The organism is Patiriisocius sp. 208BN25-11 (assembly GCF_058147145.1).
On record NZ_JBYVJY010000001.1, the window covers coordinates 288,358 to 403,700 of the forward strand.

Genomic DNA, 115,343 nt, shown 5'->3' on the forward strand with positions numbered 1-115,343 from the left:
CCAACATAAATAATATCACTATCAAAAGGAGACACACTAATACTTATAATAGTACCAAATGTTAAATTTCCAGCATAAGGTCCATCTGTTAGATCTGGGCTTATAGCAGTCCAGTTTCCAGCCGCATTTGTTGTTTTATACAAACGATTTGCTCCATAGTAAAGTGTTTGAGAATCTGCTGGATCTAGTGCAATAGGGGTATCCCAATTTTTTCTATCTGCACTAGCTATACCATTCATTGCATTAGAGAATGAAGCACCGTTATTTGTTGACTTCCCAAGATTACCACGTTGTGATAAAGCATAAATTACATTTGTGTTAGTAGGATCCACTAAAGGCTGAAAACCATCGCCTCCAAAAATTGGATTCCAATTATCGGTAGCCCCTGTTGTGGTGCGTATGGTATTATTATCCTGAGAACCTGCATAGATTTTGTTATCATCTTGTGCATCTACATGAAAGCGATACAGTTGTGTAATTGGAAGTGTGGTAAACTTTGAAGCAGACGACCCTCCATTTTCGGTTACATATAATCCTCCATCATTCCCTAGAAGCACATTATTTGCATTGGTTGGCGAAAATGCCATGGCATGCTGATCTACGTGAGCATTCCCAAAAGAATTACTCCAACTTTGCCCACCATTTACAGATTTCTGTACTCGAAAATCTACATTGTAGATGATATCTTCATTGGTTGGATCTATATAGATTCCTCTAAACCACCAATGAAATCCAACATTGGTTAACTGACTAGAATTACGTTCTTCCCAAGAGTCTCCGCCATCATTTGATCGATAAACACCCTGAATATTTCCTGTTGCATCTGCATAACGCGTATACAAAACATTAGGATTTGACTGCGAAATTGCAATACTAATACGTCCTTTTTGAGATCCTATTGTTGGAAGGCCATTTGTCATTTCGGTCCAAGTAGCTCCACCATCTGTAGAGCGATACAAGCCAGACTCTTCACCACCATAGATTCTATTGTTTGGTCTTCTTACCCGTTGCCAAGCTGCTGCATATAAAATATCGCCATTTGTAGGATGCATTGCCATATCGATAATACCAGTCATATCACTTACAAACAAAACTTGCTCCCAAGTAGCACCTCCATCTGTTGTTTTATAAACCCCTCTATTGGGGTCATTTTTAAATAACGGTCCCATAGCCCCAACGAATACCGTATTATCATCATTTGGATGAATAAGCACTTTTCCTATACTTCCGACATTTGGTAAGCCGCGAGAATCCCAAGTAATACCTGCATCTGTAGAACGATATACACCATCACCATCATATGCCAAAGAGCCTCCACCTGCATTTACCTCACCAGTCCCTACCCATAGTGTATTTGGATTTGATTTAGATATCTCGATATCTCCAATAGATAGCATCTCTTGGTTATCGAAAATAGGGTTAAAAGTGACACCGGCATCGGTAGTTTTAAAAATCCCACCTGATGCAGCACCTACATAATAGGTATTTTCATCATTAACAGGAATCTCAACATCGGTAATTCTGCCTCCTGTATTTAAAGGACCAACAAACTCCCATATCTCTGTCATTACCTGTCTCTGAGTAAGATTCTCTTTTTTCCATAGAGCAGCTTCTCTGTAAGCATTTGTTTTTAATTGTCCAGTTGGATATGCACGCTGCATAAACATAAAATCATGCGGTGTAGTTTTCGTTTCTTCTTTAGCAGTTTCTATACTATCTGAACAACTAAAAAGAGTAAATGCAAAAAGTAAAATAGATAACATTTTCATGAGGAACAATTTTTGCTTAAAGATACCGAAAAGTTACATACAAAAAATGAAGTAAAGAAAGCTTTAACCTTAGTTAAAAGTTAGGAGGCTTGAAAATTAGCAATTAAAAAATGTATTGTTTTGTTGCTTCTTTATCATCCACATATAGTAAAGAATACACAAAGAAAAATTGCGCTGCAACCTCGCTTAGATTTACAAGCCCTAGAATTACTGGAGAAGGCACTAACAACTCGTATATTATAGAACCTATGCACACTACAGTATATCCTAAACCAACGATTAGTAAAAAAGTACTTTGTTTAGATTTTTGATATCCCCCAATATAAAAACATGAAATAACAAAAAGACAAAAACATAAGGTAGCAATCCCAAATGTGATATAGGTTTGAAGGATGCTAGTTGATAAGAAAAAAGTAGACAATACCAAATAGACAAAAACAGCTCCTGCAATACAAATAGTGATTACATCTACACCATCACCTTTAGCTTGTGTTTTTTTAACTATGGGTAGTAACAACAAAAAACCTAGACCAAAAAAGCTTCCAAACAATATGGAAATGTAGAAGAAATTAGCTTCAAAATCTTTTGCCACTAGTATCTCCCCTACAAGCACACAAGACAAAGCTGTAAACAATAATATGTTTGCCTTTTTAACTGTCAGGCTATACATAACAAAAAGCAATATCAAGAAGAGCGGTTTTGTGTATATGGTATATTCATTCCCTGCAGTAAGTGAAATTACAACAGAGGCCATACCTACAGCAACTGCTGAGTATATAAGGACTTTTCTAGTCAAAATAGTTTACATCAAATTTGGGGCGCCTAAAACTACAATTAATTTTAAAACAAAAAAAATGTAACTAAAACACAAGTACTTGATTTTACTATTCTGAGAGACTAAACCTGTAGACTATTTTACCAATTTGTTTGGTAGGGGCTTTATTATCTGAATTAAAACGAGTGGCTAAAGCAGCACGTTTTGCAGGTTCTAACAAACATCTCGAATTATTGGTAGTACCACGAACTCCAGGAGTAGCACTAATAACACGGCCGTTTCTATCGACCTCAATACTTACTACTACGGTGCCAGATTCATTACAATCTTGTACAAACTTTTCTTTATTGAGTGCTTTACGACCTCCTAATTGATAGTTCCCATCTCCATCCAAACCCTTACCTGTACCATAATAACTTTGGGCATTAGGATCCCCATTTGGATCGCCTTTGTCGCCTGAAGTAGCATCATCTCCTTCTCCTCCTTTTGCAGTACCATCACTTTTTGGACCGTTAATTAAATTAGAAAGCGCATCTGTAGTACTCTTGTCTGGAGTAGGTTCTGGATCTGGAACTGGTTCTTTTGGTGTTTCTTTTTTAGGCTCTTCCTTAACAGGTGTCTCCTTTTTTACTTCTTTTTTCTCCTCCTTTTTAATAACTGGTGCGTCTTCAGTATCCTGAGTCACAACATCCTCTTTCACCTCTGGTTCTGGTTCAGCAACAGGTGGTGGGGTAGTCACTTTTGGAGCAGATTTAATCGCCTCAGTAGGCTGTACCTTTCCACTCCCGGTTTCGGTTGTACCAAAGTTTACCGCAATACCATTCTCTGGTGGTGGATCCAAATATTCCATCCCCACAAAAAACAACAGTAAGATTAACAATGCATACAACAGCACTGTAATCTTCATACTTTTCTTTTTATGTTCTGTATCTAATAGAGGCATTAGGTATAAGGTGTTAGGTGGAACTGTTACGTTAGACTCTATGGAATTTCGATTTAATTAGGTCTTACCGCAAGCACTACTTTAAAACTATTCTTGTTAGCAATATCCATTACAAAAACGGCATCTTCTATAGGCACTCCTTCTTCTGCTCTTAATATTAACGTTGGTTCTTCTTGTCCAGCTAAGGCGCTTTGTAATGTCTTTTCTATTGTATATTCTGTAACGCGTTCTTTATTAACGTAGTAGGCGCCGTCTTTTGTAATACTGACACTTGCTTTTTGAACATTTGTACTCTTCCCTTTTGCTTTTGGTAATATTAAATCTAAGGCATCAGGTGTAATCGCCGGAGAGGTTAATAGAAAGAACACCAACAACAAGAATACAATATCTGTCATGGAGCTCATAGAAAACTCGGGACTTACTTTATTTCTTCCTCGTAGGTTCATATATTAAGCAGGTTCGTTTAACAGATCCAGGAAGTCAACAGCAGTCGCTTCCATTTGATGTACTACTTTGTCTGTTTTTACTACTAAATGATTATATCCCATATAAGCAATAATACCAACAATCAATCCTGCTACGGTTGTGGTCATGGCAGTGTAGATACCTTCGGCTAACAAGCCCATCTCTGCTTGTCCGCTACTGGTTGCTAATTGATGAAAGGCCAACACCATTCCAATTACGGTACCTAAGAAACCAATCATTGGAGCTGCCCCAGCTATTGTTGCAAGGATACTCACATTCTTTTCTAATTTATACACCTCTAATCTTCCTGCATTTTCAATAGCTGTATTAATGTCTTCTAATGGACTTCCAATTCTACTAATTCCTTTTTCAGTCAACCTAGACACTGGAGTGCTTTGTTGTACACACAACACTTTTGCTGCTTGTAAATTTCCACTAGCGACATTGTCTCTAATTTGATTCATGAAATTGGTATCGTATTTTGAGGCTGCTTTAATGGCAAAGAGGCGTTCAAAATAGACATATAAGGCAACAAAAAGCAAAACGGCAAGTGTGCCAATAATAATCATACCACCAGTCCCACCGTTGACGATGAGCTCCATGATTGACAATGTTTTTTCTGTTACTTCGGGTTCTAGTTCTGCAGCGTCTTGTGCAGCTTCCTGAATAAAGAAGTTTAGCATAAAATAAGAGGTTTATAGGTTGTTAACGAGATTTGAGTTTTAAAATTGTATCTAATACCATTGCCTTTTTGAACGCATCAAACTTAGTTTGCACCACAGGCAGAATATCAAAAATAAAGGACGCTACTTGGAGACTTATATTTCAGAAACCCAAAATATTACTCTCATATTAAGCTCCAGCCGTACCACCAGTAAGCAATATAAACACCACTGCACCAGCAGCAAAACCAATAAATGCTAACCAAGCTATTTTTTTAAGATACCAGATAAAATCGATGCGCTCCATTCCCATTGCTGCAACACCTGCAGCCGATCCAATGATCAACATGCTTCCACCCGTACCGGCAGAATATGCAATAAAGTGCCACAATAAACTATCTGTTTCGGCAGTGTACATTCCCATTGAAGCAGCTACCAATGGTACATTGTCAATAATTGCAGACAACACACCCAATAACATTACTACAATGTCTTGGGACGGAATAGCCTCGTTTAAAATTTCAGCTAGATAACGCAGTGTACCTACAGGGTCTCCATTTTCTGCAACACCATAGACCAAACTTTCTAGTCCAGCAACCGCCATTAAGATTCCTAAGAAAAATAAAATACTCGAAATCTCAATACGCGACAAGGCTTTGTGAGCTGAGTATAAATGACGACGTTCTTTACTAAAATCTTCTTCTGGATGAATGTACTCAGACACCAACCAAACAACACCCAAAGCAAGCATCATCCCAATATATGGAGGCAAGTGGGTTAGGGTTTTAAATACAGGTACAGAGACAATCATTCCTAGACCTAAAAACAACATGGTCTTACTACTTAACAATCGTTCAGCTTCTACATCTTCATTGTCTTCTACATGAATTTCCCCTTTAAAAGCTGGCAAGTACATAGCGATACCAAAAGGAATGATAAAACATACAATCGAAGGGATTACGACATACTGTATAAGTCCTGCCGCTGTTACATTTTTAGCAATCCACAACATGGTTGTAGTTACATCTCCAATAGGAGACCATGCACCACCTGCGTTGGCAGCGATTACAACCATGGCAGCATACCACAAACGCTCTTCTCTCTGAGTGATTAATTTTCGTAACAAGGTCACCAGTACAATGGTAGCCGTAAGGTTGTCTATAATTGCAGAAAGAATAAAAGCTAAAATTCCTATAATCCACAACAGCTTCTTCTTGCTTTTCGTCTTTACAGCTCCTTTTAATACTTCAAAACCGCGGTGAAGATCTATAATCTCTACAATGGTCATGGCACCAATTAAGAAGATGAGAATTTCTGCCGTCTTTCCGAGATGATGCAATAGGGTGTTTTCAAAACCATGTTCGGCTTCGTGTCCTCCGCTTGCAAAATTAAATGCATTTTCATAGGTGTCAATTACATCAAACCAACCTGCTTGAAACCCAATAGCCAACACCGCCCAAATTAGTGATGCCATGATAAGTGCAGGAACTGTTTTGTCTAATTTTAAAGGGTGCTCTAGCGTAATAGATAAATACCCTATTACAAAAATTAAAATAATAATCGACTCCATAAATTATGTTTTGTATGATGGTTAAACCAACTGCTTTAACGCAATTTCGAAAGCAGTTTTACTAATATTGGTTGTACTGTTATTGGCAGCATGTGTATCTTGAATGGCCTTTTTAATAGTATTTGAGGTATCCATAAAAATAGCCTCATCTGTCATTTGTACTTTGCGTTCCATGAAATATGCAAATACTCTTGCCATACCACAATTGCTAATAAAATCTGGTATCAGTGAAACACGTTCGTCGGTATATTCCATAATGCTACCAAAGAAAATTTCTTTATCAGCAAAAGGTACATTAGCCCCACAAGAGATCACTTCAAGACCTGTATCGATCATGGTACTAATTTGTTCTTTGGTGATGAGGCGAGACGCAGCACAAGGCGCAAAAATTTCGCACTCTAAAGTCCAAATTTTCTCGTTCATCTCTTCAAAAGGAATCATGTTATCTGCCACCAATGTATTGCCATCTTTTTGATGGTATAGTGCTGTAATTTCTTCAAAAGAAAATCCGTCAGGGTTAATCACTCCACCCACACGATCTATAATTCCAACGACCTTGGCTCCCATTTGTGCCAAATAATAGGCAGCGGCAGCTCCTACGTTTCCAAACCCTTGTACAATGGCTCTTTTTCCTTGTACATCTCCTCCATAAATATCGTAGTAATGACGTACCGCCTCAGCAACACCGTACCCCGTAATCATGTCTGCTACGGTATATTTTTTTGAAACGTCTGGCGAATATGTTGTGTTCTCTAGTACTTTGATGACCCCTTGGCGCAATTGTCCAATACGGTTAATTTTATCAGCCTCTGTGGGGGTAAAGTGCCCATTAAAAACACCTTCTTGCGGATGCCAAACACCACTTTGCTCGGTGATGGGGATTACTTCATGAATTTCATCTACGTTTAAATCACCACCCGTGCCGTAATACGATTTAAGTAATGGAGAAACGGCTTTGTACCAACGTTCTAACACGCCTTTTTTACGTGGGTCGTGCGGATTGAAGTTAATCCCAGATTTTGCCCCACCAATGGCTGGTCCGCTCACAGTAAATTTCACCTCCATTGTTTTTGCAAGCGATAGTACTTCATTTTCATTTAATCCAACACGCATTCTGGTTCCTCCTCCAGCGGCCCCGCCTCTAAGAGAATTTATGACGGTCCAACCTTCTGCTTCGGTTTCAGAGTCGTTCCAGTGGAACACTATTTCTGGTGCTTTTTCTTCGTATTTTTTAAGTAATTCTTTCATGGTAATACATTATGCTTTTTGACTTGGTTTTTTTGAAATTTCCTTCTTCGGAAATAGTAGAGGATCAAAAGCATAGCTAAAGCTGGGTCATCTTGAAAGATTTTGAGTTGGTTATCTAAATTTCGTTTGTTGAGATGTAATAAAATCAACATAAAAATGACACTTCTTCGCTGAAGCTTTGAAGTGTTTAGACAAATATAAAAAATTGGAAGGTGCTATTCGGGGCTTTTCAAAAAAAATTATCAGCCAATTTTGTAAACAAAATGATGCCGTAAGCTTTGGGAAATTATACCTCTTGATTCACTTCTAGGCGTTCCCACATCTTGTCACTATTTAACCTAAACGTTCCAACAAAATCCCAGTTACATTCATTGGGTGAAATAAGCGACAACCAAACATTGCCATTCTCTTTGCAATACAAATGGTAGTTTTCTCCTAGCACAGGCTCAAAACTAAATTTCGCACTATAGATAAGATTATTGTATTCAAACTGTTGCATCATAGCATCGTACTGCGCCTTGAGATCATCAAACTGAGATTTAAATTGATGATTTACCTTACTAATATTGCTGTTTTTCCAAGAAGTAACATCATCTGGAATTATGGCAGGAGCTCCCAAGTTTGTAGCATAAGGGGTAAGCGAAGCACTGTATTTTTGTGTCTCCTCATCAAACACTACTTGATCTGGTTTTTTTTCTTTGGGTGCCATATTCTTTTTTGTTGTCTCAAAGATACCGCTAGAAAAATGAACAAGAATCTGATTTGGAAAATTTTAAGAAAATTAGCAATTAGCAATTAGCAATTAGCAAAATTTAAAAATAGCAACTACATCCAAACTTCTAAACACATAAACCTCTAAACTTAATTCCTTTAGAACTTTGGAGTATTTAAAAACTAAACTCTTCAACACATAAACTCATAAACAAAACGGAACATGGAACATGGAGCATGGACTTATTTCCAAAAACAAACACCTAAACTCATAAACCTCCATCAGCGAAGCGGTCTATATTCTATCAGTGAACGAAGTGAACGGTCTATCAGCGCAGCGGTCTAAAAACCTCCCCACTACTATGATCCTTACTCGCTCCCGTAACACTTGCCAAACAATTCACCTCCTCACGGAGCTTTAACACGCCCAACAAACCGAAAATTAAGGCTTCTTTAAATTCTAACAAGGTACTATCTGGAACAACAAGTTCCACTTCTTTGTTAGCTTTAATTTGCGACAACAAATACCCATTATAAGCGCCACCACCCGTAACTAAGACACGGCTGCCTTTTTTAAACTGCCTTGCAATTTGTTCGGCAATATGGTCTGTAAAAGTTCGTAAAGTATCGTCTGGAGTTGCACAAGAAGCGTTTAAAATAGGAAGGACTTCTTCTAAAACATACTCTAAGCCTAAGGACTTTGGCGCTGGGAGATTGTAATAGGGTAAGTTGCGTAATTGATTCGATTTTGCCAATAAAACAGTGCCACTTTTTGCTAAATCTCCATTTTCATCATAGGGCTTTCCGGCTTTTTCTGCATAAGCGTTCATCACAATGTTTACCGGACAAATATCATAGGCAATTCTGGTTCCATCTTGTTCACAAGAAACATTTGCAAAGCCTCCTAAATTCAAACAATAATCGTATTCATTAAAAAGCAAGCGATCTCCTATGGGTACTAGTGGTGCTCCTTGTCCGCCAAGCTTTACATCCTGTACTCTAAAATTACAGACGACTGTGATTCCAATAATTTCTGAAATTTCCTTTAGATTCCCAATTTGTAAGGTAATACCCGCTCCTGGCTGATGTAAAATGGTATGTCCATGACTGCAAACTGCATCTATATCTTCGAGTTTGTGTTCATGAATGAATGATTGGATTAATCCCCCTAGATATTGAGTATAAGTAACATCTAGGGCCGCTAACATTTCCGAAGAAAAAGAAACCGCTTCTTTGAGTTTTGTTTTCCAATGTTGAGGATATGGAACAGTTACAGCTTCCTCGATGGTATAGCTTATTGTTTCAGAGAAATTAAAAGTACATAACGCCAAGTCAACCCCGTCTAATGAGGTACCACTCATGACTCCTATCACTCTGTAATTTTCCTGTTTCATTTAAGGTAAATATAGTCAAGATTTTAAGTATAAAATAGGGTTTTAAAATTCTCTTTTTTAGACGTATCTTTGCACCACTTTTAAAAATGCTATAAAAACCCTACAAACATGGATTTTAATCTTTCAGAAGAACACTTAATGATCCGCGAGGCAGCTCGTGATTTTGCAAAACAAGAATTACTACCTGGTGTTATTGAACGTGACAACAAGCAAGAATTTCCAACAGAGCAAGTAAAGAAAATGGCAGAGCTTGGTTTCTTAGGAATGATGGTAGATCCAAAATACGGCGGTGGCGGTATGGATACGCTTAGTTATGCGATTGTTGTAGAAGAATTAAGTAAAGTAGATGCTTCTTGTTCTGTAATTGTTTCTGTAAACAACTCATTGGTTTGTTACGGTATCGAACAATACGGAACCGAAGAACAAAAACAAAAATACCTTACCAAATTGGCTACAGGTGAGTCTATTGGTGCTTTTTGTTTGAGTGAGCCAGAAGCTGGAAGTGATGCAACTTCGCAAAAAACAACAGCTATAGATAAAGGGGACCATTACATTTTAAATGGAACTAAAAACTGGATTACCAATGGTGGTAGTGCAGATTTTTACTTGGTTATAGCACAAACAGATAGAGAAAAAGGACACAGAGGAATTAACGCTTTCATCGTTGAAAAAGGATGGGAAGGTTTTGAAGTAGGTCCTAAGGAAGATAAATTAGGAATTAGAGGAAGTGATACACACACCTTAAACTTTAATGATGTAAAAGTTCCTAAAGAAAATAGAATAGGTGAAGACGGATTTGGTTTCAAGTTCGCCATGAAGACCCTTTCTGGAGGACGTATTGGTATTGCTGCACAAGCATTAGGAATTGCAGGAGGAGCTTACGAAATGGCACGTGATTACTCAAAAATAAGAAAAGCATTTGGTACAGAAATTTGCAACCACCAAGCCATTGCATTTAAATTGGCTGATATGCACTTAGAAATTGAAGCCGCACGTTACTTGGTATACAAATCTGCTTGGGACAAAGACAATGGAAATAACTACGACATGTCTAGTGCCATGGCAAAATTAAAAGCAAGTAAAGTGGCTATGGATGTTACTGTAGAAGCTGTTCAAGTACACGGTGGAAACGGTTTTGTAAAAGAATACCATGTAGAACGTATGATGCGTGACGCAAAAATCACTCAGATCTACGAAGGAACAAGTGAGATTCAAAAAATTGTAATCTCTAGAGGTTTATTGAAAGACTAAGTTTTTTTACTTCGGAAATATTAAACAACAGAACCCCTTCCTTTTTGGTCGGGGTTTTTTGATACCCTATCTCCTTAGAACTTATCATACATTGGACTTGTCACCCTGAGTCTGTCGAAGGGTTTTATTTGTTTTAACGACCACTACAATAGTGACACTATCCTTCAACAAGCTTAGGATAATCTTTAAAACAAATTAAAGACACTAACTCTTTTCAAGCCTTTGCATTGACACCCCTCTAACTCCCCTCAAGGGGAGAATTATTTTATCCAACTTTGAATATTTACATTCTAAAACCACTCACTGTTGACTAATCACTAATCATCACTCACCATTTTTCCCTATCTTTAAATCAAAACCAAGCACATGGAATTACTTATAAAAATCCTTATAGGGCTCATTGCCTTTATTCACCTCTATATTTTATGGTTTGAAATGTTTGCTTGGGAATCGCGCGGACCTAAAGTATTTAGAAACTTCCCAAGAGACTTATTTACGCCTACCAAAGCCATGGCTGCCAATCAAGGATTGTACAATGGTTTTTTAGCCGCAGGATTGATTTGGACCTTCTTTATTAAAACCCCAGAATGGTATACCAACGTTGCTCTTTTCTTTTTAGGTTGTGTTGCTGTTGCTGGAATCTATGGTACGTTTACCGCCGATAAGAAAATTTTGTTTGTACAAACTGTGCCAGCTCTAATAACCATTGCGTGTATTCTTTTGAGTTAAGGTTGCTGTTTGATGATGGGTGACGGGTGACGGGTGACGGGTGAAAATAAATAAGTATACATTGTTCAGTAGCAGTTGGCAGCGTTGCAAATTTGAAGATTTAAAAATTAGTTGATTTGAAAATGTTTTTCTAAGCCAAAAGCTTGGCTTAAACACCCCTCAAACTCCCCTCAAGGGGAGAATTCTCAGTTAGTGGCAATAATCTTAGCAAAAACTAATCTCCTCCCGAAGTTTTGGGACTAAAGAGTGGCTTTTTCTTAATTCAGTGAATTTTCTCACTCTTTGCGCCTCCGCTAAAGCTCCTGCGACACGCGGAAGGGCGGGGAAAATGAAAATTCACGACGATAAATTTGTTATTGCCACATTATAGTAAATCAACGCTCAAGGGGGGAATTGTTTTAAATAACTTTAAATTTTTACTTCTTTACAACCAATCACTAATCACAATTCACCAACTAGAATCAATTAAACCAAAAATTATCATCGCCTGTTTCTCCTTTTTTACCTAGGGTGTTAAATTTATAGCTAAAACTCAACATAAAATATTGTTGCAAGACAGTACTCTGTAAATCTTGTATGTAATCTGCCGTTGCTGTTCTTCGAGCATTGGTATTTTGATCTAAGATATCATAGGCCTTTAAGGTAATCAAGCCCTTGTCTTTAAGTACTGCATACGAAACCGTACTGTTCCAAAAAACGGAACTCTTCTGAAACCCTTCTGCCACATCAGGATTATAATTGTAGCGCACATCATTATCCCATGTAAGTCCTTTAAACAAGGTTAAACTCGTTCGTAAACGCGCATTGTGCTGCAAGAATTCTCGATCTTCAAACAAGGCAATATCAAAACTGTTTTTCGTGTAATTAAGATTGTACGAAGGACTAATTTCTAAGATATCTTCCCAAATAAAATCTAATCCTATATCCGGCCCATACGTAGTGGTATTACTTGCATACTGGATGTCATTATTAAAGTTTACACTTCTGTTGGTATTTAAACTTATCCCAACATTATACCCCACTGTTTTTATAGAGTCTAATTTAATTTTTTTCTCATATCCAAAGTTTCCACCAATATTGTAGACACCATCTACGTTGGTATAGGTCGTTGTTCTTACAAAATTTTCGTCCACTGTAGTTTTTGCAACTACAGCATCGTTTGTAACATCAAAATTTCCATAGGAGTAAAAACCAGACCGGGCTTGGTAGTCATAATTATTAGCACCAAAGTACATTCTATGTGTGTTGCTAGGCTTTAAATCTGGATTACCCTGACGTATATTTAAAGGGTTAGAAACGTTTATAAATGGTGACAACTGACCTACACTTGGTGCGTTGTTACTCAAACGATAACTACTATAAACACTAAATTTCTGACTAAACCTGTAACTCAATCGAGCATTCATTTCAAGGGCGTTAAAATCATTATCAAAACGAATATCTCTTAAGGCATCATTACTTTTTAAGGTTCTAAACACATAACCAGCGCGGAAACTAGCTCTTAACTTTTTATCTCTATAGGTAACTCCAAGCTCTGGCTTTGAGCTTTCATCTGTATTCTCAAAAGCGGTACTTTGTTCTTCATTAAAGAGCGAAAAATCTTGCGAGACATCATCAAAATCAAATACACTTTGTACGTCTTCTCTATCATTGTTTTCATATTCATATCGTAGATCTACAAACAGTTTCTTTGCCAAAATAGGATATCTAAAACGTGTGCTAATGGTATACTGGTCTCTCTTTTGCTCTCCTTGAGTTCGCTGGTTTCTCACTATGGTTTCTGGATTTTGACCAAAAATCTCTGCCGTACTTCGCACACGATCTTGGGTATCATCTCTACTATTTACATTCTCTATTTCGAGTTTTACAAATCCGCCTTTGCTTCCGTAGCGCTTTGTTAATGAGAGTTCGTTTTCAAAGTTTTTACGGGTATTTTCTGAAATTTGATTACTCGAAGATTGGTTTGTTAACTCACCATCGAGACGTCTCGAAACCTCATCGTCTGTGTTTCTAGAAGTAGCTTCGGTATACCCAAATCTTGGCCTCAAATTAATTTGAAAAGTAGAATCTATTTCTGTTTTAAAATTGAGATTCACATTATGTGCATCAGACTCACTTGTGCTGCTTGAAGTAGCATCAGAGAAGAAACGATCGTCTGGTAATATGTTTTCTCTATTTCGAGTTTCGTCATTAAACGAGTTGGAAGCCGAATAAAAATAATCTGCAGAGAGTTCTGTCTCTTTTCCGTAGTTATCGGCAAAATTGGCTCCACCTACTCTTGAATTGGTGATCCCTTGTCCGCCCCCAAAATTTCTACCTCCAAAATTAATAGCACCACCTTCACTTACAGAAACATAGCGCGCACCACCAAACATTTTATTGAGTTCTCCAAAACTAAAACCTGGCGAATTGGTATTATTCCCTCCCCCGAGTACACTTACTCTTAAATCATTATCAAAATAATTTACAAGCCCAGCAAATTCGAATCGCTCATCGGTTCCACCGCCAGCTGCCACACGACCAAACACACCTTTGTTTTTCTCTTCATCTATGGTAATGTTAATGGTTTTATTTTGATCATCACCAGCTTCTCCGGTAAAGGCTTCACTATCTGTTTTGGTATCTGTTACTTGAATTTTCTCTACAATTTCTTTGGTTAAGTTTCTAGTTGCAATGGTGGGATCATCTCCAAAAAAGGGTTTTCCGTTGACAAGAACTTTATTTACAGGCTTTCCATTTACGGTAATATTTCCTTCGGCATCTACGGCAACGCCTGGCAGCTTTTTTAATAAGTCTTCTACATTGGCATCTTTCTTTGTCTTAAAAGAAGCCACATTAAATTCTAAAGTATCTTGTTTAATAGTAACAGGAGCACGAACCCCCTTAATAGTAATACCATCCAAGCGCTCGGTAGCTTGCGCTAATGCAATCGTATCTAAGCTAATATTTCGGCTGGAAGCCAAAGAAACAGACTTTCTAAAAGGTTTATAACCAATATAACTAATGGTAAGATCTACCTCTGGAACTCCTGTTTCTCCTAGTAGTTCGAATTTCCCTTTTCTATCTGTGATAGTGTAAGTAACTAGTGTAGAATCTTTAGGCTTTTCTACATAAACCGTTGCCGATTCTAGCGGTGTACCGTCAACAGCATCTGTAAGGGTTCCTGTAATTTTAAATTCTTGTGTAAATGCTGTAGCTGCAAAGAAAAAAGCCACACAAAAAAGCAAGTGTTTCATAAATGAGATTGATTGTTCGTTAGTTGATTGAATGATGCTATAAAGCTGAGGAAACACTTCGAAAGGCAAACGAAGTTTAACACAACTTTAGTATGTACTTAGATTTTGATTATTCGTAGTCTTCCAAAAAGATAGCCCCATCACAAATGACGGGGCTTTTAAACAATCTTATAATTCTGTATAATACTTTACAAATTTTTAAATGAAACTCACAATGGAATTGAAAAGTTTACCCCCAGCCCTAGAGGGAGGCTTTTCCTAATTAAAGCCACTTATAAGTTCTAGGCACCCTTTAGGGCGGGGTTTCTCCAAACTTATTTTTTACGAATAAAAACCGTCACAGGCACTCCGTGAAAATCGAATTCTTTGCGCAATTGATTTTCTAAAAAGCGTTTGTATGGTTCTTTTACATACTGTGGCAAGTTGGCAAAAAAGGCAAAACTTGGCCATGGTGTTGGTAGTTGCGTAACGTACTTAATCTTGATGTATTTTCCTTTGTATTGCGGCGGAGATGTGTGCTGAATAATAGGCAACATCGTGTCATTTAAGGTACTTGTTTTAATTTTCTTGCTACGGTTTTTATAGACTTCAACCGCGGTTTCTATAGCCTTGTAAATACGTTGTTTGTTGAGCACAGACATAAATACAATTGGCACGTCTGTATAAGGCTCGCACTGTTTCTTGATATAAGTTTCAAACTCTTTGGCACTCTGAGTGTCCTTCTCTATTAAATCCCATTTATTGGCTAAGATGACCACACCTTTGTTGTTTCTGTGCGCCAACCAAAAGATATTTTGTACTTGGCCGTCAAATCCTCTGGAAGCATCAAAGACAAGGATAATTACATCACAATGTTCAATCGCTCTTACGCTTCGCATTACTGAGTAAAATTCTAAATCTTCTTTAACCTTACTCTTTTTACGAATTCCAGCAGTATCTACCAAGTTAAACTCGAAACCAAAACGATTGTAGCGCGTATCGATACTATCTCTTGTTGTTCCTGCAATATCGGTAACAATGTATCTTTCTTCACCAATCAAGGCATTGATAAACGAAGATTTTCCTGCATTAGGGCGTCCTACTACAGCAAATCTAGGCAAGGCTTCTTCGTCGTCTTCAGCAGCTTCTGGCAATATTTTTACTAGATCGTCTAGTAAGTCTCCCGTTCCACCTCCATTAATACTTGAAATGGTGTAAAAGCGTTCAAACCCTAAAGAATAAAACTCTACAGCATCTTGGGCTCTTTTAGAATTATCTACTTTATTAATAGCTAGAAAAACTGGCTTTTTACTTTTTCGAAGCAGCTGTGCTACTTCTTCATCCATGCCCGTGACACCGCTTTCAACTTCTACCATAAAAATGATGGCATCTGCCTCATCTATAGCGAGTTCTACTTGTTTATCGATTTCAGACTCAAAGATATCGTCACTCCCAACCACGTATCCACCCGTGTCTATAAGCGAGAATTCTTTACCGTTCCAGTCACTTTTCCCGTAATGGCGATCTCTGGTCACACCACTTACGGCATCTACAATTGCCTCACGACGTTGTATCAATCTATTAAAAAATGTAGATTTCCCTACATTAGGGCGTCCTACAATAGCAACAATACTCATAGTTTCTGAAATTTTCTAGACTGCAAAAATAGTCTTTTAGATTTGATATTGGGTAGGGAAGTTAAAGAGTTTACTTTGTTTATAACCGTCTTCGGTTTTCTAAGACCGCCTTCGGCTGATAGAGGTTAGACCACTCATCTTGTTCGCTGTTAGAAGATAGACTTAATCTCAACTTTTAGATTTTAAATTTTGAGTGTAAGCTTTTACCTTTTTAACACCAACACAAAACTCCCATCTTCAAATCTTCAAATCAACCCATCTTCAAATTACACCCCTAAGACTTGTTATGATACCCAAACCTGCGTAACTGTCGTTCGTTATTACGCCAATTTTTATTTACTTTCACATAGGTTTCTAGGTGTATTTGTTTTCCGAAGAACAATTCTAGATCTTTTCTAGCTTCCATTCCTACGCGCTTTATTGCTTCGCCTTTATGACCTATGATGATTCCTTTTTGAGAATCACGTTCTACCATAATCACGGCACGAATACGAATAATGTCTTCGTCTTCAAAAAACTCTTCGGTTTCTATTTCTACACTATAAGGAATTTCTTTTTTATAATGCATTAAGATTTTCTCTCGAATGGTTTCGTTTACAAAAAAGCGTTCGGGTTTATCGGTTAATTGATCTTTTGGATAAAAAGCGGGTGATGCGGGAAGTAATTCTATAATACGTTTAAACACCTCGGCAACTCCAAAATTTTGTAAGGCAGAGATCGCAAAAATTTCTGCGTTGGGCACTTTTTCTTGCCAGAGTGTCAAAGCATCTTTTAGCAATTCTTCATTTCCAACGTCGATTTTATTGATGAGCAATAATACTGGTATTTTACTATTGGTGATTTTGTTAAAAAACGCTTCGTCTTTTAATTCTTTCTCCCCTAGTTCTACTATATATAGTAACACATCGGCGTCTTCGAAAGCCGATTTCACAAAGTCCATCATACTCTCCTGTAACTGATAAGCTGGTTTTATAATCCCAGGAGTATCACTTAGCATGACTTGAAAATCGTCTCCATTAACAATCCCCAAAATACGGTGACGTGTAGTCTGCGCTTTTGAAGTAATTATAGACAAGCGCTCCCCAACAAAGGCATTCATGAGTGTACTCTTTCCAACGTTAGGGTTTCCTATGATGTTTACAAAGCCCGCTTTGTGTGCTGTTTCTTCCATGCTGCAAAGATAGCTTGAAAACTTAACAAAAGGGGAAGTTTCTTATATTTCGGCTATGCCAATACAAAGAATTTCTTGTACTAGTGAATCGTGAATGGCTTGAGATTTGAGATTTATACTATTAAACTAAATAGTATCTTTTACTCAACTTCTTACTGCCACTGCTACTGAATACTAAGCACCACGTTGTTCCCATTTCCAGGCCGAGGCGAGTGCATCTTCCAGAGAATATTGAGATTTCCAACCCAATACCTTATTAGCTTTTGTAGTATCTGCATAGGCTTGTATAACATCGCCTTCTCTCCTACTCACTATTTTATAATTTAATTTCTCTCCAGATACTTTTTCAAAAGCTTTTATTACCTCTAATACAGACGACCCTGTACCTGTGCCTACATTATAGAAATCAAAATTGCTATTCTGTTGTTTGGCTATGAGTTTTTGCAATGCAACAACGTGCGCATCTGCAAGATCTACCACATGAATATAATCTCTTATAGCGGTGCCATCTGGCGTTGGGTAGTCGTCACCAAACACCGAGAGTTGTGCTCGTTTTCCTGTAGCTGTTTGTGTAATAAAAGGCACTAAGTTTTGAGGTACTCCAATTGGAAGTTCGCCAATAAAGGCAGATTCATGCGCCCCAACAGGATTAAAATAACGCAATGCAGTAGCTTGAATATTTGGATTTACCTTGCAAACATCTTGAATAATTTCTTCTCCAATTTGCTTTGTATTTCCGTAGGGAGACTCCGCTTTTTTCACGGGAGCATCTTCTGTAATAGGCATGACATCTGCCTGTCCATAAACAGTACAAGAAGAACTAAAAATGAAATAGGCATTTTCTTTTTGTTGAAGTTCTTGAAGCAGGTAAACCAAGGTTCCGATATTGTTTTCATAATACAACAATGGATTTTCAACACTTTCACCAACTGCTTTTGAAGCTGCAAAATGAATCACTCCAGCAACATCCTGATGCTTTCTAAAAAATCCTGAAACAGCAGCTTTTTCTCGTAAATCTAATTGTTCAAAATCTGGCTTCTTACCTGTTATTTTAACAATACCGTCTAAAACCCTAAGGTCCGAATTTGATAAATCATCTATAATCACCACATCAAAACCTTCTTCTTGTAGTTTTACAACCACATGTGAACCAATAAAACCTAAACCACCTGTAACAAGTATTTTCATGTATTAATTTCTGAAATATTATATTTCTAAAAAGGTAAAAGTATCGATTATTTTAGGAGAAAAAACAAAATCATGATTTTATTGCCCTCATCAACCTATCAATATCTTCAATCGTATTGTAGTAATGAAAACTTACCCGAATTCCGCCACCTCTTGGAGAACACACAATCTGTTGCGCTGCTAATTTTTTAAACAATTCCATATCGCCTTTCAAATTAAAAATAGAAGCGTGCATCGTTCTGTTTTTGGTAGCATCATCAAGTAATCCGAAGGCTACAAATTGCTCTTTGGCGTATGTAGATAAGGTTTTTATTTTTTCTGAAATTTTTGTAATCCCATAGCGTTCTGCTTGTAAAATAGCTTGTCCTAAAGTTCCATAATTGAAGGTGTCTTGGTGTCCTGGCTCGAAATGTTTTACAAAAGCAGTATCTGTTGCTTTGCTATCGAAAGTAGCAGCAGAATTAAACCCAATAGTAGCTGGAAATATGCGAGCCTGCGCGTCTTTTTTTACCATCATGATACCATTTCCAAATCCAGCCAAAAGCCATTTATAACAACTTGCTCCTAGCACATCTATTACATTGTCTTTAAAGCTGAAATGTTCTGTACCCAAATACTGTGTTCCATCTGCCATGAATAGCACTTGGGGGTATTTTTCCTTTAATTCTTTTAAAAAGGAAAGATCCATTTTAATTCCTGAAAGCCATTGCACCATACTAAACACAAAAATAGCTGGACGGTGTTTTTCGAAAGCAGCAAGAATGGTGTCTTCTAACATTTCAGAAATAGGAGCATAACACACATTAAAATCGCGAGTTTCTATAGGCCATAATAAAGATGGATAATCATTTTCTAAGAGTAGGATCTTTTGTCCTTTAGGAAGCCCTTCCAAAATGGTATTAAACCCAAAAGAGAAGTTTGGCACCAATGCTACTTCTTCTAGGTCTGCTTCAAAAAAACGAGCGACATTAGCCCGAGTATCTTCAGGGATTTGTTTACGGATCGAAAAATCTGCGCCATTGTTTATCAAATCTATTTCGTGTTGCTTTCGCCAGTAAAAAAGTGTTTTGGATAACAAGCCAGAACTTGCCGTATTTAAATACGTTTGTTCTTGAAGTACAGGAAATTCTTGTTTTAAATCTTGCATAAAGAGTATAGGTTAGGTATTCAAATTTAGGTATTTTTACGATATTCAATAGTACTTATTGACGCTTAAAACCAATGCATCATGTTTTCAAAAAATAAAAACAAACCCACAATAGATAGCGAAACAAGAGAACAATACGAATACGCAAGAAAAAGAATCAAACAAAAAAAGGGCTTGATGCGCCATTTTGTAATTTTCTTAGCGGGAAGCGTGCTCTTTATCATTTTGGATGCAGTTTTAAAAATGGGACACCAAGTACTTCTTAAAAACTGGTATGTTTGGGCCATTCTTATTTGGGCGTTTATTTTATTAATTCATGTGTTCAATGTCTTTATCATGAATACCTTTATGGGCAAAGAATGGGAAGACAAACAACTCACCAAGCTAAAAGCATTGCAAGAAACACGCATTGCCGAACTTAAAAAACAAGCGATACAAGAAGTCACGATGGCTGCTGTAAAGGAAGCAAAAGAAACCGCAACTCCCGAAGTAAAAAAAAACGACTCCAATCCCAACCTATTACCTCCAGAAAACCTATGATTACAATGATAGCTGCCGCTGGGCAGAACAACGAACTTGGCAAAGACAACGATTTAATTTGGCATTTACCTATCGATTTTAAACGCTTTAAGGCATTAACAACCGGGCACTATATTATCATGGGCCGTAAGACCTATGAGTCCTTCCCAAAACCGTTACCTAATAGAATTCATTTAGTGATTACGAGAGATAAAAACTATGTTGCAAAAACCCCAGAAGGAAGAGGAGGAGATGTTATCGTAGTACATTCTTTAGATGAAGCATTATTGAAATCGTCCTCAGATGAAACACCTTATATTATAGGTGGTGGAGAGATTTACACCCTCGGTTTAGAGGTCGCAGATCGTATCGAGCTTACCAGAGTACATGGCACTTTTGATGCCGACACCTATTTTCCAAAAATAGACACCACTCGATGGGAGAAAATTTCAGAAACACATCACGAAAAAGATGAGAAACACAACTATGCCTTCACTTTTGAAACATGGGATCGTGTATAATCTCCACTTCGGAAATATTAAATATTAACCTTACTTTTGCAGCAACCAACACGTAACAAAAAATGAAAGCATATATATTTCCAGGTCAAGGCGCTCAATTTACAGGAATGGGTCTTGACTTATACGAAAACTCTACACGTGCCAAAGAACTATTTGATCAAGCCAATGAAACGCTGGGATTTGACATTACAAAAATCATGTTTGAAGGAAGCGCAGACGAGTTAAAACAAACCAAAGTAACACAGCCAGCTATCTTCTTACATTCTGCCATTACAGCAGAAGTGATGGGCGCTAATTTTACACCCGATATGGTGGCAGGACATTCTCTTGGAGAAATTTCTGCTTTGGTTGCCAATAGAACCTTAGCTTTTACAGACGGTTTACAATTAGTGTACAAAAGAGCCTTAGCCATGCAAAAGGCATGTGAAGCTGCTCCTTCTACGATGGCTGCAGTATTAGGCCTAGAAGACAAGGTAGTTGAAGATATTTGTACCAATCAGTCTGGAATTGTTGTGGCTGCAAATTATAACTGTCCAGGACAATTGGTGATTAGTGGAGAAATAGAAGCCGTAAACCAAGCCTGTGAAGCAATGAAAGAAGCTGGCGCAAGACGTGCCTTATTATTACCTGTAGGTGGTGCTTTTCATAGTCCGCTTATGGAACCCGCTAGAGAAGAATTGGCGGCGGCGATAGAGGCAACAACCTTTACAGCCCCTGCTTGTCCAATTTACCAGAACGTAAGTACAACAGCGGTGACGGATGCTAAAGAAATTCAGAAAAATTTAATCGCGCAACTTACAGCTCCAGTAAAATGGACACAAAGCATTCAAAATATGATTGCCGATGGAGCCACTCAATTTATTGAAGTAGGTCCTGGAAATGTACTGCAAGGATTGATGCGAAAAATTGATCGCAGTGTGGAAGCTTCAAAAGGAGCATTATAAAACTTTATTTATAGCACTAAAAAAGCCGAATGATTAATTTCATTCGGCTTTTTTAACAACCTATTTTTTCTATAAATCTTTTAGTAACTCTTGAGCCTTAACGTAGTTAAAATCATTAACTCCTATTTTTGTCAATGTGTTTTTGGCTTTTTCAACTTGATCAGCTTTCACGTAAGCCAATGCTTTAAACCATAAAGCTTTTGAGCTATCCAACGATTTTGAAGCAATACAAAGATCAAAGCTTTTAGTAGCATTTTCTAGATCTCCCGTATGCGTGTAGGCAATTCCTTTAAGGATATAAAAACTAGTGTTACTAATTGGATTTCCTGATTCATAATTTTCAAAAAACCGAACAGCCTCTTCATAATTATTTGCATGAAAAGCATTGACTCCTTGAGTCAACAAGCTTTTTTCTCCATCTCTCTGTATTACTGAAGGAACATCTTGATGATTATAATAAGCCGCATATACATCAGCAGTAGATGTATTTAAGAAAAAATTCACTGCAAAGAATAGTATCAACACTGCAGCTGCAGCATACATCCAAGGTCTCATTAATGTTGCGCCAGAGTACTCTTCTTGGTACTTTGAGCCAACGTCTTTTATGGTTTCTTTTATTTTTTTTGCTTCCTCACTGTCAAGTGTTTCTTTTAAGTGTTGCGTGTATGCATTGTCTGGAACCTCTTCTTGTTGATAAGGATTCTCAAAATGATGATGTATTTTTTTTGAAAGCAAGAGTTCTTTTTCAAGTTCTGGGTCTTGGTTGACTAATTTTTCAAAAGAAATGCGCTCTTCTGGAGTCATGTTCCCATCTAGGTAGGATACAATTAATAGTAGTTTTGATTCATCCATGTTTACAAAAGATTTTTATACCTAGGGTCTTTTTTCACTAACTCTTTTAATCGTGTTTTGCATTTAAACACTCTTTGAAATGCTGCGTTTTCGTTTGCATAAGAGAATTTTTCTACAATCACACTATAGGGGACTTTGCCAAAATAATCCTTTAATAAGAGTTTGCATTTTTCATTGAGTTTAGAGAATGTTTCTTCAAACAGGTCCCATCGCTCTTGAAATAAAATAGACGCTACATCGGTATCGTCGTTTTCTTTTAGTTCAAAGACTCCATCATTTCTTACCTCCTTTTTGGACTTATTTAACTTTTTGTACCATAGATTCTTGCACACCGTAAATAAATAAGCATCAAATGAGGTTTTAATCGAAAAAGGATTAGTCTTTGCTCTTACGATAAGTTGATACAAAGCATCTTGAAAAATTTCATTAGCGTCATCTCTACCTCCCTTATTCTTTAAAATGAATGAAGTTACTTTTGGCAAGACCTCCTCATAAAGATTTTTGATTGTATTACGATTGCCTTGAACTAATAAATCTAATACTTGAGTTGGGGAATGATTTTGCATATTCTTTGAGAGATAATTAAAAGTACTAAAAGAAAAAGAACAATAAAAACCCTGACCTCAATTAATATTGAAAAAAAAGAAATATATTAGGGGTAAGAAAAGAAAAAAAGTCGAACATACGGGTGATTAGTTTATTTTTTAACCCTTAAAACATTTTAAATTTGAAAAAAAGATTTTTTTTTATTAGCATGATAGCCTTAGTATTGCTAGGCTTCAAACCTGTTCCCAAAACAGCTGACTTACAATCAAGTAGCATTTCAATGATTACGATTCTAAAAAAATCAGACACTTGTGTTTCTATTGAAAAAGTTGTTGAAAACAACATTTCTAATACGTTCCAAATTCGAATAACTTGGATTGGTAATGCTGCATATGGTGTTCCAGGGTATCAAGCAGTTCGAGATCAACGTAGAACATTTTATGCTACTCTAGGCAAGCATCCACTTGAAGCATATTTAAATAATAATAATGTTATTTGGACTTTCACTACTGGACAGCAAAGGATAAATGACCTTAGGGCAACTATCGAGCAAGATCCTGACATTTGTGAGGATTCTGACTGTGAAGACTAGTAAAAGGCATTCCTTGACAACAGGCGCATTAATTACTAATGCGCTTTTCTTTTAAAAATATCCTTAAAATTATAATTTTATGAAAACTAAATTTTTAGGATTTATTCTCTATGTAGCAATCACAACTCAATGTGTTTTTGCACAAGATGACTATAAAGTTATATTAAAAGACACAATTTCTTTTGAAGAAAAAACGCAAAAAATAGACAGCTTACTTGCAAAAAAGTTATTAACCAAAGACCTTGAAGACTATGCCAGCCTTTCTAAGAGTTATTCAACTTGGTTGTATAGAAACAAAGCCTATGTGAAAGCTATTGAGGCTATCTCTACCTCTATTTTTTATCATAGAGATGATTCTATTGAACTCCAGAAAAAAAAATCACTTGCTGGACTCTACTATTTCAACAACAAAGAATACCTAAAAAGCAACCTGCAATACGAGGATGTTATAGCTATAGAAAACACGAATAAAAGAGCAGGTAGAGCCTATTCTGCTATTGGAAGGAATTATCATTACACGGGTGATTATAACCTAGCCATAAAATATTATGAAGCTGGAGGACAGTTACTATTACAACTAAAAGACTTTAGAAATTTATTACGAAATTATATCAATGTCTCTAACACTTACTTAAAGCTAGGAACCAAAACATCTTTCCAAAAATTACAGACAACATTAGATCGTGCAGACTCTATTGCAGCACTTCTAAAAGATGAACCATCTAAAAACAATCTTTTATCATTAAGGGCACAATACTACACCCACTACAAAATAAAAGATAGCTCACAGCAAAAAGGAATAAAACTTCTTACAAAAATTCTAGACAAAGCGCTCGCAAGCAACGATTCTATATTACTTTCGGTATCTTACAATGATCTTGGAATCTTACTAAACAAAGCTAACATCGAAGAAAGCACACGTTCTTTTTTTAAAGCAAGTAAGTATTGTCCGGAACTTAGTCCAAACTTAAACATAAATAACTTTGGAAATATTGCGATTAACAAAGCAAAACAAAAACAATTTGATAGTGCTGTACTTTACTTAAATAAGGCTATTTCATTATTAGTAGAAAAAAAGAATACGCTAAAAGATATTTCTTATGAGGATATTATAGCCACCAATAGCATCAACGAACAATCGTGGATTATTTTTCAAAATGCAGCCGAAATGTATCTTCTAAAACATGAAACAAGCAAAAATATAAAAGATCTAGAAAAAGCGCTTCAGTTTTTTAAAACAACCGACAAGCTTTTTGATTATTTTACTTTTAATACTACCGAAATCTATTCAAAATTAGCATGGAGAAAACGCGCATCTAAAATGTATTCTAGAGCATTAAAAGCCTGCTATCTTTCTCAAGACATGGAATTAGCAAACTTTTTCATGGAAAAAAACAAAGCTATATTACTAGCTAATGAACTTGAGAAAAAGCAAAGAAAACAATCACTAAGTATCCCAGAAAATATTTACGACAAAGAACTTTTATTAAAAAAGAACATAAGTACATTAGAAAAGGAGACTACTTTAAAAGGTATTTCCCATTCGCAAAAAATATTATTGGCAAAAAAAAATCTTCAAACATTTGTGGATAGTGTACAATCGGTTTTCCCTAGTTACCTTCCTAAAGAGCTTGGTACTATTACTTCCCTAGGCGAAACTCAAAAAACACTTAGAGAAAATGAAATAATTATCCAATTTCATATTTCGGAAGATGATGGCTATGGCATTTACCCAAATACAGACAATGGATATATTCTTATTACAACTCCGTCAAAAATCATATTTGAAGAAATAAAAAATCTAAAAAATTTAAGACAGCATACTGAGGCATTCCTTATGCTATTAAAGCAGCCATTTCGCACAGAAGAAGATATCAATAACTATTCAAAATACAGCCTAGCAATGTTTCATCAACTTTTTATTTCCGAAGAAATAAAAAAGCTATTGATTTCTAAAAAAGTAACAATTATTCCCGACAACTACATCTCATCGATCCCTTTTGAAGCACTTACAACTGATAAAAATCCTAGTAGCTACCTTATCAAACAAACAGAAATAAGATACGCTTACAGTAACTCGTTTCAAACAAACAAAAAAAACACAACAAATAACTCAAGAAAAAAGAGCATGCTAGGAATGGCTCCAGTAACATTTGATGCTTTAAACTTAGCAACATTACATTACAGCACTGCTGAAATTGAAAAAGTAAAAAACTATTTTCCAGGAGATTTCTATCAAGAAGAAAAAGCAACAAAACAACGATTTTTAGAGGCATCAAATGCCTATGACTTAATGCATCTTGTTACCCATGCAGATGCCGAAGAAGGAAGCTCTCCTTGGATTGCTTTTAGTGATGAAAAGGTAACCCTAGACGATTTGTATCTTACATCCAATAAAGCCAGTCTTGTTTTTTTGAGTGGTTGTAACACAACCCTTGGAAAACAAGCAACAGGAGAGGGTGTAATGAGTCTCGCAAGAGGATTTTTCTACGCTGGGTCACAAAGTGTAGTTGCTACACTTTGGAGTATTGATGATAAATCTACAGCAGAAATTGCTGGTTATTTTTACAAAAACCTCGACAAAGGACATACAAAATCAAAAGCGCTACATGAAGCTAAGCTTTCTTATTTAGAAAACCATTCACTAGTAGAAGCCTCTCCTCATTTTTGGGCGTCATATATCTTACTTGGTAAAAATAATTCCATAGATATCAATCGCTCACATTTTATACTCTACTCAATTTTAGCTTTCGTTCTTTTTACAATAGTTTTTTTAAGTTTTAAATATAAACATACCAATAAAAACAAATATTTAGGAGTTCTAAATAGTATTAAAACATATTTTTTTTAAAGGGGTAAGAAAAGATCTTTTTCCAAACGTATTAATAGGGGTACAATGTGTACATGTTTTTGCGCAAAATAAAGATCATGAAGTGATACCTGAAAATCACAACTCTTAAAAATTATTCAAATTATAAAAAAAAATAAAAAATTGCTTGCTAAAAAAATCTGCATGTAACAAAAAAACTATTTTTACACCGTTGGCAAAACATGAACTAATCAAGCTCAGTACGGGGAACACTGTGTTTTAAGGGTTGTCAACGGTTCTTTTGTTCCCACATAACAAAAGAGACCATGTTATCATGGTCTCTTTCATTTTAATTTAGAATAATCCTTTACTTAGTGACAAAATCAATCAGAGTTTTTGTGATAAATGCAATTTGCTCGTCATCTAATTCTGTATGCATGGGCAATGAGATAACTTCTTTTACCAATCTATTGGTGACCGTAAAATCGGCTTCATTATATCGTGTATCTGCATATGCCTTTTGTAAGTGTAATGGAATTGGGTAATACACACCACAAGGAATATCATTAGCATTTAAATGTTGCACCAATGCATCTCTATTGGTGTTTTTAATCTGGAGTGTGTATTGATGAAATACATGGCAATCGCAGGTATCACAAATAGAATTACCACTATCGCAAAAACCAGTTGGAGTGATAATATTTTCAATGCCAGCAAAGGCTTTCGTGTATTTTCTAGCCGCATTTCTACGCGCTGTATTATAGTTGTTTAAATTGGGCAGTTTTGCTCTTAATACGGCAGCTTGTATAGAATCTAATCTAGAATTCACTCCTACTACATCATGATGGTATCGTTTGTACATTCCATGATTTACTATGCCTCTAATAATGTGCGCCAAGTCATCGTCGTTGGTGAAAATAGCGCCCCCGTCTCCATAGCAGCCAAGGTTTTTTGAAGGGAAAAAAGAGGTAGAACCCACATGACCAATACCACCCGTCATTTTTTTACTTCCATCTTTTGAGGTATAGGTTGCCCCAATACCTTGAGCATTGTCTTCTATCACATACAAATTATGCTTATGTGCCAAATCCATAACTTCATCCATATTCGCTGCCAAACCAAATAAGTGTACAGGGATAATCGCTTTTGTTTTTGGTGTAATTGCTTTTTCTATAGCAGCGATATCAATATTAAAACTAATGGGGTCTACATCGACCAAAACAGGAGTTAATTGCAACAAAGCAATTACTTCTACGGTAGCAGCGAAGGTGAAATCTGCAGTAATAATTTCATCCCCAGGTTTTAAGCCTAAACCCATCATAGCAATTTGCAAAGCATCTGTACCATTGGCGCAGGGTATTACATTTCTAACCCCTAAATAATCTTCCAATTCTTTCTGAAAAGCGTGCACTTCTGGTCCATTTACAAAAGCAGTGGTATCTATCACTTCTTGTATTGACGAATTTACCCTATCTTTTATTGCTGCATATTGACCTCTAAGATCAACCATTTGTATTTTTCTCATAAGATGCCCAAGCTAGTTGCTTGTAATTAAATTAATATAGACCTGAATATTGAAAGAAATCCATACTTCTTTTTTATTCAGAATTGTAAAAATACGAAAATGCCTTTAGTAAAATTCAATGATTTGTTACTATTGAAAAAATTGAAATCAGTTTTATTCTACACAGCAGTTATTTTCTAAATGTTCAATTTTGTACTTTAGCCCCTCATGAAGTTTTTCTATAACATAGGCATGCATATCGCAATTGGAGTATTGGCTTTTGCGCAATATTTCAATAAAAAACTCAAGTTATTTGTTAGTGGAAGAAAAGAAACATTTCAAATTTTATCAAAAAACATAACTCCTACCGATAAGACCATCTGGTTTCATTGTGCTTCATTAGGAGAATTTGAGCAAGGTGTTCCTATTATAGAGGCCGTTAAAACTAAATACCCTTCTCATAAAATTGTAGTCAGTTTTTTTTCTCCATCTGGGTATGAACATAAGAAAAATACTCCTCTTGCAGATGTGGTTGTCTATTTACCAATGGATACAAAAAAGAATGCTAGAACCTTTGTTGAAGCAGTACATCCATCCCTCGTATTTTTTGTCAAATACGAGTTTTGGCCTAACTACTTACATGCATTAAAAGCTAGGAATATTAAAACAATCCTTATTTCGGGAGTGTTTCGAAAGGATCAGATCTTTTTTAAATTCTACGGAAATTTTATGAAATCGTCATTAGTTGCGTTTCAACACTTTTTTTTACAAAACCAAGCTTCAAAAGAGCTATTAGAAGCGCTTAACTACACCAATGCTACGGTAAGTGGTGACACAAGATTTGATAGGGTCTCTCATCAAATTGAAATGGACAACACCTTAGACTTTATAGAAACATTTAAAGGAAATAACCTCTGCATTGTCGCCGGAAGTACATGGCCTGAAGACGAAGCCGTTTTACTAGACTATATAAACAGCGCTCCTAATCATGTAAAATTTATCATTGCACCGCACACACTTCAGGTAGCTAAAATTTCAGCATTTAAAGCGGACTTAAAAAAAGATACAGTGCGCTACTCAGAAACTATTGCAAAAGCAAATTACGGTACAATTGCAGACGCTCAAGTGTTTATTATTGATACTATAGGGTTGCTAACCAAAATATATAACTATGCCGATATTGCTTTTGTGGGTGGCGCTATGGGCACGACTGGTTTACACAACATCTTAGAACCTGCCACTTTTGGAGTTCCTATTATCATTGGGAAAAACTATGACACCTTTCCGGAAGCAAAAAAATTGCGTTCATTAGCAGGATTGTATTCTGTAGATAGTGCTCAAGAATGTACAGAAATACTTACCAAATTGGTATCCGATTCAAATTTCAGAAGTAAAACTGGAATGATTTGCGGGCATTTTGTAAATAGCAATACGGGAGCAACAAAGATTGTGATGGAGTATCTTTCTAATCCTAAAAACTAGACAGAGGCTGCTTCATTGAGATACCTTCTAAAAGGCAATAATTCTTTATAGACATGCACTACAGTGGCATCAAAATCTGGAGACAGCACTTCATCTTTTGTAAAGGTTCTGCCGGCTGCAAAAGATTTTCTGCGTAGCAAATCTATATGTACATGGTCTTGTGAATATCCTTTAGGAGCTGTTTTTAAAGAAACATCTTCTATTAATCCGCCTAAGGTTTTCTTAAATGATGGTTTGTCAAGAATGGCTTTAAGTTCCTCCCCATTATAGTCTATGGCCTCTCGGATACTTTTTAACACTTTTGATGAGGGATGCCAGTAGCCACCTCCAATAAAATTCTCGGAAACCCCTATTTGAATATAAAAATCTCCTTGCTTACTTACTTGATCTAAACCCGCACCAAAATGATCTTTATAGACCGGTTTATTAGGATGAAACATCAAATTATTATTAATTCGATTGATGGCTTTTTTGCCTGGGGTATCAAAATAATCGGGATCAATAGCAGCTAATGTATCATTCATTGCATCTAACCATGCAATATAAAAATCACGCACCACATAGTATTCTTTGCGGTTTGCGTCCATCCAATCTTTAGAATTATTTTTTTGAAGTTTTGAAAGAAACTGGTAGAGATGTTTAAAACTCATAGAAAGCTAACTAGGTATTTAAGCTGTTTATCTGCCCTTTAAGTTCTTCCATAGATTGCTGTAATTCTCGTAACAAAGAACTCTCACTGGGTTCATCAATACCAAAAGTCAGTTTACTGTTTACCAACCACAATTCTTGAATGTTTTTTACTTCCACATCAATTGGAATGTATTCGGGATTTAAAGAAATAAGACGCACGCGCTCTGGCGCACTTGGTACTTTTTGTAATTTTTTCACCAACACAGAATCGTGTAATACTACGATATAGATTTTGCTATCACTGGCTTCGGAAATACTTGGCACTGCTTTACCAAGCACCCATTCATTGGGTCTAATATTAGGAAGCATACTATCACCTTCTACTTGAAAACCACGATAGGTTGCGTTTCTATATTGTGGCAAAGGAATGTTAAAAGCTGGTAATGTTTCATACCAATCTACATCCTGAATGTTATGCGGATAGCCAGCAGCAGCCTTTTGATTGACCAATGCAATGGTATCGTTGTCTTCTACATCTAATGTGATCACTTTTGGACTCACATCACCCCCATTAATATTTACCACCTTGTTGTAGCTTTCACCAAACAACCACAAAGGGTTGATATTAAACTGGCGCAACAATTCCATTACTACTTTTCCGGAAAGTTTCGTTTTACCTCGCTCTATATCTGCGGTAGTGGCACCAATACCTAAAATTTCAGCAAAAGATTGCTGTGTATGATGTTGCTCTTCACGTACTTTCTTAAAACGACGTGCTTCGATAGACAATTTTGTATCCATACTCAAATATACACTATTTTGGAATATATCCAACATTTTACTCGGAACATTTCCGATTCGAAGGAAACATTCCACAAATACATAATGTTTCCGAAGAAAGTAATCATGAAAGAAGTGACAGTATACATCAAAAAGTGCTATCAAACACTAGTATTTAGCATTTCATCGAAAATAAAAGTATCCATAAACTTAAAATGTTAAAATTTTAACTACTTTTATCGTTTAATAAAAACCATTATCATGAAAAAAATACTTACAACCTTAGCTGCTTTAGCATTAATCGTTTCTGTTTCATCTTGTAGAGAGACTGCAGATAAAACAAAAGAAGCAATGGAGAATGCTGCAGATAGCGCTACTGAAGCTGTAGACAAAGCTGGAGACGCTGTAAACAATGCAACAGATGCTGCAGGTGATGCATTAGGAAATGCAAAAGACGCTGCTGGAAATGCAGTAGATCAAGCAACTGATGCTGCTGGAAAAGCAGTAGAAGACGTTAAAGATGCCGCAAACGACGCTGCAGATAAAGCTGGTGACGCTGTAAAAGATGCAACAGACAAAGCTGGTGATGCTGTAAAAAACACAACAGATAAAGTAAAGAAAGATTTAACAGGAAATAAATAATCCTATAATCTCTTAGCTACTTTACATATGTAAAGACAAGGGGGCTGTATTTTTTTACAGTCCCTTTTTTTATTTTTTTGGCCCAAATAATTTAAACAAAGACACACTTACTAGCGTAAGCACCAAAGGCCATATTACAAAAAGATCTACACGAATAACGGCACCGCCGCCTTCGGGTTGGTACGACATCCATTGTTGTACATAGTATTCCCAAATAACTGCGGCTATTAAAACAACTACAGTTATGATGTATAATAATGTTTTTGGTTTTAACATGTTGTAAAAATACAAAACCACGCGTTAAAGGCGTGGTTTTTATTATTTATCTAACACAAATTAGTTATCATTTTTATGCTCTTTTTGTACATCTTCATCTCGATATTTACAACAAGCATGTACACTATTATACGCTTCTTCTGAAGCTTTTACTTGCTCTGTATCATGTCCAACATTAGCCACAGCAGCATTAATTTTTGCAAGGGTGGTTTTGCGCTCATCGTAAATTACACTCAGCTCTTTGGTCTCTAAATTCCAAACAGCAGACTTTACGCCTTTTGTTTTTATAGATGCTTTCTCGATACGTTCTTTACACATCATACATACACCATCTACAGGTATGACAGCCTTTGCATTTTTATTTTGTCCATACACTGTTGCTCCTATAAGAAGCGCTAATACTAGTACTATATTTTTCATGTTTCTGAAATTTTAGTTGATTTTATAACGTAGTCCTGCATAATAATTACTACCAAATATCGGACCGTATACAAAGGTAGTATCAAAATTTGAACCAAAAGGATTTTCTGCATCCAAAATTGGATTGTCTTGTCTGGCATCTGTTATGTTTTCGCCGCCAATATAGATTTCAAATTTTGAACTAAACACTTTTGTTATTTGCGCATTTAAAGTACCTAAAGATGGACTATTTTCTGGCAATCGAAATGTAGCATCATTGTTTTGTGTGTTCGGAAAGCGTTGTGAACTTAACCAATTAAACGTTACATCAAATTTCCATAAGGCTTCATTTACAGTAAGCGTTTCATAAGAAGCATTTGCAAAAAATCGATGTTCGGGTGTTAATGGTTTGCGCTCTCTACCAAAAGCATACTCTGTCTGAACATCATAATACTTATAGGTTGTACGTATATCAAAACGCTCTAATAGATTGTAGCTAAAATCTATTTGCAAACTATTGGCTGTGGTTGCGTTCTCTGCATTATAAAAGCGAATTTGATTTGGGTCTTCCCAATCTACTACCACTTGGTTTTGAAAATCTGTTCTGTAAAAATCAACACTCACTTCTCCTTTACGATCCAATACGTTAAATCCTTGTAGGTAAGAAACTCCATAATTCCAAGCAATCTCTGGTGCTAAGCCATAAATGGGTCCGCCGTTATCTGAAATAGAAATAGCCCTGGACGTTGCAAAAAGCGACTGATTTTCGGTAAAGATGGTGGCGCTTCTTTTTCCTCTTCCAAAAGAAGCACGCAAAGCTGCTTTTTCCCATGGGGTGTAGCGCGCATGAAATCTTGGTGTTACAAAAGTCCCTAATAAATTATGGGTATCTGCTCTAAGACCCGCAGTCATGGTAAAGTTCTCTAAATCATCAAACGAATATTCAAAAAAGGCACCAATACTTTGCTCTGTTCTTTCATAATTTGTGGTCTCCACAAGTTCTGTATAATCATCATAAGCAGCTGTAATTCCGGTTTTAAATTTATGCCTAGAATCGCTTATAATTGAATTAAATATTCCTGTTACATAGCCACTATCATGCAAGATGTTATAGTCTCTTAATCCAAAATAAGAATCTTGTTCATGTCTATTGACAGCTACCTGAACCCCAATAGATTGATAGGGCATTTCTGGATACACATATCCTACTTTTGCAGTAATTCCGTATCGTTGTGTTTCAATTTCTCCTCCCCAAACTTGTGTAGTACCGCGATCACGTTCTGGCACAAATCCCGTTTGTCCAATTTGTTTATCGTCTTTTAAATAATTAAGGTTAAAGAAACTAACAAGCCCTGTTTTTGGATTTGCATATTGCCAACGGTTCATTACATTAATTTGGTTGGCAAGTGGATTGTCTAAAAATCCATCATTATTTCTATCATTTTTTCTGTTTCTATTATTTTCATGCACATATAATCCAGTACTCCACATATCTGTTACTTTGGTATTGAGATGCACATTGAGTTCTTGTCTACCACCCAAAGCTCTAAAGGCATTCACAAAAATTCTATCGTCTGTACTAGGTTTTACCAATTCTGTATTAATTTGACCTGCAATACTCTCGAAGCTATTAACTACGCTTCCCGCGCCTTTAGTTATTTGAATACTTTCTACCCAAGTACCAGGAATAAAGCTGAGTCCGTAGGCCTGAGAAGCACCTCGTACCGAAGGAATATTCTCGGTGGTAATAACCGTATATGGATTGGTTAAACCCAGCATACGAATTTGTCTTGTTCCTGTAATTGCATCTGGAAAATTTACATCGATAGATGGATTGGTTTCAAAGCTTTCTGAAAGATTACAACAAGCAGCTTTTAACAACTCTGCACTACTTATATTGATTACATTTTCGGCCTGTAAATACGATTTTGAAGTGGCTTTAATCCTAGATCTTAAAACAACCTCATCTAATGTTCCCTTGGATCGCAATACATGTTTAATGGGTGTATTAGGATTTGTAACCGTTATGGTATCTGTGGTATATCCCACATAGCTAATCACCAATTTTGAATATTGGGAAGCATATTTGATATTAAAATTTCCGTCGAGATCAGTGACAGCACCAATCTCAGAATCTAACCAAAACACATTGGCAAAAGGTAATGGTTCCTCTGTATCGTTTTGTATCTCTACAATTGTTCCTGTTAGATTCTCTTGAGAAAACACCAACATAGGTGCCAGTAGTATAGTATATAATAGCTGTTTCATTACACATATAATTTTAAAAGCATGAGTACTGCCATGAAGATCATGATACTATTTTCAATAAAAGTAGCTTCTGTCATGGGTAATTTTAAAACAGTACCCAAACAAGCACATTGAATGTCCTTTTTTTGAAGTAAGACTTTTGTTACTCCAAGGGTTGTAACACTAAGAATTATAAAGGTTACAAGCAAAGCTATTGGCAATTGAAATTGCGATAACAACAAAAATCCTAATACTAATTCTATATATGGATATATCTTTCCATACACGGGCACTTTTTTAGCAATTGGATCATACATTGCAAAAGAACTTGCAAAGCCTTTGAGGTCGAAAAACTTAAATAGACTAAATACAAAAAAGAACAATCCCATAAAATCGAGCATAGCTTCTGTGAAGCTAAAATCTTTAAAGTTGAGTGCAAGCGTTGCTAAAACCAAACAGAGAAAAATTAAAAACAATGGTTTTAATTGTTCCCATTTTGAAACGTTGTTGTCAATCACATCTTCTAGACTATTAAAGCTATTTTCTTTGGGTGTTTCTGAAATATTAGTGGGTTCAAAAAGTGTAAATTTTGAAGGAAGCGCTTCCTTAATTATTTGAATTGGAATGTGCTTTGTCATGGTTACCGTAGCGATCTCTTTTTCGAGAACTACAACAACATCTTGCACCCCTTCAATAGATTGAAAGGCCTTTTTTACAGATGCTTTACAACCATTGCAAGTCATTCCTTGAATATGATAGGTATGTGTCATTTTTATTTATTTGATAGTATTAAATTGGCATGCAAACAAAATAGTACATGCGAAAAACTGTGCTAAGTAATCCTAGCAAGGGCTATATCAAATTAAAAATGTTTCAAAAAGAAGGGGGATGTCTTTTATAAGTGGAGGTGGATGATATTTCGTGTAAACAACATCTTTTTGAAGTGTTCCAATTTCCGAAGTAACACTAAAAAGGGGAATTTTTACAATATCAAAGATGGGTGGATATTGAAATTCAAAAGCAGTATGCGTAACAGTATCGTCTACATCAACTTGCGTATATTGGTTGTTACAACAAGAATGAGATTCATTTTCATGAGATTCGTCACAACTATCTACCACTTCGGCCATACCACAAGAAAGACGTTCGTGGCCCAAAGTGATTTTTGACATCATTTCAAAATCACCACAAAAATGTTGTGCATAGGCAATTCCTGTATTACTAAGCAGTAATAGTAAGGATAAACATATGGAAATGATGTGTTTCACGTGGTAAAATTACAAAAATTAGAATAGCTATATACTAAGTTCTAGTTAATTTCCTCAGCTACTCTACCACACTTTAGCATTTTATCTCCAAAATATGGGTTTCTAATTTCTTTAGAATTGCTTAACCAGTAAGCCCCTTTATTGTTAAACGCCATAGGACAAAATTGTTTAAACACAGCTCCATCTTTTATATCTCCTGCAATCATTTCTTCCATAAAAGAAGTGAGGTCTCCAAAACTTTGGCGCTGTTTTTTAATATCGCCAGCTTCGATAATTTCCTTCGCAAGGATACCCATTTTTGGATTCGCATTTTGAATTTTTTCTATGTTATTCTTAAAGGTCATTGCTTTTTCTTTTGCATCATTTGCATTTGTATTTACCAAAGCATTTTTTAAAGCAATATAATTTTCAAAAGCAATCTTAATTTCTTTTGTTTTAAAAGAAATATCCTCAACAACTCCTTCGTCAATGACGGCTGTTTCTGTAGGGGGAGTTTTAACTTCAGGGTGTTTTGTTGAAGATTCATTTTTACAAGAAAAAAGAACAAGCGTAGTCGCCAGAAATAAAGAATATGTTAGGTGTTTCATTGTTGCATGTTTAGATTACAAAAATACAAAAAACATTACTTTTTGAGTCCTTGAAAATAAAAAGCAGGTAATAATACCAAAAGAAAAATCGGTTGAATTAAAAAACGACGCACATAAAACAATAGTCTATGTGGTGGTTCTTGAGCAGTATATAACAATACAACAAAAACAACAAGCAGTATAACCCCTAATAAGCCATACAGCATTCCAGAGAGTTTTACAATCGTATGTTTTTTAAACACCACCCAAAGCAAAGCAATAGATAGCAATGAATTCATCAAAAACCTTAGCATGGTAAATGCTACCAATTTTGGAATATGCAACTCAGGTAATGGCAGCGTTGTATGATTGGTTTTAAAAAAAGAAAGTAAGGGATCATAAAAAAGAACACCCTCATAAGTACGTATGGCCACCATCAAAAATAATAGCAAAACACCCACAAATATTTTTAAAGCTAACTGCATTAGTACTTACCTTTTAAAGAGCGTACCCAAAACATCCATAATAGAAACACCATACCATATATCATTCCTGGAAATACTACTCCGTGTAACATACTCTCATATGCTGGATACTTTTGCAAAGCAATTGCCAAAACCCCAATACGTAGAATATTAACAGCATAAATAAGTGCCGTCCCCGCCAATATATACAAAGCTGTTTTTTTAAACTTTTCTGCAAAAGCAATGACAAAAGCAACAAATAAAATCATAATACTCACACCATTACACCCTTCAATAATATTTGCAATGTGAGTATTGTCTACCAATAATTTCATTTGTGGTTTAGACTCATGCGCTATCACTTGCGCATCATAGCCAACTTGTGCTAAGACCAAACTACTTTGTTTTGCCACCAAGTTTGTTATTGGATCTGGCTTTTGTAGATTGTCTGTCATACTCAAATAAAAGAGATACCCCATACTAAGTACTATGTAAGTACATAAAAAGAGTACGACAAAGCGAATAACAGATCTATATTTTGTAAACAGTGATTGCACTAAATATTTTACTTCTACTTGAATTAATACTAGAATTTTATCAAAAATAAGGCATTCGCATTTGGCAGATATAGCTCCTTTGAAATACTTTTACCAAAAAAACGCTTCATATGATTTCTGAAACTTTAAAAAATCAAATTACTACAATTATTCAGAATACAGCAAATAGTCCAGAACAACGTATGGAAGAAATTTGCACGCTTTTAAAAGAAAATATTTCTTATTACGATTGGGTTGGCTTTTATTTTGCCAATCATGAAGCACAAACATTGCACCTAAAAGCATACGCTGGAGAAGCTACAGATCATACTGTAATTCCTTTCGGAAAAGGTATTTGCGGACAAGTAGCTGTGAGTAATGAAAATTTTGTGGTACCCGATGTTAAAGCGCAAGACAATTATATTGCATGCAGCATCACTGTTAAAGCAGAGATTGTCATCCCTTTATTTAAAGACGGGAAAAATATTGGACAAATAGATATAGATTCTAACACTCCAGATCCTTTCACTCCAGAAGACGAAACCTTTTTAACCTGGGTTAATGAGCAAATAGCTACCATGTTGTAAAATAGTCTTTGGTCGTTAGTCGTTGTTCTATTCAAAGGAGTAAAGGTTCAAAGGGGTAAAGAGTCAAAGTTTAAGAATTGAATCTTCAAATTGACACATTTTCAAATTATCAAATTAATTCATCTGCCAACTGCCACTGAGTAGTGAATACTTTTTAGTCTTGGTTCTTGGTCCTTTAAAAGTTTATAAATTCAATCCAACTTCTAAACTCATAAACCTATAAACTCATAAACTTCTAATCTTACATTCCCGTTCGTATCGCTTCTACAGGATCTAATCTAGAAGCAGAAATTGCAGGAAGTATACCAGAAATAAGTCCAATCGCTGCTGAAATGATCGTACCAATAAGCATATTTTTTGTAGATAATATAAACTCAAAATCTCCTGCCATCTGCGAGGCAATTATGGAGACAAAATACACAAATACAAGACCGATTATTCCTCCAATTACGGCAAGAATTACGGCTTCAAACAAGAATTGGAACAAGATAAATTTATTTTTTGCCCCCAACGATTTTTGAATTCCAATGAGGTTGGTGCGTTCTTTTACACTCACAAACATAATATTAGCAATACCAAAGCCACCCACCAACAGTGAGAACAAACTAATAAACAAACCAACCATGTTAAGGGTTCCTGTAATGTCATCTATAAAGTCTGCGAAGCCTTGAAGCTGATTTACAAAGAAGCTATCTACTTCATCGGTTTTTATACCACGAGCTAGACGGAGTCGCTGTTTTAACAAGGCAATAAACTCATCATTATCAATACCTTTTTCAGGTTTAATAACTATAAAAGGAATGATAAATTTGTTATTATCTCCATAGATCCTTCGAATGACATTAGACGGAATAAATACCGAGGTATCTTTTGATCCTCCAAAAAGACCACTCCCTTCTTTTTCTAGAACTCCAATTACTACAAACTTTCTTCCGTACAAGCGTACTTTTTTTCCGAGTGCATATTCGGCATCCTCAAATAAAGACGAAGCAATTTCATCCCCTAATACCACTACAGGAGTTCCGCTGTTTGATTCAGATTCATTAAAAAATCGTCCTTGGCCAAGCTGTAAGGATTCAATATCATAATACCCTTCGGTAACAGCAGCAACTTCTACATTACTTACCGACTTATCTTCATACTTTACAACTTCTCTTCCAACATTAATGGTAAAAGAGGCAGCTTTTACATTGGGAACTGCATCTTTTAATAATTTGTACTCGTCAAAGGTGACATCTGGAAATTGTTCTCGTTTCCATCTTGGCACATCGGTGGGACCAAAAGAAAAACGTCCTAAAAAAATGGTGCTGTTATCTAGTGAGCTAATACTACCCTCAATTTCACTTTTTAAAGAATCTACCGCAGCGAGTACTGCAATGATGGAAAAGATACCAATGGTAACCCCCAATAAGGATAAAAAAGTACGCAACTTATTATTAACAAGCGCGCTTATCGCAAAATTGAAACTCTCTTTTAAAACCCTAAGATAGATTAACATAGTAGCTATTTTGTGTTATTTGCAACCTTCTAAAACAGAAGACTCCCCTATAAAATTTCCGAAGTAATAAGAGGTACAAACTACAACAAAAATCTAATTTTATAAAGTTATGAAATGCCTATTAACAAATCAAAAAACATCCAAACATAGGAAACAAAGGCGCAATGACAGCTTTTGATTTTAAAACACTTGGATATTGATAAAACGTATGACGCAAACCATCGAGATTTGTTACAAATAATAGGCGTTATTGTGTATTTTTGCACCTTAAAATTTCAATCTTTTTCATTTCACCAAAAACACAACACTCATGAGTGATATCAAAAAAATTTCCTCAGCCTTAATTTCTGTATTTCATAAAGATGGTTTGGCACCTATTGTTCAAAAATTAGATGCCCTTGGCGTTACCATTTATTCTACTGGAGGAACGCAGAAATTCATCAATGATTTGGGGATTAATGTGGTTCCTGTAGAGGATGTTACAGACTACCCATCCATCTTAGGAGGTCGTGTAAAAACATTACACCCAAAAGTTTTTGGAGGCATTTTAAACAGACAAGATCACGAAGGAGATATAGGACAAATGGCCGAATACAACATCCCGCAAATAGATGTGGTGATTGTAGATTTGTACCCGTTTGAAAAAACAGTTGCCAGCGGTGCAACAGAACAGGATATTATTGAAAAGATTGACATTGGTGGTATTTCACTGATTAGAGCAGCAGCCAAAAACTTTAAAGACACCATTTGTGTTTCTTCTATGGAAGATTACAATGAGTTTTTAGAGGTGATTTCTGAAAACCACGGAGCAATCTCTATGGCAACACGCAAACGTTTTGCAGCAAAATCGTTTAATATCTCTTCGAACTACGATACTGCTATCTTCAACTATTTTAATGCAAATAACGAGATTGCGGCGCTTAAAGTTTCAGAAACAAAAGGAAACGTATTGCGTTATGGAGAAAATCCGCATCAAAAAGGATTCTTCTTTGGAGATTTTGATGCCATGTTTGACAAACTGCATGGAAAAGAACTAAGCTACAACAATTTACTTGATGTGGACGCTGCGGTAAACCTCATGAACGAATTTACTGGAGAAGCGCCCACTTTTGCCATTTTAAAACATAACAACGCTTGTGGTTTTGCACAAAGAGAGACCGTGCACCAAGCTTATGTAGATGCCTTGGCTGGAGATCCTGTTTCTGCTTTTGGAGGTATTTTAATTTGTAATACCGAGATTGATGCTGCTACGGCAGAAGAAATTCACAAGCTATTTTGTGAAGTAGTGATTGCTCCTTCTTTTGCAAGTGATGCTACGGAAATTTTAAAGGGTAAGAAAAATAGAATTTTATTGGTACAAAAGGAAATCTCACTTCCTCAAACTACAGTAAGAACATGTCTCAATGGTGCTTTGGTGCAAGACAGAGATAATATCACCGATACTGCCCAAAATTTAACACATGCAACCAACAATAAACCAAGTACGCAAGAGTTAAAAGATTTGTTGTTCGCTTCTAAAATTTGCAAGCACACAAAATCAAATACTATTGTTTTAGCAAAGAATGGTCAGTTATGCGCAAGTGGAACTGGTCAGACCTCACGAGTAGACGCATTAAGACAAGCTATTGAAAAAGCTCAAAATTTTAATTTCGATTTAAAAGGTGCGGTTATGGCAAGTGATGCATTTTTCCCATTTCCAGATTGTGTGGAGATTGCAGGTGATGCAGGAATTACTTCAGTAATACAACCTGGAGGGTCGATTAAAGACCAATTAAGTGTTGATTATTGCAATGCAAATAGTATTTCTATGGTATTTACCGGAACACGTCATTTTAAGCATTAAATTTTAGTACATTTGTGTATCAACCCACAGAAATTCATATAATTATAACACCACAATAGCACACATGGGATTTTTTGACTTCCTCACCGAAGAAATTGCCATAGATTTAGGAACGGCAAACACCCTTATTATTCATAATGACAAAGTAGTAGTAGACGCCCCATCTATAGTTGCACGTGATCGCACCACGGGTAAAATAATAGCGGTGGGTAGAGAAGCTGCCATGATGCAGGGCAAAACACACGAAAACATTAAAACAATTAGGCCCCTAAAAGATGGTGTCATTGCAGATTTTGATGCGAGTGAGAAGATGATCAACATGTTCATCAAAGACATTCCAGCGTTAAAGAAAAAATGGATTACGCCTTCGTTACGAATGGTGATATGTATCCCTAGTGGAATTACCGAAGTGGAAATGCGTGCGGTTAAAGAAAGTGCAGAACGTGTAAACGGAAAAGAAGTATATCTTATTCACGAACCTATGGCTGCAGCTATTGGTATTGGTGTAGACATCATGCAACCTAAAGGAAACATGGTGGTTGATATTGGAGGTGGTACCACAGAGATTGCTGTAATAGCATTGGGTGGTATTGTGTGCGATAAATCTGTAAAAGTAGCGGGAGACGTATTTACCAACGATATTGTGTACTACATGCGAACGCAACACAACTTGTATGTAGGTGATAGAACCGCAGAAAAAATTAAAATACAAATTGGTGCTGCCACAGAAGACCTAGAACTTCCACCAGAAGAAATGGCCATCCAAGGACGTGACTTACTTACTGGAAAACCAAAACAAGTACAAGCTAGTTTTAGAGAAATTGCAAAAGCACTAGACAAGTCTATTTTACGTATCGAAGATGCCGTTATGGAAACACTATCGCAAACACCTCCAGAATTGGCAGCAGATATATACAATACAGGAATTTACTTAGCAGGTGGTGGATCTATGTTACGCGGACTAGACAAACGTTTGTCTCAAAAAACAGATTTACCCGTTTATATTGCCGAGGATCCATTGCGTGCCGTAGTACGTGGAACTGGAATTACACTTAAAAACTTGACAAAGTACAAGAGTGTATTGATTGGTAAAAGTTAGACATCAAACATCTCATTATCCCCAAAAGGTTGCTACCTAATTTTGGTGCATAGTGACAACCTATAGTTAAATTAAAAAAGCACTGTCGCTTGACAGGATAGATTCATGCAGCAAATAATTTCATTCTTCATTAAGAACAAAAATTTCCTGCTGTTTGCGTTTTTATTTTTTATTGGGTTTATACTTACGCTACAATCACATTCCTATCACAATAGCAAACTGGTAAGTTCTACCAATTTTTTTAGCGGTGGTATTTATAGCATAACGAATAACATTACTCAGTATTTCGATCTTAAAAAGCAAAATGAGTTTCTTGTAGAAGAAAATAGTAGGCTACGAGCACAGTTTGAAACCGCTAAAATTTCAGCAGGTATTCATACAGAAGATACGCTTTTAGTAAATAGTTTCAAATTTGTAGGAGCCCGGGTGATTAACAATGTGTATGCCAAAACAAATAACAGCATTACCATAGACAAAGGAAGCAGTGATAGTTTAACCATAGACATGGGTGTTATTACCTCAAGAGGTTTGGTGGGTATCACTAATAAAGTAAGCGCCAATTACGCAAGAGTGCAGTCTATTTTAAATAGCAATAGCCAAATCAATGCGCAACTTAAAAAAAGTAAGCATTTTGGATTTTTAACCTGGAATGCAAAAGACCCTAACATTGCGCAACTTGTAGAAATCCCAAAATTAGCCCCTGTAGCGAAAGGCGACACCATTATTACGGGAGGGAATTCTTCCATTTTTCCCAGAGGCATTTTAATTGGAACGGTAGCAGATTTCACCATTGGAGATGAAGACAGCTACACCATCGATGTGCAATTATTTAATGACATGACCAACCTAAGTCATGTATACGTTATTGAAAATCCAAACAAAGAAGAGATTGTTCAACTAGAAGCAGACGAAGATGCAGAATAATCAAATTGGAATCAATATCATTCGCTTTATTGGGCTGTTACTACTGCAGGTCATTGTACTAAATCACATTAATTTTTTAGGCTTTGTAAATCCATATTTATACCTCATCTTTATTTTATTATTTCCATTTGACGGCAATAAAACCCTCTTGATTTTTTTAGGCTTTTTATTGGGCTTAGGTATAGATATTTTCTCTAATTCTGGCGGGGTACATGCGGCTGCAAGTGTGTTTATAGCATTTATACGACCTGCAATTCTAAAATTCTCATTTGGAGTTAGTTACGAGTATAATGCAGTAAAACTTAACAAAGTCACCTTTACAGAACGTTTGCTGTATGTTACCCTCATGGTATTCTTGCATCACAGTGTATTATTTACCTTAGAAATTTTTAACACAGCACACATACTTCTTATCCTAAAATCTACGTTATTTTCTGGAGTATTTAGCGTGTTGCTGATACTATGTGTACTACTTTTGTTTCGAAAGAAAGAAAATTAAATAATCCCTTTTTGAAGGGGTGCTGCTGAAATTTTAGATGAGAAAATTTTTATTGCTTTTCATTGTACTAATAACTGGGTTCGTTTTTGCCGGCAGACTTTTCTATCTTCAAATTTACGATACTTCTTTTGCAAAACTTTCTGAAAATAATGCTGTAAAAACGGTCTACGATTTTCCACAACGCGGCTATATTTTTGATAGAAATGGAACACTTTTGGTCCAAAATCAGCCTTCGTATGATGTGATGGTTATTCCAAGAGAAGTCAAAGAAATGGATACTTTGGAATTTTGCGATTTACTTAAAATTTCAAAAGAACAATTTAAAGAAAAACTACGTGCGGCGAGACGCTATTCTCCTCGATTGGCATCTCCAGTAATTCCGCAACTCACCAAAGAAGAATACGCTGCGCTTTCAGAAAAGATGCACAAATACGATGGCTTTTTTATTCAAAAGAGATCGCTACGTGATTATGAAATTACCCACTCTGCAAATGTATTAGGCTACATACGTGAAGTAGATCAAAACATCATCAATAAAAATCCCGCCTATGAGATGGGAGAAATTATTGGTATGACCGGTATTGAAAAACAATACGAAGAAATTCTAAGAGGTACCAAAGGAGTTAAGTACATTCAGAAAGACCGATTTAATAAAGATATTGGCGCTTACAAGGATGGTATTTTTGACACCCTTCCAGAACGCGGAAAAGACATTACACTTACCATAGATGCAGCTTTACAAGCCTACGGCGAGCAACTATTCACAAACAAACGAGGTGGTATTGTAGCATTAGAACCAAAGACAGGTGAAATATTATCGCTCGTTACTGCGCCGTATTATGATCCAGGTTTATTGGTAGGAAGAGAGCGTTCAAAAAACTTTACAAAACTCTATTATGACACCATAGCAATTCCATTATTTGACCGAGGACTTAAGGCTGAATACCCACCAGGATCCCCCTTCAAGACACTTACAGCACTTATCGCCATGCAAGAGGATGTGGTAGATATTAATGAGAAAATCTCTTGTAGAGGTGGGTATTATTATGGAAAAAGAGGACGTAAACTAGGCTGTCATGCGCACCGTAGTCCGTTAGACATGCAAGGAGGAATTGCCAAATCTTGTAATGCCTATTTCTGTACGGTGTATCGAAGAGTGATTGAAAAATACGAAACTCCTCAAAAGGGAATCGATAACTGGCGTAACCATTTGGTGAGTTTTGGATTAGGAAATTACATGGGCTATGATTTACCTGTAGGAAGTCGAGGAAAAATACCAAGCTCCAAAACCTACAATGCAAAATACCCCACCAATAATTGGTATGCCACTGCCACTATCTCTAACGCTATTGGTCAAGGAGAGGTATTATTAACCCCAATACAAATGGCAAATTTCACTTCGGCCATAGCAAATAAAGGCTGGTGGGTTCGTCCGCACATTATAAAAGAAATTCAAGATTATGATACCATTCCAAGTGTATATACTCAAAGAAATATAACCTCCATAGACCCCAAACATTTTGATCCTGTTATAGAAGGGATGCACGAAGTATACACTGACGGTACCGCTACTTTTTTACAAATTCCCGGAATCGACATTTGTGGTAAGACAGGTACGGCAGAAAATTTCAGAAAAATAGATGGCAGCGTAAAACAATTAACAGACCACTCTGTGTTTGTAGCCTTTGCGCCCAAAGACGATCCTAAAATTGCCATTGCTGTATTTGTTGAAAATGGATACTGGGGAGCACGATGGGCAGGAAGAATTGCCAGCCTTATGATCGAAAAATATATCAAAGGAGAAATTACGAGAAAAGACATGGAAGCCTATGTTTTAAATGGTAGTCTAGAAGAAGAATATGCCAAACCCTATTCGGGAGAACCATTTAAAATAAATCAATAATGTCACTAGGAAAAAGCACCCTCAAATTTGATTGGATTACCATGTTATTGTTTTTAGCATTGGTAACTATTGGCTGGATTAACATCTACTCTGCTTCTTTGAGCGATGACACTACCGTCTTTTTTGATATCACTCAGATTTACATAAGACAGTTATTATTTATCGTATTAAGTATTGGTTTGGTCATTTTTATTTTGGCCATAGACGCCAAGTTCTATGAACGCTTTTCCAGTATTATTTATATCATATCCTTAGTCTCTTTGTTAGGGCTCTTCCTATTTGGAAAAAACATTAATGGAGCAACCTCTTGGTATAACTTTGGGAGTTTTGGATTACAACCTAGTGAATTTGCAAAAGCGGCAACTGCTTTGGCCTTATCGAAGTATGTAAGTGACATACAAACCAACATGGATACGTTTAAAGACCAATTAAAAGCATTCTTAATCTTAGCGCTTCCAGCAATTTTCATCGTACCACAACCAGATCCTGGAAGCGCGCTTATCTATGCCGCATTTATATTTCCGCTCTATCGAGAGGGGCTTCACTTTGTGTACTTATTATTAGGATTCTTCGCGGCTGCATTATTTGTTGGAACACTACTCATAGGAGCACCCTGGGTAGCATTGATCGTGGCTGTTATTGCTGCTGGCATCTACCTCAAGAATAAAAAGCAAAAACGCAAACCGAGTTTGTTTAAATACGCTACCATTGCGGTAGCCTGTGTCGGATTTGCATTTTCTGTTAGTTATATATTTAACAATGTTTTTGAGCAACGCCATAGAGACCGTTTCAATATTGTTTTAGGGAAAGAAACCGATTCCAAAGGGATTGGCTACAATACCAACCAAAGTGAAATTGCCATTGGTAGTGGTGGTTGGTTTGGGAAAGGTTGGACAGAAGGTACACAAACCAAAGGTGATTTTGTACCAGAACAACATACCGATTATATTTTTAGTACGGTAGGTGAAGAATGGGGATTTATTGGTAGCCTAGGAGTAGTCCTTTTATTTGTGTTCTTAATTGTTCGGGTGCTAGTCCTTGCCGAACGGCAAAAGAATCAGTTTTCTCGAGTCTACGGCTATAGCGTTGCTGCTATTATTTTCTTTCACTTTTTCGTGAATGTAGGAATGGTAACGGGTCTTTTCCCAACCGTCGGAATACCACTCCCCTTCTTTAGCTACGGAGGCTCCGGACTATGGGGCTTCACCATCCTACTCTTTATTTTTGTGAGACTGGATGCTTCAAATTATTACTATACGTAACCATTGGGGTGGCGAGCACTACTATTTTGTAATTTTTTTTAGCACAAAATATAGTGCGAAGGCGTAGTTAGAACTCAACTTTTTTTTTGTGAGACTGGATGCTTCAAATTATTATTATACGTAACCATTGGGGTGGCGAGCACTATTATTTTGTAATTTTTTCAGTACAAAATATAGTGCGAAGGCGTTTAGAAAACCCAAACTTTATTTTTGTGAGACTGGGTGCATCAAATTATTATAATTGGTTTTTAAAAGCTATTCCCAAAATTTCATATCCTTTGATGCTTCAAGTTTGTTTTCAACGGCATCTGGTAAATCAGGAAAAAAGTCAATACCTGTTTTTGCTTCAATAGCATCTACAGTAGTTGCGTATTTATAAAATGAGTCTTTTGTCTCTTTATTTGGAATCAAAAAAGCCGCAACTTTATAACGCCCTTTTGAGCGATCTACCACAATTTTATAGAACTCTTGCGGCACAGACACTCTTTCTTCCCCAATGGTTTTGAGCCCATTTTTTAAAACACCTCCAGTTATCACAAAAACATCATCATACCTTCCAGCCCAATAGCGCACTTTTTGTTCTAAACTATTCCAAATACCAGCATTAAAACCATGTATTTGTGGACTAATATTACTGGTCAAAAAAGTTTCGAAATACGCGTTGTAATCATACCCTCGATCGCCTGCTGGGCACAAATGACCACGATCATATCCGCTCTTTTTATAATTACGCCAATCTGCAGATTTTGTTTTCACATCCCTATCTTCTATAAAGTAGGGTCGCTTAAAATTGTTTTTTTTAATGTGTTTTTCTTGTAAAGAATAAGCAACCCACTCTGCTTGCTCATGCTTTTCTGAATAAGACAAGGTGTAACTGTTATGTGCAACAATAGCTCCGGTTGTTGAGGATGGTAATAAGGAAACATCAAATTCTTTGGAGTTCTCAACCTTGGCTTCTTTAGTAGTCTCAGGATATTCTTTGATCGACTCTTCTCCTGCTTCTTTCAAGTAATACAAAACAACAGTAACAATAACTACAGCAATGGGATATATGTATTTTCTTTTCATTGTTTTTAATTTTTCACATCCAATGCATCTCTTAATGCATTCCCCACCAACATAAAGGCAGTCACCAAACTCATAATAGCTAATCCAGGAATAATGGCCAAATAGGGTTTGCCAAGTACGATATAACTATAATGATCTTTTATAATTCCTCCCCAACTAGGCATGGGTGGTTGGGCGCCAATTCCTAAAAAGCTGAGTCCGCTTTCTATTAAAATAGCTCCTGCAAAATTGGCGGCACTAATTATTATAACAGGTGCCATAATATTGGGTAATATATGTTTGGTGATAATTCTGTAATCTGTAAACCCTAGCGCTCTTGCTGCGGTTACATATTGCATTTCTTTTACACTTAACACCTGCCCTCTCACGACTCTTGCCACCTCAACCCACATGGTTAAACCTACCGCAATAAACACTTGCCAAAACCCTTTACCAAGCGCCAATGTAATGGCAATAACTAACAATAAGGTAGGAATAGACCATGTAACATTAATAATCCACATAATCACCGCATCCACTTTTCCTCCAAAATAACCAGCTATCGCGCCCATGCTAATTCCAATAAGCAAGGAGATAAATACAGCCACAAAACCAATAGCCAAAGAAATACGAATCCCAATAAGCATCCTGCTTAATAAATCACGTCCGTACTTATCGGTGCCGAGTATAAATTTTTGTTCTGAAATATAAGTACTCGCAATTTGGTTAGGATGTGAAGCTTTTGGAAATTGAGATAGTACGAACTCTTTTTGAAGTCCAGATCCGTCTTCGGTATATTCAGAAATCAAAATCCCCGAGTCGGTAACTTCATAGTCACTCAAAGGAATTTCTGTATTGGCATTCTTATTTCCGAAGAAAAAAGTATACAAACCATTTTGCTTATCAACAGCAATAGGTATTGTTAACATTTGCACCCTAAAACCAGGCTGTTTAGAGTGAATAGACAAATGCATTTGGTTGGCATTGGCACTATCGTCTGGTGCCAATGCGTAGGCAAAGACAGCAACACATACACATACGATCAAGAAACTTACAGAGAGCATTCCCCAGAAGTTTTTACGAAACTTTTGAAAGGCTATTTGTGATAATGATGTGGCTTTTTTCACATCGTAAATGTAGCAAAACTTAGGCACAAAAAAACCTGCTATTCTAGTTTTACAATAGCAGGTTTTAAGAGATATTTTGAATGTTTAATTTTTAATCTTAGCTACTTTTCCGTTTTTGATGTTCGCTAATTTTAAATCTTGTAACACGTTGATAGCTTCATCTACATACACATCTTTCGTTAAGCTTTTATGCCATCTTTTACGTTTTTCACTAAGAGTAGTATCCTGACGCATTAAGTCTAGTTCTCCTGGGAGTGATCTGTAACTTAACTTGTTGTCGTATTCGTCTAAAGCATCAAATTTCTTGATGTCTTCTTTGTTTTGAGAAATCTCTTCACTGTATTTTGTTAAGTTGAGTGTTACATCCATTTGGTCACGACGTTTCTTGATGTATCGCGCGTTTTCTTCAATTAATTTTAATTGATTGCTCATAGCAATACGCTTTTTACTTTTCTCAATCGTAGCCTCATAATCCATATATCCATCCCAAACTTCGTAGTCAGCTGGAGATATCTTATCGTAAGGTAGCGGATTGTCATAATCGCGTTCTCCTACATCAAAGTAGCTATAGCGATCTGGCATTACCACATCACTTTTTACACCTTCTAATTGTGTAGAACCACCATTTACTCTGTAGAATTTTTGAGTCGTTAACTTTAATGCTCCCATATCTCCTTGGTCGTTGTTACGCAACCATTGGTTAAGATCTACTACATTTTGAACCGTTCCTTTTCCGTAGGTTTGCGTGCTGCCAATGATAATGGCTCTTTTATAATCCTGCATTGCGGCTGCTAATATTTCCGAAGCAGAAGCAGAAAGCTCATTCACTAAAATTACCAAGGGACCATCCCAGATAACAGCATCGTCTTTATCTTCTAGCACTTCTTTTTCATCGCCACTACTTGCAACTTGCACCACCGGACCTTCTTTAATAAACAAACCGGCAATATCTACAGCAGTACGTAAAGATCCACCTCCATTATCACGAAGATCTAAAACCAAGCCTTCAATGCCTTCTTTTTTAAGTTCTAAAATTTCTTTTTTAATATCTGTAGCTGCATTACGCTCTTTGTAGTTCTGCATATTGAAATAAAATGCCGGAAGGTTGATTAAACCGTAGCTTTTTTCTTCTTTACCAATCACTGTAGATTTTGCATAAGTTTCTTCAAGCTCTACTACATCGCGCTTGATAATTTCCTCACGAATAGAACCATCTACTCCTTTCACGGTAAGAATCACTTTAGATCCTTTTGGGCCTTTTATTAATTTTACAGCATCATCGATACGCATACCTACGATGCTTACAGCCTCTACTTCATCTTCTTGTTTTACTTTCAATAAAATATCGCCAACTTCGATGTGCTCTCCACGCCAAGCAGGTCCTCCACTAATGACTTCCATCACATTGATGTAGTCGTTCTTCTTTTGAAGTCTTGCTCCAATACCTTCAAGCTTTCCAGACATACGCTGATCGAAACGATCTCTATCGGGTGGTGCCATGTAATTGGTGTGCGGATCAAACTGCTCTACAATAGTTGTCAAGAAAATAGCGAAGTAATCTTTACGTTCTAAGTCATCTGTGAAATCGAAATACTCGTCAAGACTCGTACGTGTTGTTTTTCTAGATTTTTCTTCAAGCTCCTTCTCTGTTAAATCTTCATTTCCTGTGGCAATGTACTCTTTCCCTTCTTTTGCCGCCTCCATTTTACGAATCTCAACAGATCCCTTTTCTTCTAATAAGTCGTAGAAATTTGAGATGGTAGAAAATTTAAGTTGTTGTCTCCAACGGGCTTGCAATTCTTTTTTGGTGGTTGCGTAAGTAGATTTATCGTAATCTACATTAATGGTTTCGTCTATGGTATAATCGAATGGCCTGTCTAATGCCTTTTGATACATTTTTTTAGACTCATCCATACGTAACATTAAACGCTCGTATACAAAATTGAAAAAAGACAAATCTTTTACTTTAATTTGATCATCGATAGTCTCTTTATACTTCTCAAACTCGTCGATATCGCTTTGTAAGAAATAGCGTTTAATAGGATCTACACCCTCAATAAACTTGTCGTACACAGCTACAGAAAAAGCATCATCTAAATCTGCTGCATCATAGTGCCATTTATCAAGTACATAAGTCACTAAGTCTACTAATAACTTATCCTTCTCCGGGTCATCAAAACTTTTGGTTGTAAAGCTGCACGATGCTGCTGCTACAAAAACAGCCAACAAAAGCACTTTAAAATTCTTTTTCATCAATTGCATAGAATATTCTTTTATAAGATTGCTAAAAATATATAAAAAACCGTGCCACGCCTCTTTATAAGTGCTATTTTTTTGTTAATGGAAGCAAAAAAAATGTTATTTCTTCTAGGTTCCATGATACAATTAATAACTGTATTTTTGTGAGACAAACATTGTTTATATGAGTTCAAAAAAGCCGCTAATTTTAGTTACTAACGACGATGGTATTACCGCTCCTGGTATACGAACACTCATAGAAGTCATGAACACCTTTGGAAACGTAGTGGTTGTTGCGCCGGATGCACCACAAAGCGCCATGGGTCATGCCATAACTATTAACGACACACTCTACTGTAATAGTATTAAAGTAGCCAAAGATGCACCACAAAAAGAGTACAGCTGTAGTGGTACGCCTGTAGATTGTGTTAAGATTGCCATCAACGAGCTCTTAGATAGAAAACCAGACTTGTGTGTGAGTGGCGTAAATCACGGCAGTAACTCTTCTATTAATGTTATTTATAGTGGCACCATGAGTGCCGCAGTAGAAGCTGGTACCGTAGGTATCCCTTCTATTGGTTTTTCATTATTAGATTACTCCTTAGACGCAGATTTTGAACCTGCAAAAAAATACATTAAACTCATGGTGGAGCAATGTCTTAAACAAGGTTTGCCCAATGGAGTGGTCTTAAATGTAAACATCCCAAAACTTCCTGAAAGTGAAATTAAGGGAGTAAAAGTGTGTAGACAAGCTAATGCGTATTGGCAAGAAAATTTTGACAAACGTACAAGTCCGTTAGGACGCGATTATTACTGGCTTACTGGCGAATTCATCAACAAAGACAAAGGCGAAGATACAGATGAGTGGGCACTAGCAAATGGCTATGTATCTGTGGTACCAGTGCAGTTCGATTTAACTGCACACCATGCCATAAAAGACATTAATACTTGGGACATATAAATGAAAAAAGAAATTGGAATAGGATTTATAACCGGAATTATAGCGAATGCTGTTGGTATTTTGATTTGCTTAGGCATTGTATCATTCATAAAAGGCACTAACATTTCAGAAACACTAGACTTTTATATTAAAAGTGGTAGTTTTTGGACCGTGTTAACGTTGGGTGCTTTGCCAAATCTTGCGGCCTTTTTTGGCTTCCTAAAATACGATCGAGAGTACAGAGCCAGAGGGGTTGTTCTCGCTACATTTATTGCTGCCATTGCCGCATATGTCATATATTTTAATTAATTTTTATTGCTGAAATTTTAGCACAACACACCTATGAAGTATTACATCATTGCAGGAGAAGCTTCGGGAGATTTGCATGGCGCCAATCTCATGAAAGCACTCAAAGCCAAAGACCCAGATGCCACTTTTAGGTTTTGGGGTGGTGATTTAATGCAAGAACAAGGAGGCACCTTAGTGAAGCACTATCGAGATCTTGCCTTTATGGGTTTTATTGAAGTGCTATTTAATTTAAGAACCATTCTTAAAAATATTAGCCTTTGTAAAAAAGACATCCTCGAGTACCAGCCCGATGCGCTTATTTTTATAGATTACCCAGGATTTAATTTACGTATTGCCAAATGGGCAAAACAAGAAAAAATTAATACACAGTATTATATATCACCTCAAATTTGGGCATGGAAAGAAGGTAGAATTAAAGACATTAAAAGAGATGTTGATGCCATGTACGTGATTCTTCCTTTTGAGAAGGATTTCTACGAGGACAAACATCAATTTCCTGTTCATTTTGTAGGACACCCGCTCATTGATGCAATTGCAAATAGAGCCCTTATAGACCCCAAAACATTTGCAGAAATACATGGTCTTGATGACAGACCCATTATTGCATTACTCCCGGGAAGTAGAAAACAAGAAATTTCTAAGATGCTTTCTGTAATGCTATCGGTCACAGATCAATTTTCTGACTACCAGTTTGTCATTGCGGGAGCGCCGAGTCAAGATGCTTCTTTTTATGAGCCATTTATCAAAAAGCAAAATGTACACTTACTGCTCAATAAAACCTATGATTTATTATCGGTTGCCCATGCTGCACTAGTTACCTCGGGAACTGCAACCTTAGAGACTGCATTATTTAAAGTTCCACAAGTTGTTTGTTATAAAGGAAATGCTATTTCTGTAGCCATTGCTAGACGTGTTATTAATCTTAAATATATTTCGCTAGTCAATCTTATACTAGACAAAGAAGTAGTGACTGAGCTCATTCAAGGGGAGTTTAATACAATCCAGCTCGCAAAAGAGTTGAACAAATTACTGGATGACTACCACAGAGCCAGCCTCTTTTTAGAGTATTATGATTTAGAGCAAAAATTAGGAGGAAAAGGCGCTAGCGAGAAAACGGCTCAATTAATTGTTGACGCTGTAAAATAAATATTCTACATTTAGGGTTTAAACTTACAAACCACCCCAAATGGCTAAGTATTTTACAATTTTATGTTTCGCTTTTTTTATCATTTCCTGTGGAGGATCAAAAAAAACGACTTCCTCAAAAAGAACCGCAAAAACTAGCACACGTGTTTCTAATTCTTCCAACCGTGGAGCCTCTAGTTCTATTGTAGACTATGCCAAAACCTTTCAAGGAACCCGTTATAAATTTGGCGGTACTACCAAAAACGGAATGGATTGCTCTGGATTAGTCTATGTGTCATTTCAGCAAGAAGGCATTCAACTACCCCGCGTTTCAAGAGACATGGCAAAAAGAGGAAAGCGCATCACCACAAGCAAAGCTAACGCAGGTGATTTGGTTTTTTTTAGAACCAACAAAAACAGCAATCAAATTAATCATGTAGGCTTGGTGGTTTCAAACTCTGGAGGTACGCTTAAATTTATACACTCCAGCTCTTCTAAAGGCGTTATTATTTCTTCTCTGGAAGAACGCTATTGGAAAAGTGCTTTTGTAGAAGCGCGTAGTATCTTGTAATTTTTTAGTATTTTTAAAGTGACTCCCAAAGTTATAGGTACACTACACCTATACATTGAAATACATAAACCCTATTATCATCCTTATTGCCATAGCACTTGCTAGTGGTATTTTACTTGGTTTTTATAGTGCTGAAATACTCCTGCCTTTACTACCATTTGTTTGTTTAGGGCTTTTGCTTTTGGGCATTTTATGGTTGCTACAACGTAAAAAATTGTTCAATACACTTTGGTTTGGCTGTATTTTATTTTTCTTTTTTATAAGTATGGGTTGCTTTCTATACCAACGCACACTGCCGCAATTTCAAACAAATCATTACAGTCATATAGCAGCTACTAACACTCCTTTTATACAGCTTCGTATCACAGAAGTTTTAAAACCAAGTAGGTATCATCAAAAATACGTGGCAAATATTTCGGCAGTAAATGGACAACCAAAAAAAGGGAAGGTCCTTTTAAACATTACAAAAGATAGTGTTTCAAAAGCGCTATCTATAGACACAAAACTGTTATTTCAATCACCTTTTAAAAAAGTAAATCCACCTAAAAACCCCTTTCAATTTAACTATGCTAACTATTTACAGAAGCAAGGCATATATCATCAAATCTTTATTTCTTCTTCGGAAATTTTAAAAAGTGACACCCATGATCGTTCCCTTAAAGGCATGGCTGAAGATTTCAGAAACCAATGCATTGCCAAATTGGAAGCAAGTACTATACAACAAAGAGAACTCGCTATCATTGAAGCCTTAGTATTAGGACAAAAACGAAACATAGATAAACAACAATACGAAACCTATGCTAATGCAGGAGCCATACACATATTAGCAGTTTCTGGATTGCATGTGGGCATTTTTTATGCAGTATTGCTTTTCCTTTTTTCTCGGGTTAAAAAATTTAAAAGAGGAGCGCTTGTACAAAGTATTTGTATTGTAGTTTGCTTATGGGGATATGCCGTTTTAACTGGATTATCACCCTCTGTCTCTAGAGCTGTGACTATGTTTAGCTTTTTTGCAATCGCAAAATCGCTTCATAGAAAAACAAGCACGATCAATACCTTAAGTCTCTCGTTTATTAGCTTGTTGCTTTACAATCCTTTATTTCTCTTTCATGTAGGATTTCAATTAAGTTATTTGGCGGTGTTTGCCATTTTAATGCTACAACCCAAACTCTCCTCTTATTATACTCCAAAGACCAAACTAGGCACCTTGATTTGGAATACTAGTACCGTAACCTTGGCGGCACAAATAGGACTGGCTCCTTTAAGCATGTATTACTTCCATCAATTTCCAGGCTTATTTTTTATTACCAATATTGTTGTACTTCCCTTATTAGGTAGCATTTTGGGGATAGGTATTTTAGTTGTTGTTCTTGCGTATTGCTCTGTACTCCCAGACATTATAGCTGTATGTTATGGACATACTATTAAGATGCTTAATAATTTCATTTCATGGATTGCAGCACAAGATGCTTTTCTATTTACTGAAATTTCATTTTCAATGGAACTTTTACTCGCTAGCTATGCTTGTCTTATTGCTAGTGTGCTTCTTTGGTATCGGTGGAACTATAACAATCTAAGACTATGGTTGTTTAGTGTCTGTGGTATTATACTCATCCTGACTTTAGAACAAAGGTACAGGAAGCCTTCTCGACTCGTTATATTTCAGCAACACAAACAAAGCTTAGTTGCCGTACAAGAGCAAGAAAAACTTACGGTTTTGTATAGTGACTCACTATCTTCTAGAAATCGTAACGTACTTTCGGATTTTAAAACAGGAACCGGTTGTAAGAACATTTCCGAAGAAAAAATCCCGCAATTGTTTCGGTATGGAGATACCCAAATTTTGGTTTTAGATAGTATTGCGATGTATCCGACAACCCTTAAAAATCCAATGGTGGTTTTAACACAAAGTACCAAAGTCAATCTCGCGCGATTTATAGACAGCATACAGCCGCATTATATTATTGCAGATGGAAGTAACTATAAAAGCTATGTAGCACGGTGGAAAGAAACCTGTGCGCAAAAAAATATCCCCTTCCATAGTACCTATGAAAAGGGAGCTTTTATATGGGAGTAAGCACTATTTACTTTTAAAAGTACTCTTAAAATTTTCTTGATATGCCTGCCATTTTTCCCCAGTTGTAACTTCTTTATAATCGTCACTGGCAATCATTTTTAAAAACAACTCTAGCTGTTCTGGTGTTTTATATCCTGGCACTGCTTGGATAAGGGAGCCGTCACTTTCAAAAAACACCAGACTCGGATAGCCTTGTAGTTTCAAAGCATCTGCAAAAAAATGTGTAGCGTTTCTACCACGTCTACCCTCTCTATAATTTGGATTGGTATAGGTAAAGTCTTCAAAAGTTACGGGCTCTTGTCCTTCTGCGTTGAACTTTACAGCGTAGTAATGTTCATTTATATAGGCAATCACATCTGGATTGCTAAAAGTGTTCTTATCTAATAATTTACAAGGACCACACCAGGTAGTATACACATCCATAAAGATTTTTTTGGGCGTTTCTTTTTGAGCGGCCAATGCTTCGTTCATCGTCATCCACTCAATTTTTTGAGCAGACAAAATTGTTGTAGCTAAAAGAAACGTTAGGAAAAGGAATATTGTTTTCATAAGTAATACGTCGTTTATGAGCCTTAGAACTTACTCTATAAAAGCAGGTTTGAAGTTCTCTGCATAACTATTAAATTCGTCTTGCGTTTTTAAGTTTAGATACTCACCCGATGCAAATAACTTTAAGTATAGTTCTAGTTGTTGCGGCGTTCTATAACTTTTTACGGTGGTTAGCAATTCTCCTTTTTGGTTTAAAAAAGCAAGTGTTGGATAGGCTCTAATCCCTAAGTGTCTAGCAAATTGGTGCTGAAAATTTCTACGCATAGCTTTTGCAGGATCGAAGCTTGGATTTTCATAGGATGCACCCATGTAACTTACTGGCTCTTGTCCTTCTGCATTAAATTTTACAGGATAGTAATGCTCGTTTATATAGGCAATCACATCTGGATTGCTAAAGGTGTTTCTGTCTAGCATTTTACAAGGACCACACCAGTTGGTGTACATATCTATAAAGATTAGTTTAGGGGTTGCATCTTGCGCTTGTGCTGCTAAGGCATCGTTCATGGACATCCAATTAATCTCCTTTTGAGCACTTGCTGTAGCCATTGTAAGCAACGTAATACATAGTAAAAGTATTTTTTTCATAATTTAGTATAAACAAAAAACGTTCCAAAATATGGAACGTTTTTTATATGTATTAATTGTATTCTTAACGCACACCGTGCATCATTTTAAGTAATGTTTTATTAAGTATAAGCATTACTACCCCCGCACCTATAGGTATTAATGTAAATATCATAAAGAAATAGGCAAGTCCTTTTTCTTCTAGAATTGGATCCATATAACTTCCTGTAATACCGGCTGCTGTATTAGCAATAAAGTTCGCTACGAACCACACACCAAACATCAAACCAACCAATTTAACTGGAGCTAATTTACTTACATATGAAAGTCCTACAGGAGACACACATAATTCTCCAAGGGTATGGAATAAATATGCAAAAACTAAGAACATCATACTCACTGAAGCAGTTTTAGCACCTAATGGAATTGACATTGAACCGTAAGCCAAAATTCCAAATCCTAATCCTAATAAAATTAACCCAATAGCAAATTTTACTGGACCAGAAGGATTGAGCTTACTTTGCCATAGTTTAGAAAATAAGGGAGCAAAAGCAATAATAAAAAAGGAATTTAAAATCCCGAACCAAGATGCTTTAACTTCTGCGACATCAGCGTTGAATTCTCTTACTAACATCCAAATTACAATTCCCCAAATGATAACAAAACTAGTTCCTAATAAAAAATTAGACAATGCATATTTTGCAAAGGTTTGTTTGAATAACATACCAAGTACCCATGTAATAATTAACATTGGAACAACGGTGAGCACCGTATTAAATATCTTAAATGTAAGTGCGCCGCTTCCTTCTAATATTCTGTCTGTGTAATCTGCAGCAAATATTGTCATAGAACCTCCGGCTTGTTCAAATGCCCACCAAAAAAAGATCGTAAAGAAAGCTAGAATTCCAATTACAATCAATCTATCTCTTGTAACCTTGTCAGATTTAGCATCTTCTACTGTATCTTCAATAGCATCTTTTGTCTCTTCTAAAGAGTTTTCAATAGCATCGTCAAAATCTGTTGTTTTTTGAGGAGAAAGTCCAATACGACCAAATATTTCCTGAGCAAAATAAAATTGTAACATTCCAAAGAACATAAAAATTCCTGCAAGTCCAAATCCATAATGCCAACCAACAGATTCACCTATATATCCACATAGTAAAATACCTAAAAAGGCACCTGCATTAATCCCCATATAGAAAATAGTATACCCAGCATCTTTTTCTTTTCCTTGATTTAAATATAACTGACCTACCATTGAAGAAATATTCGGCTTAAACAAACCGTTACCAATAATTAATAAACCAAGACCAATATAGAAAAACGGATCTGAAAATACTTCCAAAGCCATAGATGCATGTCCAAGTGTCATTAATAAGGCACCTATTACAACCGCATTTCGATATCCAGTAAGTTTATCGGCAATGAGACCTCCAAAAATAGGTGTAATGTATACCAAACCTGTGTACCAAGCATATAAAACTAAAGCTTCAGAACGTTCCCAGCCCCAACCTTCATCTAGTACTGAAGATACTAAGAAAAGTACCAAAAGTGCACGCATCCCGTAGTAAGAGAAGCGCTCCCACATTTCTGTAAAGAACAATACAAATAAACCAGACGGATGCCCGAGTACTGTTTTTTGGTTCGTTTCTGAACCTCCAAATTTAAATTCCATAGTAGTGATTATTAATTAGTAATTGATTATAAGTTCTTTTTAATGAAATTGGTCATTTTAGTGTACAAGTGTAACCTTGTATTACCTCCATAGATCCCGTGATTCTTATCTGGGTAAATAGCCCACTCAAAGTCTTTATTAGCTTGAACCAGCGCTTCTACCAAACGCGTAGTGTTTTGCACATGTACATTGTCATCTGCACTACCGTGCACCAATAAGAAATCTCCTTTTAAGTTGTCTACGTGCGTCATTGGAGAATTAGTATCGTATCCTCCTGCATTTTCTTGTGGTGTGGTCATGTAACGTTCTGTGTAGATGGTGTCATAGAATCTCCAGCTAGTAACAGGTGCCACTGCAATTGCCATCGAGAAGGTATCTGCCCCTTGAAACAAACAGTTACTCGACATAAAACCGCCATAACTCCAACCCCAAATTCCAATACGATTGGCGTCTATATATGATCTGGCTCCTAATTGCTTGGCAGCTTCTATTTGATCTTGCACTTCGTACTTTCCTAATTCTAACTGTGTTACTTTCTTAAAATCACGGCCTTTTAATCCGGTCCCTCTACCATCTACACACACTACAATATAACCTTGTTGGGCTAACATTTGGTGCCAGTAATCGTTACTTCCGTTCCAACGGTTGGCAACATTTTGAGAACCTGGACCAGAATATTGATACATAAACAATGGGTATTGCTTACTCGCATCAAAATCTAAGGGCTTGATGGTATACATGTTTAATTCATTACCATTTACTGTAATGGTAGAAAACTCTTTTGGAGATAATTTATAACCCGCTACCTTTGTTGCTAAGGATGTATTGTCTTTTATATCTTTTACGAGACTTCCCGTTTTTGCATCATGTAACGTATACACACTTGGCGAAGTTGCACTTTGATATGTGTTGATAAAGTAGGTGTAGTCTGCACTAAATGAAGCACTATTCGTTCCTTCTTTAGCTGCTAGCGATTTTTTATTGTTTCCATCTACACCAACACTGTACACACCTCGATTGATACTTCCATTCTCAGAGCTTTGATAAAACACCGTTTCACTTTTTGGATCGTAGCCATAATAATTGGTAACCTCCCAAGCACCTTTGGTGATTTGGTTTTTCAATTTTCCATTTTTATTAAAATGATAAATATGATTCCAACCATCACGCTCACTGGTCCAAATAAAGCTATTGTCATCAAAAAATGTAAGGTTGTCGGTAATGTCTACATACGCATCATCTTTTTCTTGTCGCACCAAAGAAGTACTATTTTTACGTGCATCTACAAAAATAAGATCTACTACATTTTGCTTTCTGTTGGTCGTTTGTACACTCAATACATTAGCATCTTTGGTCCACTTAATTCTAGGAATGTAGTAATTGTTGTACTTTGATAAATCTACATCACTGGTTTCTTTGCTTCCTACATCATACAAGTGCAAACTTACCCTTGCATTAGGATCTCCCGCTTTTGGGTATTTAAATACCTGCTGACTCGGATATAAGTCGGTACCATACACATCCATAGAAAAACGAGGTACTTCACTTTCGTCAAATTTAATGTAGCCAATTTTAGTTCCATCTTTGTTCCAGTCGAATGCACGTACAAAGGCAAATTCTTCTTCGTACACCCAGTCGGTAATACCATTAATGATACTGTTTTTTAAACCATCATTTGTGATTTGTGTGGTAGTGCCCGAGACAAGGTTTTTAATGTATAAGTTGTTATTGTATCCGTATGCTACTTTTGTTCCTGAAGCATTTAAAACAGGCTCTTGAATTTTATTTTCAGAAACCAAAGTTGCCGTTTTTGTTTTGGTATCATACACATAAAAGGTTCCTAAAGAAGAACGTCTATAAATCTGCTCTAGATCTGTTGCTAGTAGCAATTTGGATTCGTCATCGCTAAATGTGTAGGTCAAAAAATAATTGACACCCTCAATATCTTTTGAAGACACTAAAGTTCTTACTTTGTCACCACTTTTATAATCGTATACATCTACGGTAGAAGAACTAGATCGTCTGTTGTAATTTAGCACTGCATATTCTTTTCCATTTTTCAAGGAACGTAATTCATCTAAACCTTGGGTTCTAAAGGCGCCACTCCATATTTCTTCTAATGTAATATCTTTTTGTTGCGCCGTAAGGGTAGTACTAATAGTGATGAGAAGAAGTAGTATAGAACGGCCGAGGATTGTAGTATTCAATGTGTTAAATTTTTGTTATCACAAGTTTAATAAAATTATATGAAACGAGCGGCTTTTTTGCTGTTAAATACGAGGGAAAAGGACTTGTAAAACCCTTAAAACATATGAATATTTTTAAAAATTCCGAAGCACACCTTTTTCTGCTACATCGTTTGCTTTATACTATCTTTGTATTTTAAAATTACAATAGTATGTCAAATCCCATTTCAGGATTTTCAAAACTCTCTAAGACTCAAAAGATTTCGTGGCTTACACAAACCTACTTTGGTGGAGACCATACAGCTACCCAAGTATTAGAAACCTATTGGAATAGTGATATAGCGCTACAAAAATTGCACGACGACTTTATAGAGAACACCATTTCTAATTATTATTTACCGCTTGGGGTTGCCCCAAATTTTTTGATAAATGATACCCTCTACACCATCCCCATGGTCATTGAGGAGAGCTCTGTGGTTGCAGCTGCTAGTAATGCTGCCAAATTTTGGCTAGACAAGGGCGGTTTTAAAGCAGAAGTCTTAAGTACGACTAAAAACGGACAAGTTCATTTTAATTTCTTCGGAAATGTTAGTGACATGGAATCTTTTTTCGAGTTTGTGAAACCCAAACTAACAAACAGTATTCAAGCCGTTGCTACCAATATGAAGAAACGAGGTGGCGGTTTGTTAGATATTACCCTAGTGAATGCAACCGAAACATTAGAAGGTTTTTATCAATTACACTGCACGTTTGAAACATTAGACGCGATGGGTGCTAACTTCATAAACACTTGCCTGGAAACCTTTGCAAAAACTTTTGAAAACGAAGCTAAAACTTATCCTGCATTTACCACTACTAATACCTACCCTGAGGTGGTGATGAGTATTTTATCCAACTACGTACCAGAATGTTTGGTGCGTGCCTCGGTATCCTGCCCAGTAGACCAACTAGCACAACCCAACATAACAGGCCAGGCATTTGCAGAAAAAATAGTACGCGCCATTGCTATTGCCAAAGCAACTCCTAGAAGAGCGGTAACACATAACAAAGGCATTATGAATGGTATTGACGCTGTCATTTTAGCAACAGGAAACGACTTTAGAGCAGTCGAAGCTGGCGTACATGCATATGCAGCAAAAGAAGGAAACTATAGTAGTCTTACGCATGCTAGCATAGAAAATGAAACCTTTACCATGTGGATAGAACTTCCATTAGCATTAGGAACTGTAGGAGGGCTCACCTCATTACATCCTTTGGTGCGCTTTGCTTTTGATTTGCTTCAAAAACCAAATGCCAAAGAATTAATGCAGCTTGTTGCCGTTGCTGGATTGGCTCAAAACTTTGCGGCGCTGCGCTCTTTAGTCACTACAGGGATTCAAAAGGGGCACATGAAAATGCACTTAATGAATATCTTAAATGGCGTGAATGCTACCGATACAGAGAAAGAAGCTGTTGTCGCTCATTTTACCGAAAATCAAGTATCGCATAGTGCTGTTATTTCATTTGTAGAACAACTAAGAAGCTAGTGAGTATATCCAAAACATATTATAGCAATGGTAAATTATTGCTTACTGGCGAATATGTCGTATTAGATGGAGCTACTGCGCTAGCTATCCCAACAAAATATGGACAATCGCTTACAGTTTCAGAAACCAACAAGAATACCATACAATGGACCAGCAAAGATGTTACTAACAATATTTGGTTTGAAACCGAGATACATCTTGACACACTAAAGCCAATTACACCCTGTACCATTTCAGAAACACTCTGTAACATATTACAAACTGCTAGAAAACATAATGCTTCATTTCTAAGAAACACGAATGGTCTTTTGGTGACAACACAGTTGGATTTCCCAAGAGACTGGGGATTGGGAACCTCATCAACCCTTGTCAACAACATTGCACAATGGGCAAAGATAGACGCCTTTAGTTTATTACATGAAAGCTTTGGAGGTAGTGGTTACGACATTGCTGCGGCACAGCACGACAGTCCTATTTTTTACACTAGGACTACTACAGATCCTATCGTGAAGCCCTGCACCCTATCTTGGGATTTTAAGGAACAGTTGTTTTTTGTGCACCTCAACCAAAAACAAGACAGTAAAAAAGGGATTGCTTCCTATAAAACAAAAGAAAAAGACCCTGTGCTTATCGAAACTATTACTGACTACAGCAAGAAACTTTTACTGTGTTATTCACTTCGAGATTTTGAAAGACTTTTAAATGCACACGAACAAATAATTGCTACACATTTAGCGCAACCTACAATAAAAGAAACCTTATTCCCAACCTACAAAAACACTATCAAAAGTCTTGGAGCTTGGGGTGGTGATTTTGTATTGGTAACAGGAAGTGAAAGTGATATGGAATATTTCAGAAACAAAGGATATACTGCAATTATCCCTTTTAACGATATGATACTGAAATAATAATCAGTTTTATTAAAACAAAAAAAACCCTCAGAAAGAGGGCTTTTTCTATTTTTAAGATTTAAGCGTTAGCTCTTTGTTGTATTGCTAAGTTATATATAACTAAACCAAATCCAATTTTATTGATAGCATCTGCAATGTTATATAAAACATCGATATTTAATCCACCAAAAATACCTTCATACCATCCAGGTGTTCCTGCCATATACCCAACTGGATAGATTGCCCAACCAACAAGCACAAACCAGCATAGAATTTTATGTGATTTTAGGATAGATCCTCCCGCTTGTTTTGCAAGCTTCGCCGCGCCTCCAAGCCATATCTCATAAACGATTACAAAATATGCAATTCCAGAAGCAAGACCCCATAACCATGCGTTGTCTCTGTCTACTGCTTCTCCAAAATAACCAGTTACCAACATGATAACAGATAAAATGATTAATTTCCACATGAGGCTCTTTTTAGCACCAGCTATTTTAAGGATTAAATAGAACTCTACGCACATAAGAGGTACCGTCAATACCCAATCTACATACCTAAAGAAGGTAGGTGATTCTAGGTTAGAGAACCAATAATCTCTCATATACCAGTAATGTACTGCTGCAATAAAAGTTATTAAACCCGATACTAAAATGGATGTTTTCCATTTTTTATCGAAGTCGTTCATTGAAAAGAAGAAAAAGGCAGATGCGGCCATCATAGCCATTGCACCTACAAAAAAAGTGAAACCTACATAATCATTTGGTAATAATTTAGGTATCAAAGCGATGGTTTGTGTAACTTGTTCCATAATAATGTTTAGTTTTTTAGTTTAAATGTTGAACAAAAGTAGATAATGAAATAAACCTGTTATCTTAACATAATCACAAATTTTTATCACCATTATTAATATTTTAATAATTTTAACACATGAGAAATAAGAATATATTAATAATTTTAACATTTTTCTGCTTGTGGCTTACCAGCTACGTGCCTAATGACTTGCAAAATTACATTGCATTATTTTTTATTTTCACACTTGGAATTTTACATGGAAGTAATGACATTTCTATTGTACAAAAGTTAAGCACTGATAAAGAAAATGTAAGTATCCTAATACCTTTAATTACTTATGTAGTTGTTGTTTTTTCAGCTTCAATACTATTCTATTTCTCATCAATGTTAGCGCTAATCTTGTTTGTTTTTTTTAGCGCATATCATTTTGGAGAACAACAGTACCACAAAACACTTTTACTAAAAAAGTTTTTAAAAGAAGCTGTTTATGTATCATACGGTGCATTTGTTGTGCTGTTATTACTATATTTAAATAAAGAAGAAGTAGCAGATATTACAAATCAAATGGCAACTATTATTATCTCAAATAGCTGGTATTTCATTTTAATTACAGCATCTTTTGTAACATATCTAGCACTTGTACTATATGCATACCATAAAAAGATAATACAACTAAATTTTATAGGAAATGAACTGGTGTTACTTTTTGTATTTACGTTAGTTTTTCAAATCTCAAATCTGCTTTGGAGTTTTAGCATTTATTTTATTTTATGGCATAGCATCCCATCGATTTTTGAACAACTTGATTATTTGCACAAAGAGGTTTCTATGCGTGCTTTTATGAAATATCTGAAAACCTCTTTTCTTATATGGCTTATTTCTATTTTGGGAATTGGTCTATTCTTATTTTACTTTAAAGATAATAAATCCCTTTTCTTACCTATACTGTTCTCATTTTTAGGTGCAATTACATTTGCACATTCGTTCGTTATCTCAAAAATGTTCAAAAAAAAATCGCTTACTAAGTAGTAAGCGATTTTTCTGAATTAAATCTTTTAAAAGACTAGAAGAAGTTTGCTCTGTTGTCTTCAATTTCTGCAGCATTCTTTAATGCTTGGAACACCTTAGTGTTTACCGTTGGCGTAGCTGCATTGTTTAATTGATTTGCATAGGTTGCATAATTCTCTAATGCAGGTGCATTATTTACAGCAGTAACACGAACTTTAAACACTCCTTTTTCTCCAGCGATAACACCAGTAGATTCACCAGCAGCTTTTGCAAATGCAGCTCCAACTACTGTTGGCTCTGCTCCAGCACCAGGGATGGTTGGTGCTGCCATGGTAATAGCTGTAGCTGTTTGAACAGTAACACCATTGTTAGTTGCAATAGTACTTAAATCATCACCACTCATAGTGGCTTTGATTTTTTCTGCCTTTTTCTCGTTTCTGATTTTTGGAGTAACCAATGCAGAAGCTTCAGCAACACTCATTAATCCCTTAGGACTCTTACGTGTTAATTGTACAATTACATATCCGTCAGGTATGCTAAAACGTTTCACATCTCCAACGTTAGAATCTTCTTCAAAAGCCCAGTTGATAATGCTACGGTTATTTCCAATTCCCGGGATGTTTGCATCAAGCTCTCCAATTTTGTTAACAGGTTTTGTAGACAAGCCTTGTTCTTTCACAACTTCTGTGAAATCTCCTTTTTGAGAAGCCAATTCAAATTTAGATGCCATAGCAAATACTTCATTTAATGTTTTCTCTGAAGCTTCCACCTCTTTTGTTACAGTAGCAATTTTAATGGCTCTCTGCATGTTTTTCTGTTCTTGTACTTCAACAACGTGGTATCCAAAATCAGTTTCAACTACTCCAATTTCACCAGTCTTGTTATTAAACAGGAAATCGTTAAAGGTTGGCACCATTTTCCCTGGACCAGAGAATCCTAAATCCCCACCTTTTTCACTGTTTGATGTATCGTCAGACAGTGTTTTAGCTAAGTCTTCAAATTTACTCGGACTTCTTTTTACAACTGCATTGATACTATCTGCCAATGCTTTTGCAGCTTCTTTAGAACGTGTAATTGCATCTGAAGCTCTAAAAGATCCTTGGTATCTAATTAAGATATGTCTAGACTGAACTGAGTCTGGCATTTGCTTTTCGGCAACAATTTTTGAAATATTATTGGTATTGTCCAATTTATAAGGACCATATACACTTCCTACTGCTGTAGCAAAGATGCTGTCGGATATTGCATCTGGAAGATCGCTTTTAAAGAAATATCTATCTTGAAAAGGCACATCACTATAATCATTTACAAACTCTTGGTAGTTTGTTGTATTCCTTAATCCTTTTACAGTTTCAGTAGCTTTGATACTTGAGTTATATTCTTCGCGATCGTTTAATAGACTTGCTATCTCTGCTTCTGCTTCTGTAATATCTGCTGCAGAGGGCTCTTCAGCAAAAGATATATATTGAATATCTACTTGAGGCTCAACTTCAAAATCTGTTGCATTTTTTCTGATATAAGCTTCAATCTCAGCGTCTGTAACCGTTACTTCTGTATCAGGAATTTTTGTGTACGGCACATACACATATTGCATGTTGATTTTATCATTTTCAAAACGGTATTGTTGTTCACCTTCACTCAAGGTGCTTCTCATACCTGCTTTAATCAAGTTGTAGTATGTTGTTTGTAAAGCACTCCCTTTTAGGTTGTTTTCAAAAACTAACCATTGTTGGTATGCAGTAGGATTATTTACTCTAACGTTAGCAACATATTCCTGCATTTTAAGTTCACTATAGTTTCCATTTTCATCTTGAAAAACTTCATTTCCTGCCAATGCTGAACGAAATGAATCTCCTAATTGTTCTGCATTTGCCACTAAACCTAAAGCATCGTATTGCTGTTGTTGTAGTACATTTCTTAACTCACGATCCCAAACTAAATTCATTGCTTGCGCAGTTGAACCATTCTGACCAAGGTTACGCTGCGTAGTCTCAACTTGCTTCATAAAAGTATCACGTGTAAGTGATTCTCCATTTACAGTTCCTACCGTCGTTAATGATTTTTCTGAAGAAAAACCACCATTACGTATTACATCTGCAAGGATGAATGAGAAAAGAGCCAATGCTATAATGATGATAAGGAAGAATCCTCTTTTTCGAATGCTATTTAATATTGCCATCTGTCATTTATAATTTAAGATCCCTCTACATGTAAGGATCACATTAATTTAGTGGGCGAAAATACCATTTTCCCTGCACTAATAAAATAGTTTTGGCTAAAAAAATTACAGTAAAAGAGGTTGGGTATGTATTCTGAAATAAGAAGCGATATAATTAGGTTCAGTCTACAAAAATTTAGCTATCCTTCTGCCCCTGAAGACTTCAATGAAACAAGGTCAATTTTAGTATTTGAGACCTCTAAAATTTCTATGATATACCCATCAATGAAAACGGTTTCTCCAGCTTCAGGAATTCCTTCTGTAAAGCTCACAATCATTCCTCCAAGCGTTTCGTAGTGCTCTGCTTCTGGCAATGATAACTTATACGTTTCATTCAAATAATCTACTTCAAGCCTTGCCGAAAATGTATATTGGTTTTCACCAAGCACTTCTTCGGTTAATGCAATACTATCGTGCTCATCTTCTATTTCTCCAAAGAGTTCTTCGATGATATCTTCTACAGTAATGATTCCGCTTGTGCCCCCATACTCATCGATCACAATAGCAATACTCTTGTGTTTTTTACTCAAAATATTAAGTACATCTTTTGCAAGCATTGTTTCTGGAACAAATACAACAGGCATCAATACATCTTCTATTGTAGTTGGTTTTTTAAACAACTCAAAAGAATGCACATACCCTACAACATCATCTATATTCTCTTTAAATACAATGATTTTAGAAAGACCAGTATCTGTAAATTGCCTATTAAGTTCTTTGATCTCTGTTGAAATATCGACTGCTACAACTTCTGTTCTAGGAATCATGACTTCTCGAGATTTTATATCTGAAAAATCTAATGCGTTTTGAAATATTTGTATTTCAGAATCTATTTCATCTTCAGTCTCTACCGTTTCCATTTGCTCGCTAATGTAATTCCCTAACTCAATTTTACTGAAACTGAGTTGCACTTTGTCCCCATCTGTTTTAAAAACATATTTAAGCACCAAGTCGGAAATCCAAATAACAAATTCTGAAATAAATGTAAAAAGCAGGTAAAAAAAATAGGCTGGAACAGCAAAGACCTTCACCAAATCGTTAGCATAGATCTGAAAAAACACTTTGGGTAAAAACTCTGCTGTTAGTAAAATAACCAGGGTAGAAACTAGCGTTTGGACTAGTAGCCCACTGGGTCCAACTAATGGAATGTATTCCATTAAAAGGTCTCCCATAAAAAATCCATATATCACCAATGCTATATTATTTCCAATAAGCATGGTAGCGATAAACTTTGAAGATCTTTTTGTAATTCTCTTAAGAATTGTAGCTAAAAAACCTTGCTGTTTCTTCTCTATTTCAATATGTATCTTATTAGAAGACACGTAAGCTATTTCCATCCCCGAAAAGAAAGCAGAAAAGATAAGCGACAATACAATGATAAGAAGCTGGTATTCCAATGCTGGTTTGTTTAATACATCAAAGATAGGGAATGTGCTTGAAATTGATCCCGAAGATTCGGGAGAAATCGAAATATGTTACAGAATAAAAGTATTCAGTGCTCAGTGGCAGTTGGCAGTGAGATGATTTGAAAATACAACTTTGAAACTTTACAATAGGGAGATACCCCAGCCCTAAAGGGTGCCTTTAAATTTTGAAAAAAAAATAACTTTGCAACTTAGTTTATGATTTCCCTTTCGACAAGATCAGGGTGACAAAACAAATGACGGATGACAGAAAATAAGTATTCAGTGCTCAGTAACAGTTGGCAGTAAAATGATTTGAAAATTTGAAGATGTTTTGATTTGAAAATTCAACATTTTAGCTATTACTTGATTACCGTGAATGGGAAAAAAGTCAAAATATAAAATTCAAAAGTTTAGAGTCAAAAATAATATTTACCACCAACGACCAATGACTAATGACCAACGACAAAAAAGTATTCAGTGCTCAGTAACAGTTGGCAGTAAAATGATTTGAAAATTTGAAGATGTGTTGATTTGAAAGTGGATCTTTCCAACTTTGAAACTTTGAAACTTTGCTCCTTTGCTCCTTTGCTCCTTTGCTCCTTTGCTCCTTTGCTCCTTTGAAAAGTTAATATGTTTAAAATAAATCAAAAAACTACCCCCTACAAGCGAAGCGTCCTACTAGCTATCACCTTCTAAGGACCAATGACTAATGACCAACGACAAAAAAGTATTCAGTGCTTAGTAACAGTTGGCAGTAAAATGATTTGAAAATTTGAAGATGTTTTGATTTGAAAGTGGATCTTTCCAACTTTGAAACTTTGTTCCTTTGTCACTTTGGAACTTTTAAACACCTAAACTCTTTGTACCAACTAATATTTCCGAAGAACTGAAAAAGGCAAACGTTTCACTAATCAGCACTCACTATTCACTAAAAAAATTAGTTCTGGTCTTGGTTTTTGTTACGCTCTTCTATCATTTTTCTAAACTTACGCTTAAAGAAAAACATGAATATTGCTACAATTCCAAAAAATATATACATATATGCACGTCCTCTATTTTCTGTCCAATGCGTCACCACAAGGTATATAGATCCAATGGCCATTGCAATGTAGGCATATTCAAAAAGTTGGTAGATTTTATTTCTCATTTTCTTCGGTTTCTTGTTGTTCTATGAGTTGTACTCCTGCATTTTTTCTTGACAAAAACTCTGTAAAATCCTGACTAGAATCAAAACGAGCTCCGTCATTGTAGGAGCCGTCTTTAAACTTTATTTGATAGGGTTGATCTGTAAATACCCATTGATTGGTTTGATCCCAATAGAGCTGGGAGGCCTTTAACACCAAACTATCACTAGTAACCAAAACAACATCTTCTCTTAAATCTATAATGCCGGTTTTACCGAATCTAATAGCATATTTTGAGGTCACAGTGCTTTCTTTACCATCTTCCCAAAAATGCACTTCTACACCGTCGGGAAATTCTTGGTACGGGAACTCGTAATTTGAAAAATCTAATAAGCTTTTGGCCAATAAATTGGTTACAACCTTACCACTGTCTGTATATTTTAGATTGACTTCTTTACCAATTGCCAGTGGCTGATCATCTTTAATGGATAATTTTTGTTTGTCTTTATAATTATCATCACATGCAAAAAGCGTGATGACCATTAGGAAGGCCATCACGCTTGTTATGCTATATGATTGTATATTCATATTATAAGTTTGGTACTCTTACACTACCACCAACCCAACATTTAAGAGGGATTGTTTTACCTGCCATACCTGCAGAGAAAATATCGGTTTTTTGTGGCGCACGTGCTCTGTAACTTGATGCAGCAGCTCTTGCATTTCCTGCAATAGAAGGATCTACTCTGGCAGCTTTATCTGCATACTCGGCAGCTTTCCAGTTTACAGCTCTTTTTTCGAAAGGAGTACCTCCACAACTGTTTGAACTTTTTGCTATCATAGAAGCAATTTTCAAGTAAGATCTACCATCATTAGGTTTTACAGCTAATACTTTATTGTAGTATGTTCTTGCAGCACCATAACTTCCAGCTTTACGCTTTTCTTCAGCAATTTTGTAATAGATTCTAGCTTGTTTGTTAGGATCTGTTTGCATACCTGCAGACTGCTCATAGTATTGCAACGCTTTTGCACTGTTTCCTTTTTGAGCTTCTAACTGCCCTAGGTACATTTTTGTATCTGCACTTGGCTCTAATCTATCTAACTGTTCTACTAATTTGATAAACAATGGATCATTCGTACAATCTTTTCCAGATAAACGACCTGCTGCACTGCGTACCCAATTGATATCGTTTTTCTTTGCCTCAAAGTCTTTGTTGTACAATGGCACTAGGTTAGGACAATCTGCTATGTTACCTAGTTTGCTATCAACGCTTCCTTTTACTTTACCAAAAATTCCAAGGTTTTTTTCGTAAGCACTTAACTTTTTCTTCTCTTTACTAGACAAAGTTTCTCCAGCCTCTTCTTTGTCGATAAGTTCGGTTAACCTTTTAGCCAACTTCCCTTCTTCCATTTCCATTTTATTTTTCACAACATCATACAAGTCAAATACCTCTTGCAAGTCTTTTTGACCATCTGTATAGAGGTCTTTTGCTAATGAAAAGTACGTATATAATGCTTTTGGACTTTTAAAGTTCGTTGCATCTTTTTTGTAGGCATTATCAAAAGCATCAAACTGTTCTTGTTTGTTTCCGATACCATTATCAAAACGCACCTGAGCTAATTTACTCAAGACATCACCTTCTTTTGTTTTTGAAGGATAGTACTGCATTCTCATTTGGTATGATTTTTCTAAATCTGAAATTTTAGTTTTATCACCTTTTTTGATAAAATCTTCAAACATTTTAGCTCCGTATTGGTATACAGCCATCGTTGTTTGCGGGCATTTTGTAACTACATTGTCATAATGCTTGTATGCCTCTTGGTAATTTTTTGCTTTTGCTGGTTCTGTAAATAAAGAAACCATAGCTACACATTCTTGTCCGTCTTGCGCAAATACAGAAGTTGTACTTATGGTTAGCGCTAGCAACATTCCTGTTAAAATAATCTTCATTTTCATCGTGGTAGTGTTTATTGTGTTAATCTAAATATCGTTTATTAAACCATCTATCGTTAAATGATAAGCTTAAAGTTGTGTTGAAAAAGTTTTCTTGAATTAATCCAAAATCTGTTGTTCCTCTTTTTCCAAACTCAAAACCTAGGTTTACATTTGAGAATAATCTTCCAACAGGTAGTCCAACTCCAAAAGATATGCCAAACTCTTTTATGTCTTGTTCGTTTACATTAATACCCGTCTCTTCAAAACGCACTCCAACTCTGTAAACAATTCTTTTGTAGTAACTTGTAAGCGAACTATAATTAGGCACATAAAATCCTCCGATTCTAAATTTAGATGCATCTGTAAAGGTAACATTCTGCAAATCAAACGTACGGTTTGTAAAATTACTGGTTTTTTGATTTGCATATTCTACCCCTACAAACCATTGTTTTGGTTTTCCAATTCCTGCACCAACTGTTAGTAAGGATGGAAAAGTAAAATCTGTATCCTCTACAGGTACTTCAAGTTCTTCTCGAACAATTTGTGTTCCTGAAGGAAGTTCAAAAACAGTGGCTCTCTGTCTAGAGTTTTCAGACTTAAAATTAGTTTCTGGAGTATAGGCTATCGATGTTTGAAGCTCTAAATCTTTGGTCACTTTAGCTTTATATCTAGCGCCAAAGTTAAAACTAAAGCCAAGTAAATCAGATCTATTTGTTTCTCTAGAACCTAGCTCTAAATCGTCTTGCTGGCTAAAGGCTGTGTTTTGAATATTTCCGAAGTTATAGTTGGTATCAATACCCAAACTAAAATTAGGAGTAACGCGATATGCAAACGTTAAGAAGGCCTTATTTAAACCCCCTTCTCCTGTAAATCGAGTAGTTACATCGTCGTTCACATTTTCCAGATCATAACCAACCGAACTAAAAGGAATGAGTCCAAAACTTGCCACCAACTTGCCCATTGGAATTCCAACCGCTAGGTAATCGAATGACGCCGTAGACTGTTGTTGTTCTTGGGTATTGGTTTTTTGTGTGGTTAACTTATAACTTCCACCAATGGTATAATTTACCAACCCAAGCTCTGCTAGTCCCGCAGGGTTTTGAATATTAAGGTGGATACTGTCTGAAAAAACACTAATCCCTCCCATGGATTTATTCTCTACAGTTCCTTTAAAATTTAGGGCTCCAATACCAAAAAATGAATATGGTGATGAGGTCCCTCTCTGGGCCATAGTTACGGTACTAATGAGTAAAAATACTCCAATGAAAATTCGCTTCAACATCAATCTTTATTATGTTCTAAAATGTAATTTAAGCCCTCTAACAGAAAATTTGAGTTGGCAAAGATGTCATTTTTTAATCTATCTCGCAAAAAATGAGCGTCTCCACCTGTTAAAATAATTGTTAATTCGGCATACTGTCGTTTATATTCGTTAATCACCCCATCGAGCTCTAGTATAACTCCCTGTAAAACACCACTATGCATCGCCGCGTTTGTCGTATTTCCAATTAAAGAAAAGTCGGCTGTTTTTTCTAACAACGGAAGGTTTGCAGTAAAAGAATGAAGTGCTTTGTAACGCATCGCAATTCCAGGCGCTATGGCTCCTCCCAAATATCGATTTTCATTGGTTAGAAAATCGTATGTAATGGCACTTCCAGCGTCTATGACTACTACATTTTTCTTCGGAAATATCACAGCGGCAGCTGCAATTAGTGCAATTCTATCTACTCCTAGGGTTGTTGGTGTTTGATAAGCATTCTCAAAAGGAATTACACTTTCATGCGATAACTCATGTACTTGATATTTTTCTCTTAACAAGCGCATTGCTTTATCAGAAAAGCTACCGACGGAAGATACAATACAATGGGTAAGTCCTGGATAGTCTTCGCTAAGCTGTTGTAATTGAGAAAGTACCTCTTCTTTTTGACATGCCAGCTTTTCTACAAGAACATCGCCATGATACACAGCAAACTTGTACAAAGTATTTCCAACATCTACGATAAGGTTCATATTGCAGTAAAGACGACAAAAATACGCAGTTATTTCATGCCTTTTCAAGAAAGTGTAGAAGAATTTAAAATTGATACTTTATTTTTTTAAAATTTATTTTGCAGCAATGAAAATACTACTATATTTGCACCCGCTAAGTTAAGTATTTAACAAAGCAAATGGTACCTTAGCTCAGTTGGTAGAGCAATGGACTGAAAATCCATGTGTCCCTGGTTCGATTCCTGGAGGTACCACATTAAAACCCTGAAACTTTTGTTTCGGGGTTTTTTGTTTTCAATTGTGTTTTAATTCTACAGGAATCGATGCTGGTAGCAAGCACTTATTTTTTGTACCTTTTTTTGGACAAAAAATAATGCGATGGTGTTTTTTAACTATCCACAGAAATTATTTCAAAAAAACATCCCCCTAGCCCCCTTCAAAGGGGGAATTACAAACCAAGTACAAAAGTGAGTGCGAAGAAAATTAAGAAAATAGAAGTTAAATACTATATAATCCAGGAATTGATACTGTTAGCAAGCACGTATTTTTTGTGCCTTTTTTTGGACAAAAAATAATGCGATGGTGTTTTAACTAGTTTACAGGATTGACATTTATCATAGTAACGATATTTTCATACGCCTACTTTTGAAAACATATCCATATATATGTTATCTCGTTATCTTCCTGTCTTTATTCTTCTATCGCTTGTTGCTGAAATATTAGGGACTGTAGGTGGCTTTGGCTCTTCGGTGTTTTTTGTGCCAGTTGCCAATTTCTTTTTGGATTTTCAGTCAGTTTTGGGAATAACTGCCCTTTATCATGTCTCAAGTAATATCACAAAAATTGCATTTTTCAGAAAAGGACTTGACAAAAAAATAATAGTACAACTTGGTATTCCTGCAGTGCTATTTGTGATTATAGGAGGATTTCTAAGTAAATATCTTGACCCTAAGATCCTTACTTACTTGCTAGGGTTCTTTTTAGTTATCCTTAGCTTGGTATTCTTAATTTTCAGAAAACTAGTTGTGAAACCAACTAAAAGAAACGCTGTTATTGGTGGAGTCCTCTCTGGATTAAGTGCCGGAGTTTTAGGAACAGGAGGAGCCATACGAGGGATTACTTTAGCAGCTTTTAAAATGAATAAAAACAAATTTATAGCTACATCAGCTGTAATCGATTTGGGCGTAGATTTTAGCAGAACGATTGTATACTATTTTAATGGGTACATAAAATCGGAGCTTCTCTACCTTATCCCTATTTTAATTGTGGTGGGGATTCTAGGTACTTGGATTGGGAAGCAAATACTACACAAAATATCACAAGAGCAATTTAGATATATCGTATTAGTTTTAATACTAGGCATAGGGCTGGCTAGTATCATTAGTAATTTATAGCATACCTACTTTTTAATTTTTCCGACAGCACAACTCACATACGAAGTTGCTTTTTTAAAAAGTGTATTGGTATCCCCTAAAATTGGATATCCCATTTGCGAAAGTTTCGAAACCACATCGACAAGCGTCCCTTCGTTTTTATACTTCACATAAATAGTACTCGTAGCAACCGTTACAGCAACATCCAAAACACCCGTTACCTTTAATAAGGTATCTACAATCGTTTTTTCACATCCAGCACATTTCAGGTTTTGAACTTCTAATATTGCTTTCATGATTCAATATTTTACTTACAAAAGTACTTTCTAAGTCTAATCATTACAATGACATATATCAATTTCGTGAACTGATTAATATCATGTATTTGAAACATCTGAGCTCTTATTTTTACGAGAAACCAAATGTGTATACCAACTAATGGAACCCTTCATAAATATTACAACATCCAATATTGCTAACGAGCATATTTGTTGCGCTTTTTCTAATAAAAAATATACAGACAGCTATCTCGCTAAAAAGGATTGGCTTTCTAAAGAATTTGCAAATGGATATGTATTCAAAAGAATAGATGCTCGCGCCAAAGTATTTATTGAATATGGCCCTGCCGAAAAGGCTTGGATCCCAATTCATGCGCCTAATTATATAAACATTAATTGTTTTTGGGTTTCGGGACGCTATAAAAAAAACAGATATGGAAAATCCTTACTTCAATTAGCTATAGATGATGCAAAAAAACAAAAAAAAGCAGGGGTAGTGACCGTCGTAGGCACTAAAAAGTTTCATTTTATGAGTGATACTAAATGGCTCCTCCAACAAGGCTTTGAAGTTTGCGATAGTACTACTTATGGATTTAGTTTATTGATTAAAAAATTTAATGAAAATGAAATACAACCAACTTTTAATCCTTCGGTTGTAAATGGAACATGTCCAGAAAAAAAGGGAATTGTAGTTTATTATTCTAACCGATGTCCATTTGCAGAATTTCATGCAAAAAATTCATTGATTGAAACTGCAACTAAAAGAAACCTACCCCTTCAAATCATAAAATTAGAAACCATGGAACAGGCACAAAAAGCACCTACTCCAGCAACTATTTTTAGTTTGTTTTTGGATGGCAAGTTCATCACCACAGACATCAGTGTTTGCATGGATAGTAGGTTTGATAGAATCGTTTCATAGTAACACACATCATCTTGAATAGAAAAAATTCCATACTTGATGCATCAAAACACTTTTTCCAAGAAGTGGGAGACATGACCTATTTTGCAATTCGATTTTTTAAAGAATTGTTTAGCAGCCCCTTTGAGTGGAAAGAGTTGATCCGACAATGCTATCAGATGGGAAATCGTTCTTTTCTTTTGGTAGGCGTAACAGGGTTCATTCTAGGATTGGTATTTACATTACAATCAAGACCAACCCTAGAAAATTTTGGAGCTGCATCCTGGATGCCCTCCATGGTAAGCCTGTCTATTGTGAGAGAAATTGGCCCGGTAATCATCGCACTTATTTGTGCTGGAAAAATTGGATCTGGCATTGGTGCAGAATTAGGCAGCATGAAAGTAACCGAACAAATTGATGCTATGGAAGTTTCTGGCACCAATCCATTTAAATACTTAGTGGTTACTCGCATCCTTGCGACCACTTTAATGTTACCGCTACTAATTATAATGGGTGATGCTGTTGCCCTAGTGGGCTCTGCTATTATTGAAAATTTAAAGGGTGAAGTTTCATATCTATTGTATTTCAACAAGGTGTTTGATGCCTTAAAATTTAGTGATATCGTTCCTGCAACCATTAAGTCTTTTTTCTTTGGTTTCGCCATTGGTCTTGTGGGTTGTTACAAAGGATATAACAGTTCTAAAGGAACCGTTGGAGTTGGTGAAGCTTCAAATACTGCTGTAGTATATACTTCTATGCTGCTCTTTGTAATTGATTTTATTGCCGTATTTCTCACCGATATTTTTTACTGAAATATGAAACAACTAAAAAACATATCTGCAAAAAAACCTGTATTAGAAATCAAAGACTTACACAAAAGCTTTGGTGATAATCATGTTTTAAAAGGATTCAACTTACAGCTATACGAAGGAGAAAATTTAGTCATCATGGGCAAATCTGGATCTGGAAAATCAGTCATGATTAAATGCTTGGTGGGACTTATGGAAGCAACAAGTGGTGCCATAACCATAAAAGATTTTGACATTATTTCTTTAGGAAGAAAGGAGTTAGATCTCTTGCGTACCGAAATAGGTTTTCTATTTCAAGGGAGTGCGCTTTATGATTCGATGACGGTTCGTGAAAATTTAGAGTTTCCACTACGCAGAAACAAAACAACCCCAGAAAATAACCAAAGTACAGACACGCTTGTTAAAGAAGCACTAGAAAACGTAGGGCTTTTACATGCTATTGATCTTATGCCCGCAGAACTTTCGGGCGGTATGCAAAGACGTGTAGCCTTAGCGAGAGCTTTAATTTTAAAGCCAAAAATCATTTTATACGACGAGCCTACCACGGGTTTAGACCCCATCACTGCAAATGAAATTATTGAGCTCATGCGTAGCATTCAAAAAACCTATAAAACATCTTCTTTAATTATCACTCATGATGTGGATTGTGCAAGAGTAATAAGCAATCGCATGATTTTATTGGTCGATGGTATTAATTACGCAGAAGGTACGTATGAAGAATTATCACAATCGGATGACCCTCAAGTGAAGGCATTTTTTAAAAACTAATACTATGAATAAAAAAACAAACATCCATAAAACACGTCTTGGTCTCTTTGTGATTATAGGCACCCTTTTATTAGTTGCTGCCTTATACTTTGTGGGAAACAGACAGCATATTTTTAGTAAGAACATTCAGGTCTATGCAGTGTTCCAAAATGTAAACGGATTGCAATTAGGCAATAATGTTCGCTATTCTGGAATTAATGTGGGTACTGTTGGTGATATAGAAATGATACATCAAGGTGCCATTTTAGTACAAATGATGGTAGAAGAAAAAACGGGCGCTTATATAAAACAAGATGCTATTGCTACCATTGGTTCAGATGGATTGGTGGGTAGTATGGTCGTTAACATTCTCCCTGGAAAAGAGAATTTAGCAGCAATAACTTCTGGTGACACCATTGCTACCTATAGTAAAATTGGTGCAGACGACATGCTCTCTACCCTAAATGTCACCAACGAAAATGCAGCACTTCTCACATCTGATCTATTACAAATTACCAATAAAATTTTAGAAGGTGAAGGGGCTTTAGGGGCCTTAATTACAGATTCGCTACTCACAAAAGACATCCGCCTGATGCTCGATAACTTGAAGCAAACAACAACAGGAGCCAATGCATTAGTAAACTCTTTAAACACTAAATTCTCAAAGATAGATATGCACAATAGTGCTGCAGGAGTTTTGCTGACAGACACTTTAGTTGGAAACCAAGTTAAAAATGTGGTTGCAAAGCTAGAAGCATCGAGCACTCATATTTCCGAAGCTACACAAGAATTGGAAACTATGATTTCTGAAATTAATAGCGCCGAAAGTGCTTTTAATTACCTTACAAAAGACGAAACCCTTCCCAAAGAAATTGATGCTACATTGCGAGAAATAAAAGAAGCCTCTGAAAAATTAAATGAAAACATGACCGCGCTACAACACAACTTTTTCTTTAGAGGATATTTCAGAAAAAAAGAGCGCGAAGCTAAAAAAGACTAAAAAAGAACCCATGAAAATAGCACATCTAGAAGAGCGAATTTTAGACTATAAAGTGTCTATTATAATTTGGTAAAGACAGATGACATTTATCATAGTTTGAAAGCAATGTAGCAGCTACTTTTGAGCTATACATTAAAACAAATAGTTATGACAATAAATATTCAATATGTCAAATTAATGGCAAGCGAAACGATGACAGAATATGTAACAAAGAAACTAGAGAGTATTGCAAAAAAATACGAGTGGGTGATTCGTGCAGATGTTTTTTTTAAAACTGAAAAAGACCCTACAGAAAAAGGCTATATCTGTGAAATAGAACTAAGCCTGCCTGGTCCAAAATTGTTTGCAACTTCGAATGAGAAAAATTTTGAAATGGCGGTAAAAGAAACTATATCAGATCTCCTTGTGCAATTAAAAAAACGTAAAGCAAAATTTACAAACCAAAACATATCTTCTTAGATGAAAAAAATATTAGTCCCTATCGATTTTTCTGAACATTCAGAATATGCCCTAGAGGTAGCTGCAACATTAGCAAAGAAAAACAATGGCTCATTAGTCGTGCTACACATGATGGGCTTATCTGAAGCAGTCTTGACCAAAAACGAATCACAAGAGATGTTTGAAGCAATTTACTATATGAAATTAGCCGAAAAACGTTTTAGTGAATTTTTAGACCGTGACTATCTTGAAGGTATTGAGATTGAAACAACCGTTCAGAACTACAAAGAGTTTCATGAAATTAATAACGTTGCTGTCGATTTTAAAGCAGACCTTATTGTCATGGGATCTCATGGAGCTAGTGGCTTAAAAGAAGTTTTTGTTGGTTCTAATACAGAAAAGGTAGTGCGTAGTTCAGAAATTCCGGTACTTGTTGTAAAAAACCGAAATCGTAATTTAAGCATGGACAAAGTAGTTTTTGCTTGCGATTTTAATACCGATTTTATTGAACCCTTTAAAAAGGCATTGCAATTCTTCAACACAATAGGCTCCGATTTTAGAATAGTGTTTATTAATACACCCGATAAATTTTTGAGCAGCCAACAAATGGAAGAGAGAGCATTACAGTTTATACTGAAAAGCGGTATCGATAACAATGATGTGTTTCATAACATTAAGTACTATTGCGATTTTAACTTAGAACAAGGTATTTACTCTTACAGTACTTCTTTTAACGCAGACCTTATTGTAATCCCTACCCATGGTAGAAGAGGGTTAGCACACTTCTTTTCACAGAACATAGGAGAGTCATTAGTAAACCACAGTGATTTACCCATTATGACGTTTAAAGTTTAGATTAGTTTAGATTTTTAGTTTTTAAAAAGCGCATTTCTTGAGTAGGATGCGCTTTTTTATATGCAGTGTAATGCAATATCAACCATGGTTGCAAAGCTTGTTTCTCTCTCATGAGAAGAGGTCGCTTCTTTAGTTACTAGCGAATCTGATATAGTTAAAATAGCAAGTGCTTGCACATTATATTTAGCCGCAATGGTGTACAATCCTGCAGCTTCCATTTCTACACAAAGCACTCCAAATTCCGCCCATTTTTTGTAGGCATTTGCATCGTCTTCATAAAACTCATCACTTGACAATACGTTTCCAGCTTTTATGTCAATGTTATTGTCTTTCGCATAATGTGCTGCTTTCATAAAAAGTTCGAAGTTGGCTGTTGGTGAGTAATCTGCATTAATAAACCTTGAATTATTAATGCCCGAAGTAGAAGAAGCTGCCATAGCTATAACAATATCTCTAATCTTTACATCTGGTTGATAAGAGCCAGCACTCCCCACTCGTATTAATTTTTTAACTCCGTATTCTTTGATTAGTTCATTACAATAAATAAGTGCCGACGGAATTCCCATACCCGTGCCTTGCACAGAAACTGGTTTTCCCTTAAAAGTACCTGTATAGCCCAACATGCCTCGTACTTCATTATAAATTTTAGGATTCTCTAGAAAATTTTCGGCAATCCATTTGGCGCGCATAGGATCTCCAGGTAATAAAACTGTTTCAGCAATTTCTCCCTTTTTTGCTTCTATATGAGTACTCATAATTCATGATTTTTTGGATCATATACAATGGCCACACCATTTGAAGTTCCAATTCTACTGGCTCCTGCTTTTATAAATGCAATGGCTTGTTTTGCATTTTTAATTCCTCCAGAAGCTTTGATATTCATTTGTTCTCCAACACTCTTTTTAATACGCCTAACATCATTTAAAAGAGCGCCCTTTGGACCAAACCCCGTAGATGTTTTTATAAAGTCTGCGCCTGCTAATCTAGCAAGTTGACTAATGGCAGTAATTTCTGGAGGAGAGAGATAGCAGGTTTCGATAATTACCTTAAGTGTCTTTTCTCCAATGATTTTCTTTATGGCTCTAATTTCTTTACTAACCGATTTTGATAATTCAGATTTATAGTATCCAAGGTTTAGCACCAAATCAAATTCATCTGCTCCATCTTTTAAGGCTTGTTTTGTTTCTTCCTTTTTTGCCTCTATCGAAGCTGCTCCGAGGGGAAAGCCTATGGTAGTAATTACTTTTGAAGGATGCTCTTTTAATTCGTTTGCGGCCAAATACACATAACAACTATTTACACAAACTCCATAAAAGTTATAATGCTTTGCCTCCTTACAAAGGGCTATAATATCACGCGAAGTTGCTGTCGCTTTTAATAGGGTGTGTTCTATGTATGTGTGTAAGTCTGTCACGTTATTTAGATTTAATTATTTGTATAATTTCATTTTTGGAAAGCACTCCAGATTGTCTCCAAACTTGTTTTCCTGCTTTAAACAATAACATGGTGGGCACTCCTTTTATTTGATATTGAGTTGCTAAAGATTGGTTTTTATCAACATCAATTTTAATGATTTTTATAGTCTCTCCCATTTCATCTTTTACTTGTTTTAATACTGGAGCTAATGCTTTGCAAGGCCCACACCAAGTAGCAAAGAAGTCAACAAGTACAGGTGTTTCTGAGGTGATTATGTTTTTAAAATTATTTTTCATTAGGGTATTTTTTTAATATTTCAGCACACTTAAAATACGACTTTATATTTAAATGTATAGTTGGTTAAGGCATAAAAAAGCCATGCAAAAGTCCCTAAAAACAAGAGGCGCTGAAAAACTCCTTTATACTCTGGAAATTGCCACATAAGTATGGGCATACCTAATGCAAAAGAAAAAGCTGCTACTGTCTGCAATTTGTGGCTTCGCTTCTCTAAAATAAAGATCAGCAGTACACAAAAAAGACAAAATGCTACTCCAGTAATTACAGAAAAAAGAGCATGTAATGCATCATCTGTATAATTAAAAATATGTTGGTGTGATTCAAACCCTGCGAGTTGATACATCCCAGTTAGAAAAAAAGAAATGCTAAAAAAATAAATGCCGATGAGCTGTTTCCAATGTAATTTTAATTGCTTTGTTGCAAGTAAGGCAATGGCGAAACTCATAGCCATGATGCTTGTATTTATAAGCCAATTCCCTGGTACTTTTTGGGCTCCTAATTCGCTAACGGTGTTCTCTAAAATCGAATAGCTAGTAGTGCTAAAAAAAGGCAATACAAACATGACAATTGCAAGCAACACATACGCAACGATATAGAATGACGCAAACAATCTCATACTATAATAACATTGGATTTAAATTGTATTTTTTGAGCACGGGAAGTAATCTTTCTAAAGGTATCTGCACAGAAAATGTACCTGTATAAGAAGGACATATGACACAGTCATCAAAGTAGTATTCAACCTTTCTGTCATTGACTACAAAATTGTCTTTGTATTCGAAGAAATCGTCAAAGGATATTTCCCAGCAGTCATAATAAATATCTCCTTGATTTATTTTTTCTGAAAGTACCTCGTTGAGAATTTTTGTCATTTCTTCTTCGGTGCCTTCATTAAAGAAATCATCATAATTCATAAACACCGAACGCTCTAAATCAAAATTCAAACAATCGAATGTATACGAAGGATGCAGGGTTCCGGAATAATAATTCTCTTTGTAAAACAACACACTCACGAGTGTTTCATTTAGATTATAAATCTTATAATCTACCAATCTTTTTTCTTTGAATCTGTTAATCGCTAAGGTATCGCAAATCATTTCTTTGTCTTCTAAAATACTTGCCTCTACCCCTGCTATATCCATGTAGGTTTCTTCAAGGTATTCATTAAAATTATGATAGGACTCTTTTAAACCCTCATTGAGGTACGGGTAGGTAAAGTCAATTACATACAGATCTTCATCTTTTTTAAATGTCTTTTTAATGATGAGCTCTTGCAATTCTAGTTCATCATCTTTCTTATCGATGAGTTGCTGTCTTTTAATCTCTACAGCTTTTGTTTTTTCAATATCTTTATCGGATATCTTATAAAGAGTATCAAAGGGTAATACCTCTTCAAAAGAAGTAGTTATTTTCTCTTCTTTTTCGGTTTCAACAACTGGAGTTGTTTGGGCATTCTCGGTGGGGTTTTTACAAGAAAAAAGAAATAATAAAATGCTAAATATATATAAGGCTTTCATAAGGAGGTTGTATTATTTTTTAAACAATAGGGCTAGTTTGTTAATCATGATAAGCTCACTTTTATTAGTTCTACTATAGGCAGTTGCTATTTTGTAGACTGTTTTTTGTATGAGCCTTTTACGTTCGGGTGTAAATAGTTTTTTATGGCTTTTATAGTACTCACAAAAACTATCGAAACAGTATTGAGCGTCCATACGCTCATAATCGAACCATTCAAAAACAATAGAGATTTGATAGGCCGCATCTGCTTTAAAATGATCTACATAATCATCTAAGGCTTTCCATTCTTCTTCCACCAATTTTGTGAGCATGTTGTATTCTTCTTTGCGCACTACTCTATCTGCAGCAGCAACTGCATAAAACAATTCTCCCATTTTTTGATAGAACAATAATTCTGGTGTACTTACTGTATTCATAAACCTGTGTTTTAATGAGATAAAAATACTAGGGTAGTTTTGTGCAGACTATGATATTTATCAGGTACCCCCAAAAGATTTCTAAAGATATATTTGGTATTTTTACCCCATGGAGGTCTTTAAAAAAGGAAGTAATGTGTTTAAAATTCTCTCTGAAGCAGTTTCGGAAGGAATTATTATTGTAAACAAAGAGCAAACCATTGTTGCTACCAATAACTCTTCTAATGAACTCTTTGGATATGCCGAAGAAGAACTAGAAGGGCAACATCTCGATGTATTAATCCCAAAAAACTTTCATGGGGGCCACCACAAGTTGGTAACAGGTTTCATGAAAAATACCGGGAAAAGACAAATGGGTCATGGAAGAGATCTTTATGGCCTTCGTAAAGATGGTTCTCATTTTCCCGTAGAGGTTGGTTTAAATCCTTTTAGAATATACGATAATGATTATGTAATGGCTTTGGTTATTGACATTTCAGTAAGAAAAAAGGCAGAACAAGAATTAAAACATTGGGCCAACATTTTTAATGAATCCCTCAATGAAATTTATATTTTTAGTGCAGATTCTTTACACTTTATTGATGTAAACAAGGGCGCTCAAAACAATATTGGATATACCATTGAAGAGCTAAGAGCATTAACTCCTGTAGATATAAAACCCAACTTTACCAAGGCACAGTTTCTCGAGGAAATTAAACCCTTACTAGAAGAGCGTAAAACAAAAATTAAATTTAACACGGTACACCAACGTAAAGATGGGAGTACGTATCCAGTAGAAGTGCATCTTCAGAAATCTGTTACGCACAATTCGGAAAGTCTTGTTGCCATTATCCTCGATATTACAGAGCGAGCAGAGTATACTCAAAAATTAGAAAAAACAGTCGCACAGCGTACCAGACAATTAGAAGAAGCCTTGGTCAAAGAAAAAGAACTAGGAGAGTTAAAAACCAAATTTTTGTCATTGGTATCACACGAATTTAAAACACCGCTGAGTGGTATTTTAACTTCTGCGACCTTGGCTGGAAAATACACCAAAGAGGAGCAACAAGAAAAGCGAGAAAAACATCTTAAAACCATCCAAGGAAAGGTAAAATACCTCAACAATATTATTAATGACTTCTTATCAATTGAACGTTTAGAAAGTGGAAAAGTGAATTATATGTTCACAAACTTCCCTCTAAGTAAAGTTGTTAATGAAGTAATATACGATGCCAATATGTTGCTTAAAGAAGGGCAGCACATTGAATACCCTGAAAACATTGATAGTATCTTTATAGATTTTGACGAAAAAATATTAGAACTTATTTTAACCAACCTCATTAACAACGCCGTTAAATATTCTTCTGAAAATACTACCATATATATTTCAGCAGAAATGAAACAAAACAAGCTGCAAATAGCCATTAAAGATGAGGGTATTGGAATTCCAGAAAAAGAACAAAAATATGTTTTTAACAGATACTTTAGAGCAGAAAACGCACTGCTCGATCAAGGAACTGGAATTGGACTAAATATTGTAAAAACGCATTTAGAAAACTTAGGAGGAACGATTGATTTTGAGAGTGTTCAAAACCATGGAACAACCTTTACTATTAACATACCTGCCAGCCTAACCTAATAGCTCATGAAAACCATCTTATTAATTGAAGACGACACTGCACTTCGCGAAAACACAGCAGAACTCCTAGAGCTTTCTAACTATTCTGTTGTGACTGCACCTAATGGAAGAATTGGGATTGAACTAGCAAAAAAAGAACTCCCTAATATTATTGTATGCGATATTATGATGCCCGAGGTAGATGGCTATGGCGTACTTGAGGCCGTATCTCTAGAACCCACCACATCTCATATACCCTTTATCTTTTTATCGGCAAGGACCGAACACAAAGAAATTAGAAAAGGAATGGATTTGGGGGCAGACGATTATCTCACCAAACCCTTCGAAGAAGAAGAATTAATAAGTGCCATAGAAAGTAGGTTAGCCAAAGCCGAAATTCTTGCAAAAATGTTAGATACTTCGAGTAAAAAAAAAGAGGATGACATTCGCAATTTAAACGAACTCAAAAATCTATTTGACGATACTGGTGAGATCCAAACCTATAGTAAAGGAGAAACTATCTATAAAATTGGCGGACATTCAAACAATGTGTTTTTAATTACAAAAGGAGTAGTAAAGTGCTCTAAAACTGAAGACCACGGAAAAGAGCTCATCACGACCCTACATCAAGCCGATAGCTTTTTAGGATTCACCTCCTTCTCTCACAACGTTCGCTATCAAGAAAATGCCATTGCCATAGAAGATACCGTTTTAAGTGCTATTTCTAAAAGTGAATTAAAAGACCTTCTAACTAAAAACAATAATGTTTCTGTAGAGTTATTAAATGTTCTTTCCGATAATATTTCAGAAATTAAAGAACAACTATTGCAAATGGCTTATGGTTCTGTTCGAAAAAAAACAGCCCAAACCATTCTTCAATTCACACGTATTTTAAACAAGAAACCCGAAGAAGCCATTAAAATTTCTAGGAGTGATCTCTCCAGCGTTGCAGGTATTGCTACCGAAAGCTTAATTCGTACCCTTTCTGAATTCAAGAAAAAAGGACTTATCGATATAGAGGGAAGAACGATTAAGATTCTAGATATTAAAGCCCTAGAAGAAATAGAATAGTTTTTTTTTGAAACTGATATTTGTCATTACTCAAGCGATATAACCCTGCTACATTTGTGCTTTAAGCACTACGTAATGCAACATATTTTAATACCCACAGATTTTTCACAAAATGCATGGAATGCCATGCAGTATGCTTTGCACTTTTTTAAAGATTCGCAGGTAACATTTCACATCTTTCATAGCAGTCCCCATCAAGCAATACTATCAGACAAAAATTTGCACACAGCAGGTTTTGTATCACCAAAAGAAGTACGTGAAGATCCAAAAGTTGCAATGAAAACGCTACTCAAAACTCTCCAAGAAAAGTATCCCAATAAAAAACATACCCTTAAAAATGCCATAGTAGAGGGTTCATTTGTAGCCTCTATTAGGGAATATATTAAAGAGCATACTATCGAATTACTCATCATGGGAACCAAAGGTGCATCTAGCTTAAAAGAAATGACATTAGGGAGTAAAACAGGAGATGTAATCACACGCGTAAAATGCTCTACCTTAGTAATTCCAGAAAGAGCTTCCTTTGTAACACCCATAAATATAGGCTTTCCAACAGATTTTAACTTACAATACAAAAGTAAAGTCTTAGACACATTATTAGCGATTGCAAATACACATAACGCCAATATCAAAGTATTAAGAGTGGCTCAAAATGCGCAACCATTAAACGAATTCCAAAAAAATAATAGAACCTTTCTTAAAGAACAATGTAAAGAAATTCCATGCAGCTTTCATGTGGTAGAAAATCCAAATTTAGAGGATGCATTGCAATCTTTTGTCAATTCATTTAAGATCGATATCGTTGCCATGATTGCAAAAAACCTCAACTTTTTTCAGCGTATTTTATTTAAGCCAAAAGTGACAAAAATTAGCTACCATATGCAAATCCCTTTTTTAGTGCTACATGAATAATTTCTTCTTTTTTATTTCGCATCCCGATAGCTATTGGGAGTAAGTAGTTGAAATCTTTAGGTACTGATATTTATCATTTTATAAGAGTGACTTACATACTAGCTTTGATACAATAATCTTAACTAGTATCTCATGAGAACCATCATCATACCAACCGATTTTTCTGAAACAGCCATGAATGCCATTCGGTATGCAGTAGAGCTTTTTAAATATGACCAAAGCGACTTTATTGTAATGAACGCCTTTGCCGATGATGTGTATGAAAACACCATGGAAATGGATCGCGAATTTTTTGAACAATACAAGGAAAAAACAGAAGAGGCTACCATTCGATCTTTACAAAAGGTCGTGGCAGAAATGCTTACCATCTCCCCCAATCCAAAACACACCTACAATTACAAAGCAGTGTTTGGAAGTTTAGTACATGAGGTAAATGATCTAGCAGATTTTCAAAACGCCGACCTTATTGTCATGGGAACCAAAGGGAAAACAAATCGTAAGGATATCACTTTTGGAAGTCAAACCCTGCAAGTTATAAAATATGTAAACTGTCCTGTTTTGGCAGTTCCTGTTAGTTTTCATGGCTATGGTCCTCAAAATTTATTGTTTCCCACAAATTATATGCTTCCGTATAATCGAAGAGAACTAAAATTGGTGAGCACATTAGCAAGTCGTTTTGCAACAAGGGTACATTTCCTTCATATTTCCGAAGCAAAAAAACTTTCACACAGACAAGAAGATTATAAAACATTTATTTCGGGTTGTTTTGAACAAAACCAGTTGTCACATATAAAAGCACCTGGAAAAGATATTACCGAGGTCATTAATAAAAATATCAAAGAACGAGATATGGATATGCTGGTCATGACAAATCATAGGCACTCCTATCTGGAAAATATTTTATACAAATCCACTATAGAAAAAATTGGTTTAGCTATCGAAATTCCTTTTCTGGTGCTTCAAAACCTACCTAGATAACATTTTAAGAACCTAAAATCACTCACGAATGAAACGCATCTTACTTCCAACAGACTTTTCAGACAATGCATTTAATGCCATCTCGTATGCCGTGCAATTATACCGACATGAAGTATGCGAATTCTTTATTTTGCATACCTACACACCCACATTTGTAAGTGCCGGGAGTATGCTAGATAGTACTTCGGCAATGCAACTACAAAAAATTGCGCAAGAAAGTTCTCAGAAAAAACTAGACGATCTTGAAACAAAGATTGAAGAACAATTTGCAAACCCAAATCATACCTACACGAGTATTTCAAGTTTCAATATGCTCATCCCAGAGATGAAACTTTTGATAGAAGAAAATGAAATTGATTTGGTAATTATGGGAACAAAAGGCGCTACTGGAGCCAAAGAAGTTTTTTTAGGAACTCATACTATGTACGCCATCAAAAAAATGAAAATCCCTGTATTGGCAGTCCCATCAGATTTTGAATTTGAAACTCCCAAAGAAATCTTATTTCCAACAGATTATAAAATAAAAAGAAGCAATCGTTATTTAGAAATGGTGCGCGAATTATGCGACACCAATGTCTCTAGGCTTCATATTTTAAATGCCTATTACGGTTCGCCACTTTCAGAAAAACAGATTGATTGCAAAGCATTTTTGGATGTCTTTTTTATTGACAATGCCCATTTATTTCACATCAAAGAAGATACCGATGTACTTGGAGCCATTGAAGCGTTTCAAATTAAAAACAAAATCAACTTTATCATTATGGTACATAACAAGCACACGCTATTAGAGAATTTGCTTTTTAAACCTGTAATTAATCAAGTGGTGTTTCACACCCATGTTCCATTTTTGGTAATTCCTTCTGTAGAAAGACAATAAAATACATCTTATGAAAACAATACTAGTACCCACAGATTTTTCAAAAAATGCCTATAGTGCATTGTATTATGCTACCCAATTATTTAAAGAAGACGCGATGCATTTCATTATCATGCACTCCTTTGAATATCAAGTTAGTAATTTAACAAGCCGAGTTGACATAGGCAAAACAGATGCGCTTGTGGAAGAATTGTATGAATCAACTGAACAAAAATGTGAAGCAGAAATACATAAAATAAATCTTGATAACCTTAATCACAAACACACTTTTAGAAGTATAGCTACCTCACTAAGTTTACCAAGAGCGATCAATAAACTCATTCTTAAAGAACAAATAGATTATGTTGTTATGGGTGGCAAAGGAGCCACAGGAGCTGCTGCTATATTCATGGGAAGCAACACCCTTACAATGATTAAAAAAATTAGGAATGCTCCACTTTTAATTGTACCGCTAGAGATAGATTTCAAACCCCTACAAAAAATAGCTTTTGTAACCGGTTTTAAACGGTTTACCTCTAAAGACCAATTAAAATCGTTAACACAAATACTAGAAAACAAAGAAATTGCTCTGAAAATTGTACATGTACATGAAAAAGAAAAAATGACGGAGGTACAACTTGAAAACTCGCATCATATTTCTAAGCTATTAGCACCTTTTCAACCCGAAACCCAGTGGCTTCAAGAAACTACTCAGAAATCTAATGCCGTTACCTCATACCTTAATGAAGAAGAAATAGATCTGTTGGCAATGGTATATTACAAACATGATTTCTTTACAAAATTATTTAGAGAAGCTGTTTTAAAAAATATAGCATCTCATATCAAAATCCCTTTTTTAATACTACCAGATGCAGACTGATAAATATCATAGATACCTTCTTTTACTAAGAGTATATTTAAACCCCATTCAACACCCTAGATCATGAAAAAAAAGATTCTTTTACCCACAGATTTTTCAAAAAACGCTTGGAATGCGCTTAAATACGCAAGCCAATTATATAAAAATGAAGAAGTAGATTTTTACGTACTCAATGCATTTATGGTGCAAAATTATTCTATAGATCACCTCATGGTACCCGAACCTGGTGAAAGGTATTATGAAGAAGCAAAAAAGAGATCTGAACAAGGATTAGAAAAGCTATTACAGAAAATAGAGGTTTTAGATATCCCCAGCAACCATACCTACTTCACCAAAAGCGTTTATAATCAACCGTTAGAAGCCGTAAAACAATTTGTAGAAGATAAGGACATTGAGTTAGTAATTATAAGTAATAAAGGAGAGACAGACGATGTAGACACAATAGTTGGTAGTAATAGTATTGATTTTATGGAAAAAGTACGCAACTGCCCCGTCTTTATGATTCCCACAAATGTATCCTTTAACGAACCTAATGAAATAGTTTTCCCTACAAGTTACAAGACACATTTTAAGCGCAGAGAATTACAGCACTTATATGAAATATCAAAAATAACCAATGCGCCCATTCGTGTGCTGCACGTTTCAAAAGAAGATAGCTTATCTCAGGAGCAACTAGAAAAAAAGGCCTTATTAGAAGAATGCTTTGAAGGGTTAACCTATACGTTTCATGAGTTACATGATACCAATGTACAAACAGGTCTCAACATTTTTACACAAAGCCGAGGGAGCCAAATGATTGCATTTATCAATAAAAAACATGCGTTCTTTAACTCTATTTTTTCTAAACCTATGGTTAAAGAATTGGGGTATAAAGCAACAGTGCCTGTACTAGCCTTACACGACTTAAGAAATTAAGTATCTTATGAAAACCGATGCCATTCAAATTAGGAAGTCTTCTGGTGAAAAAGTATCTTTTTCTATAACGAAACTACGCAATAGTTTATATCGAAGTGGTGCCGATGAAACAACAGTGTCTCAAATAATTAATACGGTTAGAGATGAGTTATACCAAGGAATTTCAACCAAAGAAATATACAACAGGGCATTTGCTTTACTGAAGAAAAAGAAAAGAGTATATGCTTCAAAATACAAATTAAAAAAAGCAATATACGAGCTAGGTCCCACTGGTTTTCCTTTCGAAAAATTTATTGGGGCCTTGTTAAGCTACTCTGGTTATGAAGTCATTGTAGGTAAAACATTGCAAGGAAAATGTGTGTCTCATGAAGTAGATGTGATTGCAAAAAAGAATGGAAGACACATTATAGCCGAATGTAAATTTCATAGTGAAAAAACGACCACCTGTAATGTCAAAATACCCTTATACATACATTCTAGATATCAAGATATTATTGCACAATACCAAAGCGCAAACAATCGCCCCAATGAAGGTTGGGTCGTCACCAATACACGTTTTACAGCAGATGCTTTAACGTATGGAAGTTGTGCCGGATTGCAATTAATAAGCTGGGATCACCCAAAAGACAACGCCATTAAAGATCGTATTGACCGATTAGGCTTATACCCCATCACCGTATCTACTTTGTTAACCCAAAGAGAAAAACAATTTTTATTGAGCCGAGACATTGTACTTTGTAGGCAATTAGTAAATGATCATTTTTATTTAGATCATTTAGGTATTTCAGAGAAACGTAAAGAAATTATTTTAAGAGAAGTATCATTGCTCTGCAACCATTCCATTCATGCCAACAATTAACATTCATTTTTTAGGAGCAGCAGGCACAGTTACGGGATCAAAATTTCTTTTGGAGACTCCAGAACATACTATTATGATTGACTGTGGAATGTTTCAAGGTCTCAAAGAACTTCGAGAACTCAATTGGTAAGACATTCCTTTTGATGCTGCAAAAATTGACACCATACTCCTAACTCATGGACATTTAGACCACACAGGGTATTTACCCAGGCTCAAAAAACAAGGATTTTCGGGAAGTATTATTGGAACGGCGCCTTCCCTTGCCATCACAGAGATTATTCTTAAAGACAGTGCAAAAATACATGAAGAAGACGCAAAAAGAGCAAACAAAGAAGGGTACTCAAAACATGCTCTTGCATTACCATTTTACACTCTTAGAGATGCCGAGAAAACAATTGGTCTTTTTAAAACTGTTGCTTCAGAAACTTGGCATACTCTTTCTGAACACATACAGTTTCGATTTCAATACAATGGGCATATCATTGGAGCTACTTTTATTGAACTCAAAATATTTAGCAAAACCTTTGTGTTTTCTGGAGATATTGGGAGAATAGAAGATGCATTATTGCGTCCTCCAAAAAAACCGAAATGGGCAGATTATCTTTTTCTAGAGAGTACCTATGGCGGAAAACTGCATCCAAAACACAGCATTTCTGAAAAATTAATAGCACTCATAAACAATACCGTTCACAATAGAGGAACGCTTATCATTCCATCTTTTGCAGTAGAGCGTTTGCAAACATTGATGTTTATTTTATGGAAACTGTACACAAAACGCCGCATTCCAAACATCCCAATTTTTGTAGACAGCCCAATGGGCACCAATGTACTGTCTGTATTTGAACGTTTTCCAGAATGGCATACCATTGCTTCAGCAGATTTTGCTGCTATGAAACATCGCATGAACATCGTGCAATCCTACAAAGAAACCTGGGAAACCATCGATGACCCTAGACCAAAAATTGTGATTGCTGGAAGCGGTATGGTTACTGGAGGCAGAGTACTCACTTATTTAAAACAGTTAATAGACGTACCCACCACATCTATCTTATTGGTAGGATATCAAGCTGAAGGCACCCGCGGAAGACAACTTCTTGAAGGAGCTCATGAGTTAAAGTTCTTCGGAAAATATTATCCTGTAAATGCTTCGGTGCATCATATTGAAAGTCTTTCGGCACATGCAGATCAATTTGAAATTTTAGATTGGTTGCGGGAGATAAAAAACATTCCCGAAAAGACATTCTTGGTGCATGGAGAACCTACGGCACTACAATCGTTAAGGGTCAAATTACAAGATAGGTTTTCGTGGCATTGTACCATTCCTAAATTGAATGACACCCAAACAGTTGTTGTTTAGGTAGTATGACCAATATCATAGTACAAAGAAAGTGTTATGAGTACTTTAGAATTTCAGTTAAAAAAAACAAAAATGAAACAGCAAAGATCTTCTAAAGTAACTGCAGCACTTGAAGCACCTATCTGGTTTTCTGCCAGTCGTTTTATGGAACAAGATTTACGTTTTATGGAGCATCTTTTAAATGCCCCTATTTATAAAAACAGCATCCCAAATCTGTACGAACATTTAGTACAATTTAAAAAGCAGACCACAGCACTCACAAAAAGGTTAGCCTCTTTTTTGGAAGAAGCATCGGCGTTTAAAGAGCATTTAGATAACTACCCAAATAAAGATGCAATTGCTATAGACGAATATTTCTATACCAAACAAAAGTATTTTAAAGATTGGTACACCCGCTTAGATATGGATTTTTTAGAGACCAAATTTACCATCTTTAGATACCTTGAAACGGCATTAAAGTTTCAGAAAAACAAAGGGCAACCATAGTATCTTTTTTTCCTTCTTAAATTCCCTTTAACGAAGTGCTGTTAGGTAACAAAAAATCTTAGAGAATCTGACAAATATCATTTCAGACGCCATAATACGATGTTATATTTACCTTATAATCAAGTATTAATCTTAAAAAAACAAAACTATGTCTTTAGTGAAATTTAACAGAAGAAGGTTTCCATGGAGAAACGAAAGTCTAGCAAGTTGGTTTGATACAAATGATTTTTTTGAAGATGATTTTTTCACCAAAAAAACAACGATCCCAGCGATGAACATAAAAGAAAACCCCGAAAACTTTGAAGTAGAATTGGCAGTGCCAGGCTTTTCAAAAGAGGACATCGAGGTCTCTTTAGAAAACGACATTTTGCATGTATGTGCAGAAAAACGAAAAGAGGAAGTAGAAGAAAATCAAGAGGGTTATACTCGTAAAGAGTTTAATTACAACTCATTTGATCGTAAACTTCAAATTCCTACCAATGTAAATCAAGAAAAAGAGGTAAAAGCTACTTATAACAATGGCGTCTTAAAACTGGAGCTTTCAAAAACAGAAGCTTCCGTTGCACCGCCCAAAAAGAAAATTGAGATAGCCTAATCTCTTAGCTGCAAGGCAGGAAACAAATTGAGGAGTTGTTTTCTGCCTTTTTTAACTATGATAGCAATGAAAAAAACACAAACACATTTTAAATTTATTGAGTGGAGAGATCCTGCAGGTTTGCATGAAGACACCCTACTTAGCATCTCTGATATATTATTCTTACATGATGAATTACATTTTTTAAGAGACCTCGTGGCAGGACATACCTTAGAACTTATCTACGGAAAAACCTCCTTAGAAAGTGAGGCTGTATTCTCAGAATTGTCAAACCTAACGAGAAGAGGAGAAGCGCTACAAAGACAATTAGAAGTGCATCGCAACACCCTGCAAACACTTTTGGATGACATTAAAATTCCAAACGAATTAAAAGATTATAAAGAGACGCACTATAGTCTCATGATAGCAGAAATGGATTTACATTCCGATGTCAAAAAAATAAAAAAAACCATTTTTAAAATGCTTGCTGAAATTTTAAAAAAAAGCAAACAAAAGAAATTACCCAAGAATGCTAACTAGTGTTTGATTTTAAATAAAATAGTATGAAAAAAGTCTTAGTATATATAACTCTTATCGCTTTCTATATCCTTTTTGTAGGATGTTCTGCTACACAATTAGTACAACAATACAAAAACCCAGACACTATAAATTTTGAGGCAAACAAAGTACTTGTTATTGGTATTTCTGCAGACAGCGAAATACGCAGAGTTTACGAAAAACAAATGACAAATGCATTTGAAAAAGAAGGTATTATTTCGGTAAAGAGTATCGATTTTTTTGAAACATCTTTCACCGATAATGAGAAATCTTTGGAGCAGCTAAACACCATAGAAAACGATCTGCTTGAAGCTGGTTTTGATGCTATTTTATTTACCAAAATAACCGGTAAAGAAAGTAGAGTCACCCTAGTAGATGCCTATCGAAATTATGCAAGAGAAAATCAAAATTTTGAAGATTACTATTACAGAAATCAACACTTATATTTCAAAGAAGAAGAGGAACAATATCAAGTATACACTACAGAAACTTCACTGTTTTGTATCTGCCCAGGAAAAGAACGAGAGCTGTTATGGACGGGTGAGATTGAAGTGGTAGATGCCACCAAAGTAAACCGAAATATTAGTAGCTATATACAAGTGCTATTTAAAAACTTGAAAGAAAATAACCTATTACTTCTAGAATAATGAACGTATTTATCTTTAGTGCAAAACCCTTCGAGATTCCATTACTTACAGAGAGCAATCGAGGTGTACACAAGCTTGTGTTCTCTGAAAAAAGACTTACATCACAAACCGCTATGCTTGCCATAAATTGTGATGCCGTATCTATTTTCTCAGCAGATGATGCAAATCCAAATGTGTTAGAAAAACTGCGAGATTTTGGGGTGAAGTATATCACACTACGCTCTGCTGGACATGATAATATTAATGTCAAAATCGCTAAGAAACTTAAATTTAAAGTAGCAAACACCCCAGGATACTCTCCTCATGCTATCGCAGAACATGCAGTTGCCTTGCTGCTCTCTCATATAAGACATATTCCTCAAGCCAAAACACAAATAGCAAAAGGCAATTTTCTTCTAGACAAGCTCATAGGTTTTGATCTTCACCAAAAAACCGTGGCAGTGATGGGCACAGGCAAAATAGGAAGTGTTTTGGTTAAAATTTTACATGGATTTGGCTGTAAGATTCTTGCCAACGATACCAGTAATTCTAAACAGTTAATAGAACAGTATGGCTTAGAATATATCTCAAAAGAAGCTGTTGCAAAGGAGGCAGATATTATTTTTATTTGTTTGCCATTATCCGGTATAACACACCATTTATTCGATGCATCCTATTTCAGAAAAATGAAAAAAAAGCCTATCATCATAAATGTAGCAAGAGGCGGCATTGTAGACACCAAAGCAGTTTTAAATGCACTAGATGAGGGTAACATACATGGCTATGCTACCGATGTCTATGAAAAAGAACACGGCATCTTTTTTTATGATCACTCTGGAAAAAAACTCGAAGACAAAACACTAAACGCTTTACTAGAACACCCTAGAACATTAGTAACACCCCACCAAGCATTTGCTACCAAGGAAGCATTACAAAACATTGCTACAACAACCATAGAAAACCTAAACGCATGGCAAGAAGGAAAGCATGCGTTAAACGAACTTTCTTGATGAATTTTCTTAAATTCTAACGATGCAAAAACAATAGCGGAACCAAGGTTCCATAGGCTAATTTAGAAGTTTCAGAACCTTTTAGTATTCTTTTAAAGAATGATTCTTTTTCAACGAACAACCCATGTATATCTGCTTTCAATAATTGGGTTGCTGTGTGTATTGAACTTAAACCCGCGTTGGTGTCTAAACTATAAAAAGTATAGGGATGTTTTGGAAACAATGCATTAATATTTGCTTCTTCTTCACTAATGGCGTCTAAAACTAAGACACTAAGCTTGCAAGAATGTATTTCTAGAACTTCTTTAAACACTTTTAAATCTTGTATAGAAGGGATGGTATTGGATTGTTTTGTAAATAATGCATTTTTTATGGTAGTAAATGTATAGTTGTCTGGAATGGTTAGGGTCGGACAATCAATTTCTCTAATAACTTGTAAGGTATTACTTCCAAACAACACCTCTCTTGCTCCTGTTGCGCCATTGGTACCCATGATGATAAGGTCAATTTCATGAAAAGACACTGCTTGCTCAATAGCAGGAATAAGGCCATCATAATCAAAAAGCCCTTGAAATGTATAGGACTTTGATTTGTTTTCTACCGATAACTTTTCCACCAACTCATGAATTTGCTTCTTGTTATCTGTAGCAATGGTTTCATACAAAGAATCACTTGGCAAAGCCGTCATTAAATCGTCTGTCACAAACTCAGATACTCGCTGCACATTAAGTATATAAAAAGTACAGGTTTGATTTTCAAAAAAATGCATGGCATATTGAATTGCATTAAATGAGTTTTTTGAAAAATCTGTTGGTAATAGTATGTTTTTCATAATGTTGTATTTGTGATTTCAATGCTAAAATAATTGGAAACAAACTTCTAAAGAATGAGATATGTCATATTTTAAACAAACTCATTATAACACCTTTGCCTAAGGTATAATGAGCAAATTATAAACTATATGACTCCATGTTTTCATTGCGGCGATCCTTGCAAAGAGGATACTATTCTACATAAAGAACATTCTTTTTGCTGCTATGGCTGCCGTACCGTCTTCGATATTTTACTTGATAACGATTTATCATATTACTACGATTTAGAACATTCGCCAGGTACCGCTCCAAAAGCAAACGAAACCGCATTCGATTTTTTAGACAACCCAGAGATTATAAAAAAACTCTTAGAATTTGATGAAGGGGACACCAAAATTGTTTCGTTTCTTATTCCTTCCATTCATTGCAGTTCTTGTATATGGGTGCTAGAAAATTTAAAAAAATTACATCCATCTGTCTTAAATTCTCAAGTAAACTTCCCTGAAAAAACAGTACGTATTACATTTTCTAGTACTACTACTTCGGAAATTTTCTCACTCAAAGATTTGGCGCTTCTACTCTCAAGAATAGGATACGAACCCTATATTTCATTGGAAGATGCGCAGCCTAAAAAAAGAAACAACACCAAAAAAGGAATCTACAAATTAGCTATTGCAGGTTTTGCCTTCGGAAATGTGATGTTCCTCTCATTTCCAGAATACTTCGAAGAAACCGAATTTTGGCTCGACCAGTATAAGCATTTATTTCGCTGGTTGATGTTTGCCTTTTCATTGCCAGTGGTTTTTTATGCCGCGCAAGATTATTTTATTGCTGCTTACAAAGGAATACGTGCTAAAGTATTAAACATCGATGTTCCTATCGCCATTGGTATTGCGGTTCTATTTTTACGTAGCACTATCGATATTATACTGCAATCTGGTTCAGGTTTTTTTGATAGCCTCACGGGGCTTGTGTTCTTTTTACTCCTCGGAAAGTTTTTTCAACAAAAAACCTATCGTTATTTATCCTTTGAAAGAGATTACAAATCGTATTTCCCAATGGCGGTCACGCAATTGAAAAAAAATGAAGATGGCAGCTACCAAGAAATACAAACAGAACTCAAAAACCTAAAAAAAGGAGATCGCTTGCTCATACGCAATAACGAACTCATTTGTGTAGACGCCATTTTATTAAGAGGAGAAGCATTAATAGACTACAGTTTTGTCACAGGAGAAGCGGTTCCAGTTTCAAAAATGAGTGGAGATACTTTATACGCCGGTGGAAAGCAACAGGGAAACACTTTAGAAATTGAAGTTTTACAACCCGTTTCGCAAAGCTATCTAACACAACTATGGAGCAATGAAATTTTCACTAAAAGCAAAACCAGTAGGTTTCAATCCATCACAGATAGTATTAGTAAACGATTTACGGTGGCCATTTTAAGCATCGCTTGTCTGGCTGCTCTTTTTTGGGTAGTTGTAGACTCAAGTCAGGTATTTAATGTATTTACAGCAGTTCTTATTGTTGCTTGTCCTTGTGCCATCGCCCTTGCGGCACCGTTTACCTTGGGTAATATGCTGCGCCTCTTCGGAAATACTAAATTATACCTTAAAGATGCTTCGATAATCGAACAAATGGCACAGATAGATACCATTGTTTTTGACAAAACGGGAACACTCACCTACAACCAACAAAAAGTAGTAGAGTATGATGGTATTGTTTTATCTGAAGAAGAACGCGCGTTGCTTTCTACTTCACTACGAGCTTCAAACCACCCGCTAAGCAGAAGTTTGTATGAAGTGCTGCAAGAAAACAACATCCGTATCTTAGATGACTATCAAGAAATTATAGGGAAGGGAATTTCAGCAAAAACAGTTAAAAACAGCATTAAAATTGGATCGTATCAATTTGTAACAAACCAACAAGAAAATTACATTGAAGAGCCAGAAAACAAACATAAAACAGCTGTTCACATTAGTACAGACAATAGTTACAAAGGCTGTTACGTATTTAATAATCAGTATAGAGAGGACATTGAAGCAACATTACAAGAACTATCCAATACCTATCAACTTAGCATCTTGTCTGGAGATAATGATGGGGAGCAGGCTTATCTAAAAACCTTATTACCCAATAATACTCCGCTACTTTTTAACCAAAAACCTGAGGATAAATTAGCCTATATAAAATCATTGCAACATCAAGGTAAAAAAGTGATGATGGTAGGCGATGGTCTTAACGACGCTGGAGCCTTAAAACAAAGTGATGTAGGGATCGCAATTTCTGAAGACACCAACGTATTTACTCCAGCCTGCGATGGGATTTTAGATGCGCAAGTACTAAAGAATATTCCGCAATTTATGGCTGCTTCAAAAAAAGCAAGGCAAATTATTACATGGAGTTTTATAGGGTCGCTTTGCTACAACCTCATTGGGCTCAGTTTTGCAGTTTCTGGCCTTCTAAAACCCGTGATAGCTGCTATATTAATGCCACTAAGTTCTATAAGCATTGTCCTATTTACAACCATAATGGTACGTATGTATTCAAAAAAAGTATACCTACTTAAAAAATAAAACTATGATTTACAGAACACAAGCAACCTCCGTTTCTGATACGATTGGAAACATTTGTATAAAAGACAACACCTTTGAATTTGGAATAACGTCTAAAGCAGATCATCTAGCCAATCCAGCCGAATTATTTTTAAGTTCCTTAGCTGCGTGCATCCTAAAAAATGTGGATCGATTTTCAAACTTGATGGAGTTCGAATACGTAAAATCAGAAATTAAAATAAGCGCTGTTCGACTTGAAAAGCCACCAAGACTTAATGAAGTTCATTATGCCTTAAAAATCTTCACAAATGATGATAGCTTAAACACTTCATTACTGAAACGAAATATTGAAAAATTTGGCACTATTTTCAATACCATAAAATCTTCTTGCAATATCGTAGGAGAGATTAAAAAAGAACCTGCCATATGAAAGCCCCAAACCCTATACAACTCTTTCATCAATGGTTTTGTCAAGTAAAAGACCACTTCCCAGAAATAGAGGCAAATGCAATGGGACTAACAACAGAAGGAATAGATGGATTTCCAAAAACTAGAATGGTATTATTAAAAGAATATTCCTGGGAAGGGTTTGTCTTTTTTACCCATTACAAAAGTGCGAAAGGAACAGCACTTGCCAAAAACCCAAAAACAAGTATTTCGTTTGATTGGCATAAAGCGGGCAAACAAATTTACATTTCTGGTACTGCAAAAAAAATAAACACCTCACAATCTGAAACCTATTTTGAAACACGACCAAGAAATAGCAAAATAGGTGCTTGGGCATCAAAACAAAGTCAACCTATTCCTTCTAGGCAAGTATTAGAAGAACGTTTCAATAGCTATCAAGAAAAGTTTAAGGACAAGCCCATTCCTAGCCCAAAACACTGGGGTGGGTATGTAATACACCCTACCGAAATGATCTTTGAACATCTTGAAAATTCATTTTTGCATACCACAAAATATGTACTTAAGAACGGAATAGATTGGGAAGAAACTCATTTTTTTAATCCCAAATTATAATTTCTTTTCAAAGCTGACAATTGTCATATTTTAAGAACGACTCCTCGAATACTTTTACCTCATAATTGAAACAGGTATGAGTATTATTTATGTTTTATTGGCGATAAGTGTCCTTGTCGCTATTGCATTTTTTATTGCATTTATTATGTCGGTTAAAAGCGGCCAATATGATGATACGTACACCCCTTCGGTACGTATGCTTTTTGAAGATGAACTTGTAAAAAAAAAGACACCTATTGCTTCGCAAACACCTTCTGAAATAGTAGAGGGTTCTACCAATATTTCTAAAAAATATCCAATCAAATTAAATACAAAAGACGCTTAATTATGGAAGTTGAAAAATTCTATTATGACAACAAAATCGTTCGGAAATTTATTGTAGCCACCATGTTCTGGGGAATTATAGGAATGAGCATCGGTCTGCTCCTAGCCTTTATGTTTTTGTTTCCAAACATGACCGATGGTATTTCATGGCTAAGCTTTGGTCGTTTACGTCCATTGCACACCAACGCAGTAATTTTTGCCTTTGTTGGGAACGCCATTTTTGCAGGGGTCTATTATTCTACCCAACGTTTGCTCAAAGCTAGAATGTGGAAAGACTGGATAAGCAACCTTAATTTTTGGGGTTGGCAAGCCATTATTCTTGGGGCAGCTATAACTCTACCATTAGGTTATACTACTTCAAAAGAATATGCAGAATTAGAGTGGCCCTTCGATATTGCCATTGCGCTTATCTGGGTTGCTTTTGGAGCCAACTTAATTGGGACTATTTTAAAAAGAAGACAACGCCATTTATATGTAGCTATCTGGTTCTATTTAGGAACTTTTGTTACTGTTGCAGTATTGCATATTGTAAATAGTATGGAGCTGCCCGTGAGTGCTTTAAAAAGTTACTCTATGTATGCTGGTGTGCAAGATGCCTTGGTGCAGTGGTGGTACGGTCATAATGCAGTAGCATTTTTCTTAACCACTCCATTCTTGGGCTTAATGTACTATTTTGTACCTAAAGCCGCCAACAGACCTGTCTATTCATATAGGCTTTCAATTGTACACTTTTGGTCATTGATTTTTATTTACATCTGGGCAGGACCCCACCATTTATTGTATTCTTCTTTACCCGATTGGGCTCAAAATTTAGGAGTTGCCTTTTCTGTCATGCTTATTGCACCTTCTTGGGGAGGGATGATCAATGGTCTTTTAACGTTAAGAGGCGCCTGGGATAAGGTACGTACCGATCCTGTTTTAAAATTTATGGTAGTAGCCATTACAGGATATGGTATGGCAACCTTTGAAGGTCCTATGCTATCGCTTAAAAATGTAAATGCTATTGCACACTTTAGTGATTGGGTGATTGCCCATGTGCATGTTGGTGCTCTTGCTTGGAATGGGTTTTTAACCTTTGGTATGATTTACTGGATGGTACCCAAATTATTTAAAACCAAATTATGGTCTACCAAACTAGCAAACATGCACTTTTGGGTAGGTACGTTGGGTATTATTTTATATGCACTTCCTATGTACGTAGCTGGTTTTGTACAAGCATCTATGTGGAAGCAATTTAACCCAGACGGTACCCTAACCTATGGTAATTTCTTAGAAACAGTGAGCGAAATTATACCAATGTACTGGATGCGTGCTATTGGTGGTACCATGTTTATTGTAGGGGCTTTAATAGGAGTGTATAATATTATTATGACTGCTAGAGCTGGTTCAAAAGTTACAGATGAACTGGCAGAATCTGCACCACTAGAAAAAGTAACGAGAAAAAGAACCAAAAAAGAAGGCTACCACACATGGTTAGAAAGAAGACCTGTGAAGCTTACTATTTATGCAACCATTGCTATTCTCATTGGGGGTATGGTACAAATTATACCATCGCTGGTAGTAGATGAATATGTCCCCGTAATATCTAGTGTAAAACCTTATACGCCATTAGAATTAGAAGGACGTGATTTATACATACGTGAAGGCTGTGTAAGCTGTCACTCGCAAATGGTACGCCCTTTTAGAAGTGAGGTTGAGCGCTATGGCGAATACGCAAAAGCTGGAGAGTTTGTATATGATCATCCCTTTTTATGGGGAAGTAAACGTACTGGACCAGACCTTTTACGTATTGGAGGAAAATACAGTGACAACTGGCACCTCAACCATTTTTATGATCCGCAAAGTACCTCGTCAGGTTCTATTATGCCATCGTATAAATGGCTGATTCAAAACGAACTTGACAAGAGTGATACAGAAGCAAAAATGGAAGCCATGCTCACATTAGGAGTACCATACACACAAGAAGAAATTGCAAGCGCTCAAGAATGGATGCTAACACAAGGAACGCAAATAGAAAACAACTTATACAACGATCCTGATTTTGCAAAAACCTATGAGGCAGATAAAAAATATGCTCAAGAAAATGGGCAGGATTTTATTGAAATGCGCAATCGTGAAATTGTGGCACTTATTGCCTACATGCAACGTCTTGGAACAGATATAAAAGTTAAAAACGCAGACGCGTCAGTTTTAAACATAAACGAATAAGTCATGTTAAAATTTATAAAAGGAAACTTAGAAAATATTGAGGGTGTAGCAATCTATCCTATGATTTCATTGCTCATATTCTTCCTCTTTTTTGTAGTCTTATTTTGGTGGGTATTTACTGCAAAAAAAGCACACATCACCGAAGTGAGCAATATCCCATTAAACGACGATACCACTAACGAAAACCAACCACTTTTATGAGAACTACAGCATCAATAATACGTGTGATTGGATTTACACTTTTAGGGTATTTTTTAATAGACACCTTAGGAACTTCAAGTGATGGTTCTGCCTTTGCTGAAACCCCAATGCTTTGGATTGTTTTAGGAGTGGTTATGTTGTTTTACATCGCAGGAGAAATCTGTGTGGCTGCCATACAAAATGTATTGTACAAAACACTTAACCCAGAAGCAAAAGCGAAATATGACGCGGCAAAAGCACTTGAAAAAGAAAACCAATTTAAATGGATAAAAGAAAAATACAAGGCCTCTTTAGGAAGCACCGCTATTGAGGAAGAACATGAAATTATTCTTGACCATAATTACGATGGTATTAAAGAATTAGACAACAAGTTACCACCTTGGTGGGTATACGGTTTTTATGCTACGATCATATTTGCAGTAGTATACTTGGTACGTTTTGAAGTCTTTAATGATTACAACCAAGATGAAGAATATGAAATAGCTGTTGCAGAAGCTAAAATAGAAATAGAAGCCTGGAAAAAAACTGCTAAGAATTTAGTAGATGTAAATACAGTAACCTTGTTAACTGAAACTGCTGATTTAAAAGCTGGGGAACAAATTTTTATTGCCAATTGTGTGGCTTGTCACAAGGCAGATGGTGGTGGCGGTATTGGTCCAAACTTAACAGATGAACATTGGATTCTTGGAGGCGGTATTAAAAATGTATTTAATACTATTTCTGAAGGCGGACGTGATGGAAAAGGAATGGTCTCTTGGAAAAGTGAATTAAAACCACTTGAAATGGCACAAGTTGCAAGTTATCTATTAGGATTTCAAGGAACAACTCCAGCTGAACCTAAAGTTGCTGAAGGTGAAATTTGGGTGGATCCTGATGCTATAGAAGAACCTGTGGAAGAAGAAAACATGAAAGAAGAAAACATGAAAGAAGAGAACCTAGAAAAAGAAGCGGAAAAGGAAGAGACTGCTAAAATTAAGTAGCGCAAAAAATGGCAGAACAAGGACAAGAGAATTTTAGAGACACTATTGGCACCCTTAATGAAGAAGGGAAACGAGCATGGGTGTTTCCGAAAAAACCAAAAGGCAAATGGTACGAGTATCGTAAATATGTAAGCTATGGTTTGCTTATTTTCTTATTGTCTGCTCCATTTTTAAAGATTGGCGGCAACCAGTTTTTAATGTTCAACGTCTTAGAACGCCGCTTCTCTATTTTTGGATTTCCATTTTGGCCGCAAGACTTACACCTCTTTGTAATTATGATGATTATAGGAGTGGTATTTGTCATCTTATTTACGGTAGCTTTTGGGAGGCTCTTTTGTGGATGGATTTGTCCGCAAACCATTTTTATGGAGCTCGTTTTTAGACGTATAGAATATTGGATAGATGGCGACCGAGGAAAACAAATACGCCTTTCTAAAATGCCATGGAATGCAGAGAAAATCAAAAAAAGAGTCTTAAAATGGATTATCTTTTTTATTATTTCATTTGTTATTGCCAACGTGTTCCTTGCCTATTTAATTGGAAGCGATCAGCTCTTGAGATACATCATTGAAGGACCTTTAAAACATACAAGTACCTTAGTATCGCTACTCATCTTTACAGGTGTGTTCTATTTTGTGTTTGCATGGTTTAGAGAACAGGTATGTATTATAGCTTGTCCTTATGGCAGGTTACAAGGCGTTTTATTAGATAACAAATCGATTGTAGTTGCATACGACCACAAACGAGGAGAAAAAGAAGCTGGGCGCGCAAAATTCAAAAAAAATGAAGATAGACCCACTACAGGAAAAGGAGATTGCATAGACTGTTTTGCTTGTGTACATGTATGTCCTACAGGTATAGACATACGAAATGGAACCCAATTAGAATGTGTGAACTGTACGGCTTGTATCGACGCATGTGATCATATGATGGAAGCTGTTAATCTTCCTAAAGGGCTCATTCGATATGCTAGTGAGGATAATATTGAAAAACAGGAAAAATTCAAATTTACACCACGTTTAAAAGGGTATACTGCGGTGTTAGGAATCTTAATTGCTGTACTTATTGGGATGCTATTTCTACGAAATGATGTAGAAGCTCGTATTCTTAGATTGCCGGGACAACTCTACGAACATAAAGCAGATAATATCATTAGTAATGTCTATACCTACAAACTTGTCAATAAGACGGTAGATGATATTGACAACATTCATTTTAAACTCTTGTCGCATTCAGGTACAATAACATTGGTGTCTCATGAATATTTTAACATCGAACAACAAGGACTGGCAGAAGGAACACTCTTTATAGAAATAAATGCAAGTGCCTTAACAGGTGATAAGGACAGATTAGAAATTGGTGTCTACAGTGGTGATCAACTTATTGAAACCACCACCACCGCTTTTTTAGGTCCAAGAAGTTATAAATAGAAACATGAATACAAATAGCCGCCGACTTTTCGGAACATCTTATGAAAATTAATTGGGGAACTGGAATTGTAATAGGAATGGCTTTGTTTATAGGTTTCATACTCTATTTTGTGATAAAAATGAGTACAGACAAGCAATACAGTCATGATCTTGTTACTGAAGAATATTATGCCAAAGAAATGGTCTATCAAAATGAAATAGATGCAGAAACAAACACCAACAATCTCTCAGAAAAAATGGTGAGTAAAAAAGCAACAGAGGGTTGGCAACTAATATTTCCGAAGACATTAGACTTTCAAAAAATAAAAGGGAACGTGTTCCTATACAGACCTTCCAATAAACAACTAGATTTCGATGTACCCATCGAGCTTTCTAGTTCAAATTTGCTCATACCTGACGAACGTTTGTTGGAAGGTCGCTGGAACATTATTGTAGAATGGACCTATGAAGGAACCTCATTTATGTACAAAGAACAAATACTATATTAATGCTCTGGTCTGCCCTCATATTTGGACTTCTAGGTAGTTTTCACTGTGTGGGAATGTGTGGTCCTATTGCATTTTTACTTCCTGTAGATAGAAGTAATTCGTTTAGAAAAGTGTTTCAGATTTTTTTGTATCACTTCGGAAGAATTCTTGCCTATGCGAGTATGGGGCTACTTTTTGGGATTATTGGAAAAGGGATTTCCATATTTGGAGTGCAACAACAGCTCTCTATTGTCATTGGAACCTTAATGGTGTTGATCGTCTTATTTCCGAAGAAAATAGTACAGAAATTTAGTATCGCTACTCCTATTTTTAGAGTGATTTCAACATTAAAATCATCGCTCGGAGCCCAGCTTAAAAAGAAAACAGCAGACACCTTTTTTACCATTGGGTTTCTCAATGGTTTTTTACCCTGCGGCTTGGTCTATATTGCCGTATTTGCAGCCATTGCCATAGGAAATCCTGTAGAAGGAAGTATCTATATGGCACTCTTTGGATTGGGTACCATTCCGTTAATGACCACCGCTATTTATTTGGGAAGCATCTTAACGGCTACTGTAAAATCTAGAATACGTAAAACAGTACCCGTATTTGTGGTTTTATTTGGATGTCTCTTTATACTTAGAGGTCTAGGGTTGGGAATTCCATACCTATCGCCAAAGCCAAGGGTAGCAGAGGTTACCTCAAATCACAGTTGCCATACACCAACAAACCAAGAATAATACAAACTCAAAATATTATATTATGATACTACAAAACATAGCACTTGTAAACTGGGGAATGGGTACCACAATTATTGTCATTTTTGGCGTTTTCTGCGTGGCAATTTCACTTATTATTTACAGCATGACTCAAAGTGGTAAAAAGAAAGAATAAAAAAAGGGAAGCTACAATTTCAATGCTTCCCTTTTCCATTTAAATAACCAACAATTCAAACTTATATAGTCATTGAAAAAACCTGAGTCTCTGGCTTCTTTTGGTATAATTTTAAATCAAAAGCCATGCATATGTTACGCACAAAGGGTCTTCCTTTTTCGGTGATTTTCATGCCATCTGGAAGCATTATGATGAGTCCATCTGCTTCGGTTTCTTTTAATTGTTCTTGTATGATAGGTAACGCTTCGAGCTTCATATCCGGCGTCTCCCACGATGTTTCAAATCGACACATTAAATTAAGAATATGTTTACGTACAATTTGATCTTCTTCTGTTAAAATATGACCTCTAAATACAGGAATAATATCTTTACTTACCAGGTCTTGATAAGCCTCAACCCCTTTTTCATTTTGAGCAAAAGCATTCCAACTATCACTTATCGCAGAGGCTCCTAAACCAATCATAACGGCTGTTTTTGCATTGGTATAGCCCATAAAATTTCTATGAATGGTTTTATGTTGTAAGGCTTTGTATAAGCTATCTGAAGATAAGGCAAAGTGGTCCATACCAATTTCTACATAGCCTGCCTCTAGCAATAACTGTTTACCTAACTCATACATGGCTCTTTTTTCTTGGGCAGTAGGCAGATCGGCTTCTTTAAAACCACGTTGTCCATTTCCTTTTATCCAAGGCACATGCGCATAACTATAAAAAGCAATTCGGTCTGGACGTAATACTTTTGTCTGCGCTATTGTCTCGGCAACATGAGCTTTTGTTTGAAATGGGAGTCCAAAAATAATGTCGTGACCAACAGAGGTATAGCCAAGATTTCGAGCTGTTGTAGTTGCTTTGATAACGTTTGCTATGGGTTGCACACGATGAATCGCTTTTTGAACCGTTTCATTGTAGTCTTGCACTCCGTAACTTACCCTCGAAAAACCGAAATCAGCAAGAATTTCTAGATGTTCTCTGGTCGTATTGTTAGGGTGCCCTTCAAAACTAAACTCGTATTCAGGTGCTTTAACTACTCTTCTAAAAAAGCCTTCCAAAAGCATTTTTAGGTTTTCTGGACTATAAAAAGTTGGTGTACCTCCTCCTAAATGTAGCTCTTTTACAATGGGTTTTTTACCAAAAAGTGCTACATATAAATCGAGTTCTTTTAAAATACTTTTTAGATAGGGAATTTCAACACTATGATTTTTGGTAATGCGTTTATGGCAGCCACAAAATGTACACAAGCTCTCACAAAAAGGTAAATGGATGTATACGCTTATCCCTTCGGAAATATTCGTTTTCTCAAACGTTCTTATAAGGTTTTCTTTCCAGGATTTTAAAGAAAAAGATCTGTTATCCCAATACGGAACTGTTGGATAGCTTGTATATCTGGGTCCCGCAACATTATATTTTTGAATTAATGATGTACACATGTGCTATAATTTTATAGCACAAATGTAGGAGTCCGTTTTATGGAGAAAAATGATATAAATCAGGAGTTCATAAAAACCCAAAAGAGTTCACCTAAAGATTCAACCACTTCTTAAACTCGGCAGCTTTGTTTTTGCTAATAATAATGTCAGTTTCTACTTCTGCATGAAGCAAAATCTTGAGCTGATTATTACCATATCGTACAATCTTGTCAATGGCAGAAATAGCAATAATGAACTGTCGGTTGGCCCTAAAGAAATAAGCATCATCTAGATTTGCAAACAATTCATCTAAACTCACATTGGTGGTAGAACGCTTACCGTCTTCACAAACCACATAGGTAATGGTATTTTCGGTGTAGACATAGGCAATATCTTTTGTAGCAACGGGTAGCAATTCGTGTCTCAAATAGGTGAGAATTCTCTTTTTAGTGGCATTTTCTGGATCATCTTCATCTTGCGCTGGTGTATCAATCACTTTTTGTTGATAGGATCCTACGGCACTATTTAGCTTCGAAATATTAATAATCTCATCTGAGAGTTTTTCATTCTTGATCTCTAGTTTTTTCTCATAACTACTCCCAATAAGTCGAACAATTACTACAGACAACAGAATAAACAAAAAGCCCATGACAAGTAGTATATTCTGGAAATTACTTCGTAGTTTATTGATCTGTTGTGAAATCTTATGCGTGTTTGCATGCGCGCCTACAATCCAATCTGAGTTTTTTACGGGGTGTAAATACACCACTTCGGAGGTATTATCATTTTCTTCTCCACTAGCCTCTTTGGCATCTTCCCGTTGTTTGATAAATGTGTAAAAATCTTCAGAAGTAACATTGTCCTGAACCGACGAAACAAAGGATTCTTCGGTACTAATAGATCGATCTATTTGCTTAACATCTGGATGACACACTACTTTTCCAGACCAATCAAAGACACTTATAAAACTAGCATCTAGGTTTGAGTTTTCGATACTTTGTTGCGTATTGATAATGGTTACCTCTTTTGAAATCCCATTCTCTAATTGACTCCCAATAAAAAAAGCTACCTGTCTCGCTTCACGTTTACTAGATTCTAATTGTGTCTCTAGCACTTTGTCTACAGCAGCGTTCACAAAATATTGAATCGCTACACTTGATATAATTAAAAATATCAAAGACAGTGATAATAAGGTTAACAAATAAAGCTTATCTTTTCGCATGGTCTTTTTAAAAGATGTAAATATAAATATTTTAAAATGCTATGTTATGGTACGTCATTTCAATTGTTCAGAAAGCGTATTATTCAAGGCTAATATTTCGCCATTACAGCCAAAAATTCCCTTTCACTCATATTTATTTATTAAAATCAACTGAATTTCAATTACTTTGTATTGCGACTAGAAAAAGTCAATTTCAAAAAAAATAAAACAATAAAAACAAAACAATAGCTACTATGAAAACAAAAATTTTAGTACTTGCCACCCTTTTAAGCATTACAACCTTTAGTTGTACCTATGACAGCGAAGACGATTTCATGGAACCCATTGAAGACCCTAATAATGGTGGCAATAATGGAAATGGAGGAAGTACCGTAAATTATGTAAATAATGTCCAACCCATCATGCAAGCAAGTTGTGTGAGTTGTCACGCAAGTCCGCCAGTCAATGGAGCACCCTTCTCACTGGTTACCTTCGACCAAGTAAGTCAGAGAGCCAATGGAATTTTAAATGCCATGAGCAGACAAAGTGGTGCTGCAGGAGCAATGCCTCCTTCTGGAAGATTACCACAAGGAACTATAGACATCATTCAACAGTGGATTGACGCTGGAAAACCAGAAAATTAATAAAACAACCTAATTATGAAAAAAATACATCCCATACTGCTATTGTTAGCAATCGCACTTTTCTCTGTGAGCATGAACGCTCAAGAGAAATACATCGATAAAAGCGGCATCATTAATTTTGAAGCCTCTGAAGAAACCTTCGAACCTGTAAAAGCTAAAAACGAATCGGTCACAGCTATTTTAAATACTGCTAAAAATGAAATTGCTGCACTAGCACTCATGAAAAGTTTTAGGTTTAAAAACTCTTTAATGGAAGAGCATTTCAATGAAAACTACATAGAATCTGAAACCTACCCAAAAGCTACGTTTAGAGGAAAGTTAGTAGATTTTGATAGTGCCAGCCTAACTGAAAGTGACACTAAAACGAATGTAGAAGGCGTACTCAAATTACACGGAAAAGAAAAACAAATCAACACCACACTCCAAGTTAAAAAAGTGGGAGATGACATACATTTAAAAGGTTCTTTTACCGTAACACCTCAAGATTTTGATATAGAAATTCCGAGTGTTGTACGAAACAAAATTGCAAAAGAAATCATCATTACATTAGATTTTAAACTAGGTAAGAAATGAAAAAATCTCACAAACTAGGCATCGTCTTTTTCTTAGCAGCAGTGATAACTGGAGGGCTGGTTTACAACTATGTATTCTTAGGCGAGCATAGAGACATCGCCTCAGAAAAAGCAACAGCAACCATCACAGCAACAACATTGCACACCGAGTTTTCTGAAAACGAAAAAGAAGCAACGCTCAACTACCTCGATAAGGTATTAGAGATCGACGGACGTATCACCGACATAGAAACAGATGCTCTTATTTTAGACGATAAAATACAGGTACAAGTTTCTTCAGAAATATTAGTTACCCAAGAAAAAGGAGCATCCGTAAAAGTAAAAGGAAGATGCGTAGGATATGACGAACTCCTTGAAATGGTAAAAATTGATCAAGCAACACTAACAAACTAAAAAAACAAACATGAAATATATAAGTATATTATTATTCTTACTTCCAGCATTATTGCTTTCACAAGAGGACGATGATCTGTTATCAGAAATAGACACCGAAATAGAAAACGATTACAAAAGCGCGGCCTTTAAAGGATTAAAGGTGGTCAATTTTAACTCTACAAAAATGATCTCTTCTCAAGAAATCTACTTTGTTGTTTCGCACAGATTCGGATCTCTAGAAACAGGAATCAAAGACTTTTTTGGTCTTGATCAAGCAGTTACACGATTGAACCTCATCTATGGAGTTACAGATGCCATTAACATTGGACTCTCAAGAAGTTCTTTCAGAAAAACCTATGAGTCATCTCTAAAAATTAGATTGGTTAGAGAAAAAGAAGGTGGATCTCCAGTCACCATTGTAAGTTCTAATCACATATTATTAAACACCTCTTTGGACGAGGACATTTTACCAGGTTTAGAATTTGTGAATAGATTAGGATATACAGTACAATTCTTGATTTCTAAAAAATTCAACAAAAACTTTTCGCTACAATTGATGCCTACCTTTTTCCACGACAACTATGTAGATGTGGACGAACAACACAACTCGCAATATGCAATTGGATTTGGTGGAAGACACAAACTCACCAAACGATTGTCATTAAACATGGACTACGGATGGCATTTAAACAGAGCTTCAAATTCACCCTATAAAAATCCGCTTTCTATTGGAGTAGATTTAGAAACAGGTGGTCATGTATTTCAACTCCATTTAACAAATGCGCAACCTATGAACACTAATGGGTTTTTAGGACAAGGATCTGGAGATTGGACCGAAGGTGATATTTTCTTTGGGTTTAACTTATCAAGAGTATTTTAAAAAAAGGATGGTTTATACAGCAAGAATAGAAGTACAAGACTCATTTTGTGATAGGTGCTCAAAAGGAATTAAGAAAGAATTGCAACGTATCAATGAAGTTAAAAACATTCATCTATACCCAAAAGATGCGTTGATCACTTTTAACTTTCTGAAAGCAAATCATCTTTCTACGGTACTAAATCTTCTTTCTGAAATTGGATACCCTGAAAAAGGTGAACGAACCCCACAAAAAACTACATCGTCTCGCCCCTGCGATTGTTAATATTGTTTTTGTTTTATTTTGAGGAGGAAAAAGGGTGTTCTTAGGAGCACCTTTTTTTTATTGCAAAAATCTCACATAAGTGTCGACACAAAACATTCCCTTTTAAACCCATTTTTTCCTCTTAACCCAGTTTTGTAGTTCCTAAGCCCTTTAATCATAAGAGATTTGCATCATTATTAATTTTAAAAAAAAATAACAATGAAATTTTTTATGCCTTTATTTTTATGTCTGTTTATTATGAGCTGTAGCTCTGATGACGACACCACGACACCAGTTAATCCAGAAGTTTTTAATTCGGTACGACTTAGTTCAAATGCTACTTTTGGAAACGTACTTACCAATGCCGATGGATTTACACTTTACTTTTTTGCACCCGATGCTAAAGGAGATGCAACCTGTTTAGGAGGATGCGCTGCAGCTTGGCCAGCATTTTTCTCAGAAAATTTAACCTTAGATGCTGGATTAGATGCGTCAGATTTTGCCACAATTACTAGAAGCGATGGTCAAAACCAAACAACGTATAAAGGATGGCCACTATATACTTTTGCGAATGACACACAAGCCGGACAGATTAATGGTGATGGTTCTGGAGGCGTTTGGTTTGTTGGAAAACCAGATTACGATATCATGCTCGTAAAAACACAATTAGTTGGAAGAGATAGCAACGGAGTAGAAACCAATTTAAACAGCGACTTCGAACCTGGTGATGAAGAAACATTTTATATTACCGACGATCGGGGAAACACGCTATATCATTTTATAAACGATACAAACGCTACAAACAACTTCACAGCAGACGATTTTTCTAATAATGGTGTATGGCCCATTTTTCATACCGATGTTGAAAATGTACCGAGTACTATCAATAGCAATGGATTTGGAGTGATTGACGTTTTTGGACGCCAACAATTAACCTACAAAGGATGGCCACTATACAAATTTGGAGGAGATGAAAACAGAGGAGATAATTTTGGGGTAGGATTTCCACAAGCAGGTGTTTGGCCGATTTTAAATCAAGATACCGAAATTGCACCCGAAGGAAATGAAGCACCAGATCGAGTATTTGAAGTTACAAACCAAGGAGCTGCTGCGTATCTTTTCGAATTCACATCAGAACCGAACCCAACACTTACACTAATTAGAGGGAATAGTTACGAGTTTAACATCAATGCACCTGGGCATCCTTTTATTATCAAGTCGGTGCAAGGAACTGGAACAGGAAATGCATATAACGATGGTGTATCTAACAATGGTGCAGCCACTGGAACCATCACATTTGAGGTGCCAGCAGACGCTCCAGACACCTTATTTTATAACTGTGAGTTTCACGGAGTAATGACAGGAACAATTAACATAATTAATTAGAGGAGGTTAATTAGGTTTGTTTTTGTTTTTCAATCCTCAAAGAAGTAAAACGCTTTGAGGATTATTTTATATAACATTCTAAATAGAATTAAAAGAGTATGTAATTTTGTAGGTATGCAGTCACTAACTACTTTCTTTAAAAATAGTACGGTATTAAATATAGCTAGCGTATGCTTAGGTATGTTTTTGTCTGTAAGCATGTTGAGCTGCCAAAAAAGTGTTGACCTTAAAGTTTCCGAAGAAAAAACCTTTAAAGAATTTAAGGTAGAAACCCTTATTGAAGAAATTACTGCCGATACGAGCGATTACACGGAACAAATTATTTTGGTGGAAGGAAGTATTAAAGACATTAATACTTTAAACAACCGCAATACCATTATTTTAAAAAGTACCACAAATAAACGTATGTCTATCTTATGCGATATGCAAGAAAATCAAGCCATCATCCTTGATAGTCTTAGCATAGGAGAAACTATTTCAATTAAAGGTATTTTAAAAGGCTCTTTGAACGATATAATTCTACTAAATTGCATTATCGCAAACGAATTGAACAAATGAATAAACTAATTTTTGTATTGTTCTTGTGCGTACACCTAAGTCTCGCACAAAAAACTGAAAAAGTGATTACTCCCCAGGGACACATCTCTTTTTTCTCTTACA

116 protein-coding genes, 1 tRNA gene and 1 pseudogene (2 of these 118 only partly in view) are annotated in these 115,343 nt (G+C 35.9%); 65 read left to right on the forward strand and 53 right to left on the reverse strand.

What is annotated here, in order from left to right:
• From ACY2RS_RS01430 to ACY2RS_RS01470, 9 genes are all read right to left on the reverse strand, one after another.
• Window positions 1–1,769: the 5' portion of a T9SS type A sorting domain-containing protein gene (locus tag ACY2RS_RS01430; RefSeq protein ID WP_490096810.1), read on the reverse strand. The gene continues 718 nt to the left of window position 1, outside the view; only the first 1,769 of its 2,487 coding nucleotides appear in the window; it begins with the start codon at window positions 1,767–1,769; the stop codon falls past the left edge of the window.
• A gap of 103 nt (window positions 1,770–1,872) precedes the next feature.
• The gene (locus tag ACY2RS_RS01435; RefSeq protein WP_490096811.1) at window positions 1,873–2,565 is read right to left on the reverse strand and encodes a hypothetical protein; all 693 of its coding nucleotides are present in this window, start codon (window positions 2,563–2,565) and stop codon (window positions 1,873–1,875) included.
• Window positions 2,566–2,653: 88 nt separating this feature from the next.
• Window positions 2,654–3,487 (reverse strand): energy transducer TonB, encoded by an 834-nt coding sequence (locus ACY2RS_RS01440; RefSeq protein WP_490096812.1) that lies wholly within the window; start codon window positions 3,485–3,487, stop codon window positions 2,654–2,656.
• Between the two features lie 53 nt (window positions 3,488–3,540).
• Complete coding sequence (locus ACY2RS_RS01445) at window positions 3,541–3,933, reverse strand: ExbD/TolR family protein (protein WP_490096813.1); 393 nt, start codon at window positions 3,931–3,933, stop codon at window positions 3,541–3,543.
• 3 nt (window positions 3,934–3,936) lie between these two features.
• The gene (locus ACY2RS_RS01450) at window positions 3,937–4,635 is read right to left on the reverse strand and encodes a MotA/TolQ/ExbB proton channel family protein (RefSeq protein ID WP_490096814.1); all 699 of its coding nucleotides are present in this window, start codon (window positions 4,633–4,635) and stop codon (window positions 3,937–3,939) included.
• A gap of 169 nt (window positions 4,636–4,804) precedes the next feature.
• Complete coding sequence (nhaD, locus tag ACY2RS_RS01455; protein WP_490096815.1) at window positions 4,805–6,184, reverse strand: sodium:proton antiporter NhaD; 1,380 nt, start codon at window positions 6,182–6,184, stop codon at window positions 4,805–4,807.
• A gap of 21 nt (window positions 6,185–6,205) precedes the next feature.
• The gene (locus tag ACY2RS_RS01460; RefSeq protein WP_490096816.1) at window positions 6,206–7,432 is read right to left on the reverse strand and encodes a Glu/Leu/Phe/Val dehydrogenase dimerization domain-containing protein; all 1,227 of its coding nucleotides are present in this window, start codon (window positions 7,430–7,432) and stop codon (window positions 6,206–6,208) included.
• Between the two features lie 286 nt (window positions 7,433–7,718).
• Entirely contained in the window at window positions 7,719–8,141 is a 423-nt protein-coding gene (locus ACY2RS_RS01465) for a DUF2452 domain-containing protein (protein ID WP_490096817.1), read from the reverse strand.
• Between the two features lie 331 nt (window positions 8,142–8,472).
• Window positions 8,473–9,537: an anhydro-N-acetylmuramic acid kinase gene (locus ACY2RS_RS01470; RefSeq protein ID WP_490096818.1), complete on the reverse strand. Its 1,065-nt coding sequence runs from the start codon at window positions 9,535–9,537 to the stop codon at window positions 8,473–8,475.
• 108 nt (window positions 9,538–9,645) lie between these two features.
• Between ACY2RS_RS01470 and ACY2RS_RS01475 the strand changes: the two genes are divergently transcribed.
• Entirely contained in the window at window positions 9,646–10,788 is a 1,143-nt protein-coding gene (locus ACY2RS_RS01475) for an acyl-CoA dehydrogenase (RefSeq protein WP_490096819.1), read from the forward strand.
• A gap of 366 nt (window positions 10,789–11,154) precedes the next feature.
• Complete coding sequence (locus tag ACY2RS_RS01480; protein ID WP_490096820.1) at window positions 11,155–11,517, forward strand: DUF1304 domain-containing protein; 363 nt, start codon at window positions 11,155–11,157, stop codon at window positions 11,515–11,517.
• A 461-nt stretch (window positions 11,518–11,978) separates the two neighbouring features.
• On the opposite strand, the gene ACY2RS_RS01485 is transcribed toward ACY2RS_RS01480, so the two are convergent.
• The 5 genes from ACY2RS_RS01485 to ACY2RS_RS01505 form a co-directional block, all read right to left on the reverse strand.
• The gene (locus ACY2RS_RS01485; RefSeq protein ID WP_490096821.1) at window positions 11,979–14,753 is read right to left on the reverse strand and encodes an outer membrane beta-barrel protein; all 2,775 of its coding nucleotides are present in this window, start codon (window positions 14,751–14,753) and stop codon (window positions 11,979–11,981) included.
• 314 nt (window positions 14,754–15,067) lie between these two features.
• Window positions 15,068–16,369, reverse strand: a complete 1,302-nt coding sequence (gene der / locus ACY2RS_RS01490; RefSeq protein WP_490096822.1) for a ribosome biogenesis GTPase Der — start codon at window positions 16,367–16,369, stop codon at window positions 15,068–15,070.
• 274 nt (window positions 16,370–16,643) lie between these two features.
• Window positions 16,644–17,540, reverse strand: a complete 897-nt coding sequence (gene era, locus ACY2RS_RS01495) for a GTPase Era (RefSeq protein ID WP_490096823.1) — start codon at window positions 17,538–17,540, stop codon at window positions 16,644–16,646.
• A 174-nt stretch (window positions 17,541–17,714) separates the two neighbouring features.
• The gene (gene galE / locus ACY2RS_RS01500; protein WP_490096824.1) at window positions 17,715–18,728 is read right to left on the reverse strand and encodes a UDP-glucose 4-epimerase GalE; all 1,014 of its coding nucleotides are present in this window, start codon (window positions 18,726–18,728) and stop codon (window positions 17,715–17,717) included.
• Between the two features lie 70 nt (window positions 18,729–18,798).
• Window positions 18,799–19,875, reverse strand: a complete 1,077-nt coding sequence (locus ACY2RS_RS01505) for an aminotransferase class V-fold PLP-dependent enzyme (RefSeq protein ID WP_490096825.1) — start codon at window positions 19,873–19,875, stop codon at window positions 18,799–18,801.
• An 81-nt stretch (window positions 19,876–19,956) separates the two neighbouring features.
• On the opposite strand from ACY2RS_RS01505, the gene ACY2RS_RS01510 reads away from it, so the two are divergent.
• The 3 genes from ACY2RS_RS01510 (at window position 19,957) to fabD (ending at window position 21,859) form a co-directional block, all read left to right on the forward strand.
• Window positions 19,957–20,415, forward strand: a complete 459-nt coding sequence (locus tag ACY2RS_RS01510; protein ID WP_490096826.1) for a 2TM domain-containing protein — start codon at window positions 19,957–19,959, stop codon at window positions 20,413–20,415.
• Entirely contained in the window at window positions 20,412–20,915 is a 504-nt protein-coding gene (locus ACY2RS_RS01515; RefSeq protein ID WP_490096827.1) for a dihydrofolate reductase, read from the forward strand. The genes ACY2RS_RS01510 and ACY2RS_RS01515 overlap by 4 nt, the downstream gene beginning before the upstream one ends.
• Window positions 20,916–20,977: 62 nt before the next feature.
• Window positions 20,978–21,859, forward strand: coding sequence for an ACP S-malonyltransferase (gene fabD, locus ACY2RS_RS01520; RefSeq protein ID WP_490096828.1), 882 nt, complete (start codon window positions 20,978–20,980; stop codon window positions 21,857–21,859).
• 69 nt (window positions 21,860–21,928) lie between these two features.
• On the opposite strand, the gene ACY2RS_RS01525 is transcribed toward fabD, so the two are convergent.
• Window positions 21,929–22,711 (reverse strand): hypothetical protein, encoded by a 783-nt coding sequence (locus ACY2RS_RS01525; RefSeq protein ID WP_490096829.1) that lies wholly within the window; start codon window positions 22,709–22,711, stop codon window positions 21,929–21,931.
• Window positions 22,712–22,713: 2 nt separating this feature from the next.
• Window positions 22,714–23,277, reverse strand: a complete 564-nt coding sequence (locus ACY2RS_RS01530) for an RNA polymerase sigma factor (protein WP_490096830.1) — start codon at window positions 23,275–23,277, stop codon at window positions 22,714–22,716.
• Between the two features lie 161 nt (window positions 23,278–23,438).
• Between ACY2RS_RS01530 and ACY2RS_RS01535 the strand changes: the two genes are divergently transcribed.
• Both ACY2RS_RS01535 and ACY2RS_RS01540 read left to right on the forward strand, forming a co-directional pair.
• Entirely contained in the window at window positions 23,439–23,849 is a 411-nt protein-coding gene (locus tag ACY2RS_RS01535) for a hypothetical protein (protein WP_490096831.1), read from the forward strand.
• Window positions 23,850–23,928: 79 nt separating this feature from the next.
• Complete coding sequence (locus ACY2RS_RS01540) at window positions 23,929–26,700, forward strand: CHAT domain-containing protein (RefSeq protein WP_490096832.1); 2,772 nt, start codon at window positions 23,929–23,931, stop codon at window positions 26,698–26,700.
• 325 nt (window positions 26,701–27,025) lie between these two features.
• Here the strand turns inward: ACY2RS_RS01540 and ACY2RS_RS01545 are convergent, their stop codons facing one another.
• The gene (locus ACY2RS_RS01545) at window positions 27,026–28,183 is read right to left on the reverse strand and encodes a DegT/DnrJ/EryC1/StrS family aminotransferase (RefSeq protein WP_490096833.1); all 1,158 of its coding nucleotides are present in this window, start codon (window positions 28,181–28,183) and stop codon (window positions 27,026–27,028) included.
• A gap of 207 nt (window positions 28,184–28,390) precedes the next feature.
• Between ACY2RS_RS01545 and ACY2RS_RS01550 the strand changes: the two genes are divergently transcribed.
• Window positions 28,391–29,644, forward strand: coding sequence for a 3-deoxy-D-manno-octulosonic acid transferase (locus ACY2RS_RS01550; protein WP_490096834.1), 1,254 nt, complete (start codon window positions 28,391–28,393; stop codon window positions 29,642–29,644).
• Here the strand turns inward: ACY2RS_RS01550 and ACY2RS_RS01555 are convergent.
• Both ACY2RS_RS01555 and ACY2RS_RS01560 read right to left on the reverse strand, forming a co-directional pair.
• Window positions 29,641–30,294: a DUF2461 domain-containing protein gene (locus ACY2RS_RS01555; protein WP_490096835.1), complete on the reverse strand. Its 654-nt coding sequence runs from the start codon at window positions 30,292–30,294 to the stop codon at window positions 29,641–29,643. The two genes, ACY2RS_RS01550 and ACY2RS_RS01555, sit on opposite strands and share 4 nt — an antisense overlap.
• Before the next feature lie 10 nt (window positions 30,295–30,304).
• Window positions 30,305–31,075, reverse strand: coding sequence for an XRE family transcriptional regulator (locus tag ACY2RS_RS01560; RefSeq protein WP_490096836.1), 771 nt, complete (start codon window positions 31,073–31,075; stop codon window positions 30,305–30,307).
• Window positions 31,076–31,315: 240 nt separating this feature from the next.
• Here ACY2RS_RS01560 and ACY2RS_RS01565 point away from each other — a divergent pair, with 240 nt between their 5' ends.
• Entirely contained in the window at window positions 31,316–31,696 is a 381-nt protein-coding gene (locus tag ACY2RS_RS01565; protein WP_490096837.1) for a hypothetical protein, read from the forward strand.
• A gap of 69 nt (window positions 31,697–31,765) precedes the next feature.
• Here the strand turns inward: ACY2RS_RS01565 and ACY2RS_RS01570 are convergent, their stop codons facing one another.
• The 8 genes from ACY2RS_RS01570 to xrtF form a co-directional block, all read right to left on the reverse strand.
• A complete protein-coding gene (locus tag ACY2RS_RS01570) occupies window positions 31,766–31,972 on the reverse strand; it encodes a hypothetical protein (protein ID WP_490096838.1) in 207 nt (68 codons plus the stop codon).
• A gap of 60 nt (window positions 31,973–32,032) precedes the next feature.
• Window positions 32,033–32,392: a heavy-metal-associated domain-containing protein gene (locus ACY2RS_RS01575; RefSeq protein WP_490096839.1), complete on the reverse strand. Its 360-nt coding sequence runs from the start codon at window positions 32,390–32,392 to the stop codon at window positions 32,033–32,035.
• 12 nt (window positions 32,393–32,404) lie between these two features.
• Window positions 32,405–34,639 (reverse strand): TonB-dependent receptor, encoded by a 2,235-nt coding sequence (locus ACY2RS_RS01580; RefSeq protein WP_490096840.1) that lies wholly within the window; start codon window positions 34,637–34,639, stop codon window positions 32,405–32,407.
• A complete protein-coding gene (locus ACY2RS_RS01585; protein WP_490096841.1) occupies window positions 34,639–35,388 on the reverse strand; it encodes a heavy-metal-associated domain-containing protein in 750 nt (249 codons plus the stop codon). Before ACY2RS_RS01585 ends, ACY2RS_RS01580 begins: the two co-directional genes overlap by 1 nt.
• Window positions 35,389–35,475: 87 nt before the next feature.
• Window positions 35,476–35,886, reverse strand: a complete 411-nt coding sequence (locus ACY2RS_RS01590) for an HYC_CC_PP family protein (RefSeq protein WP_490096842.1) — start codon at window positions 35,884–35,886, stop codon at window positions 35,476–35,478.
• 41 nt (window positions 35,887–35,927) lie between these two features.
• A complete protein-coding gene (locus tag ACY2RS_RS01595) occupies window positions 35,928–36,473 on the reverse strand; it encodes a DUF3347 domain-containing protein (protein ID WP_490096843.1) in 546 nt (181 codons plus the stop codon).
• A 35-nt stretch (window positions 36,474–36,508) separates the two neighbouring features.
• Complete coding sequence (locus tag ACY2RS_RS01600; protein ID WP_490096844.1) at window positions 36,509–36,937, reverse strand: exosortase F system-associated membrane protein; 429 nt, start codon at window positions 36,935–36,937, stop codon at window positions 36,509–36,511.
• On the reverse strand, window positions 36,937–37,473 hold the full coding sequence (xrtF, locus tag ACY2RS_RS01605; protein ID WP_490096845.1) for an exosortase family protein XrtF: 537 nt from the start codon (window positions 37,471–37,473) through the stop codon (window positions 36,937–36,939). The genes ACY2RS_RS01600 and xrtF overlap by 1 nt, the downstream gene beginning before the upstream one ends.
• Window positions 37,474–37,583: 110 nt before the next feature.
• Between xrtF and ACY2RS_RS01610 the strand changes: the two genes are divergently transcribed.
• Window positions 37,584–38,039 carry a GAF domain-containing protein gene (locus ACY2RS_RS01610; protein WP_490096846.1) on the forward strand — a complete coding sequence of 152 codons (456 nt, stop codon included), beginning with the start codon at window positions 37,584–37,586 and terminating at the stop codon, window positions 38,037–38,039.
• Window positions 38,040–38,280: 241 nt separating this feature from the next.
• Here the strand turns inward: ACY2RS_RS01610 and ACY2RS_RS01615 are convergent, their stop codons facing one another.
• Window positions 38,281–39,537 carry an ABC transporter permease gene (locus tag ACY2RS_RS01615; protein ID WP_490096847.1) on the reverse strand — a complete coding sequence of 419 codons (1,257 nt, stop codon included), beginning with the start codon at window positions 39,535–39,537 and terminating at the stop codon, window positions 38,281–38,283.
• A gap of 310 nt (window positions 39,538–39,847) precedes the next feature.
• Here ACY2RS_RS01615 and purH point away from each other — a divergent pair, with 310 nt between their 5' ends.
• The 6 genes from purH to rodA all read left to right on the forward strand — a co-directional run bounded on the left by purH (window position 39,848) and on the right by rodA (window position 47,067).
• Window positions 39,848–41,380 carry a bifunctional phosphoribosylaminoimidazolecarboxamide formyltransferase/IMP cyclohydrolase gene (gene purH, locus ACY2RS_RS01620; protein WP_490096848.1) on the forward strand — a complete coding sequence of 511 codons (1,533 nt, stop codon included), beginning with the start codon at window positions 39,848–39,850 and terminating at the stop codon, window positions 41,378–41,380.
• 64 nt (window positions 41,381–41,444) lie between these two features.
• Window positions 41,445–42,479: a rod shape-determining protein gene (locus ACY2RS_RS01625; RefSeq protein WP_490096849.1), complete on the forward strand. Its 1,035-nt coding sequence runs from the start codon at window positions 41,445–41,447 to the stop codon at window positions 42,477–42,479.
• 105 nt (window positions 42,480–42,584) lie between these two features.
• Complete coding sequence (gene mreC / locus ACY2RS_RS01630; protein ID WP_490096850.1) at window positions 42,585–43,403, forward strand: rod shape-determining protein MreC; 819 nt, start codon at window positions 42,585–42,587, stop codon at window positions 43,401–43,403.
• Window positions 43,393–43,902, forward strand: coding sequence for a rod shape-determining protein MreD (locus ACY2RS_RS01635; protein ID WP_490096851.1), 510 nt, complete (start codon window positions 43,393–43,395; stop codon window positions 43,900–43,902). The genes mreC and ACY2RS_RS01635 overlap by 11 nt, the downstream gene beginning before the upstream one ends.
• Before the next feature lie 37 nt (window positions 43,903–43,939).
• A complete protein-coding gene (gene mrdA, locus ACY2RS_RS01640; protein ID WP_490096852.1) occupies window positions 43,940–45,805 on the forward strand; it encodes a penicillin-binding protein 2 in 1,866 nt (621 codons plus the stop codon).
• Window positions 45,805–47,067 carry a rod shape-determining protein RodA gene (gene rodA, locus ACY2RS_RS01645; protein ID WP_490096853.1) on the forward strand — a complete coding sequence of 421 codons (1,263 nt, stop codon included), beginning with the start codon at window positions 45,805–45,807 and terminating at the stop codon, window positions 47,065–47,067. The genes mrdA and rodA overlap by 1 nt, the downstream gene beginning before the upstream one ends.
• Window positions 47,068–47,322: 255 nt before the next feature.
• Here rodA and ACY2RS_RS01650 read toward each other — a convergent pair whose 3' ends face one another.
• The 3 genes from ACY2RS_RS01650 to ACY2RS_RS01660 all read right to left on the reverse strand — a co-directional run bounded on the left by ACY2RS_RS01650 (window position 47,323) and on the right by ACY2RS_RS01660 (window position 51,494).
• A complete protein-coding gene (locus ACY2RS_RS01650) occupies window positions 47,323–48,135 on the reverse strand; it encodes a DNA/RNA non-specific endonuclease (RefSeq protein WP_490096854.1) in 813 nt (270 codons plus the stop codon).
• A gap of 5 nt (window positions 48,136–48,140) precedes the next feature.
• Window positions 48,141–49,178, reverse strand: a complete 1,038-nt coding sequence (locus ACY2RS_RS01655; RefSeq protein ID WP_490097090.1) for an ABC transporter permease — start codon at window positions 49,176–49,178, stop codon at window positions 48,141–48,143.
• 147 nt (window positions 49,179–49,325) lie between these two features.
• Window positions 49,326–51,494, reverse strand: coding sequence for a carboxy terminal-processing peptidase (locus ACY2RS_RS01660; protein WP_490096855.1), 2,169 nt, complete (start codon window positions 51,492–51,494; stop codon window positions 49,326–49,328).
• A gap of 169 nt (window positions 51,495–51,663) precedes the next feature.
• Here ACY2RS_RS01660 and surE point away from each other — a divergent pair, with 169 nt between their 5' ends.
• The 5 genes from surE to ACY2RS_RS01685 are packed head-to-tail and all read left to right on the forward strand — an operon-like array spanning window position 51,664 to window position 56,501.
• A complete protein-coding gene (gene surE, locus ACY2RS_RS01665) occupies window positions 51,664–52,440 on the forward strand; it encodes a 5'/3'-nucleotidase SurE (RefSeq protein ID WP_490096856.1) in 777 nt (258 codons plus the stop codon).
• Complete coding sequence (locus tag ACY2RS_RS01670) at window positions 52,441–52,728, forward strand: hypothetical protein (RefSeq protein WP_490096857.1); 288 nt, start codon at window positions 52,441–52,443, stop codon at window positions 52,726–52,728. It begins immediately after the preceding gene.
• A gap of 33 nt (window positions 52,729–52,761) precedes the next feature.
• Window positions 52,762–53,874: a lipid-A-disaccharide synthase gene (lpxB, locus tag ACY2RS_RS01675; RefSeq protein WP_490096858.1), complete on the forward strand. Its 1,113-nt coding sequence runs from the start codon at window positions 52,762–52,764 to the stop codon at window positions 53,872–53,874.
• A 40-nt stretch (window positions 53,875–53,914) separates the two neighbouring features.
• Complete coding sequence (locus ACY2RS_RS01680; protein WP_490096859.1) at window positions 53,915–54,424, forward strand: C40 family peptidase; 510 nt, start codon at window positions 53,915–53,917, stop codon at window positions 54,422–54,424.
• Between the two features lie 55 nt (window positions 54,425–54,479).
• Window positions 54,480–56,501, forward strand: coding sequence for a ComEC/Rec2 family competence protein (locus ACY2RS_RS01685; protein ID WP_490096860.1), 2,022 nt, complete (start codon window positions 54,480–54,482; stop codon window positions 56,499–56,501).
• A 3-nt stretch (window positions 56,502–56,504) separates the two neighbouring features.
• Here the strand turns inward: ACY2RS_RS01685 and ACY2RS_RS01690 are convergent, their stop codons facing one another.
• The 4 genes from ACY2RS_RS01690 to ACY2RS_RS01705 form a co-directional block, all read right to left on the reverse strand.
• The gene (locus ACY2RS_RS01690; protein WP_490096861.1) at window positions 56,505–57,050 is read right to left on the reverse strand and encodes a thioredoxin family protein; all 546 of its coding nucleotides are present in this window, start codon (window positions 57,048–57,050) and stop codon (window positions 56,505–56,507) included.
• Between the two features lie 30 nt (window positions 57,051–57,080).
• On the reverse strand, window positions 57,081–57,635 hold the full coding sequence (locus ACY2RS_RS01695) for a thioredoxin family protein (RefSeq protein ID WP_490096862.1): 555 nt from the start codon (window positions 57,633–57,635) through the stop codon (window positions 57,081–57,083).
• A 64-nt stretch (window positions 57,636–57,699) separates the two neighbouring features.
• On the reverse strand, window positions 57,700–59,289 hold the full coding sequence (locus ACY2RS_RS01700) for a peptide MFS transporter (RefSeq protein WP_490096863.1): 1,590 nt from the start codon (window positions 59,287–59,289) through the stop codon (window positions 57,700–57,702).
• Between the two features lie 26 nt (window positions 59,290–59,315).
• Entirely contained in the window at window positions 59,316–61,496 is a 2,181-nt protein-coding gene (locus tag ACY2RS_RS01705) for a S9 family peptidase (protein ID WP_490096864.1), read from the reverse strand.
• 191 nt (window positions 61,497–61,687) lie between these two features.
• Here ACY2RS_RS01705 and ACY2RS_RS01710 point away from each other — a divergent pair, with 191 nt between their 5' ends.
• Both ACY2RS_RS01710 and ACY2RS_RS01715 read left to right on the forward strand, forming a co-directional pair.
• Entirely contained in the window at window positions 61,688–63,001 is a 1,314-nt protein-coding gene (locus ACY2RS_RS01710; protein ID WP_490096865.1) for a hydroxymethylglutaryl-CoA reductase, degradative, read from the forward strand.
• Complete coding sequence (locus ACY2RS_RS01715) at window positions 63,001–63,909, forward strand: GYDIA family GHMP kinase (protein WP_490096866.1); 909 nt, start codon at window positions 63,001–63,003, stop codon at window positions 63,907–63,909. Before ACY2RS_RS01710 ends, ACY2RS_RS01715 begins: the two co-directional genes overlap by 1 nt.
• A 61-nt stretch (window positions 63,910–63,970) precedes the next feature.
• Here ACY2RS_RS01715 and ACY2RS_RS01720 read toward each other — a convergent pair whose 3' ends face one another.
• Window positions 63,971–64,699: a bacteriorhodopsin-like gene (locus ACY2RS_RS01720; RefSeq protein WP_490096867.1), complete on the reverse strand. Its 729-nt coding sequence runs from the start codon at window positions 64,697–64,699 to the stop codon at window positions 63,971–63,973.
• A 119-nt stretch (window positions 64,700–64,818) separates the two neighbouring features.
• Between ACY2RS_RS01720 and ACY2RS_RS01725 the strand changes: the two genes are divergently transcribed.
• Window positions 64,819–65,712 (forward strand): Brp/Blh family beta-carotene 15,15'-dioxygenase, encoded by an 894-nt coding sequence (locus ACY2RS_RS01725; protein ID WP_490096868.1) that lies wholly within the window; start codon window positions 64,819–64,821, stop codon window positions 65,710–65,712.
• 34 nt (window positions 65,713–65,746) lie between these two features.
• Here ACY2RS_RS01725 and ACY2RS_RS01730 read toward each other — a convergent pair whose 3' ends face one another.
• The 7 genes from ACY2RS_RS01730 to ACY2RS_RS01760 all read right to left on the reverse strand — a co-directional run bounded on the left by ACY2RS_RS01730 (window position 65,747) and on the right by ACY2RS_RS01760 (window position 74,385).
• The gene (locus tag ACY2RS_RS01730; protein ID WP_490096869.1) at window positions 65,747–67,870 is read right to left on the reverse strand and encodes a SurA N-terminal domain-containing protein; all 2,124 of its coding nucleotides are present in this window, start codon (window positions 67,868–67,870) and stop codon (window positions 65,747–65,749) included.
• A 179-nt stretch (window positions 67,871–68,049) separates the two neighbouring features.
• On the reverse strand, window positions 68,050–69,306 hold the full coding sequence (locus ACY2RS_RS01735; protein WP_490096870.1) for a hemolysin family protein: 1,257 nt from the start codon (window positions 69,304–69,306) through the stop codon (window positions 68,050–68,052).
• Window positions 69,307–70,252: 946 nt separating this feature from the next.
• On the reverse strand, window positions 70,253–70,462 hold the full coding sequence (locus ACY2RS_RS01740) for a hypothetical protein (protein WP_490096871.1): 210 nt from the start codon (window positions 70,460–70,462) through the stop codon (window positions 70,253–70,255).
• On the reverse strand, window positions 70,452–71,027 hold the full coding sequence (gene lptC, locus ACY2RS_RS01745) for an LPS export ABC transporter periplasmic protein LptC (RefSeq protein WP_490096872.1): 576 nt from the start codon (window positions 71,025–71,027) through the stop codon (window positions 70,452–70,454). The genes ACY2RS_RS01740 and lptC overlap by 11 nt, the downstream gene beginning before the upstream one ends.
• A 1-nt stretch (window position 71,028) precedes the next feature.
• The gene (locus ACY2RS_RS01750) at window positions 71,029–72,396 is read right to left on the reverse strand and encodes a tetratricopeptide repeat protein (protein ID WP_490096873.1); all 1,368 of its coding nucleotides are present in this window, start codon (window positions 72,394–72,396) and stop codon (window positions 71,029–71,031) included.
• A gap of 19 nt (window positions 72,397–72,415) precedes the next feature.
• Window positions 72,416–73,657, reverse strand: a complete 1,242-nt coding sequence (gene bamG, locus ACY2RS_RS01755) for a BamG family beta-barrel-assembly machinery protein (RefSeq protein WP_490096874.1) — start codon at window positions 73,655–73,657, stop codon at window positions 72,416–72,418.
• Window positions 73,657–74,385: a type III pantothenate kinase gene (locus ACY2RS_RS01760; RefSeq protein ID WP_490096875.1), complete on the reverse strand. Its 729-nt coding sequence runs from the start codon at window positions 74,383–74,385 to the stop codon at window positions 73,657–73,659. The genes bamG and ACY2RS_RS01760 overlap by 1 nt, the downstream gene beginning before the upstream one ends.
• Before the next feature lie 160 nt (window positions 74,386–74,545).
• Between ACY2RS_RS01760 and ACY2RS_RS01765 the strand changes: the two genes are divergently transcribed.
• Window positions 74,546–74,618: transfer RNA gene (locus ACY2RS_RS01765), tRNA-Phe, on the forward strand.
• A gap of 411 nt (window positions 74,619–75,029) precedes the next feature.
• Window positions 75,030–75,758, forward strand: coding sequence for a sulfite exporter TauE/SafE family protein (locus ACY2RS_RS01770; RefSeq protein ID WP_490096876.1), 729 nt, complete (start codon window positions 75,030–75,032; stop codon window positions 75,756–75,758).
• A gap of 5 nt (window positions 75,759–75,763) precedes the next feature.
• Here the strand turns inward: ACY2RS_RS01770 and ACY2RS_RS01775 are convergent, their stop codons facing one another.
• The gene (locus ACY2RS_RS01775; protein ID WP_490096877.1) at window positions 75,764–76,033 is read right to left on the reverse strand and encodes a heavy-metal-associated domain-containing protein; all 270 of its coding nucleotides are present in this window, start codon (window positions 76,031–76,033) and stop codon (window positions 75,764–75,766) included.
• A gap of 142 nt (window positions 76,034–76,175) precedes the next feature.
• Here ACY2RS_RS01775 and ACY2RS_RS01780 point away from each other — a divergent pair, with 142 nt between their 5' ends.
• The 6 genes from ACY2RS_RS01780 to ACY2RS_RS01805 all read left to right on the forward strand — a co-directional run bounded on the left by ACY2RS_RS01780 (window position 76,176) and on the right by ACY2RS_RS01805 (window position 80,765).
• The gene (locus ACY2RS_RS01780) at window positions 76,176–76,937 is read left to right on the forward strand and encodes a YoaP domain-containing protein (protein WP_490096878.1); all 762 of its coding nucleotides are present in this window, start codon (window positions 76,176–76,178) and stop codon (window positions 76,935–76,937) included.
• Window positions 76,938–76,945: 8 nt separating this feature from the next.
• Window positions 76,946–77,728, forward strand: a complete 783-nt coding sequence (locus ACY2RS_RS01785) for an MlaE family ABC transporter permease (protein ID WP_490097091.1) — start codon at window positions 76,946–76,948, stop codon at window positions 77,726–77,728.
• Window positions 77,729–77,731: 3 nt separating this feature from the next.
• The gene (locus tag ACY2RS_RS01790; protein WP_490096879.1) at window positions 77,732–78,493 is read left to right on the forward strand and encodes an ABC transporter ATP-binding protein; all 762 of its coding nucleotides are present in this window, start codon (window positions 77,732–77,734) and stop codon (window positions 78,491–78,493) included.
• Window positions 78,494–78,497: 4 nt separating this feature from the next.
• Window positions 78,498–79,472 (forward strand): MlaD family protein, encoded by a 975-nt coding sequence (locus ACY2RS_RS01795; RefSeq protein WP_490096880.1) that lies wholly within the window; start codon window positions 78,498–78,500, stop codon window positions 79,470–79,472.
• A gap of 147 nt (window positions 79,473–79,619) precedes the next feature.
• On the forward strand, window positions 79,620–79,931 hold the full coding sequence (gene hpf, locus ACY2RS_RS01800) for a ribosome hibernation-promoting factor, HPF/YfiA family (protein ID WP_490096881.1): 312 nt from the start codon (window positions 79,620–79,622) through the stop codon (window positions 79,929–79,931).
• Window positions 79,932–80,765, forward strand: coding sequence for a universal stress protein (locus tag ACY2RS_RS01805; RefSeq protein ID WP_490096882.1), 834 nt, complete (start codon window positions 79,932–79,934; stop codon window positions 80,763–80,765).
• A gap of 56 nt (window positions 80,766–80,821) precedes the next feature.
• Here ACY2RS_RS01805 and deoD read toward each other — a convergent pair whose 3' ends face one another.
• From deoD to ACY2RS_RS01835, 6 genes are read right to left on the reverse strand one after another with little or no spacing between them, the layout of a single operon-like run.
• Window positions 80,822–81,520 carry a purine-nucleoside phosphorylase gene (gene deoD / locus ACY2RS_RS01810; RefSeq protein WP_490096883.1) on the reverse strand — a complete coding sequence of 233 codons (699 nt, stop codon included), beginning with the start codon at window positions 81,518–81,520 and terminating at the stop codon, window positions 80,822–80,824.
• Window positions 81,517–82,179: a deoxyribose-phosphate aldolase gene (gene deoC, locus ACY2RS_RS01815; protein WP_490096884.1), complete on the reverse strand. Its 663-nt coding sequence runs from the start codon at window positions 82,177–82,179 to the stop codon at window positions 81,517–81,519. The genes deoD and deoC overlap by 4 nt, the downstream gene beginning before the upstream one ends.
• 1 nt (window position 82,180) lies before the next feature.
• The gene (gene trxA / locus ACY2RS_RS01820) at window positions 82,181–82,477 is read right to left on the reverse strand and encodes a thioredoxin (RefSeq protein WP_490096885.1); all 297 of its coding nucleotides are present in this window, start codon (window positions 82,475–82,477) and stop codon (window positions 82,181–82,183) included.
• A gap of 29 nt (window positions 82,478–82,506) precedes the next feature.
• Window positions 82,507–83,094: a DUF998 domain-containing protein gene (locus ACY2RS_RS01825; protein WP_490096886.1), complete on the reverse strand. Its 588-nt coding sequence runs from the start codon at window positions 83,092–83,094 to the stop codon at window positions 82,507–82,509.
• A gap of 1 nt (window position 83,095) precedes the next feature.
• The gene (locus ACY2RS_RS01830) at window positions 83,096–83,995 is read right to left on the reverse strand and encodes an RsiV family protein (RefSeq protein WP_490096887.1); all 900 of its coding nucleotides are present in this window, start codon (window positions 83,993–83,995) and stop codon (window positions 83,096–83,098) included.
• A gap of 12 nt (window positions 83,996–84,007) precedes the next feature.
• Window positions 84,008–84,412 carry a hypothetical protein gene (locus tag ACY2RS_RS01835; protein ID WP_490096888.1) on the reverse strand — a complete coding sequence of 135 codons (405 nt, stop codon included), beginning with the start codon at window positions 84,410–84,412 and terminating at the stop codon, window positions 84,008–84,010.
• A 109-nt stretch (window positions 84,413–84,521) separates the two neighbouring features.
• Between ACY2RS_RS01835 and ACY2RS_RS01840 the strand changes: the two genes are divergently transcribed.
• From ACY2RS_RS01840 to ACY2RS_RS01905, 14 genes and pseudogenes are all read left to right on the forward strand, one after another.
• Window positions 84,522–86,030: a sensor histidine kinase gene (locus ACY2RS_RS01840; protein ID WP_490096889.1), complete on the forward strand. Its 1,509-nt coding sequence runs from the start codon at window positions 84,522–84,524 to the stop codon at window positions 86,028–86,030.
• Between the two features lie 6 nt (window positions 86,031–86,036).
• Complete coding sequence (locus tag ACY2RS_RS01845) at window positions 86,037–87,080, forward strand: response regulator (RefSeq protein ID WP_490096890.1); 1,044 nt, start codon at window positions 86,037–86,039, stop codon at window positions 87,078–87,080.
• Between the two features lie 75 nt (window positions 87,081–87,155).
• Window positions 87,156–87,992, forward strand: coding sequence for a universal stress protein (locus ACY2RS_RS01850; protein WP_490096891.1), 837 nt, complete (start codon window positions 87,156–87,158; stop codon window positions 87,990–87,992).
• A 132-nt stretch (window positions 87,993–88,124) separates the two neighbouring features.
• Window positions 88,125–88,970, forward strand: coding sequence for a universal stress protein (locus tag ACY2RS_RS01855; protein ID WP_490096892.1), 846 nt, complete (start codon window positions 88,125–88,127; stop codon window positions 88,968–88,970).
• 28 nt (window positions 88,971–88,998) lie between these two features.
• Complete coding sequence (locus ACY2RS_RS01860; RefSeq protein ID WP_490096893.1) at window positions 88,999–89,847, forward strand: universal stress protein; 849 nt, start codon at window positions 88,999–89,001, stop codon at window positions 89,845–89,847.
• Between the two features lie 10 nt (window positions 89,848–89,857).
• Window positions 89,858–90,706, forward strand: a complete 849-nt coding sequence (locus ACY2RS_RS01865; RefSeq protein ID WP_490096894.1) for a universal stress protein — start codon at window positions 89,858–89,860, stop codon at window positions 90,704–90,706.
• 63 nt (window positions 90,707–90,769) lie between these two features.
• The gene (locus ACY2RS_RS01870; protein WP_490096895.1) at window positions 90,770–91,621 is read left to right on the forward strand and encodes a universal stress protein; all 852 of its coding nucleotides are present in this window, start codon (window positions 90,770–90,772) and stop codon (window positions 91,619–91,621) included.
• 7 nt (window positions 91,622–91,628) lie between these two features.
• Window positions 91,629–92,480, forward strand: coding sequence for an ATP cone domain-containing protein (locus ACY2RS_RS01875; protein WP_490096896.1), 852 nt, complete (start codon window positions 91,629–91,631; stop codon window positions 92,478–92,480).
• A pseudogene (locus tag ACY2RS_RS01880) lies at window positions 92,467–93,837 on the forward strand (MBL fold metallo-hydrolase RNA specificity domain-containing protein). The gene ACY2RS_RS01875 and the pseudogene ACY2RS_RS01880 overlap by 14 nt, the downstream one beginning before the upstream one ends.
• Window positions 93,838–93,909: 72 nt before the next feature.
• Window positions 93,910–94,323: a hypothetical protein gene (locus ACY2RS_RS01885; RefSeq protein WP_490096897.1), complete on the forward strand. Its 414-nt coding sequence runs from the start codon at window positions 93,910–93,912 to the stop codon at window positions 94,321–94,323.
• A gap of 148 nt (window positions 94,324–94,471) precedes the next feature.
• Window positions 94,472–94,918: an Hsp20/alpha crystallin family protein gene (locus ACY2RS_RS01890; RefSeq protein ID WP_490096898.1), complete on the forward strand. Its 447-nt coding sequence runs from the start codon at window positions 94,472–94,474 to the stop codon at window positions 94,916–94,918.
• A gap of 66 nt (window positions 94,919–94,984) precedes the next feature.
• On the forward strand, window positions 94,985–95,437 hold the full coding sequence (locus tag ACY2RS_RS01895; RefSeq protein WP_490096899.1) for a hypothetical protein: 453 nt from the start codon (window positions 94,985–94,987) through the stop codon (window positions 95,435–95,437).
• A gap of 23 nt (window positions 95,438–95,460) precedes the next feature.
• Window positions 95,461–96,102 carry a hypothetical protein gene (locus ACY2RS_RS01900; protein ID WP_490096900.1) on the forward strand — a complete coding sequence of 214 codons (642 nt, stop codon included), beginning with the start codon at window positions 95,461–95,463 and terminating at the stop codon, window positions 96,100–96,102.
• A complete protein-coding gene (locus tag ACY2RS_RS01905) occupies window positions 96,102–97,091 on the forward strand; it encodes an NAD(P)-dependent oxidoreductase (RefSeq protein ID WP_490096901.1) in 990 nt (329 codons plus the stop codon). Before ACY2RS_RS01900 ends, ACY2RS_RS01905 begins: the two co-directional genes overlap by 1 nt.
• Before the next feature lie 16 nt (window positions 97,092–97,107).
• On the opposite strand, the gene ACY2RS_RS01910 is transcribed toward ACY2RS_RS01905, so the two are convergent.
• The gene (locus ACY2RS_RS01910) at window positions 97,108–97,923 is read right to left on the reverse strand and encodes a universal stress protein (RefSeq protein WP_490096902.1); all 816 of its coding nucleotides are present in this window, start codon (window positions 97,921–97,923) and stop codon (window positions 97,108–97,110) included.
• A 129-nt stretch (window positions 97,924–98,052) separates the two neighbouring features.
• Here ACY2RS_RS01910 and ACY2RS_RS01915 point away from each other — a divergent pair, with 129 nt between their 5' ends.
• The 11 genes from ACY2RS_RS01915 (at window position 98,053) to ACY2RS_RS01965 (ending at window position 107,979) form a co-directional block, all read left to right on the forward strand.
• On the forward strand, window positions 98,053–100,476 hold the full coding sequence (locus ACY2RS_RS01915; RefSeq protein ID WP_490096903.1) for a heavy metal translocating P-type ATPase: 2,424 nt from the start codon (window positions 98,053–98,055) through the stop codon (window positions 100,474–100,476).
• Between the two features lie 4 nt (window positions 100,477–100,480).
• Complete coding sequence (locus ACY2RS_RS01920) at window positions 100,481–100,885, forward strand: OsmC family protein (protein ID WP_490096904.1); 405 nt, start codon at window positions 100,481–100,483, stop codon at window positions 100,883–100,885.
• Complete coding sequence (pdxH, locus tag ACY2RS_RS01925; protein ID WP_490096905.1) at window positions 100,882–101,475, forward strand: pyridoxamine 5'-phosphate oxidase; 594 nt, start codon at window positions 100,882–100,884, stop codon at window positions 101,473–101,475. The genes ACY2RS_RS01920 and pdxH overlap by 4 nt, the downstream gene beginning before the upstream one ends.
• 76 nt (window positions 101,476–101,551) lie before the next feature.
• A complete protein-coding gene (ccoS, locus tag ACY2RS_RS01930) occupies window positions 101,552–101,800 on the forward strand; it encodes a cbb3-type cytochrome oxidase assembly protein CcoS (RefSeq protein ID WP_490096906.1) in 249 nt (82 codons plus the stop codon).
• A gap of 2 nt (window positions 101,801–101,802) precedes the next feature.
• Window positions 101,803–104,007, forward strand: coding sequence for a cytochrome-c oxidase, cbb3-type subunit I (ccoN, locus tag ACY2RS_RS01935; RefSeq protein WP_490096907.1), 2,205 nt, complete (start codon window positions 101,803–101,805; stop codon window positions 104,005–104,007).
• A 3-nt stretch (window positions 104,008–104,010) separates the two neighbouring features.
• Entirely contained in the window at window positions 104,011–104,208 is a 198-nt protein-coding gene (locus ACY2RS_RS01940) for a CcoQ/FixQ family Cbb3-type cytochrome c oxidase assembly chaperone (RefSeq protein WP_490096908.1), read from the forward strand.
• Window positions 104,205–105,188, forward strand: a complete 984-nt coding sequence (locus ACY2RS_RS01945) for a cbb3-type cytochrome c oxidase N-terminal domain-containing protein (RefSeq protein ID WP_490096909.1) — start codon at window positions 104,205–104,207, stop codon at window positions 105,186–105,188. The genes ACY2RS_RS01940 and ACY2RS_RS01945 overlap by 4 nt, the downstream gene beginning before the upstream one ends.
• Window positions 105,189–105,196: 8 nt before the next feature.
• A complete protein-coding gene (gene ccoG, locus ACY2RS_RS01950; RefSeq protein WP_490096910.1) occupies window positions 105,197–106,618 on the forward strand; it encodes a cytochrome c oxidase accessory protein CcoG in 1,422 nt (473 codons plus the stop codon).
• Window positions 106,619–106,659: 41 nt separating this feature from the next.
• Entirely contained in the window at window positions 106,660–107,106 is a 447-nt protein-coding gene (locus tag ACY2RS_RS01955) for a FixH family protein (RefSeq protein WP_490096911.1), read from the forward strand.
• The gene (locus tag ACY2RS_RS01960) at window positions 107,106–107,825 is read left to right on the forward strand and encodes a sulfite exporter TauE/SafE family protein (protein ID WP_490096912.1); all 720 of its coding nucleotides are present in this window, start codon (window positions 107,106–107,108) and stop codon (window positions 107,823–107,825) included. The genes ACY2RS_RS01955 and ACY2RS_RS01960 overlap by 1 nt, the downstream gene beginning before the upstream one ends.
• 22 nt (window positions 107,826–107,847) lie before the next feature.
• The gene (locus tag ACY2RS_RS01965; RefSeq protein ID WP_490096913.1) at window positions 107,848–107,979 is read left to right on the forward strand and encodes a hypothetical protein; all 132 of its coding nucleotides are present in this window, start codon (window positions 107,848–107,850) and stop codon (window positions 107,977–107,979) included.
• Window positions 107,980–108,040: 61 nt separating this feature from the next.
• Here ACY2RS_RS01965 and hemN read toward each other — a convergent pair whose 3' ends face one another.
• Both hemN and ACY2RS_RS01975 read right to left on the reverse strand, forming a co-directional pair.
• Window positions 108,041–109,405, reverse strand: coding sequence for an oxygen-independent coproporphyrinogen III oxidase (hemN, locus tag ACY2RS_RS01970; RefSeq protein ID WP_490096914.1), 1,365 nt, complete (start codon window positions 109,403–109,405; stop codon window positions 108,041–108,043).
• Window positions 109,406–109,496: 91 nt separating this feature from the next.
• Window positions 109,497–110,606, reverse strand: coding sequence for a LytR/AlgR family response regulator transcription factor (locus tag ACY2RS_RS01975; protein WP_490096915.1), 1,110 nt, complete (start codon window positions 110,604–110,606; stop codon window positions 109,497–109,499).
• 233 nt (window positions 110,607–110,839) lie between these two features.
• On the opposite strand from ACY2RS_RS01975, the gene ACY2RS_RS01980 reads away from it, so the two are divergent.
• The 8 genes from ACY2RS_RS01980 to ACY2RS_RS02015 form a co-directional block, all read left to right on the forward strand.
• Window positions 110,840–111,229 carry a hypothetical protein gene (locus ACY2RS_RS01980; protein WP_490096916.1) on the forward strand — a complete coding sequence of 130 codons (390 nt, stop codon included), beginning with the start codon at window positions 110,840–110,842 and terminating at the stop codon, window positions 111,227–111,229.
• 15 nt (window positions 111,230–111,244) lie between these two features.
• On the forward strand, window positions 111,245–111,802 hold the full coding sequence (locus ACY2RS_RS01985; RefSeq protein ID WP_490096917.1) for a YceI family protein: 558 nt from the start codon (window positions 111,245–111,247) through the stop codon (window positions 111,800–111,802).
• Window positions 111,799–112,194, forward strand: coding sequence for an OB-fold protein (locus ACY2RS_RS01990; RefSeq protein ID WP_490096918.1), 396 nt, complete (start codon window positions 111,799–111,801; stop codon window positions 112,192–112,194). The genes ACY2RS_RS01985 and ACY2RS_RS01990 overlap by 4 nt, the downstream gene beginning before the upstream one ends.
• Window positions 112,195–112,204: 10 nt before the next feature.
• Window positions 112,205–113,056: a DUF5777 family beta-barrel protein gene (locus ACY2RS_RS01995; protein ID WP_490096919.1), complete on the forward strand. Its 852-nt coding sequence runs from the start codon at window positions 112,205–112,207 to the stop codon at window positions 113,054–113,056.
• A 7-nt stretch (window positions 113,057–113,063) separates the two neighbouring features.
• Window positions 113,064–113,318, forward strand: coding sequence for a hypothetical protein (locus tag ACY2RS_RS02000; RefSeq protein ID WP_490096920.1), 255 nt, complete (start codon window positions 113,064–113,066; stop codon window positions 113,316–113,318).
• A 198-nt stretch (window positions 113,319–113,516) separates the two neighbouring features.
• Window positions 113,517–114,683 carry a hypothetical protein gene (locus ACY2RS_RS02005; RefSeq protein WP_490096921.1) on the forward strand — a complete coding sequence of 389 codons (1,167 nt, stop codon included), beginning with the start codon at window positions 113,517–113,519 and terminating at the stop codon, window positions 114,681–114,683.
• Window positions 114,684–114,797: 114 nt separating this feature from the next.
• The gene (locus ACY2RS_RS02010) at window positions 114,798–115,241 is read left to right on the forward strand and encodes an OB-fold protein (RefSeq protein WP_490096922.1); all 444 of its coding nucleotides are present in this window, start codon (window positions 114,798–114,800) and stop codon (window positions 115,239–115,241) included.
• Window positions 115,238–115,343: the beginning of a YceI family protein gene (locus ACY2RS_RS02015; RefSeq protein WP_490096923.1), read on the forward strand. 440 nt of this gene lie beyond the right edge of the window; 106 of the gene's 546 nt are visible here — the first part of the coding sequence; the start codon lies at window positions 115,238–115,240; its stop codon lies off the right edge, out of view. The genes ACY2RS_RS02010 and ACY2RS_RS02015 overlap by 4 nt, the downstream gene beginning before the upstream one ends.

Excerpts from the sequence above, each read along its gene's own strand:
- ACY2RS_RS01440 (WP_490096812.1), bottom strand. The coding sequence starts at position 3,487 with ATGCCTCTATTAGATACAGAACATAAAAAGAAAAGTATGAAGATTACA.
- ACY2RS_RS01445 (WP_490096813.1), bottom strand. The coding sequence starts at position 3,933 with ATGAACCTACGAGGAAGAAATAAAGTAAGTCCCGAGTTTTCTATGAGC.
- ACY2RS_RS01450 (WP_490096814.1), bottom strand. The coding sequence starts at position 4,635 with ATGCTAAACTTCTTTATTCAGGAAGCTGCACAAGACGCTGCAGAACTA.
- nhaD (WP_490096815.1), bottom strand. The coding sequence starts at position 6,184 with ATGGAGTCGATTATTATTTTAATTTTTGTAATAGGGTATTTATCTATT.
- ACY2RS_RS01460 (WP_490096816.1), bottom strand. The coding sequence starts at position 7,432 with ATGAAAGAATTACTTAAAAAATACGAAGAAAAAGCACCAGAAATAGTG.
- ACY2RS_RS01465 (WP_490096817.1), bottom strand. The coding sequence starts at position 8,141 with ATGGCACCCAAAGAAAAAAAACCAGATCAAGTAGTGTTTGATGAGGAG.
- ACY2RS_RS01470 (WP_490096818.1), bottom strand. The coding sequence starts at position 9,537 with ATGAAACAGGAAAATTACAGAGTGATAGGAGTCATGAGTGGTACCTCA.
- ACY2RS_RS01475 (WP_490096819.1), top strand. The coding sequence starts at position 9,646 with ATGGATTTTAATCTTTCAGAAGAACACTTAATGATCCGCGAGGCAGCT.
- ACY2RS_RS01480 (WP_490096820.1), top strand. The coding sequence starts at position 11,155 with ATGGAATTACTTATAAAAATCCTTATAGGGCTCATTGCCTTTATTCAC.
- ACY2RS_RS01485 (WP_490096821.1), bottom strand. The coding sequence starts at position 14,753 with ATGAAACACTTGCTTTTTTGTGTGGCTTTTTTCTTTGCAGCTACAGCA.
- der (WP_490096822.1), bottom strand. The coding sequence starts at position 16,369 with ATGAGTATTGTTGCTATTGTAGGACGCCCTAATGTAGGGAAATCTACA.
- era (WP_490096823.1), bottom strand. The coding sequence starts at position 17,540 with ATGGAAGAAACAGCACACAAAGCGGGCTTTGTAAACATCATAGGAAAC.
- galE (WP_490096824.1), bottom strand. The coding sequence starts at position 18,728 with ATGAAAATACTTGTTACAGGTGGTTTAGGTTTTATTGGTTCACATGTG.
- ACY2RS_RS01505 (WP_490096825.1), bottom strand. The coding sequence starts at position 19,875 with ATGCAAGATTTAAAACAAGAATTTCCTGTACTTCAAGAACAAACGTAT.
- ACY2RS_RS01510 (WP_490096826.1), top strand. The coding sequence starts at position 19,957 with ATGTTTTCAAAAAATAAAAACAAACCCACAATAGATAGCGAAACAAGA.
- ACY2RS_RS01515 (WP_490096827.1), top strand. The coding sequence starts at position 20,412 with ATGATTACAATGATAGCTGCCGCTGGGCAGAACAACGAACTTGGCAAA.
- fabD (WP_490096828.1), top strand. The coding sequence starts at position 20,978 with ATGAAAGCATATATATTTCCAGGTCAAGGCGCTCAATTTACAGGAATG.
- ACY2RS_RS01525 (WP_490096829.1), bottom strand. The coding sequence starts at position 22,711 with ATGGATGAATCAAAACTACTATTAATTGTATCCTACCTAGATGGGAAC.
- ACY2RS_RS01530 (WP_490096830.1), bottom strand. The coding sequence starts at position 23,277 with ATGCAAAATCATTCCCCAACTCAAGTATTAGATTTATTAGTTCAAGGC.
- ACY2RS_RS01540 (WP_490096832.1), top strand. The coding sequence starts at position 23,929 with ATGAAAACTAAATTTTTAGGATTTATTCTCTATGTAGCAATCACAACT.
- ACY2RS_RS01545 (WP_490096833.1), bottom strand. The coding sequence starts at position 28,183 with ATGAGAAAAATACAAATGGTTGATCTTAGAGGTCAATATGCAGCAATA.
- ACY2RS_RS01550 (WP_490096834.1), top strand. The coding sequence starts at position 28,391 with ATGAAGTTTTTCTATAACATAGGCATGCATATCGCAATTGGAGTATTG.
- ACY2RS_RS01555 (WP_490096835.1), bottom strand. The coding sequence starts at position 30,294 with ATGAGTTTTAAACATCTCTACCAGTTTCTTTCAAAACTTCAAAAAAAT.
- ACY2RS_RS01560 (WP_490096836.1), bottom strand. The coding sequence starts at position 31,075 with ATGGATACAAAATTGTCTATCGAAGCACGTCGTTTTAAGAAAGTACGT.
- ACY2RS_RS01565 (WP_490096837.1), top strand. The coding sequence starts at position 31,316 with ATGAAAAAAATACTTACAACCTTAGCTGCTTTAGCATTAATCGTTTCT.
- ACY2RS_RS01570 (WP_490096838.1), bottom strand. The coding sequence starts at position 31,972 with ATGTTAAAACCAAAAACATTATTATACATCATAACTGTAGTTGTTTTA.
- ACY2RS_RS01575 (WP_490096839.1), bottom strand. The coding sequence starts at position 32,392 with ATGAAAAATATAGTACTAGTATTAGCGCTTCTTATAGGAGCAACAGTG.
- ACY2RS_RS01580 (WP_490096840.1), bottom strand. The coding sequence starts at position 34,639 with ATGAAACAGCTATTATATACTATACTACTGGCACCTATGTTGGTGTTT.
- ACY2RS_RS01585 (WP_490096841.1), bottom strand. The coding sequence starts at position 35,388 with ATGACACATACCTATCATATTCAAGGAATGACTTGCAATGGTTGTAAA.
- ACY2RS_RS01595 (WP_490096843.1), bottom strand. The coding sequence starts at position 36,473 with ATGAAACACCTAACATATTCTTTATTTCTGGCGACTACGCTTGTTCTT.
- ACY2RS_RS01600 (WP_490096844.1), bottom strand. The coding sequence starts at position 36,937 with ATGCAGTTAGCTTTAAAAATATTTGTGGGTGTTTTGCTATTATTTTTG.
- ACY2RS_RS01610 (WP_490096846.1), top strand. The coding sequence starts at position 37,584 with ATGATTTCTGAAACTTTAAAAAATCAAATTACTACAATTATTCAGAAT.
- ACY2RS_RS01615 (WP_490096847.1), bottom strand. The coding sequence starts at position 39,537 with ATGTTAATCTATCTTAGGGTTTTAAAAGAGAGTTTCAATTTTGCGATA.
- purH (WP_490096848.1), top strand. The coding sequence starts at position 39,848 with ATGAGTGATATCAAAAAAATTTCCTCAGCCTTAATTTCTGTATTTCAT.
- ACY2RS_RS01625 (WP_490096849.1), top strand. The coding sequence starts at position 41,445 with ATGGGATTTTTTGACTTCCTCACCGAAGAAATTGCCATAGATTTAGGA.
- mreC (WP_490096850.1), top strand. The coding sequence starts at position 42,585 with ATGCAGCAAATAATTTCATTCTTCATTAAGAACAAAAATTTCCTGCTG.
- ACY2RS_RS01635 (WP_490096851.1), top strand. The coding sequence starts at position 43,393 with ATGCAGAATAATCAAATTGGAATCAATATCATTCGCTTTATTGGGCTG.
- mrdA (WP_490096852.1), top strand. The coding sequence starts at position 43,940 with ATGAGAAAATTTTTATTGCTTTTCATTGTACTAATAACTGGGTTCGTT.
- rodA (WP_490096853.1), top strand. The coding sequence starts at position 45,805 with ATGTCACTAGGAAAAAGCACCCTCAAATTTGATTGGATTACCATGTTA.
- ACY2RS_RS01650 (WP_490096854.1), bottom strand. The coding sequence starts at position 48,135 with ATGAAAAGAAAATACATATATCCCATTGCTGTAGTTATTGTTACTGTT.
- ACY2RS_RS01655 (WP_490097090.1), bottom strand. The coding sequence starts at position 49,178 with ATGCTCTCTGTAAGTTTCTTGATCGTATGTGTATGTGTTGCTGTCTTT.
- ACY2RS_RS01660 (WP_490096855.1), bottom strand. The coding sequence starts at position 51,494 with ATGAAAAAGAATTTTAAAGTGCTTTTGTTGGCTGTTTTTGTAGCAGCA.
- surE (WP_490096856.1), top strand. The coding sequence starts at position 51,664 with ATGAGTTCAAAAAAGCCGCTAATTTTAGTTACTAACGACGATGGTATT.
- ACY2RS_RS01670 (WP_490096857.1), top strand. The coding sequence starts at position 52,441 with ATGAAAAAAGAAATTGGAATAGGATTTATAACCGGAATTATAGCGAAT.
- lpxB (WP_490096858.1), top strand. The coding sequence starts at position 52,762 with ATGAAGTATTACATCATTGCAGGAGAAGCTTCGGGAGATTTGCATGGC.
- ACY2RS_RS01680 (WP_490096859.1), top strand. The coding sequence starts at position 53,915 with ATGGCTAAGTATTTTACAATTTTATGTTTCGCTTTTTTTATCATTTCC.
- ACY2RS_RS01690 (WP_490096861.1), bottom strand. The coding sequence starts at position 57,050 with ATGAAAACAATATTCCTTTTCCTAACGTTTCTTTTAGCTACAACAATT.
- ACY2RS_RS01695 (WP_490096862.1), bottom strand. The coding sequence starts at position 57,635 with ATGAAAAAAATACTTTTACTATGTATTACGTTGCTTACAATGGCTACA.
- ACY2RS_RS01700 (WP_490096863.1), bottom strand. The coding sequence starts at position 59,289 with ATGGAATTTAAATTTGGAGGTTCAGAAACGAACCAAAAAACAGTACTC.
- ACY2RS_RS01710 (WP_490096865.1), top strand. The coding sequence starts at position 61,688 with ATGTCAAATCCCATTTCAGGATTTTCAAAACTCTCTAAGACTCAAAAG.
- ACY2RS_RS01720 (WP_490096867.1), bottom strand. The coding sequence starts at position 64,699 with ATGGAACAAGTTACACAAACCATCGCTTTGATACCTAAATTATTACCA.
- ACY2RS_RS01725 (WP_490096868.1), top strand. The coding sequence starts at position 64,819 with ATGAGAAATAAGAATATATTAATAATTTTAACATTTTTCTGCTTGTGG.
- ACY2RS_RS01730 (WP_490096869.1), bottom strand. The coding sequence starts at position 67,870 with ATGGCAATATTAAATAGCATTCGAAAAAGAGGATTCTTCCTTATCATC.
- ACY2RS_RS01740 (WP_490096871.1), bottom strand. The coding sequence starts at position 70,462 with ATGAGAAATAAAATCTACCAACTTTTTGAATATGCCTACATTGCAATG.
- lptC (WP_490096872.1), bottom strand. The coding sequence starts at position 71,027 with ATGAATATACAATCATATAGCATAACAAGCGTGATGGCCTTCCTAATG.
- ACY2RS_RS01750 (WP_490096873.1), bottom strand. The coding sequence starts at position 72,396 with ATGAAAATGAAGATTATTTTAACAGGAATGTTGCTAGCGCTAACCATA.
- bamG (WP_490096874.1), bottom strand. The coding sequence starts at position 73,657 with ATGTTGAAGCGAATTTTCATTGGAGTATTTTTACTCATTAGTACCGTA.
- ACY2RS_RS01760 (WP_490096875.1), bottom strand. The coding sequence starts at position 74,385 with ATGAACCTTATCGTAGATGTTGGAAATACTTTGTACAAGTTTGCTGTG.
- ACY2RS_RS01770 (WP_490096876.1), top strand. The coding sequence starts at position 75,030 with ATGTTATCTCGTTATCTTCCTGTCTTTATTCTTCTATCGCTTGTTGCT.
- ACY2RS_RS01775 (WP_490096877.1), bottom strand. The coding sequence starts at position 76,033 with ATGAAAGCAATATTAGAAGTTCAAAACCTGAAATGTGCTGGATGTGAA.
- ACY2RS_RS01780 (WP_490096878.1), top strand. The coding sequence starts at position 76,176 with ATGGAACCCTTCATAAATATTACAACATCCAATATTGCTAACGAGCAT.
- ACY2RS_RS01790 (WP_490096879.1), top strand. The coding sequence starts at position 77,732 with ATGAAACAACTAAAAAACATATCTGCAAAAAAACCTGTATTAGAAATC.
- ACY2RS_RS01795 (WP_490096880.1), top strand. The coding sequence starts at position 78,498 with ATGAATAAAAAAACAAACATCCATAAAACACGTCTTGGTCTCTTTGTG.
- hpf (WP_490096881.1), top strand. The coding sequence starts at position 79,620 with ATGACAATAAATATTCAATATGTCAAATTAATGGCAAGCGAAACGATG.
- ACY2RS_RS01805 (WP_490096882.1), top strand. The coding sequence starts at position 79,932 with ATGAAAAAAATATTAGTCCCTATCGATTTTTCTGAACATTCAGAATAT.
- deoD (WP_490096883.1), bottom strand. The coding sequence starts at position 81,520 with ATGAGTACTCATATAGAAGCAAAAAAGGGAGAAATTGCTGAAACAGTT.
- trxA (WP_490096885.1), bottom strand. The coding sequence starts at position 82,477 with ATGAAAAATAATTTTAAAAACATAATCACCTCAGAAACACCTGTACTT.
- ACY2RS_RS01825 (WP_490096886.1), bottom strand. The coding sequence starts at position 83,094 with ATGAGATTGTTTGCGTCATTCTATATCGTTGCGTATGTGTTGCTTGCA.
- ACY2RS_RS01830 (WP_490096887.1), bottom strand. The coding sequence starts at position 83,995 with ATGAAAGCCTTATATATATTTAGCATTTTATTATTTCTTTTTTCTTGT.
- ACY2RS_RS01835 (WP_490096888.1), bottom strand. The coding sequence starts at position 84,412 with ATGAATACAGTAAGTACACCAGAATTATTGTTCTATCAAAAAATGGGA.
- ACY2RS_RS01840 (WP_490096889.1), top strand. The coding sequence starts at position 84,522 with ATGGAGGTCTTTAAAAAAGGAAGTAATGTGTTTAAAATTCTCTCTGAA.
- ACY2RS_RS01845 (WP_490096890.1), top strand. The coding sequence starts at position 86,037 with ATGAAAACCATCTTATTAATTGAAGACGACACTGCACTTCGCGAAAAC.
- ACY2RS_RS01850 (WP_490096891.1), top strand. The coding sequence starts at position 87,156 with ATGCAACATATTTTAATACCCACAGATTTTTCACAAAATGCATGGAAT.
- ACY2RS_RS01855 (WP_490096892.1), top strand. The coding sequence starts at position 88,125 with ATGAGAACCATCATCATACCAACCGATTTTTCTGAAACAGCCATGAAT.
- ACY2RS_RS01860 (WP_490096893.1), top strand. The coding sequence starts at position 88,999 with ATGAAACGCATCTTACTTCCAACAGACTTTTCAGACAATGCATTTAAT.
- ACY2RS_RS01865 (WP_490096894.1), top strand. The coding sequence starts at position 89,858 with ATGAAAACAATACTAGTACCCACAGATTTTTCAAAAAATGCCTATAGT.
- ACY2RS_RS01870 (WP_490096895.1), top strand. The coding sequence starts at position 90,770 with ATGAAAAAAAAGATTCTTTTACCCACAGATTTTTCAAAAAACGCTTGG.
- ACY2RS_RS01875 (WP_490096896.1), top strand. The coding sequence starts at position 91,629 with ATGAAAACCGATGCCATTCAAATTAGGAAGTCTTCTGGTGAAAAAGTA.
- ACY2RS_RS01885 (WP_490096897.1), top strand. The coding sequence starts at position 93,910 with ATGAAACAGCAAAGATCTTCTAAAGTAACTGCAGCACTTGAAGCACCT.
- ACY2RS_RS01890 (WP_490096898.1), top strand. The coding sequence starts at position 94,472 with ATGTCTTTAGTGAAATTTAACAGAAGAAGGTTTCCATGGAGAAACGAA.
- ACY2RS_RS01895 (WP_490096899.1), top strand. The coding sequence starts at position 94,985 with ATGAAAAAAACACAAACACATTTTAAATTTATTGAGTGGAGAGATCCT.
- ACY2RS_RS01900 (WP_490096900.1), top strand. The coding sequence starts at position 95,461 with ATGAAAAAAGTCTTAGTATATATAACTCTTATCGCTTTCTATATCCTT.
- ACY2RS_RS01905 (WP_490096901.1), top strand. The coding sequence starts at position 96,102 with ATGAACGTATTTATCTTTAGTGCAAAACCCTTCGAGATTCCATTACTT.
- ACY2RS_RS01910 (WP_490096902.1), bottom strand. The coding sequence starts at position 97,923 with ATGAAAAACATACTATTACCAACAGATTTTTCAAAAAACTCATTTAAT.
- ACY2RS_RS01915 (WP_490096903.1), top strand. The coding sequence starts at position 98,053 with ATGACTCCATGTTTTCATTGCGGCGATCCTTGCAAAGAGGATACTATT.
- ACY2RS_RS01920 (WP_490096904.1), top strand. The coding sequence starts at position 100,481 with ATGATTTACAGAACACAAGCAACCTCCGTTTCTGATACGATTGGAAAC.
- pdxH (WP_490096905.1), top strand. The coding sequence starts at position 100,882 with ATGAAAGCCCCAAACCCTATACAACTCTTTCATCAATGGTTTTGTCAA.
- ccoS (WP_490096906.1), top strand. The coding sequence starts at position 101,552 with ATGAGTATTATTTATGTTTTATTGGCGATAAGTGTCCTTGTCGCTATT.
- ccoN (WP_490096907.1), top strand. The coding sequence starts at position 101,803 with ATGGAAGTTGAAAAATTCTATTATGACAACAAAATCGTTCGGAAATTT.
- ACY2RS_RS01940 (WP_490096908.1), top strand. The coding sequence starts at position 104,011 with ATGTTAAAATTTATAAAAGGAAACTTAGAAAATATTGAGGGTGTAGCA.
- ACY2RS_RS01945 (WP_490096909.1), top strand. The coding sequence starts at position 104,205 with ATGAGAACTACAGCATCAATAATACGTGTGATTGGATTTACACTTTTA.
- ccoG (WP_490096910.1), top strand. The coding sequence starts at position 105,197 with ATGGCAGAACAAGGACAAGAGAATTTTAGAGACACTATTGGCACCCTT.
- ACY2RS_RS01955 (WP_490096911.1), top strand. The coding sequence starts at position 106,660 with ATGAAAATTAATTGGGGAACTGGAATTGTAATAGGAATGGCTTTGTTT.
- ACY2RS_RS01960 (WP_490096912.1), top strand. The coding sequence starts at position 107,106 with ATGCTCTGGTCTGCCCTCATATTTGGACTTCTAGGTAGTTTTCACTGT.
- ACY2RS_RS01965 (WP_490096913.1), top strand. The coding sequence starts at position 107,848 with ATGATACTACAAAACATAGCACTTGTAAACTGGGGAATGGGTACCACA.
- hemN (WP_490096914.1), bottom strand. The coding sequence starts at position 109,405 with ATGTGTACATCATTAATTCAAAAATATAATGTTGCGGGACCCAGATAT.
- ACY2RS_RS01975 (WP_490096915.1), bottom strand. The coding sequence starts at position 110,606 with ATGCGAAAAGATAAGCTTTATTTGTTAACCTTATTATCACTGTCTTTG.
- ACY2RS_RS01980 (WP_490096916.1), top strand. The coding sequence starts at position 110,840 with ATGAAAACAAAAATTTTAGTACTTGCCACCCTTTTAAGCATTACAACC.
- ACY2RS_RS01985 (WP_490096917.1), top strand. The coding sequence starts at position 111,245 with ATGAAAAAAATACATCCCATACTGCTATTGTTAGCAATCGCACTTTTC.
- ACY2RS_RS01990 (WP_490096918.1), top strand. The coding sequence starts at position 111,799 with ATGAAAAAATCTCACAAACTAGGCATCGTCTTTTTCTTAGCAGCAGTG.
- ACY2RS_RS01995 (WP_490096919.1), top strand. The coding sequence starts at position 112,205 with ATGAAATATATAAGTATATTATTATTCTTACTTCCAGCATTATTGCTT.
- ACY2RS_RS02000 (WP_490096920.1), top strand. The coding sequence starts at position 113,064 with ATGGTTTATACAGCAAGAATAGAAGTACAAGACTCATTTTGTGATAGG.
- ACY2RS_RS02005 (WP_490096921.1), top strand. The coding sequence starts at position 113,517 with ATGAAATTTTTTATGCCTTTATTTTTATGTCTGTTTATTATGAGCTGT.
- ACY2RS_RS02010 (WP_490096922.1), top strand. The coding sequence starts at position 114,798 with ATGCAGTCACTAACTACTTTCTTTAAAAATAGTACGGTATTAAATATA.